The sequence below is a fragment of the Streptomyces sp. NPDC090022 genome (genome assembly GCF_044748145.1).
Classification (GTDB): domain Bacteria; phylum Actinomycetota; class Actinomycetes; order Streptomycetales; family Streptomycetaceae; genus Streptomyces.
Map to the genome: position 1 here is coordinate 115,344 of NZ_JBIVFN010000009.1, position 114,016 is coordinate 229,359.

Annotated in this window: 92 protein-coding genes, 2 pseudogenes and 1 riboswitch (2 of these 95 only partly in view); of the genes and pseudogenes, 34 read left to right on the plus strand and 60 right to left on the minus strand. The window is 73.3% G+C overall.

What is annotated here, in order from left to right; translation table 11 throughout:
* Both ACIPXB_RS18745 and ACIPXB_RS18750 read left to right on the plus strand, forming a co-directional pair.
* Positions 1 to 1,124: the 3' portion of an MFS transporter gene (locus tag ACIPXB_RS18745; protein ID WP_401451000.1), read on the plus strand. Its footprint begins 127 nt before the window's first position; the window shows 1,124 of its 1,251 coding nt (coding positions 128-1,251); its start codon lies beyond the left edge, outside the window; it ends in the stop codon at positions 1,122 to 1,124.
* Positions 1,081 to 2,403: a D-arabinono-1,4-lactone oxidase gene (locus tag ACIPXB_RS18750; protein ID WP_401451003.1), complete on the plus strand. Its 1,323-nt coding sequence runs from the start codon at positions 1,081 to 1,083 to the stop codon at positions 2,401 to 2,403. The genes ACIPXB_RS18745 and ACIPXB_RS18750 overlap by 44 nt, the downstream gene beginning before the upstream one ends.
* An 11-nt stretch (positions 2,404 to 2,414) precedes the next feature.
* Here the strand turns inward: ACIPXB_RS18750 and ACIPXB_RS18755 are convergent, their stop codons facing one another.
* Positions 2,415 to 3,284 (minus strand): hypothetical protein, encoded by an 870-nt coding sequence (locus tag ACIPXB_RS18755; protein ID WP_401451005.1) that lies wholly within the window; start codon positions 3,282 to 3,284, stop codon positions 2,415 to 2,417.
* Between the two features lie 475 nt (positions 3,285 to 3,759).
* Here ACIPXB_RS18755 and sepH point away from each other — a divergent pair, with 475 nt between their 5' ends.
* The gene (gene sepH / locus ACIPXB_RS18760; protein WP_401451007.1) at positions 3,760 to 4,812 is read left to right on the plus strand and encodes a septation protein SepH; all 1,053 of its coding nucleotides are present in this window, start codon (positions 3,760 to 3,762) and stop codon (positions 4,810 to 4,812) included.
* Positions 4,813 to 5,008: 196 nt separating this feature from the next.
* Here sepH and ACIPXB_RS18765 read toward each other — a convergent pair whose 3' ends face one another.
* Positions 5,009 to 5,854 carry a sulfurtransferase gene (locus ACIPXB_RS18765; protein ID WP_401451009.1) on the minus strand — a complete coding sequence of 282 codons (846 nt, stop codon included), beginning with the start codon at positions 5,852 to 5,854 and terminating at the stop codon, positions 5,009 to 5,011.
* A gap of 150 nt (positions 5,855 to 6,004) precedes the next feature.
* On the opposite strand from ACIPXB_RS18765, the gene ACIPXB_RS18770 reads away from it, so the two are divergent.
* On the plus strand, positions 6,005 to 6,778 hold the full coding sequence (locus ACIPXB_RS18770; protein ID WP_401451011.1) for a VOC family protein: 774 nt from the start codon (positions 6,005 to 6,007) through the stop codon (positions 6,776 to 6,778).
* Here the strand turns inward: ACIPXB_RS18770 and ACIPXB_RS18775 are convergent.
* The 10 genes and pseudogenes from ACIPXB_RS18775 to ACIPXB_RS18820 form a co-directional block, all read right to left on the minus strand.
* Positions 6,753 to 7,598 (minus strand): hypothetical protein, encoded by an 846-nt coding sequence (locus ACIPXB_RS18775; protein ID WP_401451014.1) that lies wholly within the window; start codon positions 7,596 to 7,598, stop codon positions 6,753 to 6,755. The two genes, ACIPXB_RS18770 and ACIPXB_RS18775, sit on opposite strands and share 26 nt — an antisense overlap.
* 27 nt (positions 7,599 to 7,625) lie before the next feature.
* Positions 7,626 to 8,097 (minus strand): annotated as a pseudogene (locus ACIPXB_RS18780) (thymidine kinase); the annotation flags it as partial.
* A 94-nt stretch (positions 8,098 to 8,191) separates the two neighbouring features.
* Complete coding sequence (locus ACIPXB_RS18785) at positions 8,192 to 8,614, minus strand: acyl-CoA thioesterase (RefSeq protein ID WP_327382868.1); 423 nt, start codon at positions 8,612 to 8,614, stop codon at positions 8,192 to 8,194.
* 45 nt (positions 8,615 to 8,659) lie between these two features.
* Positions 8,660 to 9,769: a radical SAM protein gene (locus tag ACIPXB_RS18790; RefSeq protein ID WP_401451017.1), complete on the minus strand. Its 1,110-nt coding sequence runs from the start codon at positions 9,767 to 9,769 to the stop codon at positions 8,660 to 8,662.
* 48 nt (positions 9,770 to 9,817) lie between these two features.
* On the minus strand, positions 9,818 to 10,531 hold the full coding sequence (locus ACIPXB_RS18795; protein ID WP_401451020.1) for a Phenylacetic acid catabolic protein: 714 nt from the start codon (positions 10,529 to 10,531) through the stop codon (positions 9,818 to 9,820).
* 114 nt (positions 10,532 to 10,645) lie between these two features.
* Positions 10,646 to 11,521: a helix-turn-helix domain-containing protein gene (locus ACIPXB_RS18800; protein ID WP_401451022.1), complete on the minus strand. Its 876-nt coding sequence runs from the start codon at positions 11,519 to 11,521 to the stop codon at positions 10,646 to 10,648.
* A 181-nt stretch (positions 11,522 to 11,702) separates the two neighbouring features.
* Positions 11,703 to 12,353 carry a thymidine kinase gene (locus ACIPXB_RS18805; protein ID WP_401451025.1) on the minus strand — a complete coding sequence of 217 codons (651 nt, stop codon included), beginning with the start codon at positions 12,351 to 12,353 and terminating at the stop codon, positions 11,703 to 11,705.
* 85 nt (positions 12,354 to 12,438) lie between these two features.
* Positions 12,439 to 13,644, minus strand: a complete 1,206-nt coding sequence (locus ACIPXB_RS18810) for an alkaline phosphatase family protein (RefSeq protein WP_401451028.1) — start codon at positions 13,642 to 13,644, stop codon at positions 12,439 to 12,441.
* Positions 13,644 to 14,237, minus strand: coding sequence for a DUF5998 family protein (locus ACIPXB_RS18815; protein ID WP_401451030.1), 594 nt, complete (start codon positions 14,235 to 14,237; stop codon positions 13,644 to 13,646). Before ACIPXB_RS18815 ends, ACIPXB_RS18810 begins: the two co-directional genes overlap by 1 nt.
* A gap of 51 nt (positions 14,238 to 14,288) precedes the next feature.
* Complete coding sequence (locus tag ACIPXB_RS18820) at positions 14,289 to 17,267, minus strand: GNAT family N-acetyltransferase (RefSeq protein WP_401451032.1); 2,979 nt, start codon at positions 17,265 to 17,267, stop codon at positions 14,289 to 14,291.
* A 184-nt stretch (positions 17,268 to 17,451) separates the two neighbouring features.
* Here ACIPXB_RS18820 and ACIPXB_RS18825 point away from each other — a divergent pair, with 184 nt between their 5' ends.
* Positions 17,452 to 17,733: an HPr family phosphocarrier protein gene (locus ACIPXB_RS18825; protein ID WP_401451035.1), complete on the plus strand. Its 282-nt coding sequence runs from the start codon at positions 17,452 to 17,454 to the stop codon at positions 17,731 to 17,733.
* Between the two features lie 213 nt (positions 17,734 to 17,946).
* On the opposite strand, the gene ACIPXB_RS18830 is transcribed toward ACIPXB_RS18825, so the two are convergent.
* The 4 genes from ACIPXB_RS18830 to ACIPXB_RS18845 form a co-directional block, all read right to left on the minus strand.
* Positions 17,947 to 18,612, minus strand: coding sequence for a GntR family transcriptional regulator (locus ACIPXB_RS18830; RefSeq protein WP_401451254.1), 666 nt, complete (start codon positions 18,610 to 18,612; stop codon positions 17,947 to 17,949).
* Positions 18,613 to 18,846: 234 nt separating this feature from the next.
* Positions 18,847 to 19,650 carry a M23 family metallopeptidase gene (locus ACIPXB_RS18835; RefSeq protein ID WP_401451037.1) on the minus strand — a complete coding sequence of 268 codons (804 nt, stop codon included), beginning with the start codon at positions 19,648 to 19,650 and terminating at the stop codon, positions 18,847 to 18,849.
* A 13-nt stretch (positions 19,651 to 19,663) separates the two neighbouring features.
* Positions 19,664 to 19,822: riboswitch (cyclic di-AMP (ydaO/yuaA leader) on the minus strand.
* 219 nt (positions 19,823 to 20,041) lie between these two features.
* Positions 20,042 to 21,424: a M16 family metallopeptidase gene (locus ACIPXB_RS18840; RefSeq protein ID WP_401451257.1), complete on the minus strand. Its 1,383-nt coding sequence runs from the start codon at positions 21,422 to 21,424 to the stop codon at positions 20,042 to 20,044.
* A gap of 20 nt (positions 21,425 to 21,444) precedes the next feature.
* The gene (locus tag ACIPXB_RS18845) at positions 21,445 to 22,794 is read right to left on the minus strand and encodes a M16 family metallopeptidase (protein WP_401451040.1); all 1,350 of its coding nucleotides are present in this window, start codon (positions 22,792 to 22,794) and stop codon (positions 21,445 to 21,447) included.
* Between the two features lie 202 nt (positions 22,795 to 22,996).
* On the opposite strand from ACIPXB_RS18845, the gene ACIPXB_RS18850 reads away from it, so the two are divergent.
* The 3 genes from ACIPXB_RS18850 (at position 22,997) to ACIPXB_RS18860 (ending at position 28,809) form a co-directional block, all read left to right on the plus strand.
* Positions 22,997 to 25,453, plus strand: a complete 2,457-nt coding sequence (locus ACIPXB_RS18850; protein WP_401451043.1) for a DNA topoisomerase (ATP-hydrolyzing) subunit A — start codon at positions 22,997 to 22,999, stop codon at positions 25,451 to 25,453.
* 113 nt (positions 25,454 to 25,566) lie between these two features.
* Positions 25,567 to 27,627: a restriction endonuclease gene (locus ACIPXB_RS18855; RefSeq protein WP_401451046.1), complete on the plus strand. Its 2,061-nt coding sequence runs from the start codon at positions 25,567 to 25,569 to the stop codon at positions 27,625 to 27,627.
* Positions 27,628 to 27,708: 81 nt separating this feature from the next.
* Positions 27,709 to 28,809: a serine hydrolase domain-containing protein gene (locus ACIPXB_RS18860; protein WP_401451049.1), complete on the plus strand. Its 1,101-nt coding sequence runs from the start codon at positions 27,709 to 27,711 to the stop codon at positions 28,807 to 28,809.
* On the opposite strand, the gene ACIPXB_RS18865 is transcribed toward ACIPXB_RS18860, so the two are convergent.
* A complete protein-coding gene (locus ACIPXB_RS18865; RefSeq protein WP_401451051.1) occupies positions 28,806 to 29,960 on the minus strand; it encodes a CobW family GTP-binding protein in 1,155 nt (384 codons plus the stop codon). The genes ACIPXB_RS18860 and ACIPXB_RS18865 overlap by 4 nt on opposite strands.
* An 81-nt stretch (positions 29,961 to 30,041) precedes the next feature.
* The gene (locus tag ACIPXB_RS18870) at positions 30,042 to 31,229 is read right to left on the minus strand and encodes a citrate synthase (RefSeq protein WP_401451054.1); all 1,188 of its coding nucleotides are present in this window, start codon (positions 31,227 to 31,229) and stop codon (positions 30,042 to 30,044) included.
* A gap of 66 nt (positions 31,230 to 31,295) precedes the next feature.
* Between ACIPXB_RS18870 and ACIPXB_RS18875 the strand changes: the two genes are divergently transcribed.
* From ACIPXB_RS18875 to ACIPXB_RS18885, 3 genes are all read left to right on the plus strand, one after another.
* Positions 31,296 to 32,609, plus strand: coding sequence for a citrate synthase (locus tag ACIPXB_RS18875; protein WP_401451056.1), 1,314 nt, complete (start codon positions 31,296 to 31,298; stop codon positions 32,607 to 32,609).
* Positions 32,610 to 32,740: 131 nt separating this feature from the next.
* Positions 32,741 to 34,369: an ATP-binding protein gene (locus ACIPXB_RS18880; protein ID WP_401451059.1), complete on the plus strand. Its 1,629-nt coding sequence runs from the start codon at positions 32,741 to 32,743 to the stop codon at positions 34,367 to 34,369.
* Entirely contained in the window at positions 34,366 to 35,070 is a 705-nt protein-coding gene (locus ACIPXB_RS18885; RefSeq protein ID WP_401451062.1) for a response regulator, read from the plus strand. Before ACIPXB_RS18880 ends, ACIPXB_RS18885 begins: the two co-directional genes overlap by 4 nt.
* Before the next feature lie 22 nt (positions 35,071 to 35,092).
* Here the strand turns inward: ACIPXB_RS18885 and ACIPXB_RS18890 are convergent, their stop codons facing one another.
* From ACIPXB_RS18890 to ACIPXB_RS18900, 3 genes are all read right to left on the minus strand, one after another.
* Positions 35,093 to 36,685 (minus strand): cation acetate symporter, encoded by a 1,593-nt coding sequence (locus tag ACIPXB_RS18890; protein ID WP_401451064.1) that lies wholly within the window; start codon positions 36,683 to 36,685, stop codon positions 35,093 to 35,095.
* Entirely contained in the window at positions 36,682 to 37,179 is a 498-nt protein-coding gene (locus ACIPXB_RS18895) for a DUF485 domain-containing protein (protein WP_401451066.1), read from the minus strand. The genes ACIPXB_RS18890 and ACIPXB_RS18895 overlap by 4 nt, the downstream gene beginning before the upstream one ends.
* Before the next feature lie 224 nt (positions 37,180 to 37,403).
* Positions 37,404 to 39,524, minus strand: a complete 2,121-nt coding sequence (locus ACIPXB_RS18900) for a type IIA DNA topoisomerase subunit B (protein ID WP_401451068.1) — start codon at positions 39,522 to 39,524, stop codon at positions 37,404 to 37,406.
* Positions 39,525 to 39,978: 454 nt separating this feature from the next.
* Between ACIPXB_RS18900 and ACIPXB_RS18905 the strand changes: the two genes are divergently transcribed.
* Positions 39,979 to 40,209 (plus strand): hypothetical protein, encoded by a 231-nt coding sequence (locus ACIPXB_RS18905; protein WP_150206969.1) that lies wholly within the window; start codon positions 39,979 to 39,981, stop codon positions 40,207 to 40,209.
* A gap of 107 nt (positions 40,210 to 40,316) precedes the next feature.
* On the opposite strand, the gene ACIPXB_RS18910 is transcribed toward ACIPXB_RS18905, so the two are convergent.
* From ACIPXB_RS18910 to ACIPXB_RS18940, 7 genes are all read right to left on the minus strand, one after another.
* Complete coding sequence (locus tag ACIPXB_RS18910; RefSeq protein ID WP_401451070.1) at positions 40,317 to 41,159, minus strand: serine protease; 843 nt, start codon at positions 41,157 to 41,159, stop codon at positions 40,317 to 40,319.
* An 88-nt stretch (positions 41,160 to 41,247) separates the two neighbouring features.
* Positions 41,248 to 42,831: an RNA polymerase sigma factor gene (locus ACIPXB_RS18915; protein WP_401451072.1), complete on the minus strand. Its 1,584-nt coding sequence runs from the start codon at positions 42,829 to 42,831 to the stop codon at positions 41,248 to 41,250.
* Positions 42,832 to 43,150: 319 nt separating this feature from the next.
* Positions 43,151 to 44,038: a FadR/GntR family transcriptional regulator gene (locus tag ACIPXB_RS18920; protein WP_401451074.1), complete on the minus strand. Its 888-nt coding sequence runs from the start codon at positions 44,036 to 44,038 to the stop codon at positions 43,151 to 43,153.
* A 191-nt stretch (positions 44,039 to 44,229) separates the two neighbouring features.
* Positions 44,230 to 45,975, minus strand: coding sequence for an ATP-binding cassette domain-containing protein (locus tag ACIPXB_RS18925; protein ID WP_401451077.1), 1,746 nt, complete (start codon positions 45,973 to 45,975; stop codon positions 44,230 to 44,232).
* Between the two features lie 110 nt (positions 45,976 to 46,085).
* Entirely contained in the window at positions 46,086 to 46,832 is a 747-nt protein-coding gene (locus ACIPXB_RS18930; RefSeq protein ID WP_401451080.1) for an NUDIX domain-containing protein, read from the minus strand.
* Between the two features lie 132 nt (positions 46,833 to 46,964).
* Positions 46,965 to 49,028 carry a glycogen debranching N-terminal domain-containing protein gene (locus ACIPXB_RS18935; RefSeq protein WP_401451082.1) on the minus strand — a complete coding sequence of 688 codons (2,064 nt, stop codon included), beginning with the start codon at positions 49,026 to 49,028 and terminating at the stop codon, positions 46,965 to 46,967.
* A gap of 143 nt (positions 49,029 to 49,171) precedes the next feature.
* A complete protein-coding gene (locus tag ACIPXB_RS18940) occupies positions 49,172 to 50,407 on the minus strand; it encodes a DUF4192 domain-containing protein (RefSeq protein ID WP_401451084.1) in 1,236 nt (411 codons plus the stop codon).
* A gap of 126 nt (positions 50,408 to 50,533) precedes the next feature.
* On the opposite strand from ACIPXB_RS18940, the gene ACIPXB_RS18945 reads away from it, so the two are divergent.
* The gene (locus ACIPXB_RS18945; RefSeq protein ID WP_401451087.1) at positions 50,534 to 52,693 is read left to right on the plus strand and encodes a RecQ family ATP-dependent DNA helicase; all 2,160 of its coding nucleotides are present in this window, start codon (positions 50,534 to 50,536) and stop codon (positions 52,691 to 52,693) included.
* A 214-nt stretch (positions 52,694 to 52,907) separates the two neighbouring features.
* The gene (locus tag ACIPXB_RS18950) at positions 52,908 to 53,537 is read left to right on the plus strand and encodes a hypothetical protein (protein ID WP_401451089.1); all 630 of its coding nucleotides are present in this window, start codon (positions 52,908 to 52,910) and stop codon (positions 53,535 to 53,537) included.
* Between the two features lie 214 nt (positions 53,538 to 53,751).
* Here ACIPXB_RS18950 and ACIPXB_RS18955 read toward each other — a convergent pair whose 3' ends face one another.
* From ACIPXB_RS18955 to ACIPXB_RS18965, 3 genes are read right to left on the minus strand one after another with little or no spacing between them, the layout of a single operon-like run.
* Positions 53,752 to 54,366, minus strand: a complete 615-nt coding sequence (locus tag ACIPXB_RS18955) for a hypothetical protein (protein ID WP_401451092.1) — start codon at positions 54,364 to 54,366, stop codon at positions 53,752 to 53,754.
* A 59-nt stretch (positions 54,367 to 54,425) separates the two neighbouring features.
* A complete protein-coding gene (locus ACIPXB_RS18960; protein WP_401451095.1) occupies positions 54,426 to 55,136 on the minus strand; it encodes a ribonuclease HII in 711 nt (236 codons plus the stop codon).
* Between the two features lie 58 nt (positions 55,137 to 55,194).
* Positions 55,195 to 55,806: a TetR/AcrR family transcriptional regulator gene (locus ACIPXB_RS18965; RefSeq protein ID WP_401451098.1), complete on the minus strand. Its 612-nt coding sequence runs from the start codon at positions 55,804 to 55,806 to the stop codon at positions 55,195 to 55,197.
* Positions 55,807 to 55,878: 72 nt separating this feature from the next.
* Here ACIPXB_RS18965 and ACIPXB_RS18970 point away from each other — a divergent pair.
* Positions 55,879 to 57,217 (plus strand): annotated as a pseudogene (locus ACIPXB_RS18970) (MFS transporter).
* Between the two features lie 107 nt (positions 57,218 to 57,324).
* Here ACIPXB_RS18970 and ACIPXB_RS18975 read toward each other — a convergent pair.
* The 4 genes from ACIPXB_RS18975 to ACIPXB_RS18990 all read right to left on the minus strand — a co-directional run bounded on the left by ACIPXB_RS18975 (position 57,325) and on the right by ACIPXB_RS18990 (position 61,704).
* Positions 57,325 to 59,229: a DUF4153 domain-containing protein gene (locus ACIPXB_RS18975; protein WP_401451101.1), complete on the minus strand. Its 1,905-nt coding sequence runs from the start codon at positions 59,227 to 59,229 to the stop codon at positions 57,325 to 57,327.
* Between the two features lie 164 nt (positions 59,230 to 59,393).
* On the minus strand, positions 59,394 to 60,302 hold the full coding sequence (locus ACIPXB_RS18980; protein ID WP_401451104.1) for an ADP-ribosylglycohydrolase family protein: 909 nt from the start codon (positions 60,300 to 60,302) through the stop codon (positions 59,394 to 59,396).
* 11 nt (positions 60,303 to 60,313) lie between these two features.
* Entirely contained in the window at positions 60,314 to 60,973 is a 660-nt protein-coding gene (locus ACIPXB_RS18985) for a histidine phosphatase family protein (RefSeq protein WP_401451107.1), read from the minus strand.
* Between the two features lie 125 nt (positions 60,974 to 61,098).
* Complete coding sequence (locus ACIPXB_RS18990; RefSeq protein WP_401451108.1) at positions 61,099 to 61,704, minus strand: YdbC family protein; 606 nt, start codon at positions 61,702 to 61,704, stop codon at positions 61,099 to 61,101.
* A gap of 222 nt (positions 61,705 to 61,926) precedes the next feature.
* Here ACIPXB_RS18990 and ACIPXB_RS18995 point away from each other — a divergent pair, with 222 nt between their 5' ends.
* Positions 61,927 to 62,886, plus strand: a complete 960-nt coding sequence (locus tag ACIPXB_RS18995) for a DUF1152 domain-containing protein (protein ID WP_401451111.1) — start codon at positions 61,927 to 61,929, stop codon at positions 62,884 to 62,886.
* Between the two features lie 71 nt (positions 62,887 to 62,957).
* Here ACIPXB_RS18995 and ACIPXB_RS19000 read toward each other — a convergent pair whose 3' ends face one another.
* Both ACIPXB_RS19000 and nrdR read right to left on the minus strand, forming a co-directional pair.
* Entirely contained in the window at positions 62,958 to 65,843 is a 2,886-nt protein-coding gene (locus ACIPXB_RS19000) for a vitamin B12-dependent ribonucleotide reductase (RefSeq protein ID WP_401451113.1), read from the minus strand.
* Positions 65,844 to 65,960: 117 nt separating this feature from the next.
* On the minus strand, positions 65,961 to 66,473 hold the full coding sequence (nrdR, locus tag ACIPXB_RS19005; RefSeq protein WP_401451116.1) for a transcriptional regulator NrdR: 513 nt from the start codon (positions 66,471 to 66,473) through the stop codon (positions 65,961 to 65,963).
* Between the two features lie 471 nt (positions 66,474 to 66,944).
* Between nrdR and lexA the strand changes: the two genes are divergently transcribed.
* Positions 66,945 to 67,736, plus strand: a complete 792-nt coding sequence (gene lexA, locus ACIPXB_RS19010; protein WP_401451118.1) for a transcriptional repressor LexA — start codon at positions 66,945 to 66,947, stop codon at positions 67,734 to 67,736.
* 185 nt (positions 67,737 to 67,921) lie between these two features.
* Here lexA and ACIPXB_RS19015 read toward each other — a convergent pair whose 3' ends face one another.
* The 5 genes from ACIPXB_RS19015 to ACIPXB_RS19035 all read right to left on the minus strand — a co-directional run bounded on the left by ACIPXB_RS19015 (position 67,922) and on the right by ACIPXB_RS19035 (position 76,179).
* Positions 67,922 to 69,892, minus strand: coding sequence for an ATP-dependent DNA helicase (locus ACIPXB_RS19015; RefSeq protein ID WP_401451121.1), 1,971 nt, complete (start codon positions 69,890 to 69,892; stop codon positions 67,922 to 67,924).
* An 87-nt stretch (positions 69,893 to 69,979) separates the two neighbouring features.
* A complete protein-coding gene (locus tag ACIPXB_RS19020; protein ID WP_401451124.1) occupies positions 69,980 to 71,836 on the minus strand; it encodes an IucA/IucC family protein in 1,857 nt (618 codons plus the stop codon).
* A gap of 168 nt (positions 71,837 to 72,004) precedes the next feature.
* On the minus strand, positions 72,005 to 72,640 hold the full coding sequence (locus ACIPXB_RS19025; protein ID WP_401451126.1) for a GNAT family N-acetyltransferase: 636 nt from the start codon (positions 72,638 to 72,640) through the stop codon (positions 72,005 to 72,007).
* A 17-nt stretch (positions 72,641 to 72,657) separates the two neighbouring features.
* Entirely contained in the window at positions 72,658 to 74,496 is a 1,839-nt protein-coding gene (locus tag ACIPXB_RS19030; RefSeq protein ID WP_401451129.1) for an IucA/IucC family protein, read from the minus strand.
* Positions 74,497 to 74,847: 351 nt separating this feature from the next.
* The gene (locus tag ACIPXB_RS19035) at positions 74,848 to 76,179 is read right to left on the minus strand and encodes a diaminobutyrate--2-oxoglutarate transaminase family protein (RefSeq protein WP_401451260.1); all 1,332 of its coding nucleotides are present in this window, start codon (positions 76,177 to 76,179) and stop codon (positions 74,848 to 74,850) included.
* A gap of 537 nt (positions 76,180 to 76,716) precedes the next feature.
* On the opposite strand from ACIPXB_RS19035, the gene ACIPXB_RS19040 reads away from it, so the two are divergent.
* Positions 76,717 to 77,895 (plus strand): trypsin-like serine peptidase, encoded by a 1,179-nt coding sequence (locus ACIPXB_RS19040; RefSeq protein WP_401451131.1) that lies wholly within the window; start codon positions 76,717 to 76,719, stop codon positions 77,893 to 77,895.
* Positions 77,896 to 78,025: 130 nt separating this feature from the next.
* Here the strand turns inward: ACIPXB_RS19040 and hflX are convergent, their stop codons facing one another.
* From hflX to miaA, 6 genes are all read right to left on the minus strand, one after another.
* Positions 78,026 to 79,504: a GTPase HflX gene (gene hflX / locus ACIPXB_RS19045; protein ID WP_401451133.1), complete on the minus strand. Its 1,479-nt coding sequence runs from the start codon at positions 79,502 to 79,504 to the stop codon at positions 78,026 to 78,028.
* Between the two features lie 164 nt (positions 79,505 to 79,668).
* Positions 79,669 to 81,153: a M1 family metallopeptidase gene (locus ACIPXB_RS19050; RefSeq protein WP_401451135.1), complete on the minus strand. Its 1,485-nt coding sequence runs from the start codon at positions 81,151 to 81,153 to the stop codon at positions 79,669 to 79,671.
* 112 nt (positions 81,154 to 81,265) lie between these two features.
* Positions 81,266 to 83,419: a RelA/SpoT family protein gene (locus tag ACIPXB_RS19055; protein WP_401451138.1), complete on the minus strand. Its 2,154-nt coding sequence runs from the start codon at positions 83,417 to 83,419 to the stop codon at positions 81,266 to 81,268.
* A 140-nt stretch (positions 83,420 to 83,559) separates the two neighbouring features.
* Positions 83,560 to 84,432 carry a diaminopimelate epimerase gene (gene dapF, locus ACIPXB_RS19060; protein ID WP_401451141.1) on the minus strand — a complete coding sequence of 291 codons (873 nt, stop codon included), beginning with the start codon at positions 84,430 to 84,432 and terminating at the stop codon, positions 83,560 to 83,562.
* Between the two features lie 73 nt (positions 84,433 to 84,505).
* The gene (locus tag ACIPXB_RS19065) at positions 84,506 to 85,000 is read right to left on the minus strand and encodes a hypothetical protein (RefSeq protein WP_401451144.1); all 495 of its coding nucleotides are present in this window, start codon (positions 84,998 to 85,000) and stop codon (positions 84,506 to 84,508) included.
* Between the two features lie 132 nt (positions 85,001 to 85,132).
* Entirely contained in the window at positions 85,133 to 86,071 is a 939-nt protein-coding gene (gene miaA, locus ACIPXB_RS19070; RefSeq protein ID WP_401451147.1) for a tRNA (adenosine(37)-N6)-dimethylallyltransferase MiaA, read from the minus strand.
* Between the two features lie 199 nt (positions 86,072 to 86,270).
* Between miaA and ACIPXB_RS19075 the strand changes: the two genes are divergently transcribed.
* Positions 86,271 to 86,531 (plus strand): hypothetical protein, encoded by a 261-nt coding sequence (locus ACIPXB_RS19075; protein WP_401451150.1) that lies wholly within the window; start codon positions 86,271 to 86,273, stop codon positions 86,529 to 86,531.
* 22 nt (positions 86,532 to 86,553) lie between these two features.
* Positions 86,554 to 86,802, plus strand: a complete 249-nt coding sequence (locus tag ACIPXB_RS19080) for an antitoxin (protein ID WP_401451153.1) — start codon at positions 86,554 to 86,556, stop codon at positions 86,800 to 86,802.
* Positions 86,803 to 86,991: 189 nt separating this feature from the next.
* On the opposite strand, the gene ACIPXB_RS19085 is transcribed toward ACIPXB_RS19080, so the two are convergent.
* From ACIPXB_RS19085 to ACIPXB_RS19095, 3 genes are all read right to left on the minus strand, one after another.
* Positions 86,992 to 87,699, minus strand: a complete 708-nt coding sequence (locus ACIPXB_RS19085; protein ID WP_401451155.1) for a class III extradiol dioxygenase subunit B-like domain-containing protein — start codon at positions 87,697 to 87,699, stop codon at positions 86,992 to 86,994.
* Positions 87,700 to 87,829: 130 nt separating this feature from the next.
* Positions 87,830 to 89,350, minus strand: a complete 1,521-nt coding sequence (miaB, locus tag ACIPXB_RS19090; RefSeq protein ID WP_401451157.1) for a tRNA (N6-isopentenyl adenosine(37)-C2)-methylthiotransferase MiaB — start codon at positions 89,348 to 89,350, stop codon at positions 87,830 to 87,832.
* Positions 89,347 to 89,997 carry a maleylpyruvate isomerase family mycothiol-dependent enzyme gene (locus tag ACIPXB_RS19095; RefSeq protein ID WP_401451159.1) on the minus strand — a complete coding sequence of 217 codons (651 nt, stop codon included), beginning with the start codon at positions 89,995 to 89,997 and terminating at the stop codon, positions 89,347 to 89,349. Before ACIPXB_RS19095 ends, miaB begins: the two co-directional genes overlap by 4 nt.
* A gap of 84 nt (positions 89,998 to 90,081) precedes the next feature.
* Here ACIPXB_RS19095 and ACIPXB_RS19100 point away from each other — a divergent pair, with 84 nt between their 5' ends.
* Both ACIPXB_RS19100 and ACIPXB_RS19105 read left to right on the plus strand, forming a co-directional pair.
* Positions 90,082 to 90,912 (plus strand): LysR substrate-binding domain-containing protein, encoded by an 831-nt coding sequence (locus tag ACIPXB_RS19100; RefSeq protein WP_401451162.1) that lies wholly within the window; start codon positions 90,082 to 90,084, stop codon positions 90,910 to 90,912.
* A 32-nt stretch (positions 90,913 to 90,944) separates the two neighbouring features.
* Positions 90,945 to 91,943 (plus strand): TAXI family TRAP transporter solute-binding subunit, encoded by a 999-nt coding sequence (locus ACIPXB_RS19105; RefSeq protein ID WP_401451165.1) that lies wholly within the window; start codon positions 90,945 to 90,947, stop codon positions 91,941 to 91,943.
* A 1,310-nt stretch (positions 91,944 to 93,253) separates the two neighbouring features.
* Here the strand turns inward: ACIPXB_RS19105 and ACIPXB_RS19110 are convergent.
* Both ACIPXB_RS19110 and ACIPXB_RS19115 read right to left on the minus strand, forming a co-directional pair.
* Positions 93,254 to 94,183, minus strand: coding sequence for an ROK family protein (locus tag ACIPXB_RS19110; protein WP_401451262.1), 930 nt, complete (start codon positions 94,181 to 94,183; stop codon positions 93,254 to 93,256).
* A 108-nt stretch (positions 94,184 to 94,291) separates the two neighbouring features.
* Complete coding sequence (locus tag ACIPXB_RS19115) at positions 94,292 to 95,323, minus strand: LacI family DNA-binding transcriptional regulator (protein WP_401451167.1); 1,032 nt, start codon at positions 95,321 to 95,323, stop codon at positions 94,292 to 94,294.
* A gap of 359 nt (positions 95,324 to 95,682) precedes the next feature.
* On the opposite strand from ACIPXB_RS19115, the gene ACIPXB_RS19120 reads away from it, so the two are divergent.
* Positions 95,683 to 96,966 carry a glycosyl hydrolase gene (locus tag ACIPXB_RS19120; RefSeq protein ID WP_401451170.1) on the plus strand — a complete coding sequence of 428 codons (1,284 nt, stop codon included), beginning with the start codon at positions 95,683 to 95,685 and terminating at the stop codon, positions 96,964 to 96,966.
* A 169-nt stretch (positions 96,967 to 97,135) separates the two neighbouring features.
* On the plus strand, positions 97,136 to 99,406 hold the full coding sequence (locus ACIPXB_RS19125; RefSeq protein WP_401451172.1) for an endo-beta-N-acetylglucosaminidase: 2,271 nt from the start codon (positions 97,136 to 97,138) through the stop codon (positions 99,404 to 99,406).
* Between the two features lie 66 nt (positions 99,407 to 99,472).
* Here the strand turns inward: ACIPXB_RS19125 and ACIPXB_RS19130 are convergent, their stop codons facing one another.
* Entirely contained in the window at positions 99,473 to 100,900 is a 1,428-nt protein-coding gene (locus ACIPXB_RS19130) for an ATP-binding protein (protein ID WP_401451175.1), read from the minus strand.
* A 9-nt stretch (positions 100,901 to 100,909) separates the two neighbouring features.
* A complete protein-coding gene (locus ACIPXB_RS19135; protein WP_401451177.1) occupies positions 100,910 to 101,635 on the minus strand; it encodes a response regulator transcription factor in 726 nt (241 codons plus the stop codon).
* A 352-nt stretch (positions 101,636 to 101,987) separates the two neighbouring features.
* Here ACIPXB_RS19135 and ACIPXB_RS19140 point away from each other — a divergent pair, with 352 nt between their 5' ends.
* From ACIPXB_RS19140 to ACIPXB_RS19175, 8 genes are all read left to right on the plus strand, one after another.
* Entirely contained in the window at positions 101,988 to 102,773 is a 786-nt protein-coding gene (locus ACIPXB_RS19140; protein WP_401451179.1) for an amino acid ABC transporter ATP-binding protein, read from the plus strand.
* Between the two features lie 111 nt (positions 102,774 to 102,884).
* Positions 102,885 to 103,739, plus strand: coding sequence for a glutamate ABC transporter substrate-binding protein (locus ACIPXB_RS19145; RefSeq protein WP_401451181.1), 855 nt, complete (start codon positions 102,885 to 102,887; stop codon positions 103,737 to 103,739).
* Positions 103,740 to 103,822: 83 nt separating this feature from the next.
* Entirely contained in the window at positions 103,823 to 104,497 is a 675-nt protein-coding gene (locus ACIPXB_RS19150; protein WP_401451183.1) for an amino acid ABC transporter permease, read from the plus strand.
* Positions 104,494 to 105,420, plus strand: a complete 927-nt coding sequence (locus ACIPXB_RS19155; RefSeq protein WP_401451186.1) for an amino acid ABC transporter permease — start codon at positions 104,494 to 104,496, stop codon at positions 105,418 to 105,420. Before ACIPXB_RS19150 ends, ACIPXB_RS19155 begins: the two co-directional genes overlap by 4 nt.
* Positions 105,421 to 105,584: 164 nt before the next feature.
* On the plus strand, positions 105,585 to 107,303 hold the full coding sequence (locus ACIPXB_RS19160; RefSeq protein ID WP_401451188.1) for an FAD-dependent monooxygenase: 1,719 nt from the start codon (positions 105,585 to 105,587) through the stop codon (positions 107,301 to 107,303).
* A gap of 40 nt (positions 107,304 to 107,343) precedes the next feature.
* Positions 107,344 to 107,430 carry a putative leader peptide gene (locus ACIPXB_RS19165; RefSeq protein WP_338116662.1) on the plus strand — a complete coding sequence of 29 codons (87 nt, stop codon included), beginning with the start codon at positions 107,344 to 107,346 and terminating at the stop codon, positions 107,428 to 107,430.
* 63 nt (positions 107,431 to 107,493) lie between these two features.
* Positions 107,494 to 108,036, plus strand: a complete 543-nt coding sequence (locus ACIPXB_RS19170) for a cysteine dioxygenase (protein WP_401451190.1) — start codon at positions 107,494 to 107,496, stop codon at positions 108,034 to 108,036.
* Complete coding sequence (locus ACIPXB_RS19175) at positions 108,033 to 108,437, plus strand: rhodanese-like domain-containing protein (protein WP_401451193.1); 405 nt, start codon at positions 108,033 to 108,035, stop codon at positions 108,435 to 108,437. Before ACIPXB_RS19170 ends, ACIPXB_RS19175 begins: the two co-directional genes overlap by 4 nt.
* A gap of 142 nt (positions 108,438 to 108,579) precedes the next feature.
* Here the strand turns inward: ACIPXB_RS19175 and recX are convergent, their stop codons facing one another.
* The 3 genes from recX to ACIPXB_RS19190 form a co-directional block, all read right to left on the minus strand.
* Positions 108,580 to 109,143, minus strand: a complete 564-nt coding sequence (recX, locus tag ACIPXB_RS19180; protein ID WP_401451196.1) for a recombination regulator RecX — start codon at positions 109,141 to 109,143, stop codon at positions 108,580 to 108,582.
* Between the two features lie 4 nt (positions 109,144 to 109,147).
* Entirely contained in the window at positions 109,148 to 110,260 is a 1,113-nt protein-coding gene (recA, locus tag ACIPXB_RS19185) for a recombinase RecA (RefSeq protein WP_401451199.1), read from the minus strand.
* A 181-nt stretch (positions 110,261 to 110,441) separates the two neighbouring features.
* On the minus strand, positions 110,442 to 110,732 hold the full coding sequence (locus ACIPXB_RS19190; protein ID WP_401451202.1) for a hypothetical protein: 291 nt from the start codon (positions 110,730 to 110,732) through the stop codon (positions 110,442 to 110,444).
* Positions 110,733 to 110,895: 163 nt separating this feature from the next.
* Between ACIPXB_RS19190 and ACIPXB_RS19195 the strand changes: the two genes are divergently transcribed.
* Entirely contained in the window at positions 110,896 to 111,660 is a 765-nt protein-coding gene (locus ACIPXB_RS19195; RefSeq protein WP_401451205.1) for a Clp protease N-terminal domain-containing protein, read from the plus strand.
* Here the strand turns inward: ACIPXB_RS19195 and ACIPXB_RS19200 are convergent.
* The gene (locus ACIPXB_RS19200) at positions 111,593 to 112,693 is read right to left on the minus strand and encodes an AI-2E family transporter (RefSeq protein ID WP_401451265.1); all 1,101 of its coding nucleotides are present in this window, start codon (positions 112,691 to 112,693) and stop codon (positions 111,593 to 111,595) included. The genes ACIPXB_RS19195 and ACIPXB_RS19200 overlap by 68 nt on opposite strands.
* Positions 112,694 to 113,252: 559 nt before the next feature.
* Positions 113,253 to 113,447, minus strand: coding sequence for a DUF3046 domain-containing protein (locus tag ACIPXB_RS19205; RefSeq protein ID WP_401451208.1), 195 nt, complete (start codon positions 113,445 to 113,447; stop codon positions 113,253 to 113,255).
* 81 nt (positions 113,448 to 113,528) lie between these two features.
* Here ACIPXB_RS19205 and ACIPXB_RS19210 point away from each other — a divergent pair, with 81 nt between their 5' ends.
* Positions 113,529 to 114,016 carry the 5' portion of a hypothetical protein gene (locus ACIPXB_RS19210; protein WP_401451210.1) on the plus strand. The gene runs 457 nt beyond the window's last position, so the window shows 488 of its 945 coding nt (coding positions 1-488); it begins with the start codon at positions 113,529 to 113,531; its stop codon lies off the right edge, out of view.

Genomic DNA, 114,016 nt, shown 5'->3' on the forward strand with positions numbered 1-114,016 from the left:
CCGGGCGCTACAAGCTCGCCGGTCTGGTCACCGCCACCCTCGCGCTGTCCGCCGCCGTCCTGGGCCCGCAGGTCTCCCGCCTGGTCGACCAGTACGGGCAACGGCACGTCCTGCGCCCGGCCACCCTCATCGCCGTCGCGGCCGTGTCCGGCCTGCTGCTCGCCGCCGCCAACGGCCTCCCGGACTGGACCTTCTTCGTCTTCGCCGCGGCCGCCGGTGTCGTCCCGAGCATCGGCTCCATGATCCGGGCCCGCTGGACGGCGATCTACCGGGACTCCCCGCGCGAGCTGCACACCGCGTACTCCTTCGAGTCCGTCATCGACGAGGTCTGCTTCATCTTCGGCCCGATCCTGGCCATCGGGCTGTCCACCACCTGGTTCCCCGAGGCCGGACCGCTGGTCGCCGCCGTCTGCCTGCTGGTCGGCACCTGGCTGCTGACGGCCCAGCGCGGCACGGAACCCGCCCCGCACCCGCGCGAGAAGCAGCACGAGCAGGGCTCGGCGCTGCGCTCCCCCGGACTGCAGGTGCTCGTGGCCACCTTCGTCGCCACCGGCGCGATCTTCGGCTCCATCGACGTGGTGACCCTGGCCTTCGCCGAGGAGCAGGGCAGCAAGGCCGCCGCCAGCTTCATCCTGGCCATCTGGGCGCTGGGTTCCTGCCTGGCGGGCATCGTCTTCGGCCTGCTGCATCTCAAGGGGCGGGCAGAACGCCGTTGGGTACTGGGCGTATGTGCGATGGCCGTGAGTATGATCCCCCTCCTACTGGCCGGGAACCTTCCGTTTCTGGCCGTGGCGCTCTTCGTCTCGGGCCTCGCCATCGCTCCCACGATGGTCACCACGATGGCCCTGATCGAGGCGCACGTACCACGCGCGAAGCTGACCGAGGGCATGACCTGGACAAGCACCGGGCTCGCGGTCGGTGTCGCGCTCGGCTCCTCCGTGGCCGGCTGGGTCATCGACACGGCCGGGGCGAGGACCGGGTACGTCGTCTCCATCGCGTCGGGGGCGGCCGCGGCGGCGGTGGCGTTCGCGGGTTACCGCCGGCTGACGAGGCCGGCGCTAGGGGAGGAGCCCTCTACCGATGGGGACGGCGACAGCAACGAAGCACGGGACCGCGTGGCGTAACTGGGCGGGCAATGTCTCGGCCACTCCCGCGCGGGTGGTGAGCCCGACCTCGGTCGGGGAGCTTCAGGAGGCGGTCCGCCGGGCCGCCTCCGACGGACTGCGGGTGAAGGCGGTGGGCACCGGCCACTCCTTCACGGCGGCGGCCGCCACCGACGGCGTCCTGATACGGCCGCAGGCACTGGCCGGGATCCAGCGGATCGACCGGGCCGCCGGGACCGTCACGGTCGCCGCGGGCACCGCTCTGAAGGACCTCAACCTGGCCCTGGCCGGCCAGGGTCTCTCGCTCACCAACATGGGCGACATCATGGAGCAGACCGTCTCCGGGGCCACCAGCACGGGCACCCACGGCACCGGCCGCGACTCCGCCTCCATCGCCGCCCAGCTCCGCGCCATGGAGCTGGTCACGGCCGACGGCGAACTGCTGGTCTGCTCCGAGCAGGAGAACCCCGAGGTCTTCGCGGCCGCCCGGGTCGGCATCGGGGCGCTGGGCGTGGTCAGCTCGCTGACCTTCGCCTTGGAGCCGCTGTTCCTGCTCACGGCCCGCGAGGAGCCGATGGCCTTCGAGCAGGTGACGGCCGAGTTCGACCAGCACTGGGCGGAGAACGAGCACTTCGAGTTCTACTGGTTCCCGCACACCGGCAACTGCAACACCAAGCGCAACAACCGCAGCGCCGGTCCGGCGGCCCCGAACGGCGCGGTCAGCGGCTGGATCGAGGACGAGCTGCTCTCCAACGGCGTCTTCCAGGCCGTCAACTCCCTGGGCCGTGCGGTCCCCGCCACCATCCCCACCATCGCCCGGGTCGCGAGCCGCGCACTGTCGGCGCGGACGTACACGGACATCCCGTACAAGGTGTTCACCAGCCCGCGCCGGGTGCGGTTCGTGGAGATGGAGTACGCCCTGCCGCGCGAGCACGTCGTCGCGGCGCTGCGCGAACTGCGGTCGATGGTCGACCGCTCGCGGCTGCGGATCAGCTTCCCCGTCGAGGTGCGTACGGCCCCCGCCGACGACATCGCGCTGTCGACCGCATCCGGTCGGGACACCGCGTACATCGCGGTGCACATGTACCGGGGCACGCCCTACCAGGCGTACTTCACCGCGGCCGAGCGCATCTTCACCGCGCACGGCGGGCGTCCGCACTGGGGCAAGGTGCACACGCGGGACGCGGAGTACTTCGCGGAGGTCTACCCGCGCTTCGGCGAGTTCACCGCGCTGCGCGACCGGCTGGACCCGGACCGGGTGTTCGGCAACGACTACCTGCGCCGGGTGCTGGGCGACTGACGGACGGCGGCTCAGCGGGCGCCGCGCCCGCCCGGCGCGTTCCCCGGGCCGTCGCCGGTGTCCGCGCCGTCGCCGGTGTCCGCGCCGGGCGTGGGCGCCCCGGTCGTCGGGGCCGGGCCGGGCGTCGTGGGCGCGGGGCCCGGCGGGGTCGGCGTGGGCGTGGGCCGCCCGGAGTACGAGGGACTCGGGGTCGGACCGGGGCCGGGGGTGCCGCCGCCCCCCGGCCGGTCCGGGTCCGCGGAACCGCCGGGTCCGGGGGTGGCGCCGGTGTCCCGGTCGGACGTACCGCCCGGACGGGGGGTTTGCGGCCGCTCGTCCTTCGAACCGCCCCCGCCCTTGTGGCCGGAACCCCCGGTGACGGCCGTGTACAAGGGCCGGTCGGCGACCGAACCGCCGGTCAGCGCCTCGACGGTGGCGATGCCGCCCAGCGCGATGGCGAACGCCGCGCCCGCCGCGACGGCGGTCCGCCGCCAGCCGCGCACCCGGGTGCCGTGGGTGGTGGCGGCGCCGAACTCACCGGAGGGCACCGGCTCCTGGGGCGGGGCGTCCGCCGCTGGTGCCCGCCGGGACCGGGGGCGGGCGGACTCGCGTATCTGGTCCCCGGTACGACGGAAGACGTGCTGGATGACCGGTCCGCCGGCGGTGGCGACGACACTGACCACACCGGCGCCGAGGATCGTCCCGTACACGCCGAGCTCCGAGGCGAGCAGGGCGGCCGCGACGGTGGCCAGGGAACTGCCCGCGACCTGAGTGGCGCTCAGGTCGAGTTTCTTCCTCGCGCCCGCCGCGCCCGCCGCGCCCTCCGCGCCGTCCGCACCGTTCGCGCCGTCCTCCTGCGGCGCGTTGTTGCTCCACGTGCTCCGTGACGTCCTGCGACCCATCTCCAACCCCTGCTCCGCCGGTTACAGCAGTTACTGACAGATGGGCGAAACGGATAGTTCCATTTCTGTGGATTCTGTGAAACAAGACACCCGAAATCGGACGCAGCCCCAGGTCCGAGCGGAATGTTGATCGCTCAACTCCCCGCGCCCGCGACAACTTCGGCGGCGCGGCGGTCCACCCAGGTGGCCCGAATGGAGTACTGTGGCGAGCCCTGGGGCCGTCCCTCCTTGCGGATGTCCGGACCCGGGAGACGGGGCCGAATGGCAGGGAAGCGGCACTCGAAACCGGCGGCGCCGCGGCACCGCACGGACGCCTGATGCAGAGAGTGACCGTCGGTCACTGTATGTGGCCAACAGGTAACCGTGCCATAACGGCGATCAAGGGCGCTTGCCCGACACGCCGGTTTAACTCGGCAAGGTTGTGGCAGGCTGCACCCGGGCAGGCCACACTCGACTAGCGGAAGCAGCGACGCACGTGACGTCGGCAGGCACCACCCGGGAGGTCCCCATGCCCGAACTGCGTGTCGTGGCCGTCTCCAATGACGGCACACGACTGGTGCTCAAGGCTGCGGACAGCACGGAGTACACGCTTCCGATCGACGAACGGCTGCGCGCGGCGGTACGCAACGACCGTGCCCGGCTGAACCAGATCGAGATCGAGGTGGAGAGCCACCTCCGGCCCCGCGACATCCAGGCCCGGATACGGGCCGGTGCCTCCGCGGAGGAGGTCGCCCAGCTCGCCGGCATCCCCGTCGACCGGGTACGCCGCTTCGAGGGACCGGTGCTCGCGGAGCGCGCCTTCATGGCCGAGCGGGCCCGCAAGACCCCCGTGCGCCGTCCCGGCGAGAACACCGGACCCCAGCTCGGCGAGGCCGTGCAGGAACGACTGACCCTGCGCGGGGCCGAGAAGGACTCCGTGCAGTGGGACTCCTGGCGCCGCGACGACGGCACCTGGGAGGTGCTGCTCGTCTACCGGGTCGCCGGCGAACCGCACTCGGCGAGCTGGACGTACGACCCGCCGCGCCGGCTGGTCGTGGCGGTCGACGACGAGGCACGCTCGCTGATCGGCGAGGCGGACGACCTGCCCGCGGCCCCGGAGCCGAGCTTCCCGTTCGTGCCGCGGATCGCACGCCTGCCGCGGGACCGGCCGCTGGACCGGACCCTGGACCGTCAGCTGGAGCGCGCGCCCGCGCCGGCCCCGGAGCCGGAGGAGGAGCGCGACACGCTGACCAGCCTGCTGGAGGCGGTACCGAGCTTCCGGGGCGACCTCGTCGTACCGGAGCGCCCCTCGGCGGAGCCGGACGCCGAGGAACCGGCGGCGGAGGAACCCCCGGCCGCCGCGGCGGCATCGGCGGGCGCGGCGTACGCCGACGTCCTCATGCCGCGCACGGTCGCGGGCCACCGGGACCGCCTGACGGGGACGACGGACCGGCAGGCCGAGGCGGACGGCGTCCGCCCGGGACGCCGGGCGGCGGTCCCGAGCTGGGACGAGATCGTCTTCGGCACACGCCGCAAGAAGCAGGAGTAGCAGGCGCGGCGGGAGCAGCAGGAGCGGCGGGTGTAGCGGGAGCGGCGGGTGTAGCGGGAGCGGCCTGAGCGGCAGGAGTGGCGGGCCGCGAGGAGCGGCGCCCCGGGAGTGCCGGTGCGCGCGGTCCTCGCGGGACCCGCACACCGGCTGCCCGCCGCACCTGTCCGCCGGCCGGCGGGCGGCGGGCGGCGGGCGATCAGAACCGGTCAGGTCCCGTGGCCACCGGACGGGACTCGTCCGACGACCACTCCGACCAGCTGCCCGCGTACAGCGCCGCCGGGATCCCCGCCACCGCCAGGGCGAGCACCTGGTGCGCGCCGGACACGCCCGAGCCGCAGTAGACGCCCACGTCGGCGGAGCCGGCGGCACCCAGACCGGAGAAGCGGGCGCGCAGCGCGTCCGGCGCCAGCAGCAGCCCGTCCACCCCCACGTTCTCGGTCGTGGGCGCCGACACCGCGCCCGGAATGTGGCCCCCGACGCGGTCGATCGGCTCGACCTCGCCCCGGTACCGCTCCCCCGCCCGCGCGTCCAGCAGCACCCCGGTGCGCGCCAGGTCGGCGGCCTCGTCCGCCGACAACAGGCCCAGCGAACCGGCCTTTGGCCGGAAATCGCCTTCCGCCGGCGTCACCCGGTCCGCCGACAGGGCGCCACCGGCGGCCGTCCAGGCCCCCACTCCCCCGTCGAGCACCCGCACATCCGTGTGGCCCGTCCAGCGCAGGAGCCACCAGGCGCGGGCGGCGGCCCAGCCCAGGCCCCCGTCGTAGACGACCACCGGCCGCCCCGAGGACACCCCCGCCCGGCGCATCACGGCGCCGAAGTCCTCCACCGGAGGCAGCGGATGACGGCCACCCGAACCCGCCGGACCAGCCAGTTCGCGGTCCAGGTCGACGTACACGGCCCCCGGCAGGTGCCCGGCCTCGTACGCGGGCCGCATATCGGGGCCACCGAGCTGCCAGCGGATGTCGAGGAGGACGGGCGGCCGGGGGCCGGCCAGCTCGGTCGTCAGTTCGGAGGCGGAGATGAGGGCGGAGGTCGCAGTCATGACCCCATCTTCCTCCTCCCGCCGTACCGATTCGGTCATCTCTGCCGTGCAGCACGGAAATCCGGCGCGGTCGGGGCGCGCGGTGCCTCCCGGAGTGGAAGCATCGGGCTGACGAACGCCAGGACCGCCACGACGGAGGAGACGGCAGACATGACCGAGGCAGCGGCGGGAGCGGCGCGACGCGCGCCGGGCACTCCGTGCTGGGTGAGCCTGATGGTGCACGGCCTCGGCACGACCGAGGACTTCTACGCCGATCTCTTCGGGTGGGAGTACGTACCCGGCCCCGAGGCGTTCGGCCCGTACGTCCGGGCGCTGCTCGACGGGCGGGAGGTCGCCGGGATCGGCCAGATGCCCCCGGACCGCAATCTTCCGGTGGCCTGGACGACGTATCTGGCCACCGACGACGCCGACGCGACGGCGGAGGCGATCCGCGCCTGCGGCGGCACGGTCGCGGTGGGCCCGCTGGACACGGCCGACGCCGGCCGGCTCGCGATCTGCTCCGACCCCTTCGGTGCCGTCTTCGGGATCTGGCAGGGCGGTACCCACCTCGGCGCCCGGCTCAGCGGGGTGCCCGGCACGCCGGTGTGGAACGAGCTGGTCACCCAGGAGACCGGGGTGAGCAAGTTCTACGAGATGGTCTTCGGGCACGAGGCGGCCCTCTCCCCGGAGGTCGACTACCTGACCCTGCACGTGTCGGGCGATCCGGTCTGCTCGGTGCGCGGCGTCGGCCGGGCCCTGCCGCACGACCGGGGCGCGCACTGGATGACGTACTTCGCGGTGGCCGACACCGACGCGGCGGCGGCCCGGGTCGCCGAGCTCGGCGGGCGGGTCGTCGACGCGCCCCACGAGGGCACGCACGGCCGGACGGCGACCGTCGCGGACCCCGAGGGCGCGGTCTTCACGATCGTGGCGCCGAGGAGCTGACGGAGCCGGAGCGGCCCAGAGCCCCGCGCACGGTGATCCCGTAGCCGGCGCGCAGCCGCCGCAGTTCCCACGCCGACAGGGCGGTGACGGACAGCGGCGGCCCGAGCAGGAACAGGACGCGTACGGCCAGGGGGGCGTGGACGGGCGCGTCGTCGAAGAGCTGGCCGATGGACATCACCCACACCAGTACGGGCGATATCAGCGGCGGCAGGACCTCGTGGACGTCGGCGGTGCGGAAGGCGTAGTGCACGCACAGCACCGCCGACGCGAGGGTGAAGGGGATGGAGAACAGCGCGAGGAGTCCGAGCAGCGGCGTGAGCACCAGGCTCCAGCCCCCGTCGAAGGCGGGCAGGTCCCGCCCGCCGCCCACCAGGAACCAGAACGCCGCCGCGGTGCCGCACAGCGTGCCCAGCGCCGTCAGCGGCCCGCGCAGCCGGCCGCGGTAGAAGGCCCGGCCGGGCGGCCGGGCGGCCATCACGAAGGCGGTGAGCGCGAGCGGGCCGACGATCAGCAACAGCCCGGCGGTGAGGATCACTTCGACCAGCTTGTCCTCGAGCACGGCGCCGGCGCCCTCGCGCAGCGGATAGGAGAGGACGAGCCAGAGGGTGGCGCTCAGGCCGATCACGGTACGGGCGATCTGCGCGCGTTCGATGGCCGGGTCCACGATCCGGTCCGGGCGGGCGGGCCGGTACAGGCGTGCGGCCAGGACGAAGGGCAGGACCAGGAGCGGGGCGCATCCGGCGGCGCATCCTCCCCCGCCGCCTCCCCGGCCCCTGCCCGCCCGGCCCGACGCCCCCCGCTGCCCGTACCCGTGACTCACTGCGCCGTTCCCCCCGAGCGATGATGATCACCGCATCATAGGACGTACGTCCGACGCCCCGTCAGCGGGTGCCGGATGCGGGGATCGGGTACGGGTACGCGCTCGACGCGCGGTCGGCGGGAGCCGGTTCGGCGGACGGGAATCACCGACCACGACCTGGGCGCCTTCGACCACCATCTCCCCGCCCACCGTGCGGGCGTTGTGCGTGGCGCGGGCACCGCACCAGCACAGGGTCTCGACCTGGAGCTGCTCGATGCGGTCCGCCGGCTCGATCAGGCGCTGGGAGCCGGGGAAGAGCTCGGTGCGGAAGTCGGTGGTGATGCCGAAGGCGAAGACGTCCAGGCCGAGGTCGTCCACGATGCGGGCCAGCTGGTCGATCTGCTCCGGGGCGAGGAACCGGGCCTCGTCCACGATCACGTAGTCCGCCTTGCCGCCCCGCGACAGCTCCCCCGACCAGGTACGCGTACAGGTCCATGCCCGCGCCGGCCTCGACCGCCTCCGCCCAGGACGCATCCATACCCGGGTCGTACGTCACGTGCGCACATCAGGGTCCGGACACCGGACCGTACGTCGATCCTTCGCCCCGGCCCCAGTCAGAGTCCGATGACCGTGGGGTCCTCGGCCAGCTTGCGGAGGTAGCCGCCGGGGTCGGCAACCAGGGTGCGGCGGGCCAGGTCGAGAAGGCCGATCGTGCCGGTCACCTCGCAGGCCAGGGTGCCATCCGCCTTCCGGATGTCCTGGCGCAGCCGGAAGGTCTTGCCCGTCCCCCACTCGAAGGTGCAGACCACGTCGACCCGGTCCCCGCCCTGGAGCTCGCGCTTGAACTTCAGGGTGCACTCCAGCTGGGCCGGTCCGACCCCGCCGGCCAGCAGCTTGTCGCCCGGGATGCCCGCGGCCAGCAGCACCTCCCACAGCGCGTGCTCGCAGTACTGGAGGTAGACCGCCTGGTTGAGGTGGCCGCGGGTGTCGAGCTCGTACTCGCGGACGGCGATGCGAACGCTGAACGGCTGGGGCACGTGAGTGCGTCCCTTCCTTGTTTCCCGGGGCTTACGGTGGTTCGGTCAGGCCGTGCGGTGCGGGCTGTACGGCGACCAGCTCCACTGGCGCCAGTAGCCCTCCGAGACGCCGAGCCAGGTGCGCAGGTCGTCGGGGCCGCCGAGGAACTCGTGCATGCTCATCAGCAGCCAACTGTGCACCGCCTGGCTGTCCCGGCAGTCCCCGCAGTGTCCGGAAGTGCAGCAGAACTGCACGGTTTCGAGGTCGGCGCCCCACGCGTTGAATCCCGGCAGCACCGGGTTTCCGTTGGCGATGCGCTCCGTGTGCGCCTTGTGGTCGACGCTGATGCTCGGACACACGTCGTACCCGAAGTTCTGGCCGTGCGAGCGGCCGGTGATGAGGGCCTCGATGTAGTACGGGTCGTTCACCACCGCCTGCGGGAACAACTCCTTGACGCGCAGGGCCTCGTCGAGCAGCTTGCGGCCTTCGGGCGCCTTGAGCGGGTGGTCGCCGCCGTACTCGCTGTAGAAGTTGAAGCTGATCAGATTGCCGTTGCCGGCCATCTTGCGGACGGTCTCTTCGATGTAGCCGGCGCCGGGCTCGGTCAGCGCGTAGATGAACGTGGCCCGGGGGTCGTCGCGGTAGTTGGTGAGGGCGGTGTCGATCAGACCGGAGAAGCGGCGGCCGTTGGGATGGATCGCCCGGAGCTGGTCGTCGAGCGGACCGCCGCCGAAGACGGACACGGCGATCGCCACGTCCTCGAACCCCTCCCGGGGCAGGGGGAGGAGGCCGTTGGTCGAGATGGTCACGTAGTCGAGCAGTTCGACGAACGGTCTGATCCTGTCCGGGACGAGGGTCGGCTCCCCGCCGATGAGGAGCGCCGAGGTGACCCCGTCGGCCTTCAGGCGTTCCACGAAGCTGCGCACTTTGGCCAGATCGCGCTCGTCCGTGACGGCCGAGTCGAAGTCGTGGGCGAAGAACCAGCAGCCGTCGCACCGAATGTTGCAGGCACCGGTGAGGTGTACCTCCGTGTTGCGCACCCGTCGTCCGAAGCTGCGTAACGCGTCGAGCCTGACGCCCAGTTCCGGTTCCTTTGCAACGATGTCGGCGACGCGTGCGCGGATCTCGTCCCGCGAGCGGGGCCGCCGGGTGAGGTTGAGTGGCTGGGCTGACATGCTCGGGACTCCTCTGTTCTGCTGCCGGTCCTCCACAGATCGGGCTGGTCAGACCGGAAGGGTCAGCCCGAGTTTCTTCACCTTCGCGCCACCGCGGACCTCCCAGTCGCGCCGGGCCTCGGCGTTGGTACGGGTCCGCAGGCCCCAACTGACCGCGATCTCCGCCTTCTTGGAGGCCGGACTGCCGAAGACGTCCAGCGAGTGCGGCCACAGCCGGTCGACCGCCGCCTGCACCTGCTTCTTGCCTTCGCGGTCCTTGACCAGGCCGCGAACGATGCGGGCACCATGCGCGATGTGCACGCGCTCATCCTGGATGACGGTGCGGAAAGAGTCGGCCCAAGGGCGGTAGCTGCTCGCGGACATCTCCTTGAGCAGCTCCATCACGGCGTCCTCGATCAGCCAGGACACCACTCCGCGCTCGGCCCAGGTGGTGCTGTTGTGGAAGTCGGCCGTCAGAAAGAGCTTGCGCCGTTCCTCCAGCGTCTGGGTCGACATCTGTGTGGTGTCGATGCCCAGGTCCGACAGGACCGCGCTGGCCACCTTGAAGTGGTTGATCTCCTCGGCGGCACGCTCGCAGCAGACCTGCCGCTCCTCCGCGTTCGGCGCCAGCGGGTAGAAGACCCGGATGTAGTCGTCGGCCCCGGACAGCTCGCCCTCTGCGTGGATGAGCATCTGCCTCTTCGCCATGGACTGGTATTCCTCGGGCATGCCGAGGAATTCCTCGGGGGTGCGCACCACGATCACTTCGTCATCCGACGGCACCTTGGCCACCTTCACTCTCTCTGGCAGGGGAAGCGTCTCCAGGCGGGGCGGCTTCACCCTGTCATCGCGAGGTATTGCCCGTCTTGTAGAAATCGGCCGCCGTACGTGCCCTGCTCAGGCGGGGAGGAGGACGCTGGTGACCCGGCCGGCGATGCGGTCCACGCAGGCGGGCCCGGCGTTGCCCAGCGCCCGGTGGGCCAGGAACTCTGCGGGCGTCAGGCTGGTCATCGCCTTGAACTCGTGCTGGAAATGCGGCTGGTCGTGAAACCCGCAGGCCGAGGCTGTGGCCGTGGCCGATGCTCCGGTGGTGAGCAGGTGCAGCGCGTGCCGCAACCGGACCACGCGCGTGACGGCCATCGGGGACAGTCCGATCTGCTCCTGGAAGCGTCGTCGCAGCTGTCGTTCGCTCCAGCCGACCTCGGCGGCCACATTTCCGACGGGAAGGTGCCGTCGGCCGACGCAGAGCAGTTCCCAGGCCCGCAGCACCTGCGGGCAGACCACGGGCCCGGACGCGCAGGCGCGGGTCAGCACCCGGTCGAGGAGGGTGAACCGCTCGGCCCAGCCCGGGGCGGCGGCGAGCGCGTCGGCGAGGGCCCGGCCTCGGGCACCGAGGACCGCGTCCAGGTCGACCACGGACTCGGCGAGCTCGTGCATGTCGACGGCGAGGAAACGGAAGGCGGCCCAGGGGGTGAGGATCACCTGCATCCCGGAGGCCCGGCCATCGTGCTCCCCCAGTGCGGCGCGGGTGTGCAGACCCGCGACCAGCGAGGTGTACGGCGTACACGCGGGGTGCGCGGCGTCCGTAATACGCACCGGGCCCTCGAAGCCGATGACCAGCGTCACCATCCCTTGGGGCAGTTCCAGGCGGCGCTGCGGCCTCCTCAGGGCGATCCGAAATCCCCGGTAGCTGTGCACCCCCGGCCGTAATCGCTCGTCCGGCAAGGCCCGTGCGATCTCCCACTCACCTGACGGGCAGGACAAAAGCCTCACGTCGGTTCCCCCCTCCAACGGCATCCAACCGGGCTCCCGTCCCCTCCGGCCAGCGGAGAACAGGTCAGTCCGCGCGGAGCCCTCGACGAGGCACAGGAGATCGAGATCGAGGCCAACCGGGTCCTCGAAGGAGCGGACGCAGAAGCTGTTTCTGATCCCCAAACGCTCTCGAACCAGGGATTCAGCCGGAAGCGACCGGCAGCACGTCTGGCGACAGCGCCCCCGCCATCGACGCGGCACTCGTCATCCGCCGACGATGGTGGCGTCGGCACAGCACCTCGTACCCGACCTCCGCTGCCGACCCGGCCACGTCACCGACCACGACCTGCTCGCCCTCGACCACCATCTCCCCGCCAACCGTACGGGCATTGTGGGTGGCCCGCGCGCCGCACCAGCACATCGCCTCGACCTGCAAGGTCTCCACGCGGTCGGCGAGCTCGATCAGACGCTGGGAGCCGGGGAACAGCTTCGTACGGAAGTCGGTCGTGATGCCGAACGCGAAGACATCCAGTTCCAGGTCGTCGACGATGCGGGCCAGCTGGTCGATCTGATCGGGGGCCAGGAACTGCGCCTCGTCCACGATCACGTAGTCGACCTTGCCGCCCCGCGACAGCTGCTCCACCACGAACCCGTAGAGGTCGAGGCCTGGCCCCGCCTCAACCGCATCGGTCACCAGACCCAGTCGTGACGAGAGCTTGCCCTCCCCCGCACGGTCGTCACGCGTGAAGATCAACCCCTGCAACCCCCGCGTCGTTCGATTGTGTTCGATTTGGAGCGCCAGAGTACTCTTCCCGCAATCCATCGTGCCGGAGAAAAACACCAATTCGGACATCGGGAGAGCGTGACCTTTCGGGTCGTGGTCAGGTCGTGGTCAGGAGGACGGGACGAACCCGCGGGGCGGGCGGACCGCGGGCGGGTCAGGAGGAGCGGATCTCCAGCAGCGGGACGAGCTGCTCCGCCGGGGTCATCGAGCCGTGCATCCCGGTCAGCCCCGACTCGTTGGGCTCGTTCACGCTCGCGGTGATCGCCACCGTGTCGTGCGCCGCCGCGACGACGTCGCCGATCCGGCCCAGCACCCGCTCGTCGCACTCGCCCGGCGTCCCGAACCAGCCCAGCTCCAGGGCCTCCTCGCGGCTCGCGACCCAGAACCGGTCCCCGAGCACCTCGCGCCACACGGTCAGGACGTCGGCCTCGGCGCCCGGGACGGCGTACACGTGCCGGGCCCGCGGCTCACCGCCGAGGAGGGCGACCCCCGCGCCGAGCTCCCAGTCCTCGTCGAAGTCGATGCGCGCGTCCTCGTCGAAGGGGATGTCGACCATGCCGTGGTCGGCGGTGACGTACAGCGCGGTGCGCGGCGGGAGTTGCTCGGCCAGCCGCTGGACGAGCCGGTCGACGTACATGAGCTGGCCGCGCCAGGCGTCGGAGTCGACACCGTGGCGGTGGCCGGCGCCGTCGAGCTCGCTGTAGTACGTGTAGACCAGCGACCGCTCGCCCGCGGCGAGCTGCAGCGCGGCCAGGTCCATCCGCTCCTCGCCGGTCATCCGGCCGTGGAAGGTGCCGCCGCTGAGCGCGATCTTGGTCAGCGGGGTGGACTGGAAGGCGGGCGCGGACACCTGCGCGGTGTGCACCCCGGCCGCGTCGGCGAGCTGGAAGACGGTCGGGTACGGCTGCCAGACCTGCGGCGAGGTCCAGGGGTGCCAGCGCAGCTGGTTCATCAGCTCGCCGGTGGCGGGGTTGCGCACCGCGTACCCGGGCAGGCCGTGCCGGGCCGGGGGCAGTCCGGTGCCGACGGACGCCAGCGAGGTGGCCGTGGTGGCCGGGAAGCCCGAGGTCAGCGGGCGCCCGGTGGCACCGCGCGAGGTGCCGAGCAGCCCGGTGAGGAACGGGGCCTCGGCGGGGTGGGCCAGCAGCTGCTCCCAGCCCAGCCCGTCCACCAGGAAGACGCAGGTGCGGTCGGCCGGGGTCAGCTCGGAGATCGCCGCACTGAACCCGGGCACGCCCTGGTGCGCGGCGAGCGTGGGCAGCAGGTCGGCCAGCGAGCCGCTGCCGTACTGCGGGACGGGCGCCCCGGCGAGGTCCAGCAGCTCCGGCTCCTGCCAGTCCTGCGCCGCTGAGTACGCCATCAGCGGGCCGAGGAGGTCGCCGCGGTGGCCTCGGAGAGCGCCTGGGCGAAGAGGAGGGTCTGGCGGACCGCCTCCGGGCCGTCGCCGGCCTCGCTGACGCGCAGGCTCAGGTCGTCGGCGGTGGAGTTGCCGGTGTAGCCGTGGTCGGAGTCGCAGTTCGGGTCGCCGCAGGCGGCGGGCTCCAGGTCGATACGGGAGACCGCGCCCCACCCGATGGTGAGCACGACCTCGCGCGGCAGGGTGCCGGGGGTGTACGACTCGGGGTTGGCGACGACGCGGCTGAGCACCACGGAGGAGATGCCGGCGAGCTTGACCGACTCGGTGGAGGTGGTCGCGTACGGCGACGGGGAGCCGGCGTCGGCGGCCTGCTCGTCGGTGTGGCTCACGATGAAGCGGTTGCCGGTCAGGACCAGGACGGTGACGTGCCGGCGCACTTCGTTGGAGTCGAAGGTGGTCTCCTGGTGGACCAGGTACGACGAGATCGGCTCGCCGCCCACCGCGGCCTCCACGGCCTCGGCCACGAGGGCCGGGTAGTAGCCGCTGCGCTCGATCGCTGCGCGCAGCCCCTGGGTCGTCGTACCGGATTTCGCCATGAGGTCCATCCTAAGGCCCGTACGGGGCGCTCCGGCCTCGGCGTGCGACGCTCAGTAGCTGGGGAGCGTGCGCGGACCGAGGTCGGTGCGGGCCGGCGGGTGCGCGATGCGGACCGTGGCGCTCAGCACGGACAGGCCCTCACCGGCGACGACGACCGGTTCGAGGGACACCCCGACGACCTCGGGATGGTCGTCGACCAGCCGGGACAGCCGTAGGAGCAGGTCTTCGAGGGCGGGGGTGTCGACGGGGTCGCTGCCGCGCCAGCCGAACAGGAGCGGGGCGGTGCGGATGGAGCGGATGAGGTCGGCGGCGTCCCGTGCGGTGGCGGGGACGAGCCGGTGGGCGGTGTCGCCGAGCAGCTCGGAGGCGACACCGGCCAGCCCGAAGGAGAGGACGGCGCCGACGCCCGGGTCGATGACGGAGCGGACGACGGTGTCCACCCCGCGCGGGACCATCGGCTGGACGACGGGCAGCAGCTCGGCGGGCTTGCCGAGGGCCTCGGTCAGCTCCTCGTAGGACCGCCGCAGCTCGGCCTCGGTGGTCAGGTCCAGGCGTACGCCGCCCAGGTCGGCGCGGTGGCGCAGGTGCGGGGCGGTGGTCTTGAGGGCCACGGGATAGCCGAGCCGCGCGGCCGCGGCGGCGGCCGTGTCGGGGGTGGGCGCGGGCAGGGTGGGCACGACGGTGATCCCGTACCGGGCCAGGAGGCGGTGGGCGTCGGCGTCGTCGAGGGTGACGGTGTCCTCGGCGGCGACGTGCGCGAGCAGGGCGGCGAGCTGGGCGGCGGTGCCGCTCTCGTCGATGTCCTCGTACTCGGGGACGTGCCCGGCCTCGGCGTTGGCCCGCCGCCACTGCTCGTAGCGCACGGCCCGGGCGAGGGCGCCGACCGCGCGCTCGGGGGCGGGGAAGGTCGGGATGCGCAGCGGGTCACCGGCGGCGGGCGGGCGCGGGGCCCCGTCCGGTGCGGGATACCCGGCGTCGGCGGGGCCGGTCGGGGTGGCGGGCGCGGTCCCGTCGGCGGGCGCCGGTGAGGACCCGGGCGCGGCTGCGGCGCCCGGCGCGCGCCAGGAGCGGCTCCCGGCTTCCCCTCCTGCTCCGGCTCCGGCATCGGTCCCGGTTCCGCTCCCGGCGCCGGCATCGGGCCCGGCCACGGCTCCGGCATCGGGCCCGGCCGGGAGGGAGCCGCGGGCGGCGGAAAGGGCGGTCGCGAGCTCGGTCAGCTCGACGTGGACCACCACGACCGGCTTGCCCGGGACCTCCGCCAGCGCCGCGCGCAGCGCGTCCGCGAGGTCGTCGGCGAGCCCCGGCTCCCCCACCGAGGGGATGGCGGTGACCACCACGGCGTCGTTGGCGTCGTCGGCCAGCGCCCGGGTGAGGGCCGCGCGGAAGTCCGCGGGACCCGCCTCGGTCGTCAGGTCCAGCGGGCGGCGCGGGAGCAGCCCCTCCGACAGGCAGGCGTCGTACGTGAGAACCCCCAGCGACTCGGAGTTGCCGAGGATCGCGACCCGGGGTCCGGCGGGCAGCGGCTGGGACGCCAGCAGCAGGCCCGCGTCGACGAGCTCGGTGACCGTGTCGACGCGGATCACGCCGGCCTGGCTGAGCAGGTCGGAGACGGTCGCGTCGGGCAGCCGGGTGCCGGGGACGGCGTGCCCGGCCGGGGTGACACCGGTGTGGCGGCCGCCCTTGGCGACGACGACCGGCTTGACGGCGGCGGTGCGGCGGGCCAGGCGCGTGAACTTCCGCGGGTTGCCGAGGGTTTCGAGGTAGAGCAGGGCGACGTCGGTGACCGGGTCGTCGTACCAGTACTGGAGGATGTCGTTGCCGGAGACGTCCGCCCGGTTGCCGGCCGAGACGAAGGACGACAGGCCCTCGCCGCGCCGTACCAGCCCGGCGAGCAGGGCTATGCCGATGGCGCCGGACTGGGTGAACAGCCCGATACGGCCCTCGGCCGGCGCCGGGGCCGGGGCGAGGGAGGCGTTGAGGCTGACCCCGGGCGCCGTGTTGATCAGGCCGAAGGCGTTGGGGCCGACGATGCGCATGCCGTACGAGCGGGCCTGGCGGACGAGTTCGCGCTGGCGGGCCTGGCCCTCGGGGCCGCTCTCGCCGTACCCGGCCGAGAGCACCACCAGGCCCTGCACGCCGTGCTCGCCGGCGGCCGCGACCACCTCGGGGACCCGGTCGGCGGGGACGGCGACGACGGCGAGGTCGACGGGGGCGGCGATCTCGGCGAACGTGCGGTAGGCCCGTACGCCCTCCAGCAGATCGCCCGCCATACCGGGGGCGCGGGCTGCGTTGAGGGCGTAGAGGTCGCCGCGGAAGCCGCAGTCGCGCAGGTTGCGCAGGGCCGCGGCGCCGACCCCGGACCCGGTGCGGCTGACCCCGACGACCGCGACGGAGCGGGGGGCCAGCAGCCGCTGCACGGAGCGGGCCTCGGCGCGCTGCTCGCGGGCGCGCTGGACGGCGAGGGACTGCGCGGTGGGTTCGAGGTCGAGGGTGAGGTGGACCGCGCCGTCCTCGAAGCTGCGCCGCTGCTCGTAGCCGACGTCCTTGAAGACTTTGATCATCTTGGTGTTGGCGGGGAGCACCTCGGCGGCGAAGCGGCGGATGCCGCGCTCGCGGGCGACCGCGCCGATGTGTTCGAGGAGGGCGGAGGCGACACCGCGGCCCTGGTGGGCGTCCTGGACGAGGAAGGCGACCTCGGCCTCGTCGGCGGGCGCGGTGGCGGGGCGGCCGTCGGCGCCGATCCGGTCGTAGCGGACGGTGGCGATGAACTCGCCGCCGACGGTGGCGGCGAGGCCGACGCGGTCGACGTAGTCGTGGTGCGTGAAGCGGTGTACGTCGCGGTCCGACAGCCGGGGGTAGGGGGCGAAGAACCGGTAGTACTTGGACTCGTCGGAGACCTGCTCGTAGAAGCTGACCAGGCGGCCCGCGTCCTCGGGCGTGATGGGGCGGATACGGGCGGTGCCGCCGTCGCGCAGCACGACGTCCGCTTCCCAGTGGGCCGGGTACGAGGGGTCCGACGCGGTGGTCATGGGGCACACCCTAAGGCCGGACGGGCCGGATCTGCTCCCGCGCGGCGCGTACGACAAAGAGGAAGAAACGGGTGCAAGCTGGGGAAGGCCGAAGGCGGGACGTCCGGGCCGAAGGCCGGTCGGAGCATTCCGGGCGCCGTGAGAGACTGGTCTAGACAACCGCTGAAACCTGAAGGGCATCACCATGGCAGAGCGCCGCGTCAACGTCGGCTGGGCCGAGGGCCTGCACGCTCGTCCCGCCTCGATCTTCGTCCGTGCGGCCACGGCTTCCGGCGTCCCGGTGACCATCGCGAAGGCGGACGGCAACCCGGTCAACGCCGGTTCCATGCTCGCGGTGCTGGGCCTGGGCGCCCAGGGCGGCGAGGAGATCGTCCTGGCTTCGGACGCCGAGGGCGCGGAGATCGCGCTCGACCGCCTCGCGAAGCTGGTCGCCGAGGGTCTCGAGGAGCTCCCCGAGACCGTCTGACCCTTCGGGTTCGGCCCGCGTACGTGTGCGGCGGAGCCGCGGCGCCCGGAATGCCGGTGCCGCGGCTCCGCCGTTTCGCTTTCCCGGCCCGGCCGGCTTTCTCCCGGCTTTCTCCGGGCGCGCAGGAATTCCTGCGAATTCGCGCGGGCACGTAGGCGTATATCGACCCCGGCTGCGGCGGCCTCGATATCCGTCCTTTGTATACGTCCTTTGTTAAAGGCGGCCGCTCGCCGTGTTGACGGGATGTTGCGGAGTCCTCACACGCAGCCGGTGGGCCGCGGCCGCCCGGTCCGCGTGCAGGGCGGTCAGCGCCCGCGCCCGCTCGGCGTCGCCGCGGGCCACCGCGTCCACGATCGCACCGTGCTCCGCCCAGGACTCCGCGGGCCGCGCGGACGGCTCCACGGCGTACATCCAGGCGACCTTGTGGCGCAGCTGGGTCAGCAGGGCGATGAGCCCGGGGCTGCCGGAGGCCTGGACGAGCGTCTCGTGGAACCAGCCGCCCAGGGACCGCAGATCCTCCCCCTGGCCGCGCCTGGCCCGCTCCTGGCCGAGCCGGACCAGCCCGCGCAGCACCTTGAGGTGGGCCTCGGTGCGCCGCCGGGCGGCGCGGGAGGCCGCCAGCGGCTCCAGCAGCATCCGGACCTCCAGGAAGTCCGCCGCCTCCTGCTCGGTCGGCTCCGCGACACAGGCGCCGGCGTGCCGCCGGGTGGTGACGAAACCCTCGGACTGAAGGGTGCGCAGCGCCTCGCGGACCGGGACGCGGGAGACGCCGTACCGGCGGGCGAGCAGGTCCTCGGTGAGTCTGCCGCCGGGCTCGAATACACCGGAGACGATGTCGTCACGGATTGCGGTGCAGACCGCGTGCGCGGGAATACGCAATGCCGGACCTCCGCCCTGAGCCAACGTCATGACTGCGACTCTATGACAATGCGCCGCAGTTTCCGAGTGCGGAAGGAAAGTACGGCGCAATACGCGACGGAAATCGGAAAAGCGCGGCGGCGGGCCGGCCCCCGCGCCGGGGTGGCACGGCGCACGCGGCGCACGCAACGCGAAGACCCCGGCTCGGGGAGCCGGGGTCTTCGGGGAAACGATGGGCCGTGCGCGGCCGCAGGGTCAGACGCGGACGCCGTGCGAGCGCAGGTAGGCGACCGGGTCGATGTCCGAGCCGTAGCTGGCGCCGGTACGGGCCTCGAAGTGCAGGTGGGCGCCACTGGAGTTGCCCGTGTTGCCCGACAGGCCGATCTGCTGGCCCGGGGTGACCTGCTGGCCGGCCGAGACGCTCAGCGAGGACAGGTGGGCGTACTGGGTGTAGGTGCCGTCGTTGTGCTTGATGACGACGTTGTTGCCGTAGGCGCCGCCCCAGCCGGCCTCGACAATCACGCCCGCGCCGACCGCACGCACGGAGGTGCCGGAGGCCGCGTGGAAGTCGATGCCGGTGTGGCTGCCGGAGGACCACATGCCGCCGCCGGCCCCGTAGCTGGTGCTGACGTAGGAGTCGTCGAGCGGCGAGACGAAGGTGTTGAGGCGCTTGCGCTCCTCCTCGCGCTCCGCGCGCTCCTTGGCCTCGCGCTCGGCCTTCGCCTTGGCCTCGGCCAGGCGCTTGGCCTCGGCGGCCTTCTGCTTCGCGTCGGCCTCGGCCTGCGCCTTGGCGGCGGCGACCTCGGCGGCGTGCTGCTGGGAAGCGGCCTGGGTCTCGATGTCGCCCGCGAGCTCGTCCGCGACGACCACGTTGTTCAGGCCGGTGTCCTGCGGGACGGAGGAGTTGTTGTCCGCGGCGAAGGCCGGGGCGGCCAGCGTGCCGACGACACCCGTCGTGGCGAGGGCGGCGATCCCGGCGATGCCTGCGGTCTTGCGGCTCAGACGGCTGCCACCACGGTGCTTGCCGGTGGCACGGCTGGTGCTGCTGCCAAACGCCATGAAAAGGCTGATCCTTTCCTTCCTTCTCGCCTACCGGGTTAGCTGACGGGTTCGGAGCAGGAAGGTCTCCTACGGGCCCCCTCTGGCGAGGCGGTCCGATTCACCCCAGGGACTGATGTGGGTCCCCGGCTCCCCAGGCTCGCGCCTGACGGGGACTCGGCGATCGCTGCCCGGTGCCGCGGGTGCGGCGGACACAACTGACGGACAGCAAGCCCGACGCTAGGCGGATCATCAGCCGATCGCCAAACAGACGAGCGCTTTTGTTGCGTACGCCACACCGCATACGAGCAACCTCGCCACCAACCGGACATTGAGCACACAAGGGGCCCCGGCGGACAACCCGCCGGGGCCCCTTGGTGATACGGCGTCAGCCGCCGCGTCGGATGCCGCGTCAGTTGGTGACGACGGTGACCTCACCGATGCCGAGCGCGCGCACCGGCTCCTCGATCTGCGAGGCGTCCCCCACCAGGACCGTCACCAGCCGGTCCGCCGGGAAGGCGCTGACCACCGCGGAGGTCGCCTCCACGGTGCCGGTCTCGGCCAGCCGGGCGTACAACTGCGCCTGGTAGTCGTCGGGGAGCTGCTGCTCGACCTGGTCGGCGAGGGTGGCGGCGACCGAGGCGGCCGTCTCGAACTTCAGCGGGGCCACGCCCACCAGGTTCTGCACCGCCACGTCCCGCTCGGCGTCGGTCAGGCCGCCCTCCGCGAGGGTGCGCAGCACCTTCCACAGGTCGTCCAGCGCCGGGCCGGTGTTGGGGGTGTCCACGGAGCCGCTGATGGCCAGCATGGACGCGCCCGTGGCGCCGCCGGGCGAGGACGGCGCGGTGGAGCGCAGCACCTGGCCGAAGGAGCGCACGCCGTAGGTGTAGCCCTTCTCCTCGCGCAGCACCTTGTCCAGGCGCGAGGTGAGCGTGCCGCCCAGGCAGTACGTGCCGAGCAGCTGGGCCGCCCAGACGCGGTCGTGCCGGTCCGGCCCGATCCGGCCGATCAGCAGCTGCGTCTGGACCGCGCCGGGGCGGTCCACGATGACCACGCGGCCGGTGTCGTCGGCGGAGATCTGCGGGACCGGGCGGGCGGCGGCGGTGCCGCCGGTCCAGCCGCCCAGGGTGTCGGCGAGGACGGCGTCCAGGTCGGTGCCGGCGTAGTCGCCCACGATGACGGCGGTGGTCGTGGCGGGGCGGACGTGGGCCTCGTAGAAGGCGCGGACGGCCGCGGCGTCGATCCGGGCGACGGTCTCCTCGGTGCCCTGGCGCGGGCGGGACATCCGCAGGGCGGCCGGGAAGAGCTCCTTGGAGAGCTGCTTGGCGGCGCGGCGCTGCGGGTTGGCCAGCTCGTGCGGGATCTCGTCGAGGCGGTTGCGCACCAGGCGGTCCACCTCGCTGTCGGCGAAGGCGGGCGCGCGCAGCGCCTCGGCGAGCAGGCCGAGCGCCTTGGGCAGCCGGGAGGCCGGGACCTCCAGGGAGACCCGGACGCCCGGGTGGTCGGCGTGCGCGTCGAGGGTGGCGCCGCAGCGCTCCAGCTCGGCGGCGAACTCCTCGGCGGAGTGCTTGTCGGTGCCCTCGGACAGCGCGCGGGCCATGATCGTGGCCACGCCGTCCAGGCCCTCGGGCTCGGCGTCCAGCGGGGCGTCGAGGATGATCTCGACGGCCACCACCTGCTGGCCGGGCCGGTGGCAGCGCAGCACGGTCAGGCCGTTGTCCAGCGCGCCGCGCTCGGGCGCGGGGAAGGCCCACGGCCTGGCCTCGCCGGCGGCGGGCTGCGGGTGGAAGGTCATCGTCACTGCGGGCTCGGCGGTCACTGCTGCGCCCCCTCGTTCTCGTCGTTCTCGTCGGCCGCGGCGTCCTCGGCCGCCAGCGGCTCGTACACCAGCACCGCGCGGTTGTCGGGGCGCAGCCGGGCGGCGGCCACGGCCTGCACCTCCTCGGCGGTGATGTCCAGGACCCGCTGGACGGCGGTCAGCGCCAGCTGCGGGTCGCCGAACAGCACCGCGAACCGGCACAGTTCGTCGGCGCGGCCGGCCACCGTGCTCAGCCGGTCCAGCCACTCGCGCTCCAGCTGCGCCTGGGCGCGCTCCATCTCCTCGGCCGTCGGGCCCTCGGCGGCGAACCGCGCGAGCTCCTCGTCCACGGCCGCCTCGATGGCGGGCACCTCGACGCCGCCGGAGGTCTTCACGTCCAGCCAGCCCAGGGAGGGCGCGCCGGCCAGCCGCAGCATGCCGAAGCCCGCCGCGACGGCGCTCTGGTCGCGCCGGACCAGCCGGTTGTGCAGGCGGGAGGACTCGCCGCCGCCCAGGATGGTCAGCGCCACGTCCGCCGCGTCGCACTCGCGGGTGCCGTCGTGCGGCAGCCGGTAGGCGGCCATCAGCGCGCGGGCCGGGACCTCTTCGACGATCTCGTGGCGCAGCTGCTCGCCGATGATGTCGGGAAGCGTCCCGTCGCGCGGCGGCTGCTTGCCGTCGTGGGAGGGGATCGTGCCGAAGTACTTCTCGATCCAGGCCAGCGTCTGCTCGGGATCGATGTCGCCGACGACCGACAGCACCGCGTTGTTCGGCGCGTAGTACGTACGGAAGAAGGCGCGCGCGTCCTCCAGGGAGGCGGCGTCCAGGTCGGCCATCGAGCCGATCGGCGTGTGGTGGTACGGGTGGCCCTCGGGGTAGGCCAGGGCCGTCAGGCGCTCGAAGGCCGTGCCGTAGGGCACGTTGTCGTAGCGCTGGCGGCGCTCGTTCTTGACGACGTCGCGCTGGTTCTCCATGGACTCGTCGTCCAGGGCGGCCAGCAGCGAGCCCATCCGGTCCGCCTCCAGCCACAGCGCGAGCTCCAGCTGGTGGGCGGGCATGGTCTCGAAGTAGTTGGTGCGCTCGAAGCTGGTGGTGCCGTTGAGGGAGCCGCCGGCGCCCTGGACCAGCTCGAAGTGACCGTTGCCCGGTACGCTCGCCGAGCCCTGGAACATCAGGTGCTCGAAGAGGTGAGCCAGACCCGTGCGTCCCTTGACTTCGTGGCGCGAGCCGACGTCGTACCAGAGGCAGACCGCCGCGACCGGGGTCAGGTGGTCCTCGGAGAGCACCACGCGCAGGCCGTTGGCCAGCCGGTGCTCGGTCGCTGTCAGGCCGCCGGAGCCGGCCTGAGCTGTGGCCGTGTGACCCATGGGCATGTGGTCCCTTCGATCGATCGCGATGCAGAGATTTCTGTCAGACCTGTCACTGTATGCAAGCGCGTCGGCCGCCGGAGAAGTTCCCGGGTCACTCCCCCCCCGGGGGGCTGTCCCGGGTCGGGGTCGGCGCTGTCAGTGCCTCGGGCCACAATGGTCCGCGTCAGACCCCCATCTTGGTTTAAGGAGCCGCGCAGCGATGGCCCGCCGCAGCACGAAGACCCCGCCGCCGGAGGATTTCGAGGAGAAGATCCTCGACATCGACGTCGTCGACGAAATGCAGGGCTCCTTCCTCGAGTACGCGTACTCGGTGATCTACTCCCGTGCCCTGCCGGACGCCCGGGACGGCATGAAGCCGGTGCACCGCCGGATCGTGTACCAGATGAACGAGATGGGGCTGCGCCCCGACCGCGGGTACGTGAAGTGCGCGCGCGTCGTCGGCGAGGTCATGGGCAAGCTGCACCCGCACGGTGACGCGTCGATCTACGACGCGCTCGTGCGCATGGCCCAGCCCTTCTCGATGCGCCTGCCGCTGGTCGACGGCCACGGCAACTTCGGCTCGCTCGGCAACGACGACCCGCCGGCCGCCATGCGCTACACCGAGTGCCGGATGGCGGACGCCACCTCGCTGATGACGGAGTCGATCGACGAGGACACCGTCGACTTCACCCCGAACTACGACGGCCAGGAGCGCGAGCCGGTCGCGCTGCCGGCGGCGTATCCGAACCTGCTGGTCAACGGCGCGTCCGGGATCGCGGTCGGCATGGCCACCAACATGCCCCCGCACAACCTGGGCGAGGTCATCGCGGCCGCCCGGCACCTGATCCGGCACCCGAACGCGGACCTGGAGGCGCTGATGCGCTTCGTCCCGGGTCCGGACCTGCCGACCGGCGGCCGCATCGTGGGCCTGTCGGGGATCAAGGACGCGTACGAGTCCGGCCGCGGCACCTTCAAGATCCGCGCGACGGCGACGGTGGAGGACGTCACCGCGCGCCGCAAGGGCCTGGTCGTCACCGAGCTGCCCTTCACGGTGGGCCCCGAGAAGGTCATCGCGAAGATCAAGGACCTGGTCGGCTCGAAGAAGCTCCAGGGCATCGCGGACGTCAAGGACCTCACCGACCGCTCGCACGGCCTGCGCCTGGTCATCGAGATCAAGAACGGCTTCCACCCGGAGGCCGTGCTGGAGCAGCTGTACAAGCTGACGCCGATGGAGGAGTCCTTCGGCATCAACAACGTGGCGCTGGTCGACGGCCAGCCGCTCACGCTGGGCCTGAAGGAGCTGCTGGAGGTCTACCTCGACCACCGCTTCGAGGTCGTCCGGCGGCGCAGCGAGTTCCGCCGCGGCAAGCGCCGGGACCGGCTGCACCTGGTCGAGGGCCTGCTGGTGGCGCTCGTCGACATCGACGAGGTCATCCGTCTGATCCGCTCCAGCGACAACTCGGCGCAGGCCAAGGAGCGCCTGATCGAGCACTTCTCGCTGAGCGAGGTCCAGACCCAGTACATCCTGGACACCCCGCTGCGCCGGCTCACGAAGTTCGACCGGATCGAGCTGGAGTCCGAGCGCGACCGCCTGACCGGCGAGATCGACGAGCTGACGGGCATCCTGGAGTCGGACAACGAGCTGCGCAAGCTGGTCAGCTCCGAACTGGCGGCGGTGGCGAAGAAGTTCGGCACGGAGCGGCGTACGGTGCTGCTGGAGTCGGCGGGCGCGAGCCTGGCCGCCGTCCCGCTGGAGGTCGCCGACGACCCGTGCCGGGTGCTGCTGTCCTCGACCGGCCTGCTGGCGCGTACGGTGACGGCCGAGCCGCTGCCCGCGGGCGACGGGCGGCGCGCCAAGCACGACGTGATCGTCTCGCAGGTCGCCGCGACCGCGCGGGCGGACGTCGGTGTGGTCACCTCGGCCGGCCGGCTGCTGCGCCTGTCGGTGATCGACCTGCCGCAGCTGCCGGACACGCACGCCGCGCCGAACCTGGCGGGCGGCGCCCAGATCACCGAGTTCCTCTCCGCCCTGGAGCCGGACGAGAAGGTGATCTGCCTGACCTCGCTGGACGAGACGACCTCGCAGGGCCTGGCGCTGGGCACCGAGCAGGGCGTGGTCAAGCGGGTCGTGCCGGACTACCCGGCCAACAAGGAGGAGCTGGAGGTCATCACCCTCAAGGAGGGCGACCGGATCGTCGGCGCGGTCGAGCTGCGCACGGGCGAGGAGGACCTGGTCTTCCTCACGGACGACGCCCAGCTGCTGCGCTACCCGGCGGGCCAGGTCCGTCCGCAGGGCCGCCCGGCGGGCGGTATGGCGGGCATCAAGCTCTCCGAGGGCGCCAAGGTGATCCACTTCTCGGCCGTCGACCCGGCCGCGGAGGCGTACGTCTTCAGCGTCGCCGGTTCGCACGGCACCCTGGACGACTCGGTGGCCACCGCCAAGCTCACCCCGTTCGACCAGTACCCGCGCAAGGGCCGCGCCACCGGTGGCGTGCGCTGCCAGCGCTTCCTCAAGGGCGAGGACCTGCTCACCTTCGCGTGGGCCGGCGCCGCGCCCGTCCGCGCGGCCACGGCGAACGGCACCCCGGTGGAGCTGCCGGAGCCGGACCCGCGCCGCGACGGCTCGGGCACGGCCCTGCCGGTGGCGGTCGCGGTGATCGCGGGCGCCCCGCTGTAGGCGGTCGCACGACGCGGAGAAAGGCGTTCGGGTGGTACGCCCATTGGGGGACGTACCACCTGAATGCCCACTAGTGTTTTCCCCGTGGACGCGGTGGGGGGAGAACGCAGCTGATGAGTCGTCGAGCGGGCAGCGGACTGATCGGGAACTGGGCGGAGGCGCAGCGCCGCCAGCAGCAGACGCAGGTGATCCAGCAGCGGGAGGCGGACCGCCGGCAGCGGGCCTACGAACGGGAGGCGAACCGCAGCCACCGGCAGTACCGCGAGGCCGAGGCCCAGCGCCGCACCGCGCAGCTCGACGCCGAGGTCGCCGCCCTCAAGGGCCTGCTGGTCGCCGGCTGCCGCACCCCGGCGTTCCGGATATCCGCCCTGGCCCGGCCCGAGCAGCTGGAACCCTTCAGCCCCGGCGCGCTGGCCCACCCCGTACCCATGCCCCGCATCGAGGAGTTCCAGCAGAGCAGCGGCTGGACCCTCGGCTCGCAGCACCGGGCGCAGGCGGAGCGCGAGGCGCACGCCCGCTACACGCAGGCGTGGCAGGCCGCGAGCGCGGCCGAGGCACAGCGCCAGCGGCACCTGGCCGACTACCGGCAGCAGTACGACCGGTGGGCGGCGGAGCAGCTCTCCGGGGTGCGGGCGCACAACAGCGGACTCGCCGAGCTGGCGACGGCACTGCGCGCCGGGGACGCGGAGGCGGCGGTGGAGTACTTCTCGGCCGCCCTGTACGCCTCCACGGCCTGGCCCGAGACGCTGCCGCGCCAGGTGGGCGCGGCGTACGACCCGGCCGCGCGCCAGCTGGTGCTGGACTGGGAGCTCCCCGGGTACGCGGTGGTCCCGGAGGCCAAGGCGGTGCAGTACCTGCCGAGCACGGACCAGGACAAGGTGAAGCCGCGCCCGGTGACGGAGCGCCGCTCGCTGTACCGGGACCTGCTGGCGCAGGTGATGCTGCTGGTGGTGCGCGAGCTGTTCGCGGCGGACGAGTTCGGTGTCCTGGACTCGGTCGTGGTCAACGGTTTCGTGGACTGCCACGATCCGGTGACCGGGCAGGAGGCGCGGTTCGTGCTGGCCACGGTGCCGGCGGCGCGCGGCGCCTTCGCGGGGATGCGGCTGGAGCAGGTCAGCGCGGTGGACTGCCTGGTCGAGGGGCTGCGCGGGCAGCTGTCCGCGCGGCCCGACCAGCTGACGCCGGTACGTCCCGGGCGGCGGCCCGACGAGGTCGGCGGCGGGGTCGTCCGCCACGGCGGGCACGCGGACGGCGCGGAGGACGAGCCGGACCTGTTCGCCATGGACCCGATCGATTTCGAGCACCTGGTCGCGGACCTCTTCCGGGCGATGGGCATGGAGGCGGTGACCACGCAGCGGTCGGGCGACGGCGGCGTGGACATCGAGGCCCGTGACCCGGCCCCGCTGCGGGGCGGGCGGATCGTGGTGCAGGTCAAGCGCTACCGCAGCCGGCTCAACCCCGACGTGGTCCGCGAGCTGTACGGCACGGTCCAGGCCACGGGGGCGAACAAGGGCGTGCTGGTCACCACCGCCTCCTTCGGCCAGGGGTCCTACGACTTCGCCGAGGGCAAGCCGCTGGAGCTGGTCTCCGGCGTCCAGCTCGTGGAACTGCTGCACCAGTACGGGCTGCGCGGCCGCCTGGGAGGCGGCGCTGCGGCGCCTCGGACGTCCGGCGGCGCCGCCCCGCCCGCGGACCACAACGTGCTCGGCATGTCCTGGTCGGGCCGGGTCGCGCTGGACGTGTGCGCGCTGGTCTGCACGGGCAACCGGGTGCTGAGCGAGGACCACTTCGTCTTCTACAACAACCCCCGCACCCCGGACGGTTCGGTGCGTGCCCGGGCGCACACGGCGCCCGACCGGGCCGCGCTGGAGGTCGCGTTCGAGGCGCTGCCGCCGGAGTCGGACCGCCTCGTCCTGGTGGCCGCCGTCGACCCGGAGGCCGATCCGCACGCCGATCTGGCCGGGTTCACCGACGCCCGGATCCGGCTCCTGGACGCGGCCGGGGCGGAGGCGGGCGAGCTGGAGGTCTCCGACGGCCGGGCCGGTGAGACGGCGCTGGTGCTCGGCTCGTTCCGGCGCCGGGCCAACGGCGACTGGGACTTCGTGATCGGCGGCAAGGGCTACCGGGGCGGGCTGGCGGACCTGCTGGGCGACTTCGGCGTCGACGTGGCGTAGGCCCTGTCGGGGGTCCTCCGCCGCCGGTGTCGCGGAGCCGTCCTGCCCGGTGGACGCCGGCGGCGGTGCCATGATGCACGGATGGGTCGCCAGGTGAGTGCGCGGTTGCCGGAGCGGGTCGCCGCCGTCCTCGGCCGGCTCGCGGCCCCGGGCGGGCAGGACGGCTTCCAGGTGGCGGCGTACGTGGACGGCGAACGGGTCGTCGACGCCCACGCGGGGCTGCCGGGTCCGGACACCCTGGTGCACAGCTTCTCCACCGGCAAGGGGTTCACGGCGACCCTGGTCCATGTGCTCGCCGAGCGCGGCCTGATCGACTACGACGTCCCGATCGCGCACTACTGGCCCGAGTTCGGCGCCCGCGGCAAGGAGCGGGCCACCGTACGCCACGCCCTGACGCACACGGTCGGCGTACCGCAGGTGCCGGCCGGCCTGACCCGCGCCGAGCTGTGCGACTGGGACACCATGTGCGCGGTCGTCGCCGGCCAGGAACCGCTGTGGGAGCCGGGCACGGCCAGCGGCTACCACGGCTGGACCTTCGGCTGGATCCTGGGCGAGACCGTGCGCCGGGTCACCGGCCTGACACCGGGCCAGGCCCTGCGCCGGTACGTGGCCGAACCGCTCGGGGTGGCCGACGAGATGTTCTTCGGCCTGCCCGAGGAGGCGCTGGCCCGCGGCGCGGCGCTGGTGGAGGGCAACTGGGCGGCGTACCTGGCGGCCCTGCCGCCCTCGGTGCCCTTCCGCCGGCTGGTCGTGCCCAACCCGGACGTGTGGACCACCGCCGAGCTCGCCAACCAACGGGCCTATCTGCTGGCCGACCTGCCGGCCTGCGGCACCACGACGGCGCGGGCCGCCGCGCGCATGTACGCCGCGCTGCTCGGCGAGGTCGACGGGGTGCGGCTGCTCTCCCCGGAGCGGGTGGCGCTGGCGGCCGGGGTGGCCGTCGAGGGCAAGGACCGGATGCTGCTGGCCCGGCACGCCAAGGGGCTCGGCTACTTCCTCGCGCTGCCGGCCATGGCGGGTGAGCGGTCCGCGTTCGGCCATCACGGCAGCGGGGGCAGCATCGCGTTCGCCGACCGGGGGCGCGGGCTGGCGTTCGCCCTGACCCGGACGCGGCTGGTCGGCGGCGCGGCGGACACGGCGGCGCGGCTGCTGGCCGACGAGGTCCGGGCCGGGATCGGCTAGACCGGGTCGGGCTCCAGGTCGGGCTCCGGGTCGGCCACCTGGTCCGCGGCCGGGTCCTGGTCGCGCGGGCCGACGTACCGCAGGACGCCCCACATGGTGGCGGGGTCGGCGGTCTCGGGGCGCGGGTCACGGCAGGCGGCCAGCTCGTCGAGGAGCGCGGCGCCGTCGGTGCCGGCGCCGATGAGGACGAGCTGGGTGCGGCGGGGTTCGTCGCGGCCCCAGGGCTGGGGGGTGAAGCGGAGGAACCGGCCCACGGCGTGGACCTCGTACTTCTCCTCGTGGCCGGGGACGCCGAAGTACACGTATCCCTTGATCCGGTAGAGGCCGGCCGGCCGGCGGTCGAGGAAGTCGATGAAGGGGCGCGGGCCGAGGGCCTCGTCGGAGACGAATTCGGTGCTCTCGTACAGCGTGTGCGCGTGCCCGGCGTGGCACCCGTGGTCCCCGTGTCCGCTGTGGCCCTCGTGGTCCCCGTGTCCGCTGTGGCCCTCGTGGTCGTCCGCCTCCGCGAGCAGGTCCTCGAAGGAGAGCTGGCCGCGGGTCTCGGTCCACTCCCGGCGGTCGAAGAGGAGTTCCGGGTCGATCCGGCCGTGGTCGGCCGGGACCACCGGAATGCCCGGGCACAGGCCCGCCAGGACGCCCTCGATCCGCGCGACCTCGCCCGCCCCGACCCGGTCGGTCTTGTTGAGGACGACCAGGTCGGCGACGGCGAGGTGCCGGTCGGTCTCGGGGTGCCGCTCCCGCGTGGCGTCGAACTCGGCGGCGTCGACCACCTCGACCATGCCGCCGTAACGGACGGCGGTGTTCTCGGTGGCCATCAGCATACGGACCAGCTCCTGCGGCTCGGCCAGTCCGCTCGCCTCGATGACGATGACGTCGATCCGGTGGGCGGGACGGGAGAGCTTCTCCAGGTAGACGTCGAGCTCACTGCCGTCGACGGCGCAGCACAGGCAGCCGCCGCCGAGCGAGACCATCGAGTCGCCGAGCTGCCCGGCGACCTTCATCGCGTCGATCTCGATCGAGCCGAAGTCGTTGACCACCACCCCGATCCGGGTGCCCCGGCTGCTCCTGAGCAGGTGGTTGAGGAGGGTGGTCTTCCCGGATCCGAGGAATCCGGCGAGGACGACGACGGGGATGGGCTGCCTGCTGTTCACCCGCCCGATCGTAACCAGCGCGGCGTCACGCCGGCGGCCTCATGCCGTCGGTCTCATGCCGGCTGTTTCATACCGGCTGCCTCATACCGTCGGCGGGACCGGCTGTGGCGCGGTGGGACCGACGTACCGGGCGGACGGGCGGATGATCTTCGAGTCGGCCGCCTGCTCCAGGATGTTCGCGCTCCAGCCGACCACGCGCGCCGCGCAGAAGGTGGGGGTGAACATCTCGCGCGGCAGTCCGCACAGCTCCATGACCACGCCGGCGTAGAACTCGACGTTGGTGTGCAGCGCGCGACCCGGCTTGAGCTCGGCGAGGATCGCCTCGACCCGGGCCTCGACCTCGACGGCGAAGTCCACCAGCGGGCCGCCGAACTGCTGGGCGATCTCCCGCAGCATCCGCGACCGGGGGTCCTCGGTGCGGTAGACGGGGTGCCCGAAGCCCATGATCCGGTCCCCCGCCAGCACCCGCTCGCGGATCCACGGGTCGATCCGGTCGACCGTCCCGATGGCGTCGAGGGTGTCCAGGGCCCGGCTGGGCGCCCCGCCGTGCAGCGGCCCGGAGAGCGCACCGATCGCGCCGGTCAGACAGGCCGCGACGTCGGCGCCGGTGGAGGCGATGACGCGGGCGGTGAAGGTGGAGGCGTTGAAGCCGTGGTCGATCGTCGAGATCAGATAGCGCTCGACGGCCCGGGCCCGGACCGGGTCGGGCTCCTCGCCGGTGAGCATGTACAGGTAGTTGGCGGCGTACGGGAGGTCGTCGCGCGGCTCCACGGGCGCGAGCCCCTGCCCGAGCCGGTGCAGCGCGGTGAGCAGGGTCGGTACGGCGGCACAGGCGGCCAGCGCGTCGGCGGCCCGGCGCTCGGGGTCGAGGTCGTAGACGGGCCGGAAGCCGGCGCAGGCGCCCAGCAGCGAGAGCCCGGTGCGCAGCCCCGCGAGGGGGCCGGAGAGCGCGGTGGCCCGCGCGAGCCCGGGAAGCGCGTCGCGGACCTCGGCGGGCAGCCGGCGCAGGGGGGCCAGTTCGGCGGTGAAGGCGGCGCGCTCGGCGGGGCCGGGCAGCGTGCCGCGGAACATCAGGTGCCAGACGTCCTCGAAGGAGCGGCTGCCGGCGAGCTCGACGGCCGAGTACTGGCGGTAGTGGTAGAAGCCCTCGCGGCCTCGGACGTCACCGAGCTCGGTGTCGGTGACCACGACACCCGCGAGGCCGCGCGGTACGTCGACGGGGGTGGCGGGGGTGGTGACGGTGGCTGCGTTCATGTGTCGACCATCCATGCTTGACTCGATCCTTGTCAATATTGATTGAATCAACATGTCCGGATGCCTGTATAGGGTGGCGCCATGGACAACCGGCTCACGACCCGCGAGGCTGCCGAACTCCTCGGCGTCAAGCCCGCGACGGTCTACGCGTACGTCAGCCGCGGCCAGCTCAGCAGCCGCCGCGACCCGGTGGGCCGGGGCAGCACCTTCGACGTCGCCGAGGTCGAGGCGCTGGCCCGGCGCAACCGCCGGGAGGCGGCGGCCCCGGCCGCCGGGGAGCTCTCCGTACGCACCGGGCTCACGCTCATCGAGCCGGACCGCTACTGGTTCCGGGGCGTGGACGCCGTCGCGCTGGCGCAGCGGTACGCCTACGAGGAGGTCGCCGAGTGGCTCTGGACCGGACGGCTGCCGCACGGGGCACGCCTGACGGCCCCGCCGCACCTGCTGGCGGCGGCCCGCCGCGCGGTGGCCGCGCTGCCGGAGCACAGCGGTCCGATCGACCGGCTGCGCGTGGCCACGGCGGCGGCGGCCGCGGCCGACCCGCTCCGGTTCGACCTGGCGCCCGAGGCGGTGCTGGGCACGGCCCGGTGTCTGATCCCGACACTGGTCGGAGCCCTGCCGCCGGCGGGAGCACCGGGAGGCGGGGCGGAAGCGCCGGGAGACGGGGCGGAAGCGCCGGGAGACGGGGCGGAAGCGCCGGGAGACGGGGCGGAAGCGCCGGGGGACGGGGCCGGTGGGCCGGACCGGCTGGCCCGGCAGTTGTGGGCGCGGCTGACCCCACGGCCCGCCGAACCCGCCGCGGTCGAGATCCTCGATCTCGCGCTGGCCCTGCTGACCGACCACGACCTGGCCGCCTCCACCCTGGCGGTGCGCGTCGCGGCCTCGGCCCACGCCCACCCGTACGCCTGCGTCTCGGCGGGTCTCGGCGTGCTGGAGGGGCCGCTGCACGGCGCGGCCGGGGCGCTGGCCCACCGGATGCTCGCCGAGGTGCTGGAGCGGGGCGGGGCCGCGCCCGTGGTGGCGGACCTGCTGCGCGCGGGGCGCCGGGTACCGGGGCTCGGACACCGGCTCTACGAGGGCGAGGACCCGCGTGCCGGGGCCCTGTTCGCCCGGCTGGCGCAGCTGCCGCAGGCCGCGGCGGCGCTGGCGGCGGCCCGGGACGTGGTCGCGGTCACCGCCCGCCACGACGGCAGGCTGCACGCGAACGTGGACCTGGCGCTGGCCGTGCTGACGGTGTCCTGCGGGATGGCCGCCGAGGCCGGCGAGACCGTGTTCGCGGTGTCCCGGACGGCCGGCTGGATCGCCCACGCCCTGGAGGAGTACGGCGAGCGCCCGCTGCGCATGCGCCCGAGCGGCCAGTACACCGGCCCCCGGCCGCCGCAGCCGATGCCGTGAGCGACGGGCGCCGCGGCCGCGCCGTGGGCCACCGCCGCCCCGTCCGCAGCCGTACGCGTCGGCCGTAGCCGGGGGACTTCGCGCGGGCGGAGGTTCCGCAAAGCCGGAGGGCCACCGTACGGTTTCAGGTCATGAGCACCGCACCGGACGGGGGACGACGGCCGGGTCCCGGGTGGACCCGGCGGTTCGGGCTGCCCCGCCGGGCCGTCTCGCAGATCCTGCTGACGCAGCTGGCCATCGCCACCGGGGTCACCGCCCTGGCCACGGGGCTCTTCCTCGCCCCGCTGAGCGCGCAGCTCGACGACCAGGCCATGCGGCGGGCGCTGGCCATCGCGCAGAGCACCGCCGCCGACCCCGCGGTCGCGGGCGGTGTGCTGGCCTCCGGCCCCGCGCCGGACAGCGCGGTCCAGGCCGCCGCCGAACGCGTCCGCCGGGCCACCGGCGCCGAGTACGTCGTGGTCCTCGACCTGGAGGGCATCCGCCGCTCCCACCCCAGTCCCGAGCGGATCGGCGAGCACGTCTCCACCGACCCGGCCGACGTGCTGGCGGGCCGCGAGGTGATGGAGATCGACGAGGGCACCCTGGGCCGCTCGGCCCGCGGCAAGGTGCCGCTGATCGCCGCCGACGGCGAGCTCATCGGCGCGGTCTCGGTCGGTATCGCGTACGACAGCGTCCGCGACCGGCTGCTCGGGGCCATCCCCGGCCTGCTCGCCTACGCCGGCGGCGCGCTGGCCGCCGGTGCCCTCGCCGCCTGGCTGATCTCCCGCCGGATCCAGCGGCAGACCCGCGACCTGGCCTTCTCCGATATCGCGGGGCTGCTCGCCGAACGCGAGGCGATGCTGCACTCCATCCGCGAGGGCGTGGTCGCCCTCGACCGGCACGGCCTCATCCGGCTGGTCAACGACGAGGCCGCGCGGCTGCTGGGCCTGGGCCCGGACGCGGCCGGGCGCGCGCTGGACGACGTACTCGGCCCCGGCCGCACCACCGACGTCCTCGCGGGCCGGGTCACCGGCCGCGACCTGCTGACCGTGCGCGGGCCCCGGGTGCTGGTGGCCAACCGGATGCCGACCGAGGACGGCGGTGCCGTCGCCACCCTGCGCGACCGCACGGAGCTGGAGCACCTCGGCCGGGAACTGGACTCCACCAAGGGGCTGATCGACGCCCTGCGCGCCCAGGACCACGAGCACGCCAACCGGCTGCACACCCTGATGGGCCTGCTGGAGCTGGGGCTGCACCAGGAGGCCGTGGACTTCGTGACCGAGGTCGTCGGCGTGCACCGGACCACCGCCGAGCAGGTCACCGAGAAGGTCCAGGACCCGCTGCTGGCCGCCCTGCTGATGGGCAAGGCCACGGTGGCCGCCGAGCGCGGCGTCCCGCTCCGGCTGGCCGGGGCCACGTACCTGCCCGACCGTCTGGTGGATCCCGGCGGGCTGGTCACGATCGTCGGCAACCTCGTGGACAACGCGCTGGACGCCTCCTGCGGCTCGCCGTCGCCGCTGGTGGAGGTCGAACTGCGCGCCACCGGCCACACCGTCGAGCTGCGGGTGCGCGACAGCGGTCCGGGCGTGCCCGCCGCCCGCCGTGAGGAGATCTTCACGGCGGGCTGGTCCACCAAACAGCCCGCGGCCCACCGCGAGCGCGGGCTGGGGCTCGCGCTCGTGCGCCGGCTCGCCGAACGCCAGGGCGGCAGCGCCCGGGTGGGCGAGGGGGCGGACGGAGGGGCGGAGTTCTCCGTCGTACTCCCGGAGGCGCTGCGATGAGCGAGCCGCTCGCCGTCCTGGTGGTGGACGACGACGTACGTGTCGCCCGGATCAACGCGGCGTACGTGGCGAAGGTTCCCGGCTTCCGGGTGGCGGCCGAGGCCCACTCGGCCGCGCGGGCGCTGGACGTGATCGCCTCCCGCCCGGTCGACCTGATCCTCCTGGACCAGCACCTCCCCGACGGCAGCGGCCTGGACCTGGTACGCCGCCTGCGCGAGAGCGGCCACCACACCGACGTGATCATGGTCACGGCCGCCCGGGACCTCGCCACCGTGCAGGCCGCCATGCGGCTGGGCGCCCTGCAGTACCTGGTCAAGCCGTTCACCTTCGCGGGCCTGCGCTCCAAGCTGGAGGCGTACGCGGCCCTGCGCCGGACCCTGGCGGGCGGCGGCGAGGCCGAACAGGCCGAGGTGGACCGGATCTTCGGCGCCCTGGCCTCGGCCGCCACCCCCAACGAGCTGCCCAAGGGCCACTCCCCGACCACGGCGGAGCTGGTGCGCCAGGTGCTCCTGGCCGCCCCTGGTCCGCTGTCCGCCCAGGAGATCGCCGACCGCGCCGGCATCAGCCGCCAGACCGCCCAGCGCTACCTCAAGCTGCTGGACCGGACCGGCCGGGTCCGCCTGACCCTGCGCTACGGCGAGACCGGCCGGCCGGAGCACCGCTACGCCTGGGTCCCGGCCGGTCCGGGCACCGCGGTGTGACGCGCGGGCCCCGCCCCCCGGCTCAGACCGCGCCGGCGCCCGTCAGCGAGCGGACCTCGGTCTCGGCGTGCCGGGCCTCGTCCGGGACCTCGCCCGAGACGACCGTGCCGAGCCAGCCGGCCAGGAAACCGAGCGGGACCGAGACCAGTCCGGGGTTCTGGAGCGGGAAGAGCTGGAAGTCCACGCCCGGGAACAGGGATTCGGGGCTGCCGGAGACCACCGGTGAGAGCAGCACCAGCAGCACGGACGGGATCAGGCCACCGTAGACGGCCCAGACGGCTCCGCGGGTGGTGAATCCGCGCCAGAACAGCGAGTACATCAGCACCGGCAGGTTGGCGGAGGCGGCGACCGCGAAGGCCAGGCCCACGAGGAAGGCCACGTTGAGGTCCTGGGCGAGCAGCCCGAGTCCGATCGCCACCGTCCCGATGCCCACCGCGGCGGACCGGGCGACCGTGACCTCGCTGCGCTGCCTGGCCCGGGGGCGCCTCAGCGAGGCGTACAGATCGTGCGCGACCGAGGCGGAGGAGGCCAGCGTGATGCCGGCGACCACGGCGAGGATCGTTGCGAACGCGATGGCGGCGACGAGCGCGAAGAGCACCGCGCCGCCGGTGGAACCGGCGCCGCCGCCGAGCAGCGCGGCGAGCAGCGGTACGGCCGTGTTGCCGGAGGCGTGGGAGGCGCGGACCGCGTCCGGGCCGACCAGCGCGGCCGCCCCGAAGCCCAGCACGATGGTCATCAGGTAGAAGGCGCCGATCAGCGCGATCGCCCAGACCACCGACCGGCGCGCGGCCCGCGCCGTCGGCACGGTGTAGAAGCGCGAGAGGATGTGGGGCAGCCCGGCCGTGCCGAGGACGAGCGCGAGGCCGAGGCTGAGGAAGTCCAGCCGCGCGGTCCAGTCCCCGCCGTAGCGCAGCCCCGGGCTGAGGAACCGGCTGCCGTGCCCGCTCCGATCCGCGGCGCTGGTCAGCAGCTGGTTGAAGTCCCCGTGGAAGCGCAGCAGGACCAGCACGGTGAGCGTGATGGCGCCGCCCATGAGCAGGACGGCCTTCACGATCTGGATCCAGGTGGTGGCGCGCATCCCGCCGAAGGAGACGTAGATGACCATCAGCGCGCCCACGCCGACGACGGTCCAGGTGCGCGCGGCGGCGCCGGACGAACCGAGCAGCAGCCCGACCAGACTGCCCGCCCCGACCATCTGGGCGACCAGGTAGAGCACCGAGACGGTCACCGAGGCGGTGCCCGCCGCGATCCGTACGGACCGTTCGCTCATCCGGGCCGCGACCACGTCGGCGAGGGTGAAACGGCCGCAGTTGCGGACCAGTTCGGCCACCAGGAACAGCACGACCAGCCAGGCGACGAGGAAGCCGACGGAGTACAGCATGCCGTCGTAGCCGAAGAGGGCGATCAGGCCGGAGATGCCGAGGAAGGAGGCCGCGGACATGTAGTCGCCCGCGATGGCGAAACCGTTCTCCAGGGGTGAGAAGAGCCGGCCCCCGGCATAGAACTCCTCCGGCGAGCCGCGCCGGTTGCGGCTCACCCAGGTGGTGATGCCCAGCGTGACTGCGATGAAGACGCTGCACAGGATCAGCGCGAGGGTCTGGTGCTCGGTGGTCACCGGCCGGCCCCCCGGGTGTGCTCGTCGCGGCGCCCGAGGTCCCGGGCCTGCTCGAAGACGGTCCAGCGCAGGTCGAGCGCCGCCCGGTCCCGGCGCAGCCGGGCGTGGCGGGCGTAGGCCCAGGTCAGCAGGAACGTGCTGGCGAACTGGCCGAGGCCTGCGAGCAGCGCCACGTTGACCGCGCCCACGACCGGGCGGGCCATCAGACCGGGCGCGGCGACGGCGGCGACGACGTACGCGACGTACCAGAGGAAGAAGCCGATGACCGCCGGGACGACGAAACGGCGGTAGCGACTGCGAACCTCCTGGAAGGCGGGACTGCGCTGGACCTCGAGGTAGATGTCGGACGCCGACGGGCGGTGCGGCGCGTCCTCGGAAAGGGGTGCCGCGGCCGGTCCCCCGCCCTCGCCCTCGCCCCAGCCGGCGGCCGGCGCGTCGTACCAGGGGTCGTCCAGCCGGATCGTTCCGGCATCACGACCATCGTGCTTGTCCACCGAACTCTCCTTGTCCGCGGCCGCAGTGGCCGCGTGTGCACAAGGATGTGCGGAGGGACGGTTTCGAGACTGATGTCCGGGTGCTCTTCACCCCATCAGGTGATGGCGTGAAGAGCACCCCGGCGCGTACGCGGCACGCGTACGGCGCGTGCCCGGCGCGCACGGCCCGCTCCGCCGTCGACCTGCGTACGCGGCCAGCCGGCGGCGGCGGGCGGCGGTACGGATCAGGCGTCGATGCGTGAGCGGTCCAGGGTCGCGGCCGAGCTCGTGATGAACTCCTTGCGCGGCGCCACCTCGTTGCCCATGAGCAGGTCGAACACCTGCTCCGCCGACTCCAGGTCGCCGATGTTGATCCGGCGCAGGGTGCGGTGGCGCGGGTCCATGGTGGTCTCCGCCAGCTGGTCGGCGTCCATCTCGCCCAGACCCTTGTAGCGCTGGATGGAGTCCTTGTAGCGGATCCCCTTGCGCTGGTACTCCAGCAGCGTCTGGCGCAGCTCGCTGTCCGAGTACGTGTAGACGTACTTGTCCTGGCCCTTCTTGGGCTGGACCAGCTCGATGCGGTGCAGCGGCGGCACGGCGGCGAAGACCCGGCCGGCCTCGACCATCGGCCGCATGTAGCGCTGGAACAGGGTGAGCAGCAGGCAGCGGATGTGCGCGCCGTCGACATCGGCGTCGACGAGCAGCACGATCTTGCCGTAGCGGGCGGTGTCGATGTCGAAGGTCCGGCCCGAGCCGGCCCCTATGACCTGGATGATCGCGCCGCACTCGGCGTTCTTGAGCATGTCCGAGACCGACGACTTCTGGACATTGAGGATCTTGCCGCGGATCGGGAGGAGCGCCTGGAACTCCGAGTTCCGCGCGAGCTTGGCGGTGCCGAGCGCGGAGTCGCCCTCGACGATGAAGAGCTCGCTGCGGTCCACGTCGTCGCTGCGGCAGTCGGCCAGCTTGGCGGGCAGCGAGGAGGTCTCCAGCGCGGTCTTGCGGCGCTGCGCCTCCTTGTGCTGGCGGGCCGCGATACGGGTCCGGGCAGCCGCGACGATCTTCTCCATGACCGCGCGGGCCTGCTGCTTGTCGTCGCGCCTGGTGGAGGTCAGGAAGGCCTTGAGCTCCTTGGCCACCACGTTGGCCACGATCCGGTTGGCCGCCGAGGTGCCGAGCACCTCCTTGGTCTGGCCCTCGAACTGCGGCTCGGCCAGCCGGACGGTGACGACCGCCGTCAGGCCCTCCATCGCGTCGTCCTTGACGACGTCGTCCTCGGCCACGCGCAGCAGCTTGGCGGAGCGGAGCACCTCGTTCACGGTCTTGGTGACCGAGCGCTCGAATCCGGACACGTGGGTGCCGCCCTTGGGGGTGGCGATGATGTTCACGAAGGACTTCAGCGTGGTGTCGTACCCGGTGCCCCAGCGCAGGGCGATGTCCACGCCGAGCTCACGGGTGACCTCGGTGGGGGTCATGTGCCCGCGCTCGTCGAGGACCGGGACGGTCTCCTTGAAGGTGCCCTGGCCGGTCAGGCGCAGCACGTCGCAGGCGGCCTTGTCCTGGGCGAGGTACTCGCAGAACTCGCTGATGCCGCCGTCGAAGCGGAAGACCTCCTCGGTCTTGCCGGCCCCGTCGATGGCGCGCTCGTCGCGGACCACGATGGTCAGGCCGGGCACCAGGAAGGCGGTCTGGCGGGCGCGCTGGTAGAGGGTCTCCAGGGAGAGCCGGGCGTCCTTGAGGAAGATCTGGCGGTCGGCCCAGTAGCGCACGCGCGTGCCGGTGCGGCCCTTGGGGACCCGCTTGCCCTTGTGGAGGCCGTTGGCGGGGTCGAAGGGGCTGTCGGGGCCCTGCTCGGTGAAGATGCCGGGGACGCCGCGGCGGAAGCTGATGGCGTGGGTGGCGCTGTTGCGGTCCACCTCGACGTCCAGCCGGGCGGACAGCGCGTTCACCACGGAGGCGCCGACGCCGTGCAGACCGCCGGAGGCGGCGTACGAGCCGCCGCCGAACTTGCCGCCGGCGTGCAGCTTGGTCATGACGACCTCGACGCCGGACAGGCCGGTCTTCGGCTCGACGTCGACCGGGATGCCCCGGCCGTTGTCCTTGACCTCCACCGAGCCGTCCTCGTGGAGGACGACCTCGATGTGGTCGCAGTAGCCGCCCAGGGCCTCGTCGACGGAGTTGTCGATGATCTCCCAGAGGCAGTGCATGAGGCCACGGCTGTCCGTGGACCCGATGTACATTCCGGGGCGCTTGCGGACGGCCTCAAGACCTTCGAGGACGAGCAGGTGCCGCGCGGTGTAGTTGGAGCCGTCCCGGTCTGCTCCGGTCAGCAGCGCGCTGGAAGGCACGGACGTGTCGGCGGTCACGCAGTTCGCTCCTCGCTGAATTTCTTTTCTGGCCCGGTCGGGCTCAGGGGTGGCTCGGTTGCCGTCCAGAGGGTACCGAGGCCAGGTAGAGCCGATGCAACGCCACCCTCGTGCGTTCTTCAGCGTAATACAGAACCGCACGCACGTTCGATCGCCCGAAGGGGTGAAGCAAACATCACGTTCCCTTCCGCGCATGAACCATTTAGGGTTCGGGCACGTCCTCATGCACAACCGGCACCCACGCCGGGGAGGACATGACCGATGCGACAACGAGCAGCACCGACAAACAACGCGAAACCGTAAAGCAACGCAATACGGCTCCTTCGCCGCCAACCGGCAGCAGCCGGCCAGCTTCGGAAGGAAGTTTCGAGGAAAAGCCGCGAGCGGGAACGTTTTCGGCCTGGTTGGATGTTGACCCTGGTACGACAGCTCGTCGAGCTAGAGAAGAGGCGACGTGACTACTGTTCTGACCCCCGCGACCCCGCTGACGGCCGCTGACCGATGCGACCGTTGCGGCGCCCAGGCATATCTGCGCGTCGTCCTGATGAGCGGCGGTGAACTGCTCTTCTGCGCCCACCACGGGCGTAAGTTCGAGCCGGAACTCAAGAAGATCGCCGCGGAAATACAGGATGAGACTGAGCGGCTCACGACCGCTCCGGCCAGCGCCGACACCGAGGAACGCTGACACCTCGCATCCCGACGAGCCAGGACCGGCCAGGCCGGTCGACGGGCGGCCCCTGTGACCCAGGGTGCCGCCCGTCCTCGTTCCCGGTTCCCGGCCTTTGCGCGCGCTCAGCCGCGCCGTACGACCGGCTCACGCGCGAAGTCCGCCAGCGGGGCGATCCGCGTGTAGACGCCCGGACTGTCCGCGCGCCCGCAGCCGCGTCCCCAGGACACGAGCCCGATGAGGTGGCCCCCGGCCACCAGCGGGCCCCCGCTGTCGCCCTGACAGGCGTCCCTGCCCCCCTCAGGGTCCCCCGCGCACACCATCGAGTCCGCCCGGTACTGCCCGTCGGTGTCCCCCGGGTACGACCGCCCGCACTCCTCGTCGGAGAGCACGGTCACCGGAGCGGCATTGAGCCCGTACGCATAGTCACCGAAGCCACTCGTATCGCCCCAGCCGTATACGGTCGCTTCCGTACCGGCCCCGTACGCCGGATGCTCCGCCTCGGCCAGCGGCAGGACGTGGGCCGCCGGGACGGATTCGGCCAGTTCCAGTACGGCCAGGTCCCCGGCGTTGGTGACGGCGTCGTACGCCGGGTTCACCCGGGCCGCCCGGACGGCGATCTCGCGGCCTTCGGGCGACTGCAGCTCGGTCCGTCCGGTGATCACCCGGAAGTCCCGCAGGGACTCGACCGTGCCCCCCAGGACCGCGCGGCTCAGGCAGTGCGCCGCGGTCAGCACCCTCGTGGGGGCGACGATCACGCCTCCGCAGAACTGCCCCGCACGCGTACCCCCGAACCGGTGACGGCTGGACAGCGCCACCACCCACGGACTGTCGGCCACCTTCACGGGTTTGCCGCCGATCACCACGCCGTCGGCGACAGCCCGTGGCGCCTGGGCCAAAGGTGCCACGGCCGCTCCCGCCACCAGGGTCAGCGCGCCCGCCAGGACACGGGAAAAGGGACGACGCATAGGGCCTCCTGACTCTGTGTGTGCATGACTCCACCCAGAGTGGGACGCCCGGTGGCCGTGCGCACCCGCGCGCGGCCCGCGCCGGCTCCTAGTCGAGGTAGTCGCGCAGGACCTGCGAGCGGGAGGGGTGCCGGAGCTTGGACATGGTCTTGGACTCGATCTGGCGGATGCGCTCACGCGTGACGCCGTAGACCTTGCCGATCTCGTCCAGCGTCTTCGGCTGGCCGTCGGTGAGCCCGAACCGCATGGAGACCACGCCGGCCTCGCGCTCGCTGAGCGTGTCGAGCACCGAGTGCAGCTGCTCCTGCAGGAGCGTGAAGCTGACGGCGTCCGCCGGGACGACGGCCTCGGAGTCCTCGATCAGGTCACCGAACTCGCTGTCGCCGTCCTCGCCGAGCGGGGTGTGCAGGGAGATCGGCTCGCGCCCGTACTTCTGGACCTCGATGACCTTCTCGGGGGTCATGTCGAGTTCCTTGGCCAGCTCCTCCGGGGTGGGCTCGCGGCCCAGGTCCTGGAGCATCTGGCGCTGCACGCGGGCCAGCTTGTTGATCACTTCGACCATGTGCACCGGGATGCGGATGGTGCGGGCCTGGTCCGCCATGGCGCGGGTGATCGCCTGGCGGATCCACCAGGTGGCGTAGGTGGAGAACTTGTAGCCCTTGGTGTAGTCGAACTTCTCGACCGCACGGATCAGGCCCAGGTTGCCCTCCTGGATCAGGTCCAGGAAGAGCATGCCGCGGCCGGTGTAGCGCTTGGCGAGGGAGACCACGAGGCGGAGGTTGGCCTCCAGCAGGTGGTTCTTGGCGCGGCGGCCGTCCTCGGCGATGATCTCCAGCTCGCGCTTGAGCTTGGGGGCCAGCTTGTCGGAGTTGGCCAGCTTGTCCTCGGCGAACAGGCCCGCCTCGATGCGCTTGGCGAGCTCGACCTCCTGCTCGGCATTGAGGAGGGGCACCTTGCCGATCTGCTTGAGGTAGTCCTTGACCGGGTCGGCGGTGGCGCCGGCAACCGCGACCTGCTGCGCCGGGGCGTCGTCCTCGTCGTCGTCGGAGAGCACGAAGCCCTTGTTCTCGCCGCTCTCCTCCTCGTCCTCGGCCTTGACGGCACCGGGGCCCTCTTCGAGCGGCTCTTCCTCGGAGGCCTCGTCGACGTCCTTCTTGGCGGCCGTCTTCTTCGCCGCGGTCTTCTTCGCGGCGGTCTTCTTGGCGGGGGCGGCCTTCTTGGCGGCCGTCTTCTTCGCCGCCGCCTTCTTGGCGGGGGCGGTCTCGGTTCCGGTCTCGTCCGCGAGCGCGTCGGTGGTGTCCGGCTCCACGGGCCCGGCCGCCGGGGCCGCGGCGGCGACGGTCTTGGCGGCCGTCGTCCTCGCCGCGGTCTTCCTGGCGACGGGCTCGGTGGCCGTCCGCTTGGCGGGGGTCTTCGCTGCGACGCTCTTGCGGGGGCGCTTGGGCGACTCCGCGGCACTGACCATCAGCGTCACACCCTCTTCCTCGAGGATCTGGTTGAGGCTGCGCAGAACATTCTTCCACTGGGTTGGCGGAATCTGGTCAGCCTCGAAGGCCCGACGCACGTCATCGCCGGCGATCTGCCCCTCGGCCTTGCCCCGCTCGATGAGCGCCATCACAGACTCGGACTCGGCGATCTCCGGCGGGAGCGTACGGGATGTGCTGGCCGACACGAACAACCTCTCGGAACGATGGGAACGGCTTCCGACCCCGGTCTGGTGCTGGACCGGAGCCGACGACCACCGACCTGGGGATGGTCCGGCGGCGCGGGCAGGGGCCGGGGAGCTGTACAGCACCCCCAAGGGCTGCTGTCTTCCCTCCGTCGGCCATCACCTCTTAAGTCATCGCGTGACCTCGCAGAGTGTTACGCGCAATATTCGTGGCCCGAGTCACATCCCCGAGTCATACCGTGTCCGCACATGGATGTCGCCGGGCCCCCACCGGGCCCGGCGACCGCTCGCTCCGCCTCCGCGCCCCGCTCGCCGGGCGCCCTCAGTGCTCGCGCGGGGCCGGAACCACGCGCTCGACCTCGGGGTGGACCGTCAGGAGCTGGCGCATGGCGTTCTCGGCGCCGACCGCGTCCCCGGTGGCCAGGGCCTCGACGATGCGCGCGTGGTGCGCGACGGAGGTCTCGCTGGGCCGGTCGCAGGACGTGACCGGGCTGCCGGAGACCTGGAGCGCGGAGGAGACGATGCCGGAGAGGTGCTCCAGCATGCGGTTTCCGGCGACCTGGATGAGCAGGGCGTGGAACTCGTTGTCGGCGCGCGCGAAGGTGATCGCGTCCCCCTGGGCGAGGGCGTGGCCCATGATCTCGACCATGTCGGCGAGGCGCTGCTGGACGTCCTGGCGGCCGTGGCCGGCGGCGAGGCGGGCGGCGAGCGGCTCGATCGTCCAGCGGAGCTCGTTGAGCTCGCGGCGCTGGTCCTCGCGCTGGGGGCCGAAGGCGCGCCACTCGATGATGTCCGGGTCGAGCAGGTTCCAGTCGCTGACGGGCCGCACCCGGGTGCCGACGTTGGGGCGGGCGCTGACGAGGCCCTTGGCCTCCAGGACCCGCAGCGATTCGCGGACGACCGTGCGGGAGACCTCGAACCGCTGGCCGATCTCCTCGGGGACCAGCGGGCGGTCCGCGCCGAGGTCGCCGGAGACGATCATCTGACCGAGCTGCTGGACGAGTTGGCCGTGCAGGCCCCGGCCGCGGCTGCCCGCCGCGCGACGGCCCACCCGGCTCAACTCGACGTCGGCGCCGTCCCAGTGGGGCGCTCCGACGCGGTCGGTGCCGGAGGCCTCCGCGTAGGTGTAGCGATCGAGTTCGCCCGGGCCGGCGAGGCCGGTGTCGGCGTGGCGGGCGGCGGTCATCATGGTGTGCGCAAGGGTACTCACGAATCCTTTGTCGGCCGCGCTTCAGCGACCCTTGAGGTCTTTGGTGAAAAGCACACGAAAGGGTGATCGGTGCCACCTGCGCAATTGACGACTTATCGTAAGGAACCGGGCTTTTTGCGAGGAGTTGTGGTCCTGTTCGAGTGATCCGGACGTCTTCGGTCGCCTCGGATCCGGCTTCGGTCCCGAAGTGATCAGAGGCGGACTCGGCCGCGCAGGCCGGTGAACCCATAGGCGCACAACAGGACCATCAACGAGAGCACCAGAGCGGTCCCGACGGGCTGGGCCATCACCCGCAGCACGCCCTGGACCAGCCGGTCCGCCTCCGGCGGCCACTGCGCCCAGGTCAGCCCGCGCAGCCGGGCCGCCATGCCCGAAGCCGGGTACGCGGAGGGGCCGTCGAGAGCCTTGCGGACCAGCGGCACCACGAGCAGCGGCACCGCGAACACGGCGGCCAGGCCGGCGGTCGCGGACCGGAAGACCCCGGAGGCGAGTACGCCCGCCCAGGCGCAGCCGACGAGGAGCCCGGCCCAACTCACCGCCGGGGCGAGCCACTCGGCCGGCACCCGCAGCGGGCCGCGGTCGAACACGAGCGCCAGCGCGAACGCGTCGGCGGTGACCGCGAGGGCGCCGAGGAGCAGGGCGAGGGCGCCGCAGACACCGAGCTTGGCGGCCAGCAGCCCCAGCCGCCGGGGCACGGTGCCGCGGTCGGCCGCGAGGGCGGGGTAGCGGTACTCCTCGCCGAAGGCCAGGGCGCCGAGCAGGCCGGCACCGATGGCGGCGGGCGGCAGCGGGAACAACTGCGGCCAGGCGGCGAGCAGCCGGTTCTGCGAGGCCTGCCCGGCCCGGGCCAGGATCAGCGCGGTGACCATGGACACGACGACCACGGTGGCCGCGGTCAGCACCGGGGTGGCGGTGCCGAAGACCCGCCGCAGCTCGTAGCGCAGTGGCCGCAGCGGCCCGCCCATCCTGCGCACGGCCGATACGGGCGGCTCGGCGGTGCGCGCCGCCCGGGCGCGCTCGCCACGCCCGTCACCCGGTTCGGTCCTGGCCGGCGGGACCGGCGCGCCGGTGTCCCCGGTCTCGTCGGCGAGCTGGTGGACCAGCACCCCGTGCCGGAACGCCGCCTCACCGACCTCCGCGCAGCTGCTGCCGTACACCGACAGCCGGCTGCCGCTCTCCTCGACGATCTCCACCGCCCGCCGTCCGGCGCGCGCCTCGCGGCCCAGTACGTCGGCCAGCCGGGCCGCGTGCGGGGTGCGCACCGCGACCCGCGGCCGCAGCCGGGTCCGCGCGAACGCCTCCACGTCCTGGTCGGCGACGAGCCGGCCGGCGTCGATGCTGACGACCCGGTCGGCGCTGCGGGCGGCCTCCTTGGGGTCGTCGGTGGTGAACAACACCGCCCCGCCCAGGGCCGCATGACCGCGCAACAGCCCGAACAGCCAGTTCCGCTCCCGGGGCGAGAGCCCGGCGGCGGGCTCGTCCAGCAGCAGGGTGCACGGGTCGGCGAGCAGCGCCGCCGCGAGCCCGACCCTGCGGTCCATGCCGAGCGAGAGCGAACCGAGCCGCTGGTCGCGCAGGCCCGCGATGCCCACCACGTCGAGCATGGCGTCGGCCCGCGCGGCCGGCACACCGGCGGCGGCGCACAGCATCCGCAACTGGCCGCGGACCGTCCGAGCGGGGTGCCCGGGAACGTCCCCGAGCAGGACGCCCACCTCACGGCCGGGATGCGGGATCCGGTGCAGGGGGCGGCCGCGGAAGTAGGTGACGCCGCGCCCCGGTTGGAGTTCGAGCATCAGCCGCAGAGCGGTGGTCTTGCCCGCACCGGCTTCGCCGAGCAGAGCGGTGACGCTCCCGGGGTGGACCTCGAAGGTGAGGTCGTCCACGGCGGGAGGGAGGTCTCGGCGGGGCGCACTGGTGAGTCCGATGGCTTGGAGCATCGCTTCTCCCGCGGGGGGTGAGACCGCTCTGCGGCAGTGTGAGTACCCCACGCAAGATAACGCGATATGTCCGATTTTCGATGCAAGCGCCCCGACGGAATGTCGGGTCGTCAGACTTCCGGACGCAGCATCGGCGGATTGAGCAGGGTCGCCCCGCCGGCCCGGAAGAGCTGGGCGGGCCGTCCGCCCTGACGGGTCGTCGTGCCCCCGGCCGGCACCAGGAACCCGGGGGTCCCGGTGACCTTGCGGTGGAAGTTGCGCGGGTCGAGGGCCACGCCCCACACCGCCTCGTACACCCGGCGCAGCTCACCGACGGTGAACTCGGGCGGGCAGAAGGCCGTGGCCAGCGAGGAGTACTCGATCTTCGAGCGGGCCCGCTCGACACCGTCGGCGAGGATCCGCGCGTGGTCGAAGGCGAGCCCCGAGGGGGCCTCGCCACCGCCGGCGAGGAGCTCGTCCACGGGGGCCCAGCGCGCGCTGTTGGCGTCTCCACCGGCCCGGGGCGCCGGCAGGTCGGGCGCCAGGACCAGATGCGCCACGCTGACCACCCGCATCCGCGGGTCGCGCTTGGGGTCCCCGTAGGTGGCGAGCTGCTCCAGGTGCGCGCCGTTGCCCACGCCGGGCTCGCCGGCGTCGTGAGCGCACAGTCCGGTCTCCTCGGAGAGCTCGCGGGCCGCGGCGGCCGCCAGGTCCTCGTCACCGCGGACGAAACCGCCGGGCAGCGCCCACCGTCCCTGGAACGGTGGCTCACCCCGTCGGACCACCAGCGCGCAGAGCGCGTGGCGCCGCACGGTGAGCACGACCAGGTCGACGGTGACAGCGAAGGGCGGATAGGCCGACGGGTCGTAGGGCGACATGCGGCGATCATAGTCGTCTGCCTGACGATAAACAGTCCTTTGGCCATCCCGGACCACCGAATGCGGAACGCGAGCGGGCGCCACGGTGACCGGCCACGCCCCCTGCGCCCGAGATGGCGCCGAAGTGACCCGCTACCCACCCAGTTGCAGGGCATCGGCCGCCTCCTCCACCATCCCGAGGCCGAGTCGGCTGACCCGGACGGTGAACGGCTCGCCCGCGACCCGCAGCTCCGACAGACGCACCGCCCCGAGCGGGGCCCCGGCCAGCGGGGCCAGAGCGACCGTGCCCGCCGGGACGTCGGGGCGGATCCCGGCCAACGCGGTCAGCGCGTGGATCCCGGCGGCGGCCGCCACCGCGGCCGGGCGGCAGGCAGCCGGATGCGGAAGCGGAGCGCTGCCCGCGGTGCGCTGCTCGGCGGCGTACATCTCCGGCAGCCGGTGACCGAAGCACTCGGCCGCGTCCAGCAGCCCCCGCAGCAGGCCCTCGGCCTCCTTCTCGAAGCCTGCGGCGGCCAGTCCGGCCACCGCGACGGCGCTCTCGTACGGCCGCACCGCGCCCGAGCGGTGGCCGAACGGATTGTGACCCGGCTCCCGCGCGGCCATGCTGCGCAGCCCCCATCCGCAGTCCATGGCCGGGGCGCCCAGCAACCGGGCCAGCTGTTCGGTACGGACCTTGTCCAGCAGCCCGGGGGCGACCCGGCCGCCGCCCAGCAGTCCGGTGTCCAGCAGGTGCGCCGCGGCTCCGGTCAGCCGGGGCACCGGCCGCCCGTCGGGGTGCAGGGCGGCGGCGGGCCGTCCGCCGTCCGGTCCGTCGACCCAGAAGGCCTCGTGGAACCGCGCGCGCAGCGCGCCCGCCCACTGCCGCCACTCCTCGGCGCCGGGCCGCCCGCACGCGGCGAGCAGGTCGGCGCCGAGCAGCGCGGCCCGGTGGGCATGGGCCTGGGTCTCACAGCGCCGCGGCCCCGGATCGGGGTCGGCCAGCAGCCCGTCCTCCCCGATACTGCGCCGGAGCCAGTCCAGGCAGCGCTCGGCAGCCGGCAGCAGCCGCGCCACCTCGTCCTCGGGCAGCCCCCACAGCCGGGCTTCGGCGAGCACGACGGGGAAGGCGAGGGTGGCCTCCGTCCCCGTACACCCGGGCGGCAGGTGCGGCCCCGCGCTGCGCAGCGGCCCGGGGATCTTGCCGACGTCCTGCCCGGTCCCCTTGCCCGCGCCCCTGCCGGTGTCCTTGCCGCTGGGCCCGGGCTGGCTGCGGGCGAGGACCCGGAGGGTGGCCGCCGCGAGCCCCGTGCCGAGCGGCAGTGCCATCCTGGCGGCCCAGAGGGACTCGGCCGGGGCCAGACCACACCGCCAGGGCACTCCGGCCGCCACGAAGGCGTCCGCGGGCTCCTCGGGGTCTCTCAGCAGCAGCGCCCGCAGGTCGGCGAGGCTGGTGCGGAACCAGGCCTCCACCCTCGGGTCGTCGCCCTCGGCGCGCGCCTGGGCCAGCGGATTGGCCACCTGCCCGGCCGGTGCCCGCGCGCTGCGGTCCTGGGTGGTGCGCAGCTCGATGGTGCGGGACTCGCCCGGCGCCAGTTCCAGCTGCCACCGCAGCAGCCCGGCGGAGGCGAGGGCGTCGTCGGGCGGCGGTTCGGCGGTGGTGACCGCCTGGGCTTCGGTGGTGCTCCAGCGCAGCCCCGAGGTGTGCACGCCGGCGGGCAGCTCGGGCCCGGCCCGGCCTGCCGCGACGGCGGCCAGCTCGGCCAGATCGGTGCCCAGCGAGATCTCGACGGGCAGCCGCACCGGGCGGGCGGCGTAGCTGCGCAGGGTGATCTGCTCGGTGCCGTCGGCGTGCCGCACCCGCTCCACACCGATGTCGGGGTCCGGACCGGCCTCCGCCCCGGTCCGGACCGTCGCGGTGAAGGAGGCCCGGTCGGCGCCGAGACTGCGTCCCTGCACGGCGACCGGGTCGTGCCCGGCGACCCGGAGCAGGCAGCGGGAGAGCAGCCGGCGGCCTGAGCGGTAGATGCCGTCCAGTCCGCGCCCGGTCAGTTGTCCGTGTTCCGGCGAGATCACCAGGCTGGGCGCGGCGACACAGAGCACGGCACCGTGCACGGGCGGCAGGTCGGGCCGGCGGGCGGGCGGGGCCGCGGGCGGCCGGGACGGGTGCGCTCCCGGGGGATGGTCGTGGGGGCGAGCGGGGGAATCGAGGTGGGCCATGCGTCGCCTTGTCTGCGCTCCGGTGTGTTTCGCTGGGCGGCACGGGCGGGCCACTACCACCCCACAGCGCAACGCGGCCGCCCCCGCCCGGGTCACGCTCCGCACACCCCTGCGCAGCGGGGTCCACCACCGCTCGGCCCCGTTCACTGCCCGCTCCCCGTCGTCCTGCGCGTACCGCGGCGGGCGGTGCGGGTGGCCCGCCCGGGCGGGCGACCGGCCGCGGGGCGGTTGCGCGCCGGTTCGCGTCGGCGGCGTTCCTCCCGCAGGCAGTGGCGCAGCCCCTCGGGGTCCATGCCCTCGTTGCAGGCGTGGTGGAGCAGCTGGGCGAACCGGTAGTCGGCGTCGGCCCGCAGGGCCAGCGCCAGCGCGATCCGCGCGGTCGGTTCGTCACCGGTCGACCAGGAGACCCAGCCGGCCAGGGTGAGGGGGGCTGCCGCGTGCTCGGTGTACGCCCCGACGCAGCGCCGGGCCAGTGCCCGCCACAGCCGCAGGGCCGGGGCCGCCTCCTCGTCCTCCATCCACTCGGCGGCGATGTCGCGCACCTCGCGGTCCTGGAGTCCGAGGATCAGCGTGGCGGCCTCGTCGTGGCCGAGCAGTGCGTCGTCCCGGTCGTCGGCGCAGGGCCCGCCCTCCGGGGGCGGGGCGAGGGTGAGGCGCTCCATCAGGCTGCGGGCCAGGGTGAGGGTCTCGGCGCCCACCTCCTCCTTGGTCGCACCGCCCAGGATCCTCGGCACGAGGGCGACGGCGGCCCGGTCCAGGGCCCGCTCCTGCTCCTCGGCGGCGGCCCCGCGCAGGGGCAGCAGGCGGCTCTCGATGTCCTTGAGCGAGCCGCGGACCTGGAGTCCGGCGAAGGTGGCGGCCGCCGCCATCACCGAGGTGCCGGGCAGAGCCAGCGCGTTGCCCTCGGCCGGGCAGCAGCGCGGGTCTGGACAGCAGTAGCTCCAGTACCGGCCGGCGGAGATGCACAGCGCCTCCAGCACCGGCACGTCGAGGGTCCCGCAGGCGAGCCGGAGGCGCTGGGCGAGCGGCCGCAGCCTGGTCATCACCCGCTGGCCGGTCTCGCCGTCGCGCGGATCCTGGCACAGGAAGACGACGATCCCGTCGGGCTTGCCGGCGCGCCGCTCGCTGCCGCGGATCAGGCACTCCGCCGCCTGCCGGGCGGTGTCCTCCCACTCCGCGGGAGATGCCGGGATGCCCACACGCAGCCGGCCGCCGAAGCGGCCGCCCTCGCCGTGCACGGCGACCATCACGAGGGAGTCGGTGGGGTGGAAGCCGACCATGTAGGGCAGGGCGTCGGCCAGCTCCGCGGGGCTGCGCAGGGTGATCTGCGGGTCGGTGGACGGTCCGGACGGGTCGCGTGGTTCGAGTTGCTTCGTCATGGCTCGACGGTCCCGCGCATGATCCGATCCGAAAACCCCTGTGGATAACTACTCTTCACCCTTCAACATCCACATCCTCCGAGACGCCGTTGGCGCGATGTCCGACGCATCGGGTTGCATGGGGGCATGAACGCAGACCTGAGGTCCTCGGCCGATTCCGTGCTCGCCCGTCTCGTGGGAGACCCGACGGGCGCCGCGCGGCTGCGCGAGGACCAGTGGCGGGCGATCGAGGCCCTCGTCGCCCACAAGCGGCGCGCCCTGGTGGTGCAGCGGACGGGCTGGGGCAAGTCCGCGGTGTACTTCGTGGCGACGTCCCTGCTGCGTGCGGCCGGTGCGGGGCCCACCGTGATCGTCTCCCCGCTGCTCGCGCTGATGCGCAATCAGGTCGAGGCCGCGGCCCGGGCCGGCATCCACGCCCGGACCATCAACTCCGCCAATCCGGAGGAGTGGGAGGGCATCCAGGCCGAGGTCGCGCAGGGCGCGGTCGATGTCCTGCTGGTGAGTCCGGAGCGGCTGAACAACCCGGAGTTCCGGGACCAGGTGCTGCCCAAGCTCGCCGCGGCGACCGGCCTGCTGGTGGTCGACGAGGCGCACTGCATCTCCGACTGGGGCCACGACTTCCGCCCCGACTACCGCCGGCTGCGCACGATGCTGGCCGACCTGCCGCCGGGCGTCCCGGTGCTGGCCACGACCGCGACGGCGAACGCCCGCGTGACCGCGGACGTCGCCGAGCAGCTGGGCACGGGCGCGGGCACGGACGCGCTGGTGCTGCGCGGCACACTGGACCGGGAAAGCCTGAGCCTCGCGGTGCTGACGCTTCCCGACGCGGCGCACCGGCTGGCGTGGCTGGCCGACCACCTGGGCGAGCTGCCCGGCTCCGGGATCATCTACACCCTGACGGTGGCGGCGGCCGAGGAGGTCACCGCGTACCTGCGCCACCGGGGGCACACGGTCGCCTCGTACACGGGGAAGACGGAGAACGCCGAGCGCCAGCAGGCCGAGGAGGACCTGCAGGCCAACCGGGTCAAGGCGCTCGTCGCGACCTCGGCGCTGGGCATGGGCTTCGACAAGCCCGACCTGGGCTTCGTGGTGCACCTGGGCTCGCCGTCCTCGCCGATCGCCTACTACCAGCAGGTGGGCCGCGCCGGCCGCGGTGTGGAGCACGCGGAGGTGCTGCTGTTGCCCGGCCGGGAGGACGAGGCGATCTGGCAGTACTTCGCCTCGGTCGCCTTCCCGCCCGAGGAGCAGGTACGGCGCACCCTCGACGTGCTGGCGCGGGCCGGCCGGCCCCTGTCGCTGCCGGCGCTGGAACCGCTGGTCGACCTGCGGCGCACCCGGCTCGAGACGATGCTCAAGGTCCTCGACGTCGACGGCGCGGTGCACCGGGTGAAGGGGGGCTGGACCGCGACGGGCGAGCCGTGGGTGTACGACACCGAGCGGTACGCGTGGGTGGCCCGGCAGCGGGCCGCCGAGCAGCAGGCGATGCGCGACTACGCGGCGGCCACGAGCTGCCGTATGGAGTTCCTGCGCCGCCAGCTGGACGACGAGGAGGCCGCGCCGTGCGGCCGCTGCGACAACTGCGCGGGGGCCCGGTTCACGGCCGACGTCTCCCCCGCGGCACTGGACACGGCCCGCGGGGAGCTGGGCCGACCGGGCGTGGAGCTGGAGCCGCGCAAGATGTGGCCGACGGGCCTGGCGGCCGTCGGTGTCGATCTCAAGGGCCGGATCCCGGCCGGGGAGCAGGCCGCGACGGGCCGGGCGCTGGGGCGCCTCTCCGACATCGGCTGGGGCAACCGGCTGCGTCCGATGCTGGCACCGCAGGCTCCGGATCAGCCGATTCCGGACGACGTCGCGCAGGCGGTGGTCGCGGTGCTCGCCGACTGGGCACGCGGCCCGGGCGGCTGGGCCTCCGGCGCGCCGGACGCGCCGGCCCGGCCGGTGGGCGTGGTGGCGCTGCCCTCGCGCAGCCGGCCTCAGCTGGTCGGTTCCCTGGCCGCCCGGATCTCGGCGGTCGGGCGGATTCCGCTGCTCGGCACGCTGGCGTACACCGAGCAGATGCCGGAGTTCGGGCTCTCCTCGTCCAACAGCGCGCAGCGGGTGCGCGGGCTCCACCAGTCCTTGACCGTTCCCCCGGAGCTGGCCGCCACGCTGGCGGAAGCAGCGGGTCCGGTGCTCCTCGTCGACGACCGCGCGGAGACAGGCTGGACCCTGGCCGTCGCCGCCCGGCTGCTCCGGCTGGCGGGCACTCGGGAAGTGTTCCCGCTGGTCTTGGCCGTTCAGCCGTAACGGGAGGCGTCATGGTGAACGCTTCGGGGCAAGGATATGAACGGCAAACCAACCAATTCCGGTCGGCGGCGTCAATTGCTCGTTGCCGCATGCTCGCGGGCCACGCGAGAATCGGAGGGCTCCCGCACGGCTCGTCGGCACCCATAGGGCCACGCTGCGGCGCGCCCACACCCCAGCCGTGCCCGTCCGCGGGCGTGTACCCGAAGGGAGGACCGTGACCTTCGGATTCGCCCCGCCCGCGGCCTCGTCACCGCAGGCGGCCACCGACGGCGTCAGGCGGCACGGCAGGCTGCTGGAGCCGGCGGAGTGGACTGCCGCCGGAATCCCGCTGTTGCGCAATCCGCGCGAGCTGGTCGGCGGACTGCACTCGCGGCACGCTCCGGTGCTCTCGACTGCTGTGATCGCCGTCCTCGACCCCGAGGAACGACTGGTGGCGAGCGCCTCGTTCGTACAGCGGTCGGCCTCGGCGGACGGCTGGGAGTACCGCAACGCGCTGCTCGCGCTGCTGCGTCGGGTGATCCCGCACGACCTGCGAAGAAGAACTCCCGTCAGGACGGCCGTGCTGCTCTACTGCCGCGAGGGCGACGAGCGGTGGACCGAGGAGGACGGGGCCTGGATGTGGGGGCTGCGCGACGCCTGCACGCTGCACGGGCTGCGCTGCGGCGCGTACATCACCCTGACGCGCGAGGGCTGGCAGGTGCTCGGTGAAGGCCGGGGCGGCCGTCGGCCCAGCTCCGACTCACGGCCGGTCCGGCTGGGCGACACCACGCCGGAGCCCGTTCCCCTGACGCCGCGTACGGGCGGTGGCGCGGCCGAGGCTTTGCGCCGTACCGCCGCGCGCTGAGCGCGGCACCACCACGGGCCCCGCTGCCACGCACCGGTCGCCAGAGCACCGCACGCCGTCCTCCGCCCGCTCGGCGCCGTAGCACTGCACGCCGTACTGCCACCCGCTGAGCGCCGTACCGGCGGTCCCGCGGAGGGACGGCGGACGGCAGGGGGCTACAGCGGGGCCGGCTCGCGGCCTGCCCCGCCCCTCGCCCTCGGCCGGGTACGGGGCGTCAGACGCCCGCCCCCAGCACGGAGTTGATCTGCTGCGGGTCGCCGCACACGATCAGCAGCGCACCGGCGCGCTTGAGCGCGACCGGCAGGGCACCGGCCGTCACGTCCGCCGGTCCGCCGTTGACCGCGAAGACCACGACCGCACGGCCCGCGGCACGCTGCACCTGCGAGGCGTCGGCGTAGAAGACGTCGTCCCCGGCGTCGTGCTGGGCCCAGTAGGCGGCCTCGCCGAAGGACAGTTCGTGCGCGGCCCACGGGTGCGGGTCGCCGGTGGTCAGCACCAGGATGTCGCCGGGTGCGCGCCCGGTGTCGAGCAGCAGGTCGACGGCCTCTTCGGCCGCGTCCAGCGCGCCCTCGGCGGAGGCCGGGATGAGCTGGATCTGCGGCACCGCGACGGAGACCGACGGTGCGGTGGGGGTGGCGGAGGTTCCGTGGCCGGCCGGACCGCGCTGCGCGGGCGGGGCGGGACGGGGACCGGGGCGTCCGGGCCGGGGTACGGCTGCGGGACGCGGACCAGGTACGGGGCGGGGGGTCTGCGTGCGGCCTGCGGCCGGCGTGACGCGGGGACCCTGGGCACTCTCGTGAATCTGAGGCTCCTCGGGGGTGAGAGGCATGTGTTGATGTCTATCAAACACCGGTACGAAACGTACCGGTGGGTGGCACGTGGGTGCGATCAGAAATCGAAGCCGAGTTGGCCTCCGATTTCCAGCTCCAGCGCTTCCTCGCTACGGCGGACCTTCTTCAGGTGCCGCCACTGGGGCAGCGTGTCGAGGTAGGCCCACGACAGCCGGTGGTACGGGGTGGGCCCGAGCGCCTCAAGTGCCGCCCGGTGCACGGGCGAGGGGTAGCCGGCGTTGGCGGCGAAGCCGAAGTCCCCGATTCCGCCGCCCCCTTCACCGAGCTCCGCCATCATCCGGTCGCGCCGGACCTTGGCGATCACCGAGGCCGCCGCGACGGCGACGCAGGAGCGGTCGCCCTTGATGACGGTACGGACCCGCCAGGGCGGGCCGAGATAGTCGTGCTTGCCGTCGAGGATCACCGCGTCGGGCCGCACCGGCAGGGCCTCCAGGGCCCGTACCGCCGCGAGCCGCAGGGCGGCCGTCATCCCGAGCTCGTCGATCTCCTCCGGAGAGGCGTGCCCGAGGGCGTGCGCCGTGACCCATTCCTCCAGCACGGCCGCGAGCTCGTCGCGCCGCTTGGGGGTCAGGAGCTTGGAGTCGGTGAGCCCTTCGGGCGGCCGGCGCAGGCCGGTGATCGCCGCGCAGACGGTGACGGGACCGGCCCATGCCCCTCGTCCGACTTCGTCGACCCCGGCGATGACCTTGGCGCCGGTGGTAGCGCGGAGGGAGCGTTCGACGGTGTGGGTGGGTGCTTCGTACGGCATGGCGCCAGCAAGGTTACGCCGCCCGGAGCCCCCTGCGACACCCCGGGCCGGGCGTGGCTCACACCCTGAGAAGCGGCACGAGCACCTGATCGATCATTTCCGTGATGTCAGAGTCCTCCCATTCGCTCCCGCACACCTTCGAGCGGTACATCATCATCGCCGGAATCACGTCGGCGATGTAGTCGCCCGTGGCGTCGGGGCGGACGTCCCCCCGCTCGATTCCTCGCCGCACAAGGTCCCTGACCAGCCCCGCCGACGGATCGATGACCACGGACCGGATGATCTCTCGGAAGGCCTGTGCGCTACCGCTGTCGCATTCGTGAAGGACCGAGCGCAGCGCCTGCCCGGAGCGCGAGTGCATCGAGTCACGCATCCGGCGGCACAGCAGGATCAGGTCCTCCCGGACGGACCCCTGGTCCGGGATCTCCCCCAGTGACGGCAGGCCGGCCCGCAGCACCACGGCGACGAGGTCGGTCTTGGAGGGCCAGCGCCGGTAGACGGCCGCCTTGCCGGTACGGGCCTGCGCCGCGACGCCCTCCATCGTGAGCCCGTTCCAGCCGACCGTACTGAGCTGCCCCAGCGCGGCGTCGAGGATCGCCCGCACGAGCTCCGCCCCGCGCCGCCGCCCCGCGGCCCCCGCCGGAACCTCCGGCCAGCGCGCACCCATCATCTCCGGCACCTCCGCCCCGGCCCGTACGCCCGTCGCACATGTTTTCAGCCGTAGTGAACGCTTGCGTTCACTATTTCACTTTGGGGGGATCCGCCCCGAATACCGGGCAAGGCCCGCCGTGCGGGGCGCCCCGGAGTGGCGCTCGCCGTCATCGCCGCGTGCCAGCTCATGGTCGTCCTCGACGCGACCATCGTGAACATCGCCCTGCCGCACATCCAGACCGCCCTCTCCTTCTCCACCACCGACCTCTCCTGGGTGCTCAGCGCCTACACCCTCGCCTTCGGAGGCCTGCTCCTGCTGGGCGGCCGGGCCGGTGACATCCTGGGCCGGCGCCGGGTCTTCATGGCCGGAATCCTGCTGTTCACGGCCGCCTCCCTGCTCGGCGGCTTCGCGCAGGAGCCCTGGCAGTTGCTCGCCGCCCGCGCGCTGCAAGGGGGCGGCGGCGCGATCGCGTCACCCACCTCACTGGCGCTGATCACCACGTTCGCCGAAGGCCCGGAACGCAACCGGGCCTTCGGCGTCTTCGCCGCCGTCTCGGCGGGCGGCGGCGCGATCGGCCTGCTCGCCGGCGGCATGCTGACCGAGTGGCTCGACTGGCGCTGGGTGCTGTTCGTCAACGTCCCGATCGGCGTGCTGATCGCCGTCCTCGCCCCGCTCTACATCAACGAGTCCGAGCGTCACCCCGGCCGCTTCGACGTCGCGGGCGATGCTCAGCCTCGCCGCCGCGATGTTCGGCATGTTCTTCTTCATCGTCCAGTTCGTGCAGAACGTGCTGGGCTTCTCCCCCATCCAGTCCGGTTCGGCCTTCCTCCCGGTGACCGTCGCGATCGTCACGGCCGCCGGCCTGTCCCAGCGCTTCCTGCCACGCCTGGGCCCCAAGCCGTTCATGGTCACCGGGTCGGCGATCACCGGCACCGGGCTGGCCTGGCTGGCCTTCATCGACACCGACAGCTCCTACGTCACCGGCGTGCTCGGCCCGATGCTGCTGTTCGGTTTCGGCATGGGCCTGAACTTCGTCACGCTCACCCTCACCTCCGTCTCCGGCGTGGCGCCGCACGAGGCGGGCGCGGCGTCGGGGCTGCTCAACGCCAGCCAGCAGGTGGGCGGCTCGCTCGGACTGTCCATCCTGGTCACCGTCTTCGGCACGGCGGCCCGCGAGGAGGGCGCCCGGCAGACCACGGACTTCATGCGACAGGCCGACGAGGCCCAGAAGGCGGCGTTCCTTCAGACCAAGCAGCTGCCGGATCCGTGGGGCGACGCCGTGCTCACCCACGGCATCTCCACCTCGTTCCTCGCGGCCGTCGCCATGGCCGCGCTCGCCCTGCTCACCGCGCTGCTGGTGGTCCGGGTACGCAAGAGCGACCTCGAGGCCCTGAGCGGTTCCGCCGCGGGGGCGGGACCGGTGGCCTGAAGGTCGCGCACGAGCACCACGTACGGACGCCGTACGGGACCCGCGCGCGTACGGAGCCATGCACGCGCATGGCTCCGTGCACGCGCATGGAGCCGGCAGCCGCGCCGTCAGTACTCGACGCGGCTGCCGAACGCACCGAGCTTCGAGCAGACCTCGTACGAGGCCGTCACCGGGCGGTCCTTCAGGAGCCACTTGGCCCGCTCCTCGCCCCAACTGGCCGCGTACCAGGGCGTGCGGCCACGCTCCGCGAGCCTGTCGTTGATCCCGCGCAGCGCGCACGAGCGCTGCGGTTCGGGGAGCCGGTCCAGCGCGGGCACGGCGTCCGCCGAGAGCGTCTGGAAGTAGGCCAGGTCGATCGTGCCGTCCCGTTCGAAACGGGCCACGTTCCGCTCCGCGACCATGCCGTCCGGCGACAGCAGCCCGAAGGCCAGCACGGCCGCCCCCGCGCTCGCCACGACCGCACGCGGCAGCCCACGCGCGCCGAACACCCCGGCCGCCATGATCAGTACGATGACCAGCCCGAGCCACAGCTCCATGGCCGCCACCGAGACGCGCAACCGCGTCAGCCCGTACGCGTCGACGTAGAAATCCATGCGGCGCAGCGCGGACGCCACCACGACCAGCGTGAGCAGGCACAGGCTGCCCAGCACGCCGCGCACCAGGCGCCGGTCGGCGGGACCCGAACGCGGGGCCCAGCGCAGGGCGAGCGCGATCACCGCGAGCGTGAGCAGGGTGGCCCACAGCAACTGCCAGAAACCCTGGCGGGCGTACGCGGCGTAGGACAGCCCGGTGCGGTCCAGGACCTCGGAGTAGCCGCCGAACAGCACCGTCAGCTGAACGGCGTTGAAGCCGGCGAAGAGCAGGCTGAGCAGGACCAGCGGCAGCGCCCACTCGACGCGCGAGCGCGGCGTGCCCGGGGCCACCTCGATCCGGTCCCAGCGCAGCGGGGCCGCGGCCGCACGGGCGGCGGCGAGTGCGGCGAGCAGGCCGACCATGAAGAGCAGGAAGCGGAACGGGCCGTCGGCGACCGAGACCTCGGGGATCAGCCCGCCGAGCAGGTCGGCGAAAGCGGCGTCGGCGGAGGCGAACAGGGCGCCGAACAGGACGAGCAGGACGACCGCCACGCCCCCCGCCTTGACCAGTGGCCACCAGCGCTCGCGGCTGCCGCCGCTGCGTGCCGCCAGCCCGGCCCAGGCCCAGGCGACGCCGGTCGGCATGGCGTCGAAGAAGCCGAGCGGGCTGAGCAGGACCCCGGGCCAGGTGCGGCTGCCGTAGAGGGCCAGCGCGCCGAGCCCGACGGCCGCGAGCAGCGCGAGGGTGGCGGGCCAGGCGGAGTCGCGCAGCGCGGGCACGGCCAGCAGGGCGAGGCAGCCCAGCGCCCAGACCAGGGTCCAGGGGCGGGCGGTACGTCCGGCGGCGCGGGCGGCGACGTACGCCGCGACGATCGCCGGTACGACGGCGATCAGCAGCCCCGGGCCGAGCCCGTCACCGAGCAGCAGCGCCGCGGCCAGACCGCTGGCCGGGATGGCGACCAGCGTCGCGGTGCGGACCGGCGCCGGCTCGGCGGGCCGGATGACCTCCGCCCAGCCGGGCGCCTTCTGCGGGCGTGCTCCGTACGGAACCTGCGGACGCCCGCCGGCCCACGCGCCGGCACCGGCGCCGACCGGCCCCGCCCCGGGCCCACCGTGCGACGGCCCCGGTACCCCGGCAGGCGGCCGGTCCGGTCCCCCGGGCGGTACGGCGTGCGGCTGCCCGGAGCCACCGGCGGCCCTGCCCTGCGGCCCGCCCCCGGCCGCCCCCGGACCCCCGGCACCGGGCCCGGATCCGGTCACACCGGCACCGTCAGCCACACCATCCCCGTCGGCCGCACCGGCACTGCCAGCCGCACCATCCGTGTCGGCCGCACCGGCCCCGCCAGTCACAGCAGCCCCGCCACTGGCCGCGGCCTTTGCGGCCTCCCCCGGCTGCGGGCCGTCCCCGGCCGTCGGATCCGCCTCTGCGTTCTCGGTCATTCGGGTCCCCTCCCCTGTCGCCGCGAAGCGGACAGAGTAGGCCCGTGACGTGCGTTTCCGGCCAGGATCAGCGGGTTCCTGTGACAGGACCGTGACACATAGTTCCAGCCAAATCGGGCCGCCGACCGGTCCGTTGGACCACTACCGGCCCCCGGCGCCGCCCGTTAGCGCACGGTCTCCGGCAGCCAGGCCGGCAGGGCCTCGGTCTGCGCCAGCCAGGCCGACGGCAGCGCCTCGTCGCCCTGCGCACCCAGCACGCCTCCGACGATCGCGCAGGTCGTGTCCACGTCGCCGCCCACCTGCGCGGTGGTCCAGAAGGCCCGCTCGAAGTCCTGCAGCGCCCGCGCCGCCGACCACAGGGCGAAGGGCACCGTGTCGTGGGCGCTCGTGCGCCGCCCGCAGCCCAGCACCGCCGCCACCGTCGTCGCGTCGCCGTAGTCCAGCATGTCCCGGGCCCGCCGCAGCCCCGCGCCGACCGCACTGCGCGGCACGAGCGCGATCACCCCGTCCAGCAGGGCCTCGGGCTTCGGGGGACCGTCCGGGGCGGCCGCCAGCGCCGCCGCCGCGGCGACGGCCATCGCCCCGCACACCGCCTCGCGGTGCTGATGGGTGGTGTACGCGGAGATCTCCGCCTGGTGCGTGGCCTGCTCCGGGTCGTCGGCGTACCAGGCGCCGAGCGGAGCGATCCGCATCGCCGCGCCGTTGCCCCACGAGCCCTGCCCGTTGAAGAGCTCGGCGGCAAGCGTGCGCCAGTCCCCGCCCTCCCTGACCAGGCGCAGCATGCGGTTGACCGCCGGGCCGTAGCCGCGGTCGAAGTCGTGGTGGTGGGCGAAGGAGTCGGCCAGCGCGTCCTGGTCGATGCGGCCGTGTCCGGCGAGGACGGCGACGACGGAGCAGGCCATCTCGGTGTCGTCGGTCCACTGCCAGGGACCGGCAGGCAGTTCGCGCCGCTTGAGCAGCGGGTAGTGGGCGGGGACGAAGAACTGGGATCCCAGGGCGTCCCCGATCGCCAGCCCGCGCAGGCTGGCCAGGGCGCGTGCGTAGCGCCGTTCGGAAGAGGAATCAGGGGTCATCGCGGGTCACTCTAGCCGTCCAGGTCGTAAGGCTCGGGTGTGGTCCACCGCTCAAACGGGCGGTCCAGCCGGTAGCGCCCGTCGTCCCCCATCAGCAGTATCCGGAAATCGCCGTTCCCCGGGTTCGACAGGCACTCGAACTCGGCCACAGACCAGTGGAACCAGCGCATGCAGAACAGCCGCATCGTCAGCCCGTGCGTCACCAGCAGGACGTTCGGGGGATGGTCCGGGGCCTCGAAACTCCGGTACAGGCTCTCCAGGAACGAACCGACCCGGTCGTACACGTCGGCGCCCGACTCCCCCTGCGCGAAGCGGTAGAAGAAGTGTCCGTAGGCGTCCCGGTAGGCCTTCTGCAGCCGGACGTCGTCCCGGTCCTGCCAGTTGCCCCAGTCCTGTTCGCGCAGCCGCGGCTCCTCGCGCATCCGTACCCGGGCCGGGTCCAGGCCGAGGTCGCGGAAGGTCTGCAGGGTCCGGCGGTACGGGGAGACGTACGCGCTGATGTGCTCGTCGCCGAACAGCTCGCGCAGCCGTACGCCGGCCGCCGCCGCCTGGGCGTGGCCGGTACGGGTCATCCGCAGGGCGTGGTCGGGCTCCCTCTCGTACACCGTGTCGTCAGTGTTGCCCTCCGATTCGCCGTGCCGGACGAGGACGATGCGCCGAGGTCGTACCATTCCTCGACCCTAATGCGACCGCTCCCGGCCCACGACCCCGGCCCCGCCGCGTGCGGCGCCGGCGGACGGGGCGGGTTCACAGGCCACGGGTCACAGGCCACGGGTCACAGGTCACAGGTCACAGGTCACACGGTCCAGGAGGGCTCCAGGTCCACGACATCGCCGGTGAGGGCCTCGACATCGGCTTCGGTCTGGGCGCGCAGCGAGAGCCGTTCGACCCGTTCCTGGCGGTACTTGCCGTGCTCGGCCGCCGACTGCCACATCGACAGGACCAGGAACTCCCGGCCCGGCGCCTCACCGAAGAGCCCGCGCAGCATGCCCGGCGACCCGGCCATCGCCGGGTTCCACACCTTCTCCTGCATGAGCGCGAAGTGGTCCTCCCGTCCCTCCCGCACCCGGCAGTGGGCGACGCGTACGACGTCGGCGTCGGTGAAGCGCGGTTCGAAGCCGGTCTTCACGTCGAAGCGGTGGTCGAAGAGCGTCACCCGCGCATCGCGGTAGGTGCCGTGCTGCGAGGCGGCCAGCCGGTCGTGCGAGCGGGCCATGAAGGAGTCGTAGAACGACCGGCTCTCCCAGAACGCGAATACATGCGCGACCCCCTGCCTCCCCCGGCTCCAGCCGCCGCCCTGCCCCCGGAATCCCGGCTCGCCCGGCAGCCCCGCCCATTTCCGCTGCCCCCGCTCGAACCCGCGTCGGTCCGTCACCGTGCAGCGAATCCACTTGACCAGCACCGCGCCATCGTACGGTGCCCGGGCCTGCCCCGGTCAGTCCCCGGACCGGTGGATACGCACCAGTTCCACCACATCCCGATCGGACGGTCGAATCCCGAACCCCCGGTCGCACAGCCACCGTTCACCGGAGCCACGGTGACGATCCAGCTCCTCACCGCTCCCCATGGTCCCCGTACGAAAATCCCGGGCGCACTCCTGCCGTACCTCTGCACACTGATCACCATGACGGCCCTGCACACCAACCCGCTCTTCGCCCGCCTCGAAGGCGCCGAACGCGTCCTCGTCGCCGGCGCGGGCGGCGGCTTCGACATCTACGCCGGCCTGCCCGTCGCCCTCTCCCTGATGCACCAGGGCAAGCGGGTGCACCTGGCCAACCTCTCGTTCAGCGCCGTGGAGGGCCTGCCGCCGGCGGACCGGGCGGCCCCGGACGTGGTGGCGGTGACCCCGCACTCGGCGCCGCACCAGACGTACTTCCCCGAGCGCACCCTGGCCCAGTGGCTGGCCCTGCACCGGTACGACAGCACCGTGTACGCCTTCCCCCGGACCGGGGTGCAGCCGCTGCGCGCCGCGTACCGGGCGCTGATCGAGCGGCACGACATCGACGCGGTGGTACTGGTCGACGGCGGTACGGACATCCTGATGCGGGGCGACGAGGCGGGCCTGGGCACGCCGGAGGAGGACCTGACCAGCGTCGCGGCCCTGGCCGCGCTGGACGACGTACCCGAGCGCCTGGTGGTGTCGGTGGGCTTCGGTGTGGACGCGTACCACGGGGTCAGTCACGCGCTGGTGCTGGAGAACATCGCCGCGCTGGAGCGCGACGGCGCCTATCTCGGCGCGTTCTCGATCTCGCGGGCCACCCGCGAGGGCGCCCTCTTCGTGGACGCCGTCGCCCACGCCCAGGAGCACACCCCCGACCACCCGAGCATCGTGAACGGCTCCATCGCGGCGGCGGTCCGCGGCGCGTTCGGCGACGTCCGGTTCACCGCGCGCACCCGTGACAGCGAGCTGTTCATCAACCCGTTGATGTCGCTGTGCTTCGCCTTCGACCTCAAGGGGCTGGCGGCCCGCTGCCTCTACCTCGACCGGATCGAGGACACCCATCTGCTGCGCCAGGTCAGCAGCGCGATCGCGGAGTTCCGTGACGAGACGATCACCCGGCCGGCCCGCCGCATCCCGCACTGAGCCCCCACCAGGCCGCCGTACGCCGGAGCGGGGACCGGCGCCCTACCGGTCCCCGCTCCGTCGTGGGTCGATCAGCTGCAGCCGCTGGTCGAGCCGCAGCCCTCGCAGATGTAGCAGGAGCCGGCGCGCTGCATCTTGGTGCCGCAGGAGAAGCAGAGCGGGGCGTCGGCCGAGACGCCGAGCTGCATCTCCACCAGTTCGGCGTTGGTGTGCGCCGTCTTGGGGGCGGGGATCTCGACGGCCGGCTTCGGCGTCGCCGGGACCGCCGCCAGCGGGGCGGACTGGACCAGGGACTCCGTGTCCAGCTCGTCGTCGAGCGGCTCGTAGGAGCCGGTGTCCAGGTGGCGCTGGCGCTCTTCGGCGGTGTGGATGCCCAGCGCCGAGCGGGTCTCGAACGGCAGGAAGTCCAGCGCCAGGCGGCGGAAGATGTAGTCGACGATCGACTGCGCCATCCGCACGTCCGGGTCGTCCGTCATACCGGCCGGCTCGAAGCGCATGTTCGTGAACTTCGAGACGTACGTCTCCAGCGGGACGCCGTACTGCAGGCCGACCGAGACGGCGATGGAGAAGGCGTCCATCATGCCCGCGAGGGTGGAACCCTGCTTGGACATCTTCAGGAAGACCTCGCCGAGACCGTCGTCCGGGTAGGAGTTGGCCGTCATGTAGCCCTCGGCGCCACCGACCGTGAAGGAGGTGGTGATGCCCGGGCGGCCCTTGGGCAGGCGCTTGCGGACCGGGCGGTACTCGACGACCTTCTCGACCGCGGTCCGGATGGTCTCCTCCGCCTTCGCGGTGACCTCGGCCTTCTCGGCGTTCTCGGTGTCCCTCTTCTTTGCAGAGAGCGGCTGGCCGACCTTGCAGTTGTCGCGGTAGATCGCGAGGGCCTTGACGCCGAGCTTCCAGGCCTCGAAGTAGATCTCCTCGACCTCCTCGACGGTCGCCGTCTCCGGCATGTTGACGGTCTTGGAGATGGCGCCGGAGATCCAGGGCTGGATCGCGGCCATCATGCGGACGTGGCCCATCGGGGAGATGGAGCGCTCGCCCATCGCGCAGTCGAAGACCTCGTAGTGCTCGGTCTTCAGGCCGGGGGCGTCGACCACGTTGCCGTGCTCGGCGATGTGGGCGACGATCGCCTCGATCTGCTCCTCCTGGTAGCCCAGGCGGCGCAGGGCCTGCGGAACGGTGCCGTTGACGATCTGCATCGAGCCGCCGCCGACGAGCTTCTTGAACTTCACCAGGGCCAGGTCCGGCTCGACACCGGTGGTGTCGCAGGACATCGCCAGACCGATGGTGCCGGTCGGGGCGAGGACGGAGGCCTGGGAGTTGCGGAAGCCGTTCTTCTCGCCGAGGCGCAGGACGTCCTGCCAGGCCTCGGTGGCCGCGGCCCAGATCGGGGTGTCCAGGTCGTCGGAGCGCGGCGCGACGGCGTTGGCGTCGGCGTGCTGCTTCATGACGCGCTGGTGCGGCTCGGCGTTGCGGGCGTAGCCGTCGTACGGGCCGACGACCGCGGCGAGCTCGGCGGAGCGCTTGTACGCCGTACCGGTCATCAGCGAGGTGATCGAGGCGGCGAGGGTGCGGCCGCCGTCGGAGTCGTACGCGTGGCCGGTCGCCATCAGCAGGGCGCCGAGGTTGGCGTAGCCGATGCCGAGCTGACGGAAGGCGCGGGTGTTCTCGCCGATCTTCTGCGTCGGGAAGTCCGCGAAGCAGATGGAGATGTCCATCGCGGTGATGACGAGCTCGACGACCTTGGCGAAGCGGTCGGCCTCGAAGGACTGGTTGCCGTTGCCGTCGTCCTTGAGGAACTTCATCAGGTTCAGCGAGGCGAGGTTGCAGGACGTGTTGTCCAGGTGCATGTACTCGCTGCACGGGTTGGACGCGGTGATGCGGCCGGACTCGGGGCAGGTGTGCCAGTTGTTGATCACACCGTCGTACTGGATGCCCGGGTCGGCGCAGGCCCACGCGGCCTCGGCCAGCTTGCGGAAGAGCGCCTTGGCGTCGACCTCCTCGATGACCTCACCGGTCATGCGGGCGCGCAGGCCGAAGCGGGTGCCGTTCTCGACGGCCGTCATGAACTCGTCGTTCACGCGGACGGAGTTGTTGGCGTTCTGGTACTGGACGGACGTGATGTCGTCGCCGCCCAGGTCCATGTCGAAGCCCGCGTCGCGCAGGGCGCGGATCTTCTCCTCTTCCTTCACCTTGGTGGCGATGAAGTCCTCGACGTCCGGGTGGTCCACGTCGAGCACGACCATCTTGGCCGCGCGGCGGGTGGCGCCGCCCGACTTGATCGTTCCTGCGGACGCGTCGGCGCCGCGCATGAAGGAGACCGGGCCCGAGGCGTTGCCGCCGGAGGAGAGGAGCTCCTTGGAGGAGCGGATGCGGGAGAGGTTCAGGCCGGCGCCGGAGCCGCCCTTGAAGATCATGCCCTCTTCCTTGTACCAGTCGAGGATCGACTCCATGGAGTCGTCGACGGACAGGATGAAGCAGGCGGAGACCTGCTGGGGCTGCGGCGTGCCCACGTTGAACCAGACCGGCGAGTTGAAGCTGAAGACCTGGTGCAGGAGGGCGTAGGTCAGCTCGTGCTCGAAGATCTCCGCGTCGGCGGGGGAGGCGAAGTACTCGTAGTCCTGGCCGGCCTTCGTGTACGTCTTCACGATGCGGTCGATGAGCTGCTTCAGCCCGGTCTCGCGCTGCGGGGTGCCGACGGCACCGCGGAAGTACTTGCTGGTGACGATGTTGACCGCGTTCACCGACCAGAAGTCGGGGAACTCGACGCCGCGCTGCTCGAAGTTGACCGAGCCGTCGCGCCAGTTGGTCATGACGACGTCACGGCGCTCCCAGACCACCTCGTCGTACGGGTGCACGCCGGGAGTCGTGTGGATCCGCTCGATGCGCAGGCCCTGCTTCGCCTTGGTTCCCTTGCGGGACCCACGTGCCGGACCGCTCGCCGTCTCTGTCATGCCGCCTCCCATATACGGGCAAAAACACCCTGATGTGCCGCAGTAATCCCGTGGCACGGTTCTGTCTGTTGATCTACGTACGCCACCTGGCAGACCGGCCGCGGCGCGGCCGCCCGGTCAGTCGGTGGAGGAGGCGGGCACGGGGACCGGAAGGGTCCCGCCACACCCGCACTCTTCGGAGTGAGGACGCGGCTCGCGGAGCTCCGCGATGGCGGCCTCGAAGTCTTCCAGCGTGTCGAACGCCTTGTACACGGACGCGAAGCGCAGGTACGCGACGAGGTCGAGCTCCTGCAGCGGTCCGAGTATGGCCAGGCCCACGTCGTGGGTGGTCAGCTCGGCGCTCCCGGTGGCACGCACCGCCTCCTCGACCCGCTGGCCGAGCTTGGCGAGGGCGTCCTCGGTGACCGGACGCCCCTGGCACGCCTTGCGGACGCCGGAGATGACCTTGGTGCGACTGAAGGGTTCGGTCACCCCGCTGCGCTTGATGACCATCAGTGACGCCGTCTCCACCGTGGTGAAGCGGCGGGAGCAGTCCGGGCACTGGCGGCGCCGGCGGATCGACGTACCGTCGTCCGTCGTACGGCTGTCGACGACACGGCTGTCGGGGTGCCGGCAGAAGGGACAGTGCACGGTTTCCCAACCCTCCCTCTTGGCACGACTGAATAGCCCGGGGCAGCCTGCGACGGCAGCGGCAGCGCTGCGTCGGGGCCCCTGGAGCGGTCACCAGCATATGCGATCCCGGGAGCCTCAGCAGACCCAGGGACCACTACTTCTGGGCGGACCCGGCCATCCAACCACTAGATCTTGGGTTCGGCGGGATTTACGGCACTCCGCGTGTCGCCCCGCCCACACACCGATTACATGCGGCACTGCTGCCACACTGGGCGGACACCCGGAAGGTGTCGATCCGACCGGGAAGGGTAGCGTAAGCGGCGCACGGCGGGCCGAACCCGCGTTCGGCGGACCGATCGTCCATACACCCCTGAATGCCCGCGCGACGGTCGATCTGCGATTTTTCACTCGAACGTGTGTTTGGCGCAACCTTTCGAAAGCAACTACCGTTGGCTAACTAGGGAGAACATTCCGAGAGGGGCCGCCGACGTGACCACCACCGCAGACAGTGCCACCATCACTGCCCAGAACCGCTCCCAGAGCCGACTCGAGCCGGTGCATGCCATGAATGACGCATCCACGAACCCGGAGCCGGAGTCCGTGAGGCCCGCGCGCTCGCTCCCCGGGCGACCTCCCGGCATCCGCGCCGACAGCTCCGGCCTCACCGACCGGCAGCGGCGGGTCATCGAAGTGATCAGGGACTCGGTGCAGCGGCGCGGCTACCCACCGTCCATGCGGGAGATCGGCCAGGCGGTCGGCCTGTCCAGCACCTCTTCGGTCGCCCACCAGCTGATGGCCCTGGAGCGCAAGGGCTTCCTGCGCCGCGACCCGCACCGCCCCCGGGCCTACGAGGTCCGCGGTTCGGACCAGCCCAGCTCGCAGCCGACGGACACCACCGGCAAGCCCGCCGCCTCCTACGTTCCCCTGGTCGGCCGGATCGCGGCCGGCGGCCCGATCCTCGCCGAGGAGTCGGTCGAGGACGTCTTCCCGCTCCCCCGGCAGCTGGTCGGCGACGGTGAGCTCTTCGTTCTGAAGGTCGTCGGCGACTCGATGATCGAGGCCGCGATCTGCGACGGCGACTGGGTCACGGTCCGCCGCCAGCCGGTCGCGGAGAACGGCGACATCGTGGCCGCCATGCTCGACGGCGAGGCCACGGTCAAGCGCTTCAAGCGCGAGGACGGCCACGTGTGGCTCCTCCCGCACAACGCCGCCTACCAGCCGATCCCCGGTGACGAGGCGACCATCCTCGGCAAGGTCGTCGCCGTCCTCCGGCGCGTCTGAGCGTCGCGCCCGCGCGTCGGGGCGGCCCCGTGCCGCCGCCTCGCCGCCGTCCGAGCTGCCCCGGGGCCACTGCGCCGGTCCCGGGGCGTTTCCATACCCGCGCATCCCCCGTGCCGTCGTCCCGACGCCCCCGGATCCCACCACGGCCCCGCGCGCGTCCGGCGCGGGGCGGGTGGGCGGGGCGCTCAGGCCCCGTCCGCGACGGCCGCCGCGTCGATCGCGGCCAGCGACTTGCGTACCTGGTTACGGTCCGTGGTGTACCAGAAGTCCGGCAGCGAGGCCCGCAGGAAGCTGCCGTACCGGGCCTTGGCCAGCCGCGGGTCCAGGACCGCGACCACGCCGCGGTCGCCGGAGGCCCGTACGAGCCGGCCCGCGCCCTGGGCCATCAGCAGGGCCGCGTGGGTCGCGGCGACCGCCATGAATCCGTTGCCCCCGTGCTCCTCGACGGACTTCTGCCGGGCGCTCATCAGCGGGTCGTCGGGGCGCGGGAACGGGATCCGGTCCATGACCACCAGCTGACAGCTGGGGCCGGGCACGTCCACGCCCTGCCAGAGCGAGAGGGTGCCGAACAGGCAGGTCTTCGGGTCCGCGGCGAAGCTCTTGATCAGCTCGCCGAGCGTCTCCTCGCCCTGGAGCAGGATCGGATGGTCCAGCCGCGTACGCAGCTCCTCGGCGGCCGCCTTGGCGCCGCGCATGGAGGAGAACAGGCCGAGGGTGCGGCCGCCGGCCGCCTGGATCAGCTCGGCCAGCTCGTCCATCATGTCGCCGCGGGTGCCCTCCCGGCCCGGGGTGGCCAGGTGCTGGGCCACGTAGAGGATGCCCTGCTTCGGGTAGTCGAACGGCGAGCCGACGTCCAGGCCCTTCCAGACCGGTACGTCGTCCCCCTCCACGCCCTCGGCGGACAGGCCCAGCGAGGCCGCGACCCCGTTGAAGTCGCCGCCGAGCTTGAGGGTGGCCGAGGTCAGGACCACGGAGCGGTCCTCGAAGAGCTTCTCGCGCAGCAGCCCGGACACCGACAGCGGAGCCACGCGCAGGGTGGCGCCGAAGCGGTCGTGGCGCTCGTACCAGACGACGTCGTACTCGGAACCGTTCGTGATCCGCTCCGCGACCGCGTGGATGTTCTCCACCGCGGCGAGGGCCTGCTTGCGGACCGCGTCCTCGTCCTGGACGGACTTGTCGCGGGTCGCGCCGAGCGCGGAGATCACGTCGCGCGAGGCGTCCCGCAGGGCCAGCAGCGCGTAGCCGAGGTCCTCGGGGATCACTTCCAGACGGCCGGGCAGCGCCAGCTCCATGATCCGTTCGAAGGTCTCGGACGCCGTCTGCAGGGCGTCCGCGGTCTTCTCGTTGACCAGCTTGGCGGCACGCTTCACGGCGCGGTTGACCTGGCCCGGGGTGAGCTCGCCGGTGGCCACACCGGTGACGCGCGAGACCAGCTCGTGCGCCTCGTCGACGATCAGCACCTCGTGCTGCGGCAGCACCGGCGCGCCCTCGATGGCGTCGATGGCGAGCAGCGCGTGATTGGTGACCACGACGTCCGCGAGCTTGGCGCGCTCGCGGGCGGCCTCGGCGAAGCATTCCGCGCCGTACGCGCACTTGGTCGCGCCCAGGCATTCGCGCGAGGAGACCGAGATCTGCGACCAGGCCTTGTCGGAGACGCCCGGCGTCAGGTCGTCGCGGTCGCCGGTCTCCGTCTCGTCGGCCCAGTCGCGCAGCCGCAGCAGGTCCTTGCCGAGCTTGCTGCTGGGGGCCGCCGCCTCGAACTGGTCGAAGAGACCCTCCTCCTCGTCCTGCGGCGCGCCCTCGTGCAGGCGGTGCAGGCAGAGGTAGTTGGAACGGCCCTTGAGCATGGCGAACTGCGGCCGGCGACGCAGCTGCGGATGCAGCGCCTCGACCGTGCGGGGCAGGTCGCGCTCGACGAGCTGCCGCTGGAGGGCGAGGGTGGCGGTGGCCACCACCACGCGCTCGCCGTGGGCGAGGGCCGGCACCAGGTAGCCGAGGGACTTTCCGGTGCCGGTGCCGGCCTGGATGAGCCGGTGCGAGGCATCGTCGATGGCTTCGGCGACGGCTTCGGCCATGGCCACCTGGCCGGGACGCTCCGTACCGCCGACGGCGGAGACGGCGGCGTGCAGGAGGTCGGTGAGGGAGGGCTTCGTCATAGCACTCACAACCCTACGGGGCTCCACTGACAGTGACCGCATCCCGCCGACCGCGCAGCGGACGGTACGGCGGGATCCAGCCAGGCGTCACGGGGCGTGGAGCGGATTGGGGACGGTGCCGTGGACCACCACATGGGGGCGGTCGGGCCGGTCGCGGTAACCGTCCTCGTAGAGCCGGTTCCGGTTCAGGCAGAGCCTTCCGATGCGTTCGCCGAGCAGGTCGAAGAGCGCGTGGCGCTCCTTGAGCTCGGGGAAGCGGGCGTGGTGACGCAGGATCTCCGCGCGCACCAGGGACCAGAACGCGCTCTCCGGGACGCCGAGCCGGTCCTCGCAGATGGCCGAGAGGTAGCGGAAGACACCGACGAAGAGCCCGGAGTGGATGAACTGGGGCAGGAAGTCGGCGGGCTCGGTGAGCAGGACCGCGCGGACCTCGTCGGGCATGGTGGCGTGCTCGGGCAGCTGCTCGGCGCTGATGTTGACGTCGTCGACGAAGTCCTTGACCGCGAGCCGGACCGGGACGTCATGGTCGTCGAAGATCACGACGGCGTTCTCGCCGTGGGGCGAGAAAACGGTGCCGTAGCGGTAGAGGAAGTGCAGCAGCGGGGGCAGGACGGCGGCGAACAGGCGCTGCAGCCAGGCGGTGGGGGCGAGCCCGGAGCGGGCGACGAGCTCGGCGGTGAAGGAGCGGCCGCGCGGATCGGTGTGCAGCAGACAGGCCAGCGTACGGGCGCGCTCGCCGGGGGCGAGGTGGCCGGTCAGGGGCTCGCGCCAGATCGCGCCGAGAAGCTCCTTGTACTGGTACGGGGACTCGGGCAGCGCGTCGTAGACGGGGTGGCGGACGGTGACGGAGGCGACCTCGCCGAGCAGGACGACCCGGCATTCGTCGCGCAGGAAGGGGTCGGCTTCGCGCAGGGAGTGGATCCAGGCGGTGACGGCGGGGGCGGCGAGGGTCAGGTCGCTGGGCAGGCCGCGCCAGACCATGGTGTTGAACACGGACAACGGCAGTTTCACGCTGTGCCGCTCGGGCCTGCTGAGATTGAGGAAGGTACGGATCGACTGCTGCGGGAGCCGGGCGTCGGGGTCGGCGGGCAGCGGGACGAGGGCGCCGGAGGCGAGGGCGGGGGCGAAGAGGGGCAGGACGATCTGGTCCCACTGCCAGGGGTGGACGGGGAGGTAGAGGTAGGTGCTCGGGTCGAGGCCGCGGTCGCGCAGGGTCCGGTCGTAGGCGGCGCGGGTGACGGGGTCGAGCTCGGCGGAGTAGAGCAGTCCGGGGTCCTCCAGGCCGGCGGTGCCGCGGTAGTCGGCCAGAGAGGTGTGGGCGGCGAGCCAGGGCAGCCGCTGGCGGGTACGGGACTCGGGGGCCCAGGCGGCGGCGTCGGCGGCGGACAGGCCGAGGCGTCCCTTGTTGACGACGATCCAGGGGTGGCCTGTCTGGTGGCCTTCGAGGTCGGCGTAGTCGAGGTCGGCGAGGACGTCGGCGGTCAGGGCGGTGTGCGCGAGCCGGGCGTCGGCGGCGAGGGTGGCGCTCAGTTCGCGGACGAGGTGGCCGAGGGTGGCGCCGTCGAGGCGGAGCAGGCGGCGGGCACGTACGAGGAAGAGGTACGGGTCCCCGAAGGCGGTGGCCGGCTCCTGGGCGGGCGGGGCGGCGGTGAGGGTGATGGTGTCGGGGTCGACGTGCCAGCTGCCGTAGCTGCGGAGGCGGGCGCGGAAGCCGAGGCTGCTGCCGTCGTCGAGGGCTAGCCGCCAGGCGTCGCCGTCGGCGGCCGGAGCCGGCTCCGGAGCGATGATCTCCTCATAGGCGAACTCGCCGAGCATCTTGGCGAGCAGCCGGCGGGATACGGCGTCCCAGGTCGCGGCGTTGATCTCGGGTGGGGTGCAGGGGTGCTGGGGCGACGGCGGCACGGGCGGTTCGGTGCGGTCGGGGGTATGGAGGAAATTCGTCACAGCACTCCTCGGGAACGGGAACTCGGCGCGACAGCCGGGAGTTTCACTGATCAGAGACGGTTCGGAGCGGGTTCGCAGGGGTCGGGACGCGGGGGCGCGTCACAGCAGGCTGCGCCACAGAGGCTTCTTCTCAGGCTGTGCCACAGAAACTTCTTCACAGCATGCTTTTCACAGCAGAGTGCGAAGGGCCCGTTCCCGGATCATCAGGGCGGCGCGCTTGGCGGGCAGGTCGATTTCCGCGGTACAGCGGAAGCCGGAATTCAGGAAGGCTGACACGGAGGGGGCGTTACGGATGTCCGGTTCGGCGATGACGCGTGTGCAGCGGGTGCGGTTGTCGAGCACCAGGTCGGCTACGGCGCGCAGCAGCATGGTGCCCAGGCCCCGGCCGCGGTTCGTACCGTCTCCGATGAGCAGGTGGATACCGGTGTCGTGGGGGCGCGCCGGGTAGTAGTGGGAGACGGGGTCGAGATCGGCCCGGTAGATCTCCCAGTAGCTCATCGGTGCTCCGTCGAGCACCCCGAGGCAGGGGATGCTGCGGCCGTCCCCGTCGAGCTGGGCGCGCAGGTGGGCGGCCGTGCGGGAGGCGGGACCGTCGAGCTCCCAGTAGGCGGCCACGTCGGGGTCGTTCATCCAGCCGGTGAGGCGTTCGAGGTCGCGGTCGATCCGGACGGGATCGAGGCGGAAGGCTCCGGCGAGGGTGTTGACGGGTCCCCAGGCCGACGGGCAGTCGAGCAGGTCGGCCTCGGCGAGCAGCGGCAACAGGCCGGCGGGGTAGCGCAGTTCCAGGGTGTCGTCGCGATGCATGGGTGGCTCTTCTCGGCTCAGTCGTGCAGGGGGTTGGCGATGGTGACGTAGACGGACTGGGTGTCGACGGGGCCGACGAGTTCGTCCAGGCCGCCGAGGCGGGTGAGGAGGTTCGCCTTGCAGCGGAGGGTGGGTGAGTCGAGCAGCCGGGCGGGGAGCGGGCCGAGGCCGGACGCCTTGCCGAGGAAGCGGCGGAAGGCGGCGAGGAGGACGCGCTCGTCGGCGAGTTGCTGGGAGCCGAAGGCTCCGATGAGTCCGAGCACGTTGTTGATACCGAGGTAGTAGGCGAAGCGTTCGTCGGTGACGGCGTCGGAGACGAAGGTGTCGCTGGCGCTGCCGATGCCGGGCAGCCGCTGCTCCAGTTCCGCGCGGCGGGAGGCGCGGAAGTAGTAGCCCTGGTTGTCGCGGTAGCGGCCGCCGACGGGCCAGCCGGCCGGGTCGAGGAGGACCAGGGTGTTCTGCTGGTGGGCTTCGAGGGCGATGCCGGCGAGGTGGTCGAGACCGAGGACCGGCAGGACGACGTGGTCGAGGTAGCGCAGGAACCACTCGGCGGCGACGGCCGAGGTGGGGCGGCCGGTGCTCAGGGCGAGCCGGGTCACGGTGTCGGCGAGCCGGGAACGCATGGGGGCCCGACCGGGCCGGGGGCGGGGTGAGGTCAGTGCGGCGACGCAGACCGCGTCGTCTCCGGGACGGAAGGGATGGTGACGCAGGACGGTGTCGAGCCCGGGAACCGGGGTGCCGGCCGGGAAGTCGACGGCGACCCAGGCGGGGTCGCGGATGATGTCGAAGCCGGGGTGGACGGCCTGCCACTCCTCGGTGAGGCCGGTGCGCAGCAGCCGGTGGATCTCGACACCGCGGTGGAGTTCCTTGCGGAGGTTCTCGCGGCGGGAGTTGGTGATGCGCACGCCCAGGGACAGCTTGAGCATCGCGGGGGCCCCGGGACGGGCCACGGTACGGACGGAGGAGGTGGGGTACCAGGGCGCGCCGTGCGGGCCGAGGTCGTGCAGCATGCCGGCGTCGAGGAGGGCGGCGACGGCGGGACGCTGGAAGAGGTCACGCGCCTGCCAGGGGTGCAGGGGAAGCGGGGCGGTGCCCTCTGGCAGCGGCAGGCCGGGGGTGAGGCGGGCGAGCAGCTCGTCGGCGCGGACCGGGCGGCCTCGTTCGGTCCAGGCCGAGTCGGTGGCGAGGACGGAGCGGTCGACGGCGATCCAGTGCAGGGGGAAGGAGCCGTGCAGTTCGGGTGAGTAGCGGCGTACGTCGGCCTCGGAGAGCCCCTCGCGGCTCTTGGGGTCGGGCTGGAGGGGGTGGCCGAGGAGCAGGGACTGCTCAGCGGTGAGGAAGCGGTCCGCGGCAACGGGGACGGGGGGTTCGGGGCGTCGGCGCCGGTCGGCGATGAACTCGGTGGTACGGCGGACCGAGTCGGCGACCCGGGCGACGAGGTCGGCGCCGCCGCGGGGGCCTGCCTCGCGGGCGAAGAGCGCGGCGAGGGTGACGGCGTCCAGGGCGGGCGCGTCGGCGGGGGTGCCGAGGAGGCGGGCGGGGGCGAAGCGGTGCCAGCCGGCCGGGGACCAGTGACGGACGACGGTGATCAAGGAGGTGCCGGACGCGGGCAGGGGGATGCACAGCAGGGTTCCGGGGGGACCGTCGGGGCGGCCGATGCCGCGTTCGCGGACCCAGCAGCGCAGCAGGTTCTCGACGGTGGCCGCTTCGGCCGCGACGGCCGGGTCGGGATGGTCGAGCAGATCGGGGAGGAGGGCCGGGTCGGGTCCGGTGACGGTCGCCGGGCGCGGGCGCGGGGTGCCGTCCTTCTGCCGCGGAACGGTGGCCGCGGGCACGGTGGCCGGGGGTGCCGACATGGGCGCCGCGGTGGGGGGCGCCAGTGCCGGGGGCGCGGTGGCGGGCGGGGCGTCGGCAGCATGGCCCGGTGTTCCGGCGGCCTGCCCCGTACCGGGCCCCGGGGCGTGCCCGGTGGCGTGCCCCGGGGAGTGCCCAGGGGCGTCGCCGGTGCCGTGGCTCGCCGTGACGCCCGCACCGTCCGCCGGGGTGTCGGCCTGTGGGGCGGGAGCGGGTGCAGAGGGCGGCTCGGACGGGGAGGAGGCGGCGGAGGGCCCCGGCGTGGGTTCGGGGGCTGGCCCTGTGGGGTCGGGAGAGGAGGTCACGGGGTTCCTTGGGGCGCGGGTCAGTGGGCGCGGGTCAGTGGGGCGCGGTCAGTGGGGGTGGGTGACGGCGGCGAGGGCGTCGGCGAGCCGGTCGAGGACGGCGGCGGCCTGTTCGTCCGTCAGGGTGAGGGGTGGCAGGAGGCGGACGACGCTGGCGTGGCGGCCTCCGAGTTCGACGATGAGGCCACGGGCGAGGCATTCCTGGCGGACGGCGGCGGCGAGGGCCGGGGCGGCGGGGGCGCGGCCGGCATCGGTCTCGGGGGCCTCCGGGTCGACGAGTTCGAGGCCGATCATCAGACCGCGGCCGCGGACGTCGCCGACACACGGGTGGCCGGTGGCGAGGCCGTGGAGGGCGGTGAGCATCCGTTCGCCGAGGTCGGCGGCGCGCTCGGCGAGGCGGTTCTCCCGGACGAACGCGAGGGTGGCGGTGCCGGCGGCCATGGCGAGCTGGTTGCCGCGGAACGTTCCCGCATGGGCTCCGGGTCGCCAGGTGTCGAGGTCGCGGTGGTAGACGATCACGGCGAGCGGGAGGCTGCCGCCGATGGCCTTGGACAGGACCATGACGTCCGGGATCACGCCCGCGTGGTCGACGCCCCAGAAGGCTCCGGTGCGTCCGACGCCCGTCTGGACCTCGTCGGCGATCAGCGGAATGCCCCGGGCAGCGGTGATCTCGCGCATCCGGCGCAGCCAGGCGTCCGGGGCGGGGAGGACTCCGCCCTCGCCCTGGACGGGTTCGAGGATCATTCCGGCGGGCGCCGGAACCCCGCCCTTGGGGTCGTCGAGGAGGTTCTCGGTCCAGCGGGCGCCGAGGGCCGCGCCCTCGGGACCGCCGACGCCGAAGGGGCAACGGAAGTCCTGGGGGTAGGGCAGGCGCGTCACCCCGACGTCCGGGGCCCCGCCGGACGCGGCCAGGGATCCGGCGGTCATGCCGTGGTAGGCCCCGCTGAAGGCGAGCAGTCCGGTGCGGCCGGTGGCGGTGCGCGCGAGCTTGAGCGCGGCCTCGACCGCGTCCGTGCCGGCGGGCCCGCAGAACTGGATCCGGGCGTTCTGGGCGAAGGCGGGTGGCAGGTTGGCGAAGAGTTCGGTGGTGAAGGCGTCCTTGACCGGGGTCGCGAGATCGAGGACGTGGAGCGGGGCGCCCGAGTCGAGGACCGTGCGGATGGCTTCGAGGACCACGGGATGGTTGTGTCCGAGGGCCAGGGTGCCGGCGCCGGAGAGGCAGTCGAGGTAGCGGCGCCCGTCCGCGCCCTCGATGGTCAGGCCCCGGGCCCGCACCGGGACGATCGGCAGCGAGCGCGCGTAGGTCCGGGCCGCGGACTCCCGAAGGGCCTGCCGGCGCAGGATGCCCTCCGGTCCCAGGCTCCGCGCTGCCGGGACCACCCCCGGACCGGCTGCCCCGGACCGGCCCGCCGGAGCGGCCCGGCCCACCGGAGCGGGCGGGCCGGCCGGAGCGGGCGGGCCGGGGCGGTTCTCCGGGCCCGGCGGGGTCGGCCGGTTCTCCGGGCCCGGCGGGGTCGGCCGGTTCTCCGGGCCTGGCGTGCTCGGCCGGTTCTCCGGGTCCGGTGGGCCGGGCTGGGCGGGGAGGGCGGGCGGGACCGGGGGCTGGTGGGGCGCGGGCGGCTCCGGGCGTCGGTCCGGGGGCAGGTCGGGGGCCGCGGCTGCGGCCTGCTCGGTCGTCACGGCCACGACTGTCGGTCCTCCCATGTGAGTTGCGTCTCGCACATGAACTACGGCGCGCCATCCCCCGTACGTACCAACGACGGTGACCGCGACCGATCACGGGCCGGTCGAAGATCCTTGCAACCGCGGCCCCGGGCTGTGGCGTCCTGGCCGTCAGCGGCATAGTGGGGTGCTGCACTCCGGGTACGGCCCGGATGCCGCACTCCACGCTCGAACACCACTTGGGGGATTCACGACATGCGACCGAACCGACCGGTCACCGCGGTCCTGTGCGCGGCCGCGCTCGCGCTGACCGCCGCGGCCTGTGGACCCGGCGACGGTGAGGCCGGCGGCGACGCCAAGCCGACCGTGGCGGCGAGCAATCCGTCCGGGGTGGACGGGATCAAGATCCCGGACCACCTCAAGGACAAGCTCAAGGAACACGGCATCGACATGGACAAGTGGAAGGGGGGTGCGTGGAAGGACTGGAAGAAGGACGACTGGCTGCGCGAGGCCAACGACTTCATCAACCCGATCATCGAGGACCTGTGGGACCCGGACCGGATGCGTGACGCCCAGCGTCCCGACAAGCCGGTCACCGATCCGGACCTCGGCAAGGACCAGGGCGTCTCCGACCCCACTCCGGCGCCGGTGACGGCCAAGGCCGCGGCCGCCCCGTACCACCAGAACGTCCCGGAGGCCGGCAAGGTCTTCTTCGACGGCCCCGAGGGCTCGATGGTCTGCTCGGCCACCGTCGTCAAGGACCCGGCGCACCCCGGCAAGTCCAACATGGTGTGGACCGCCGGACACTGCGTGCACGCGGGCAAGTCGGGCGGCTGGTACCGCAACATCGCCTTCGTGCCGTCGTACAACAACGCGGGCAAGTCGCAGGCGCAGCTCAAGGGTGCCAAGCGCGACGAGGTCGCGCCGTACGGCGTGTGGTGGAGCGACTGGGCGCAGACCTCGAACCAGTGGATCGCCCAGGGCGGTCCGACCGGTGGCCAGGGCGCCCCGTACGACTTCGCGGTGCTGCACGTGACCCCGGAGAAGGGCAGCGGCGGCAAGTCCCTGGAGGAGACCGTCGGTTCGGCGCTCCCGGTGGAGTTCAACGCCCCGGCCACGCAGAAGGTCGCGAGCATCACGGCGACCGGCTACCCGGCGGCCGCGCCCTTCGACGGCCAGCGCGCCTTCATGTGCACGGACAAGCCCGGCCGGCTGTCGCTGAACGCGGCCGACCCGGTGATGTACCGCATCGGCTGCACGATGACCGGTGGCTCGTCGGGCGGCGGCTGGGTCGCGGCGGGCGCCGACGGCAAGCCGGCGCTGGTGTCGAACACCTCGATCGGTCCCGCCAAGGCGGGCTGGCTGGCCGGCCCGCGCCTGGGTCCGGAGGCCAAGGGCGTCTTCGACGCCGTCAGCAAGAAGTTCGCCCGCTAGGAGCTCGTCGGGCGCACCACGCGCCGCACGCGCCACACGCCGTGCGCGGTGATACGTGAAGGGCGGTGCCCTCCAGCCTCATGGCTGGAGGGCACCGCCCTTCTTCGTCCGTCCGGTCGGCCCGTCCGGCTCAGCGCGTGGCGGGCACGTACGGAGCCAGGTCCGCGGCCAGTTCCTGGTGGACGCGCGCCTTGAGCAGCGTGCCCTCCGGGGTGTGCTCCTCGGAGAGGACCTCGCCCTCGGCATGCGCCCGGGCGATCAGCGAGCCCCGCGTGTACGGCACCAGTGCCTCGACCTCGACCTCGGGCCGCGGCAGCTCGGCGTCGATCAGCGCGAGCAGCTCGTCCATGCCCATGCCCGTGCGGGCCGAGACGGCGATGGAGTGCTTCTCGATGCGCAGCAGGCGCTGCAGGACGAGCGGGTCCGCCGCGTCCGCCTTGTTGATCACCACGATCTCGGGCACGTTCACCGCGCCGACCTCGCGGATGACCTCGCGTACGGCCGCCAGCTGCTCCTCCGGTGCCGGGTGCGCGCCGTCGACCACGTGCAGGATGAGGTCGGAGTCGCCGACCTCCTCCATCGTGGAGCGGAACGCCTCGACGAGGTGGTGGGGCAGGTGCCGGACGAAGCCGACGGTGTCGGCCAGGGTGTAGACCCGGCCGGTCGGCGTCTCGGCCCGGCGCACGGTCGGGTCGAGGGTGGCGAACAGCGCGTTCTCCACCAGCACGCCCGCGCCCGTGAGGCGGTTGAGCAGCGAGGACTTGCCGGCGTTGGTGTAGCCGGCGATGGCGACCGACGGCACCTTGTTGCGGCGCCGTTCCTGCCGCTTGAGGTCGCGGCCGGTCTTCATCTCCGCGATCTCCCGGCGCATCTTCGCCATCTTCTCGCGGATCCGGCGCCGGTCCGTCTCGATCTTGGTCTCACCGGGGCCTCGGGTGGCCATGCCGCCACCGCTGCCGCCACCCATCTGCCGGGACAGCGACTGACCCCAGCCGCGCAGTCGCGGCAGCATGTACTGCATCTGCGCCAGGGCGACCTGCGCCTTGCCCTCGCGGGACTTGGCGTGCTGGGCGAAGATGTCGAGGATCAGCGCGGTCCGGTCGACCACCTTGACCTTGACGACGTCCTCCAGCGCGATCAGCTGGCCGGGGCTGAGCTCACCGTCGCAGACGACGGTGTCGGCGCCGCTCTCGACGACGATGTCACGCAGCTCGCGGGCCTTGCCGGAACCGATGAAGGTGGCCGGGTCCGGCTTGTCGCGGCGCTGCATCACACCGTCGAGGACGAGGGCGCCCGCCGTCTCGGCGAGGGCGGCGAGCTCTGCGAGGGAGTTCTCCGCGTCGGCGACGGTCCCCGAGGTCCAGACACCGACGAGCACCACGCGTTCCAGGCGCAGCTGCCGGTACTCGACCTCGGTGACGTCCTCGAGCTCGGTGGAGAGGCCCGCGACGCGGCGCAGGGCGGCACGGTCGGAGCGGTCGAACTGATCGCCGTCCCGGTTCCCGTCGATCTCGTGGCTCCAGGCGACGTCCTCTTCCATCAGGGCATCGGCCCGAAGGCTCTCGGTAAAGCTCTGTGCGTCCTGTGAAGGGGAAGAAGAGGAGGTCATTGGATCCTTACGTCGTTTCGGTCACGATGGGTGTGCGGTCCGGCACCGCTGGTGGACAGCTGGTCGTGCCGTACGGGTACAACGTGTCACACCGGTCCGGGATTCCCCGAGGGGGACCGCTCACCCGCGCACCTCTCGATGGTGACATGCCCCTTCTGCGGCCGTCATACCGTTTTCCCGGCGCCCGCTTCCTTGCCCGCGGCCCGCTGCCCGCTCCACTCCGGGTGTCCGGGCATCGCAGGGGTGGTCTTCCCGTACAGCCAGGGCTCCAGGAACGCGGTCAGGTCGGTGCCCGCCTCCTGCGAGGCCATGCGGACGAAGTCCGCCGTGTCCGCGACGGAATCGGCGTGCTCGGTGACCCAGCGCCGCTCCAGCCGTTCGAAGGCGGCCGTGCCGATCTTCTGCCGCAGGGCGTAGAGGACCAGGGCGGAGCCGTCGTAGACCACGGGCCGGAACAGTCCGATCTTCTCGCCGGGCGCGGCCGCTTTGGGCGCGGCCGGGGGTCCGCCGGCCGCCCGCCACTGGTCGGAGCGCTGGTAGGCCTCGCGCATGCGCCGTTCCAGGGAGTACTTCCCGAGGCCGTCGGCGTACAGGGCCTCGTACCAGGTGGCGTGGCCCTCGTTCAGCCACAGGTCGGACCACGTGCGCGGGGTGACGCTGTCGCCGAACCACTGGTGGGCGAGCTCGTGGACCATGATCGATTCGACGTACCACTCGGGGTAGCCGTCCTGCGTGAAGATCCCGCGCTCGAAGAGCGAGAGCGTCTGGGTCTCCAGCTCGAAGCCGGTGGTGGCGCGGGCGATCAGCACGCCGTACGTCTCGAAGGGGTAGCGGCCGACGCGCTCCTCCAGCCATGCCATCTGCGCCGGGGTCTTGCGCAGCCAGGGCTCGAGCCGGGTGCGGTCGGCGGCGGGGACGACGTCGCGGATCGGCAGCCCGTGCGGGCCGGTGCGGTGCACGACGGCGGAGTCGCCGATGGAGACCTGGGCCAGCTCGGTGGCCATGGGGTGGTGGGTGCGGTACGTCCAGGTGGTGGCCGCCGCGGCCGTGGCCGCCCGGTGGGCGGGCAGGGCGGGCAGCCCGTTGGCGACGACGGTCGTGCCCTCGGGGGCGGTGACCCGGAAGGTGAAGAGGGCCTTGTCGGCGGGGTGGTCGTTGCAGGGGAAGACCCGGTGGGCGGCGTCGGCCTGGTTGGCCATGGCCAGGCCGTCCTCGGTGGTCACCCAGCCGCCGTCGCCGCGCCCGCGCGGGTCGCTGGTGTGCCGGACGGTGATGTGCAGGGGCACGCCCTGCGGGAGCGGGGTGCGGGGGGTGAGGACGAGGTCCTCACCGACGCTCTCGAAGACGGCGGGCTCACCGTTGACCTCGGCGGAGGCGACCGTGCCGTGGGCGAAGTCGAGGTTGACCCGCTCCAGGGCGGTGAGGGTGCGGGCGCGGATGGCGGTGACGGCGTCGAGCGGGGTGGTGTTGTTCGTGTACGTGAAGGAGAGGTCGTAGGCGAGGACGTCGTAGCCGGGGTTGCCGAGGGCGGGGAACAGCCGGTCGCCGATGCCCAGTGCCTGTGGCGGAGGCGGCAGCACGGCGGCGACGAGGGTGAGGGAGGCCGCGGCGAGCAGAGCGGCGCGCAGGCGGGCGGAGGTGAGGCGCATCCACCACCGCTTACCAGGGGGCCCGCCGCGCCCGGCCACGGCGCGCGGCGGAACCACCCGTACGGGGGCCTGCGGACGTAGCCGGCCCGGCCCGCCCGCGGCCGGTCGCCCCCTACGCGCGGCTCACGTCGTACACGCCGGGGACGTCCCGCATGGCGCGCATCAGGGCGGGCAGGGTGGTGGCGTCGCGCAGGTGGAGGGTGTACGTGTGCCGGACGCGGCCCTCGACCGGGGGGTCCACGGTGGCGGAGATGACCTCGACGCGCATCCGGGCGATGGCCTCGGTCAGATCGGCCAGCAGGTGGGGGCGGCCGAACGATTCAGCGGTCAGGGTCACGCGGCAGTCGGCGGTGGCCCGCCAGTGCACGGCGACCGCGGTCCGGCCCAGGGTCCGCATCTGCGCGACGGCCGGGCACTGTTCGCGGTGCACGGTCACCGCGCCGCCGCGTACGACGAATCCGGCGACGGCGTCCGGCGGTACCGGGGTGCAGCAGCCCGCGAGCCGGACGTGCGCGTCGGGGAGGTCGGCGACGGCGTTGCCGCCGCCGGGCCGCAGGTTGACGACGGTGAGCGGGGCCCGGGGGGCCGCGTCGGCGGGTTGCGCACCGCCGGGGTGGGTCTGGAGCCAGCCGCTGATGGCGATCCGGGCGGCGGGGGTACGGGCGTGCTCCAGCCAGTCGGTGGCGGGCCCGGCGGCGGGGTCGGTGCCGAGCAGCAGCTGCACGGTGTCCCCGTCGGCCAGCACGCTGGCCAGGGAGACCAGGCGCCCGTTGACACGGGCGCCGATACAGCCGTGGGCGGCCTCGCCGTGCTGGGCGTAGGCCGCGTCGATACAGGTGGCGCCGGCGGGCAGGCCCAGCGTGCCGCCGTCGGCGCGGAAGACGGTGATCTCGCGGTCCTGGGCGAGCTCGGCGCGCAGCGAGCGCCAGAAGGTGTCGGGGTCGATCGCGGACTGCTGCCAGTCCAGCAGCCGGGACAGCCAGCCCGGGCGGGTGGGGTCGACCCGTTCCTCGTCGGGGTCGCCGAGGGAGCCGGAGCCAGCGGTGGAGGTGGTGGCGCCGGCGGGGGCGGCGGCCGGCGTCGCGGGCGTACCGGGTGCGCCGGGTGCGCCGGGCGTGCCGGGCGTGATGGCGTACGGATTGCCGAGCGCGACCACGCCGGCCTCGGCGACCCGGTGCATCTGCCGGGTGCGGACGATGACCTCGGCGATGTCCCCGTCCGGGGTGGCGACGGCGGTGTGCAGGGACTGGTAGAGGTTGAACTTGGGTACGGCGATGAAGTCCTTGAACTCCGAGACGATCGGGGTGAAGCAGGTGTGCAGCTCGCCCAGGACGCCGTAGCAGTCGGCGTTCTCGCCGACCAGGACGAGCAGCCGGCCGAAGTCGGAGCCGCGCAGCTCGCCGCGCTTGAGGGTGATGCGGTGGATGGAGACGAAGTGCCGGGGCCGGACGAGGACTTCGGCCGCGATGCCCGCCTCGCGCAGCACCGTCCGCACGGAGTCGGCGATGGCGGGCAGCGGGTCGTTCTCGCCGGCGTGCGCGGCGATGAGGGCCCGGGTGCGCTCGTACTCCTCGGGGTGCAGGATCGCGAAGACGAGGTCCTCGAGCTCGGTCTTGAGGGCCTGGACGCCGAGGCGTTCGGCGAGCGGGATGAGGACGTCGCGGGTGACCTTGGCGATGCGCTCCTGTTTCTCCGGGCGCATCACGCCCAGGGTGCGCATGTTGTGCAGCCGGTCCGCGAGCTTGATGGACATGACGCGGACGTCGTTGCCGGTGGCCACGAGCATCTTGCGGAAGGTCTCGGGCTCGGCGGCGGCGCCGTAGTCGATCTTCTCGACCTTGGTGACGCCGTCGACGATGAAGCAGACCTCGTCGCCGAACTCGGCGCGGACCTGATCGAGGGTCACCTCGGTGTCCTCGACGGTGTCGTGGAGGAGCGAGGCGGTCAAGGTGGTGGTCTCGGCGCCGAGTTCGGCGAGGATCAGGGTCACGGCGAGCGGGTGGGTGATGTACGGCTCGCCGCTCTTGCGCGTCTGGCCGCGGTGCGAGGTCTCCGCGAGCATGTACGCACGGCGCAGTACGGAGAGGTCCGCGTCCGGGTGGTGGGCGCGGTGGGCCTCGGCGACGTGGCTGATGGCGTCCGGGAGCCGGTCCCGGGCGGTGGGACCGAGCAGCGCCGCGCGGCCCAGCCTGCGCAGATCCAGGCGGGCCCGGCCGCGTCTGCGGAGCTCGGGGCGTGCGTCGGGGTTCGTGGCCTCTGCACTCATGGGCACCTCCGGCGGCGTCGACCGGCGGTGGCGGGCATGGGGTGAGCCCTCAGGGCCGGTGCCTGATGTTACCGACCCCACCACGTGGCGCAGTCCGGCTCTCGCTGAGCGTGAAACGGATCACCCATGAGAGGGAATCTTCAGCCGAAAGCCGTTTCGGTGAGCCAGGCCGGGTCGAACTCTCCGGCGGCCACGATGACGGCGGGTCCGGTCATGTCGATCGCACCGTCGGGGTGCTCGGTGATGACGAGGGTGCCGCCGGGCAGGTCGACGGTGTACCGGGCGCTCTCGCCGGTGACGGCCGGGTCGGCGCCGTCGCGGCGGATGGCGGCGACGGCGACGGCACAGGCGCCGGTGCCGCAGGAGCGGGTCTCGCCGGAGCCGCGCTCGTGGACGCGCATGGCGACGTGGCGGGGGCCGCGGTCGACGACGAACTCGACGTTGACGCCGTCGGGGTAGGCCTCGGCGGGGCTGAAAGGCGGGGGCGTGAGCAGGTCGCCGGCCTGGTCGAGGCTGTCGACGAAGGCGACGGCGTGCGGGTTGCCCATGTTGACGTTGCGGGCGGGCCAGGTGTGGTCCCCGACGGCGACGGTGACCTCGCCCTCGGGGAGGACGGCGCGGCCCATGGAGACGGTGACGTCGCCGGTCTTGTCGAGGTGGACCCGCTTGACGCCGCCGCGGGTGGCGACGGCGAGGTCCCCGGGCTCCACGTGGCCGGCGTACTCGAGGTAGCGGGCGAAGACGCGTACGCCGTTGCCGCACATCTCGGCGACGGAGCCGTCGCTGTTGCGGTAGTCCATGAACCACTCGGCCTCGTCGGCCAGGTGCGCGGCCTCGGGGTGGGCGGCGGACCGTACGACGTGCAGCACGCCGTCCGCACCGATGCCGGCACGGCGGTCGCACAGTCGTGCGACGGCGGCGGCGGGCAGGTCGACGGCGTTGTCCGGGTCCGGAACGATCACGAAGTCGTTCTCGGTCCCGTGGCCCTTGAGGAAGGTGAGGCTGCTGGTCACGGGCCCATGGTAACGGGGCCGTCACCGCGGGCGGGCGGGCGTCCGCGGGCGGGCGTCCTCCGCCGCGCGGAGCTCAGCGCAGGCGGGCCACCCGGAGCACCGCCAGGGCCGCCACCGTCAGCGCGACCAGGGCGTAGAGCGCGGCGATCCGCCAGTCCGGCAGCCGGCCGGAGCCGCGCGGGGGCAGGCCGGGCCAGGTGTAGCCGACGCGGCGGGCGGCCATCATGCCCCAGCCACCCGCGCAGGAGCTGATCAGCAGCCCCAGCATGGCCACGACGGCGCCGCCGTCGCCGAACTCGAAGGCGAGGGGGAAGGCGAACATCAGCGAGCCGGCGGCCGCCAGCATCACGATCGGGGCGATCTGCCAGATCCGCAGCTTGCGCTGCGGGCGCAGCTCGACCTCGAACTCGGGCCCGGAGATGTCCTGCGGGCCGCCGTCGGCGAGGGCGTCGGGGCCGTCCGGGGACAGCTGTGCCGGTTCCGCGGGCAGGCCGAGCTCGCCTTGAAGCATCGGGTCCGCTTCCCGTCGGGAGTCGTCCCGCCCGGTGTCGCGAGGGCCGGCCTCCATCGCCACGCGCCCTCCCCACTCGGACTTCGTACGCCGCCGTTCACCACCGGTGACGACACCGGTGGAAGTTTGATGATGGCACGGCCCCGGGCTCCGAACTGCCGCTCGGAGCGTCCCGATGCCATCACGTGATCAGGCTGTGACCGCTCGTTCGACCAACGACTGCGCGAGCCCGGGGAGTTCCCCCCGGTCGGCGGCCGCTCCGCTGAGCCAGTGCACCCGGGGGTCGCGGCGGAACCAGGAGTCCTGGCGGCGGGCGAACCGCTTGGTGGCGCGGACCGTCTCGGCGCGGGCCTCCTCCTCGGTGCACTCCCCCGCGAGGGCGGCGAGCACCTGCTGGTAGCCCAGGGCGCGGGAGGCCGTGACGCCGTCGCGCAGCCCGGCGGCCTCCAGGGTGCGGACCTCCTCGACGAGGCCGTCCTCCCACATCCGGTCCACGCGCAGCGTGATCCGCTCGTCCAGCTCGGGGCGGCCGACGTCGACACCGATCTGGACGGTGTCGTAGACGGACTCGTGACCGGGCAGGTTGGCGGTGAACGGCTTGCCGGTGATCTCGATGACCTCCAGGGCCCGCACGATCCGGCGCGCGTTGGAGGGCAGGATCGCCTGCGCCGCGGCCGGGTCGAGGGCGGCGAGGCGGGCGTGCAGGGCGCCGGGGCCGCGCAGGGCCGCCTCCTCCTCCAGGCGGGCCCGGACGGCGGGATCGGTGCCGGGGAACTCCATGGCGTCCAGGGCACCGCGCACGTACAGCCCGGAGCCGCCGACGAGGACGGGCGTACGGCCGGCGGCGAGCAGCTTGTCGATCTCGGCGCGGGCGAGGCGCTGGTACTCGGCGACGCTGGCGGTCTCGGTGACGTCCCAGATGTCCAGGAGGCGGTGGGGGACGCCGCCGCGCTCCTCGGTCGTCAGCTTGGCGGTGCCGATGTCCATCCCCCGGTAGAGCTGCATGGAATCGGCGTTGACGACCTCGCCGTCGAAATGGCGGGCCAGGGCGACGCCCAGATCGGACTTTCCGGCCGCGGTGGGACCGACGACGGCGATGACCCGCGGTGCGGGGGCTGCACTTCTCACCGACCCAGTCTCGCAAACACGCGGGCATGTACCCGATCGAGTGAGGTGACGGGGTGGTGGCGGGGTCGTTGCCCTGGCGAGGTTCCGGCCGGTGGTGCGCGGGGTGCGCGCCCGGCGTGAGCCGGTTCGTGAGCCGGTTCGTGAGCCGGTTCGCCCGGGGCGGAACTTCACCCGCACGAGTACCGTTAAGGGAGTAGACATGGGCGTTTTCAGCCGGTTCCGCCGCCGTAAGTCCGAGGCGTCGACCGAGGAGGCCGCGGCGGCGACGCCGTCGGCCGAGTCGGTGGAGGTCGTCGACGGCACGGACGGGGCGGAGGAGACGAAGGCCGAGGAGCCCGTGGCCGGGACCGCGACGGAGGCAGCCGCGGGGAGCACCGCGCCGGAGGGCGTGGAGATCCCCAAGCAGCAGTCGGCGGACAAGGCCGCGGACAACGAGGCCGGCGAGGGCGCCCGTAAGTAGCTACGCCACGGGAAGGTGACCCATGAGCCTGCTGGACAATCTGAGGGCCAAGCTCGCGCCGGCCAAGGACAAGGTCGGCGACCTCGCTCAGAAGAACGAGGGCCGGATCGGTGAGGGGCTCGACAAGGTCGCGAAGGCCGTGGATTCCAGGACCAAGGGCAAGTACAGCGACAAGATAGCGAGCGGTACGGGCAAGGCGAAGGACACCCTCGGCAAGATCGCGCACAAGGACCGTCCGGGCGGGTCGACCCCGCCGCCGACGGCGTCGTGACGTGATCGTGGAAGGGGCGGGGAGCCGGGCTTAAGGTTCTCACCGCCCCTTCGTCGCGGGCGGCGCGGGGCGCGCGGCGTGCGGGTCGTGGGGGGACGTCGTCCGCGCGGACGACGTACGGGGTGTTCGCCGGGCCCGACGGGCCCCGCCGGGCCCCGTCGGCCCCGGCCGGGTCTCGCCGGGTGGCCCTCAGGCCCAGGTGGCGACGAAGTAGCCGACGCCGTACGGGGCGTCCTCGTAGAGCAGCCGGCCCTCCAGGGCCGCGGATTCGGCGGCGCCGACGAGCACCTGCCAGGGGGCCCGGCCGGCGGCCTTGAGTTCGTGGGCGAGTTCGGCGTCCAGTGCGGCGAGCGCGGTGGTGTCGGCCGCGGCCAGGGCACGGCCGACCTCGGCGTCGAAGCCCTCGGCCCGCTCGTCGAGGTAGCCGGGGGCCTTCAGCGTCCGGCAGGCACTGCCGTCCCCCATGACCAGCAGGGCGACACGCCGGTCGGTCGCCGCGATCTCCCGGCCGGCCGCCAGGCACCGCTCGGGCGCCAGGGTTTCGCCGACGCCGAGCCCTTCGAGGGGCGCGCCGCTCCAGCCGACCCGCTGGAGCAGCCAGGCGCCGACGGCGAGCGAGGCGGGCAGTTCGCGCCGGGCCCCGGGGCCGTCGCCGAGCGTCACGTCGACATCGACGCCGAAGCCGCGGAAGGTGCCGCGCGCGCCCTGCGGATGCGGTCCGAGCCCCTCCTCGTCGGCGGGTCCCACGACGACCAGCCGGTCGGGGCGTGCGGCGGCGAGCACCGCGAGCGCGTCGGAGCAGGCGGTGCGGGCATCGGCGAGCTCCCCGGCCGCCCCGGCCGCGACCTGGGGCACGAGCAGCGGGGGCGAGGGACAGACGGCGGCGGCTACGAGCATGATCCGCAGCGTAGCCGCCCGGCGGCCGGCGACGCGCCAAGGCACCGGGCGGCCGCGCCCCGGGGCCTTGACCGCCCGGCGTCGGACGCACCCGGTGCCGGAAGTTGCCGGGGTCAGGGGCCGCTCGGTGTCAGGAGCCGATGGAGCAGCCGCCCGTTGCGGCCGGGAGCGGCGCCGGGACGCCCAGCGTCGGGATGCCGAGCATGACGCCCGCCGGCTGGGCGGGCGCGGCGTTGCGCTTCTCCCAGGCGTCGCCCGCCCGGGTCCGCCGCACCGAGGTCGTCGGGCCCTCGGCGAGCAGGTGGTGCGGGGCGGCGTACGTGATCTCGACCGTCACGACGTCGCCCGGCCGGACCTCGGCCTCCGGCTTGGTGAAGTGGACGAGGCGGTTGTCGGGGGCGCGGCCCGACAGGCGGTGGGTGGCGCCGTCCTTGCGGCCCTCGCCCTCGGCGACCATGACCTCCAGGGTCCGGCCGACCTGCTTCTTGTTCTCCTCCCAGGAGATCTCCTCCTGGAGGGCGACCAGACGCATGTAGCGCTCCTGGACGACCTCCTTGGGGATCTGCCCCTCCATGTCGGCGGCCGGCGTGCCGGGGCGCTTGGAGTACTGGAAGGTGAAGGCGTTCGCGAAGCGGGCCTCGCGGACCGTGTGCATCGTCTGCTCGAAGTCCTCCTCGGTCTCGCCGGGGAAGCCCACGATGATGTCGGTGGAGATGGCGGCGTGCGGAATCGCGGCGCGCACCTTCTCGATGATCCCGAGGAACCGCTCCTGCCGGTACGAGCGGCGCATCGCCCGCAGGACGGTGTCGGAGCCGGACTGCAGCGGCATGTGCAGCTGCGGCATGACGTTCGGCGTCTCGGCCATCGCGGCGATCACGTCGTCGGTGAAGTCGCGCGGGTGCGGGGAGGTGAAGCGGACCCGCTCCAGGCCCTCGATCTCGCCGCAGGCGCGCAGCAGCTTGCTGAACGCCTCGCGGTCGCCGAGGTCGGAGCCGTAGGCGTTGACGTTCTGGCCGAGCAGGGTGATCTCCGAGACGCCCTCGGCGACGAGCGCCTCGATCTCGGCGAGGATGTCGCCGGGGCGGCGGTCCTCCTCCTTGCCGCGCAGCGCCGGGACGATGCAGAAGGTGCAGGTGTTGTTGCAGCCGACCGAGATGGAGACCCAGGCGGCGTACGCGGACTCGCGACGGGTCGGCAGCGTGGAGGGGAAGGCCTCCAGCGACTCGGCGATCTCGACCTGCGCCTCCTCCTGGACGCGGGCGCGCTCCAGCAGCACCGGCAGCTTGCCGATGTTGTGCGTGCCGAAGACCACGTCGACCCAGGGGGCCTTCTTGACGATGGTCTCGCGGTCCTTCTGGGCCAGGCAGCCGCCGACGGCGATCTGCATGCCCGGGCGCCGGGTCTTCATGGGGGCGAGCCGGCCGAGGTTGCCGTACAGCTTGTTGTCGGCGTTCTCGCGCACCGCGCAGGTGTTGAAGACGACGACGTCGGCCTCGCCCTCGCCGGCCCCCTCGGGCGCGCGGACGTAGCCCGCCTCCTCCAGCAGACCGGAGAGCCGCTCGGAGTCGTGCACGTTCATCTGACACCCGTAGGTGCGGATCTCATAGCTCTTGTTCACGCCCACTGCCTGGCTCCGGTCGCTGCTGGTCATGCAACAAGGGTAGGCGGTACCCGGGAGCCCTCCGGTCCCCCGTGCAGACGGCCCGCGGGCAGCCGCCGGCCGTACAGGACGAGCAGCAGGTCCTGGGCGGTGCCGTAGAGCGGGGTTCCGGTTCCGAAGGACCAGTCCAGGTCGGCGGCGCGCAGCTGCACGCCGGCCAGGTCGGCGCCGAAGAAGCGCGCCGTGCGCGGGGTGACGGCGGCCAGCAGCGGGCGCAGGCGCTCCGGCGGAACCCTCCGGTCCAGGCCGAGGGCGACCGTGATGTCCAGGCCGTGGCCGACGTCGTGGCCCAGGCCCGCGGCGGGGCCGCCGACGGGCGGCTTCCACGGATGCCCGGCGTTCTCGCGCAGCAGCGCGGCCAGCTCGGCCGGGCTGAAGGCGGCGGCGTCGCGGCGGGCGCAGCGGTCGGTCATCCGGTGCAGGCTGCCGCCGGAACGCAGCACCTCTACGGCGAAGCCGGGCAGGGAGGTGCGGAAGCCCAGCGACATGTGGGCGGCGGTCTCCCGGACGCGCCAGCCGGCGCAGAGGCTGGGGGCGTCCCACTGGTCGGGGCGGAGCGAGTCGAGTACGTCGGCCAGCTCGCGGCGCTCGGCGGCGGTCATGGCGCGCAGGTCCCTGCGGGTGGCGGGTTCGGTCATGCCTCCAGCCTGGGACGGCTGGAGCGGGAGCCGGGGCAGCGGCTGCTGGACCGGTCCGGGGGTGCGGCCGGGGCCCGGCGCGGGGTGACGCCGACGGAGGCGGGGGCTGCGGTTCTGACGTACGCGCGGGCCGCGCTCGCGGCGGTCGAGGGGATCCGGCGGACGGCGGACGAGTTCAGGGGGCTGCTGCGCGGGCGCGTGGCGATCGGCCTGCTGCCGGGGGCGGCCGGCACGGCCGTGGCCGGGTTCGACGTGGTGGCGCTGCCGGGCGACTTCCACGACGCGCATCCGCGGGTGGAGATGGCGCTGACGGAGGACACCTCGGAGCGGATGCTGGCCGCGCTGCGGCGCGGAGAGCTGGACATCGCGCTGATCGGGCTCACCGGCGCGGAGCCCGAGGGGGTCACCGTGCAGGTGGTGCTGGACGAGCCGCTGGTGGCGGTGGTCCACGCGGACGATCCGCTGGTGACGACGGCGACGGCGGGCACGGCGTCGGCGACGGCGACGGCGACGGCGGGCACGGTCGGGCCGGCGGACCTGCGCGGGCGGCCGGTGACCTGCCTGCCCCGGGGCACGGGGGTGCGCGCGGTACTGGAGCGTGCGTGCGCGGCGGAGGGCTTCGCGCCCCGGGTGGACTTCGAGGCGGCCGCGCCGGCGGTGCTGGTGCGGCTGGCGGAGCGGGGGCTGGGGGTCGCGGTGGTGCCGGCGGGGGCGGGTGGGGAGCCGGGGGCGGGTGGGGGCGTACGGGAGTTGCGGATCACCGGCCCCGGACTGAGCGGCCGGGTCGCGCCGGCCTGGCGTACCGACGGCCCGGCGGGGCCGGCGGCACGCACGCTGCTGGCGGCACTGCGGGCGGGTCTGCCGGCGGTGGCCGGGGTGGGAGCGGGGGCCGCCGGGGCACCCGGCCGGCCGTGACAGGACGGCGAGCGGGTGGCAGGATCGCGCGCATGCCCCTCGTACTCCCCCCGCTGACCAGACGCCGCGCGCTGCGGAGCCTGCTCGCCGCGCTGGCGGTGCTCGGGGTGCTGGCGTGGTGGCTGTGGCCGTTCGGCGGGTCGCAGCCGCGCGGTGAGCTGACGTTCAGTACGGGCGTACGGGCCGGTGTCTACCAGCGCTACGGCGAGCTGCTGAAGCAGGAGCTGGCCCGGGACATGCCGGGAGTGAACGTACGCCTGGAGACGAGCGAGGGCTCGCAGCAGAACCTGGAGCGGGTGGCCACGGGGCAGGCGGACGTGACGATCGCGACGGCCGACGCGGTCGCGAAGTACCGGCTCGACGGCAAAGCGGGCGCGGAGCACCTGCGCGGGGTCGCGCGGCTGTACGACGACTACGTGCAGCTGGTCGTCCCGGCGGGCTCGCCGGTCCACTCCACGGCGGACCTGCGGGGCAAGCGGGTCGCGGTGGGGCAGCCGGGGTCCGGGGTGTGGCTGATCTCGGAGCGGCTGCTGAGGGCGGCGAAGCTGGACCCCGCGACGGACGTGACGGCGGTACCGATAGGGATCGACACGATGCCGGCGGAGCTGCAGGCCGGGCGGATCGACGCGTTCTTCTGGTCCGGGGGCCTGCCGACGACGGCGGTGCGCGAGCTGTCGGAACGGTTCGACATCCGGCTCGTGCAGCTGGGCGACCTGGTGGAGGCCCTCCAGGGCGGTGGCGGCAGCCCGGCGCACTACTACCGGGCGGCGGTGATGCCGCAGGACGCGTACGCGCTGGCGCGGAACACGTCGGCGGTGTCGACGCTGGCGGTGCCGAACCTGCTGGTGACGACGGACCGTACGGGGACGGAGCTGGCGGAACGGTTCACCCGGACGGTGATCCAGAGCCGGGACGGCATCGGCCACGTGGTGCACGCGGCGCAGCTGGTGGACCTGCGGACGGCGATCTACACGGATCCGCTGGAACTGCACCAGGGTGCCCGGACGTACTACCGCTCGGTGAAACCGTAACCACGGCTACGCCGCGCGCGACCCGGCGGGCATCCGGCCCCGCGCCGCCACCCGGGCACGCCGCCCGCCCCCCTCGGCACCCCCCACTCACCACGGGTACGCCGCGCGCGGCCCGGGCGGACGTCCGACCCCACGCCGGCCCCCGGGCACGCCGCACCGCCCGGTCCTCGGCGCCCTCACTGACCTCCGGGACCCGGCTACGCCGCACGGGCCGACCCTCGGCGGCCTGGGTACGCCGCACGCCCGGCCCTCCGTGCCCCGGCCCTCGGCGGGGCACGGGCCGCCGCATCCGCCGGGTGGCGCGGGACACGCCGCCGCGGTCCGCGTGGGGATCTCCGTCCGCCAGCCCCTGACGGGGAACGCCCGCCGAACGCACCTGCGCCGCCGAAGGCCGCGACACCGTGTCGGGCCGGGTCGGGTCACGCCTGGCACCGCCCTTCGGGAGGACGGTCGTCCCCGGACCGCGCACCGCCGGCGACATCCCCCATGAGGGCTTCGGCGGACCCTCAGGCCGGCGGAGGGGCTGGGCGGACCACCGCTCGGTGCAGCGGTGAACGCGGCGTGCGCGGGCTCGTACCCCGGGGGTACCGGCCACCTGGGCTGGTTCCCCGGCCCGCCCTGGCACGGGGCGGCGGGCGGACACGCCGTTGCCCGGCCGCCCCCGGCGAGGGCCGACCGGCCATGGGCGCGGCGCCGTTGGCGCGCGTCCTCCTGGGGAGCGCGGCGGAACCCCGCGCCGGGACAGGAGCAGGGTCTCGATCAGTCTGCCGGGCCGGCGCCCGGCACCCACCGCGGCCGGGCGACCCAGGCGCGGGAGCGGGACCGGTCCGCAGGGGTGTGCGGCCGGGACCCGGTCCGCAGGCATGCGCGGCCGGGACCCGGTCCGCAGGGGTGTGCGGCCGGGACCCGGTCCGCAGGCGTGCGCGGGCCCGTGCCCCGGCATACCGGCCGCCCGGGCTGGGTTCCCCGGCACGGGGCGACGGGCGAACGCGCCGTTGCCGGGCCCGCCCCCGGCGACGGCCGACGGCCGACCGGCCCTGGGCACGGAACCTTGGCACGCATCCTCGTACCAGCGCAGCGGAACCTCGCACCGGCACAGGAGCAGGGTCTCGTCGCGATCAGTCTGCCGGGCCCGCGGCCGGGCGGCTCGGGCACGTGGCCGGGGCCCGGTCGCAACGGGTGCACACGCGGGACCCGGTCCCCATGGGTGCGCGGGCGGGACCCGGTCCCCATGGGTGCGCGGGCGGGACCCGGTCCCCATGGGTGCGCGGGCGGGACCCGGTCCGGGCGAGTGGGAACGGGCGTGCGGGTCAGGGTGTGGGGTTCGGCAGGAGGGTTGTGGCCGCTGCCGCCGCGCCGATCAGGCCCGCGTTCGTGCCCAGGGCCGCCGGGACGACCGTCAGGTCGCGGACGAACGAGAGCGTGGCGTACGACGCCAGGTGGGCGCGGACCGGGGTGAACAGGATGTCGCCCGCGGCCGCGACGCCGCCGCCGATGACGGCGATGTCGGTCTCCACCAGGGTCGCGGTGGCCGCGATCGCCGCCGCCAGGGCGCGGCCCGCGCGGTCGAAGGCGGCCAGGGCCACCGGGTCGCCGGCGCGGGCGGCGGCCGCGACGCCGGCCGCCGTCGGGTCCGGTCCCGTCCAGCCCTGCGCCGCGGCCCGGCGGGCGATCGCCGTGCCGGAGGCCAGGGCCTCGACGCAGCCGCGCCCCCCGCACACGCACGGCTCGCCCTCGAAGTCCACGCTGATGTGGCCGATGTGGCCGGCGTTGCCGGTGGGTCCGGGCTGGAGCCGGTTGTCGAGAACCAGCCCGCCCCCGACCCCGGTGGAGACCACCATGCACAGGGCGTTGGCGTGGCCGCGCGCCGCGCCCAGCCAGTGTTCCGCCGCCGTCATCGCGACCCCGTCGCCCACCAGCACCGTGGGCACGTCCGCGCCGCGCGCGGCAAGCTCCGCCGCGACCCGGGCCTGGACGGGGAAGTCCCGCCAGGCTCCGATGTTCACCGGGCTCACCGTGCCCCGCGAGGCGTCCACCGGCCCCGCGCTCCCGATCCCGCACCGGACCGCCTCGGCCCACAGCGGGGAGGCCGCCAGATCGGCGATCACGGCAACGACCGCCGCCAGCACCCCCTCCGCCGGCGCGTCCTTCGGCGTCGGCCGCCGCGCCGTCACGGGCATCGTGCCGTCCGGCCGTACCAGCGCCCCGGCGATCTTCGTACCGCCTATGTCGATGGCCACCGTGAGGCCCGCGGCGGACTCGGCGGGCGCGGGGGGCGCGTCGGCGCGCGGTACGGGGACGGCGGAGGGGGGAGTGGTCACGGTGGCGCTCCTGCGAAGGGGTCGGTTTCAGTATGCGGGCGGCGGCGGAGCAGTGCTCTCGCGGGGTTCCAGGCGCGGCTGCTCGCCCTCCCGGGCCCGCGGCGGACCCCCCGCCAGCACGTCGAGGAGTTCCTGCGCGGCGAGCCGCCCGAACCCCGCCGTGTCCCGCACGAGCGCGGTCAGCCGGGGGTGCGTGACCCGGCACAGCGGCGAGTCGTCCCAGGCCACCACCGACACCCGGGCCGGTACGGCGAGGCCCAGTTCGGCGGCGACGCCGGTGCCCGCGACCGCCATCACGTCGTTGTCGTAGATCAGCGCCGTCGGTGGCGCGGGCCCCCGCAGCACCCGCCGGGTCGCCGCCGCGCCCTCCGCGTCCGAGTAGTCGGTCGGCACCGAGCGGACCTCCGCCTCCGTCAGCCCGCGCCGGGCGGCCTGGGCGCGCAGCGAGTCGATCCGGCGCACGGTGTGGGCGAGGTCCGGCATGCCGGCGATGTGCGCGATCCGCCGGTGGCCGAGCCCGTACAGGTGGTCCAGCACGTCGGCCATCGCCCGCGCGTCGTCCGCCCACACCGAGGACAGCGCGGCCGACGGCCGCGGCTCGCCGATGGCGACGGCCGGCAGGCCCAGCCCCGCGAGGAGCTCCGGGCGCGGGTCGTCGGTGCGCGGGTCGACGACCAGGACGCCGTCCACGCGCCGTTCCGCCCACCAGCGCCGGTACACCGCGCATTCGGCGTCGACGTCCTCGACGACCTGGAAGAGCAGGGCGGTACGGGCCGCCGAGAGCACCTCCTGGACGCCGGAGACGAGTTGGAGGAAGAACGACTCCACGCCGAGGGTGCAGGCGGGCCGGGCCAGCACCAGCCCGACCGCACCGGCGCGTTCGCCCGACAGCGCCCGCGCCGCGCTGTTGGGCTGCCAGCCCAGTTCCTCGGCGACCCGCCGGATCCTGGCGCGGGTCTCCCGGGACACCCCCGGCCGCCCGTTGAGCGCGAAGGAGACGGCGCTCTGGGACACCCCGGCCCGGCGGGCGATGTCCTTGATCGTGGGTCTGCGCGCCATGACCTGCCTCATCCCCCTCCGACTGCGTGCGTGACGGCCACTTGGCCGGACCGTACGCGATCCGGCCCCGGCGGACCGCCGGGATGACCGTCTTGGTCCCGGGCACGCGTCCGCCGGGCTCGGGCACGCTGCCGCCGGCATTCCCTCCCGCGCCTCCTTTCCGAGGCGGATTCCCTCGGCCGGCTAAACCGCATTAGTGCGGTGGGCAGCGGAAATGCCGCACCCCGCCGAAGAGGGGACCGAAGGCCCTGTTGACTTTCTCCGGGGCGGGGCGGCACGTTGTGGGGGCGCCGGCGAATTCCCCGTGTTCCCTTTCAGGCCCTCGCCCCCGTTCCAGGCCCTCGACCCCGGGACCCCGCATGCACGAGAACGACGTCGCCCACCCGCCGCCCCGAATCCAGCCCCTGCGATTCGGCGTCAATTACACGCCGACGCGCGGCTGGTTCCACCACTGGCTCGATTTCGATCCGGGAGAGGTGGCGGCCGATCTCGATTCGCTCGCCGCGCTCGGGCTGGACCACGTACGGGTGTTCCCGCTGTGGCCGCTGTTCCAGCCCAACCGGACCCTGATCCGGCCGCGCGCCGTCGAACAGCTGGTGGCGGTGGCGGACGCGGCCGCCGCACGCGGGCTGGACGTCTGCGCGGACGGGCTGCAGGGCCACCTGTCGAGCTTCGACTTCCTGCCCGCGTGGACGCGCACCTGGCACCGCCGCCACCTCTTCCGCGACCCGGAGCTGGTGGCCGGGCAGGAGGAGTACCTGCGCACGCTGGCGGCGGCGCTGGCGGACCGGCCCAACTTCCTGGGGATGACCGTGGGCAACGAGATCAACCAGTTCGCGGACGATCCGCACCCGGAGCCGGACCGGATCACGCGGCCGGAGGCGGAGGCCTGGCTGGCGCGGATGCTCGCGGCGTGCGAGAAGGGGGCACCGGGCCGCTTCCACGTGCACGCGGCGTACGACGCGGCCTGGTACCGGGACGGCCACCCCTTCACGGTGGCGCAGGCGGCCCGGCTGGGCGCGGCGACGGCCGTCCACTCGTGGGTGTTCAACGGCACGGCGCAGCGGCACGGGCGGGCGGGGACGGCGACCGAGCAGCATGCGGCGTACATGATCGAGCTCTCCAAGGCGTACGCGCACGATCCCGCCCGCCCGGTGTGGCTCCAGGAGGTGGGCGCCCCGGCGCCGCTGATCCCCGCCGAGCACGCGGCGGAGTTCACCGAGGCGACGGTCACGAACGCGCTGGACTGCACGGGCGTGTGGGGTGTGACGTGGTGGTGCTCCCACGACGTGGCGCGGGAGCTGGCGGACTTCCCGGAGTTGGAGTACGGGCTCGGCCTGCTGACCAACGACCGGCGGGTGAAGCCGGCGGGGCGGGCGGTGGCGCGTCTCGCGCGGGCCCTGGCCGGGCGTCCGGGGCGGGCGCGGGTGCGGTCGACGGCGCTGGTGGCCGACGTCGGGGGCACGGAGGCGGCCCCCCGCCGCTCGGTGTGCGCGCCGGGACGCCCCGTCTTCGAGGCCTGGGCCCGCCTGGCCGCGGAGGGCGTCCGTCCGGCGGTGGTCCTGGCGGACCGCGCGGCCGACGTCCGGCACCTGGCGGCCCGGGGCATCACGGAACTGGTCCGCGTGGACGAGGTCCTCTGACCCTCCCGGGAGCCGGCCGGCGGCCCTCCCACCGGCTCCGCCCGACACCGACCGGCCGCGGCTCCCGGCGTGCTCCCCCGGCCTCCGCCCCCCAGTCGGAGGCCCGCGATCCATGCCCCGAACCACCCCCACCCGTACGGCCGTTGGACGACCATCCGAAGGAGACGTCATGTCCCAGAGCGAACCGGGTCCGCACGCCGACGCCCAGACGCACCCGCACGCCCGCCCCGGCCCCGTCCCCCGCCCCCGTCCCCCGGTCCGCCCCACCCGGCGCCGCCTGCTGCTGGGCACCGGTGCCGCGGTGGCCGGCGCCGTGTGGAGCAACGGCACGGCGCGGGCGGCCGACGGCACCAGAACCGGAACCGCACACGCGACCGGGACCGCAACCGGGACCGGGACCGTGCCCGCGGCCCCGACCGGGATCGGGGCGTACGCGTCGTACTGGTTCCCCGACAGCCTGCCGGCCGGCACCCCCGGCCCCGGCATCGTCTGGCGTTCGCTCAAGGACTGGAGCCCCGCGGCCGATCCGGATCTCGCCCACAACACCGCCACCGTGCCCCTCGCCCCGCGCTTCACGCCGGTGCCCGCCAACATCACGGCCCGCGCCGGGCAGGCCCGGATCGCCGCGCTCGTCTCCTTCGGCGGCACCTCCGGGCATCCCGCCCAGGGCTCCCCCACCGCCGACACCTACGCCCTCAGCCACTGGGCCTACATCGACGAGCTCGTCTTCTGGGGCGGCTCCGCGGGCGAGGGCATCGTGCTCGCCCCCACCGCGCCCGTCACCGACGCCGCCCACCGCAACGGCGTCCGCGTGCTCGGCAACGTCTTCCTGCCGCCGGTCGTCTACGGCGGCGACCTCCGCTGGACCCGCGACCTGGTCCAGCGCGACGCCACCGGCCGGTTCCCGCTCGCCGAGCAGCTGGTCCGCGTGGCCACCGCGTACGGCTTCGACGGCTGGTTCGTCAACGCCGAGACCGACGGAGGCGACAGCGAACTCGCCGCCGCGATGCGGGCCTTCCTCAAGGCCCTGCGCGCCGCCGGCCGGGCCGGCGGGCTCCGGATCACCTGGTACGACGCCATGGACACCACCGGCCGGATCCGCTGGCAGGGCGCGCTCAACCATCTCAACCAGGAGTTCTACGAGGACCGCGACGGCCCCGTGGCCGACGGCTTCTTCGTCGACTTCCGCTGGACCCCCGACACGCTGCGCGACTCCGGGCTGCTCGCCGACCGGCTCGGGCGCAGCCGGTACGAGCTGTGGGCGGGCGTGGACGTCGAGTCCCGCGGCTGGGACACCGACGCCCGTTGGGACGCCATCGTGCCGCCCGGCCGCGACCACGTGGTCAGCTACGCCTTCTACCGGCCCGAGTGGACCCGCAACCACCTGGCCGACCGTTCCCCCGGTGCCTTCCACGCCGCCGACGACCGCTTCTGGACCGGCGCCTCCCTGGACCCCGCCCACCCCGCGAACCCTGTAAGCCCCACAAGCACCACAAGCCCCATGAACCCCATGGATCCCGCGCGCCGCGCCGACACCGCGTGGCGGCCCCCGGCCGCCGTCGTCGCCGACCGTTCCACCGTCGCCGCCCTGCCCTTCGGCTGCGCCTTCAACACCGGCCACGGGCTGCGGTGGTACGAGCACGGCCGCGTCACCTCCGCCGCCCCCTGGAGTCACCTGGGCCTCCAGGACCTGCTCCCCGGCCGCCGCTGGGCCCTCACCACCACCGGCGCCCGCCCCGCCGTCACCCTCGATTTCGCCGACGCCTGGCGCGGCGGCTCCAGCCTGCTGGTCCAGGGGGCCCTGACCGCGCCCGTGACGGTCGGGCTGCACGCGACCCGGCTGCCCCTGTCCGCCGCCACCGTGCTCGAACTGGTCCACCGCACCGGCTCCGGACCCGTCCGCGTCGAGGCCGGGATCGCCACCCGGGAGCCGGCCGCCCAGGGTGCGCCCGTCCCGTACACCTGGCTGCCCGCCGGAACCGCCGGACGGACCGCCGCCCCCGGCTGGCAGGTCTCCCGGGTCCCGCTCGCCCCGCTGGCCGGCCGCACCGCGTACGCACTGGCGGTCCGGCTCACCGCCCTCGGCCGCGACCGCGGGCCCGTGCTCTGGCGGCTGGGCGCCCTGGCCGTCCACGACCGCGACGGCCGCGGCCGCCCCCGGCCCCCCGCCGCGCCGGCCGTCGACGCCGCCGAGCGCGACGGCGCCGCGCTCGCCCTGCGGCTGTCCTGGCGTCGCTCCGACGGCCCGGTACGCCACTACGAGCTGCACCACGCCCTGCCCGACGGCAGCCGCCGCTTCCTCGGCGGCACCTGCGGCACGGCCCTGCACGTGCCCCGGATCGAACGCGCGGGCCGGGAGCGGACAGCCGTCGTCGAGGTGCGCGCGGTGGGCGAGCTGTACGACGTGTCCGCGCCGGCGCGCATCACCCACCCCTGGTGAACCGGACCGGGACCCGGGAGACCAGGCCCGAAGCCAGGAGACCAGGCCCCGGCCCAGGCCCCTGCCTCAGCCCGCCGCCCCGCCACGGTCGTGCGGCGCGGTGCGCGGCACGGACACCGTGACGCGCAGCCCGTGCGGCGGGTTCGTCTCGTACGCGAGGGACCCGCCGCCCGCGGCGAGCAGCGCCCGGGAGATGGACAGCCCCAGCCCCGAACCCTTGACGTTCTGGTGCCGTCCGCTGCGCCAGAACCGGTCGCCGATGCGGGCGAGCTCCTCCTCGGTGAGCCCCGGCCCCCGGTCGGCGACGACGACCAGCGCCGAGTGGCCCTCGGCGGACACCGCGACCTCGACCTCTTCCCCGGCCGGCGTGAACTTCAGGGCGTTGTCGATCACCGCGTCCAGGGCGCTGGACAGCGCGATGGGGTCGGCCCAGCCGGTGACGGCGGACCGGCCGCTCTCCACCAGCCGGACGCCCTTCTCCTGCGCGAGCGGGCGCCAGGCGGCGACCCGCTCGGCGGCCAGCGCCGCGATGTCGGTGACGCTGAGCTCGGCGGAGGCGTGCTCGGCCAGCGCCAGGTCCAGCAGGTCGTCCAGGACCTGGGCCAGGCGCTTGCCCTCGGTGCGCACCGAGGCGATCTCCTCGTTCCCCTCGGGCAGCTCCAGGGCGAGCAGTTCGATGCGCAGGAGCAGCGCGGCGAGCGGGTTGCGCAGCTGGTGGGAGGCGTCCGCGACGAACGCCCGCTGCTGCTCCAGTACCTCTTCGACGTTGTCGGCCATCTCGTTGAACGAGCGGGCCAGCCGTCTGAGTTCCGGCGGACCGCCCGCGGCCGCGACCCGGGAGTTCATCCGCCCGGTGGCGATGCCGTGCGCGGCCGCGTCCAGCGTCCGTACGGGCTTGAGCACCCAGCTGGTCAGCCGCAGGGCGGCGCCGAAGGCCACCAGCATGGCGGCGGCCAGCCCGGCGGCGATCAGCAGCCAGCCGTGCAGCGTGCGGGCGCGCATCTGGTCGGTGGGGGACTCGGTGACGACGACCGCGACGACGTCCCCGTCGAGGACGACCGGGGAGGCCACCAGCAGCTTGCCGTGCGTCTGCCAGGGCCACACCTGGGCGGGGTCGTGGCTGCGCCGCCCGGCCAGCGCCTCCTCGAAGGCGCGCCGGCCCTCGCCCTCGGCGGGCAGCCGCCACCAGCCGGGGGCGCGCGCCATGGCGTTGTCGTCGCGGTAGAAGATGCCGGCCCGGATGCCGTACAGCTCCTGGTAGCGGGCGAGTTCCAGCTGGAGGGTCTCGCGGCGCTCGTCGGCTCCCGAGGCCCCGGCGCCCTCGGCGTCGATGACGAACTGCGCCAGGGCCGCGAACCGCGCGCTGTCGTCGATGCGGTCGACGACCACCCGCTGCTGCTGCCCCGCGGCCAGGCTCACGGCGAGCGGGAAGCCGAGCGCGAGCAGGGTGCCCGCCATGAGGATGACGAGCAGCGGGAGCAGCCGGGCGCGCAACCGCGCCGCCTACGGGGCGGGCGGGGTGACGAGCCGGTAGCCCACCCCGCGGACGGTCTCGATCAGCGCGGGCATGCGCAGCTTGGAGCGCAGGCTGGCGACGTGCACCTCCAGGGTGCGGCCGGTGCCCTCCCAGCTGGTGCGCCAGACCTCGCTGATGATCTGCTCGCGCCGGAAGACGACGCCGGGGCGCTGCGCGAGGAGCGCGAGCAGGTCGAACTCCTTGCGGGTGAGCGGTACGTCGGCGCCGCCGACGCTGACGCGCCGGGTGGACAGCTCGATGCTGACGGGGCCCAGCCGGACCGCGGCCGGCGACCCGCCGTTGCCGGGTCCGGCCGCGGAGGCCTCGTCGGGGGCTCCGGTGCGGCGGGCGACGGCGTGGATCCGGGCGAGCAGTTCGCCGGTGTCGTACGGCTTGACCACGTAGTCGTCGGCACCGAGGTTGAGGCCGTGGATCCGCGAGCGCACGTCGGCCCGCGCGGTGACCATGATGACCGGCGTCGAGGTGCGCTTGCGGATCTTGCCGCAGACCTCGTAGCCGTCCTGGTCGGGCAGGCCGAGGTCGAGCAGGATCACGCCGAAGGGTGCGACGGCGGCCTGGGCGCCGGCCGGCAGCAGCGCCTGCAGGGCCTCCTCGCCGTTGCGGGCGTGGGTGACCTGGAAGCCGTGGCGGGCCAGGATCGCGGACAGGGCCGCGGCGACGTGGTCGTCGTCCTCGACGAGCAGCAGTCTCATACGTCCCCCTTCCGGACCGGTGTGCCGCGCGGTGGGCCGCGCCGTCGGTATGGCGGCTGGTCGCGCCGCCGGCCGCGCGGAGTACCGCGCGGTCGATGTGTCGTGCATATGTCTCGCATGCGTCACGTTCGTGGCCACCATGCATCCACGCCGATGAAGACTCCCACGTCAAGGGGGTTCCGGTCAGGCGCGCCTTCCGTTATCCACCCGGTACGCGTACACCCGCGCGCGCGTACGGAGCGTGTCCGGGCGAGGCCGGATCGTTATCCTCAATTCTCGCTCAGATGTGATGACGGTGTGCGCGGGCTCTCACTACTGTCCTCCCAACCGAGGAGGACGGAGCAAGAAGCCGATGAGCGGAGTATCAGTGACCAAGGGTGGACAGGACGCGGCCGTGGCCGCGGACGGCCTGGTCGTACTGAGCAACGTCAACAAGCACTTCGGCGCGCTGCACGTGCTTCAGGACATCGATCTGAGCATTGCCCGCGGTGAGGTCGTCGTGGTGATCGGTCCTTCGGGATCGGGCAAGTCGACGCTGTGCCGGACGATCAACCGGCTGGAGACGATCGATTCGGGGACCATCACCCTCGACGGCAAGAAGTTGCCGTCGGAGGGCAAGGAGCTGGCGAAGCTCCGCGCCGACGTCGGCATGGTCTTCCAGTCGTTCAACCTCTTCGCGCACAAGACGGTGCTGGAGAACGTGGTGCTGGGCCAGGTCAAGGTCCGCAAGACCGACAAGGCGGCGGCCGAGACCAAGGCGCGCGCCCTGCTGGACCGGGTGGGCGTCGGCACGCAGGCCGACAAGTACCCGGCGCAGCTCTCCGGCGGCCAGCAGCAGCGTGTGGCGATCGCCCGCGCGCTGGCCATGGAGCCGAAGGTGATGCTGTTCGACGAGCCGACCTCGGCTCTCGACCCGGAGATGATCAACGAGGTGCTGGAGGTCATGCAGCAGCTCGCCGGGGAGGGCATGACGATGGTCGTCGTCACGCACGAGATGGGCTTCGCCCGCTCCGCGGCCAACCGGGTCGTGTTCATGGCGGACGGCCGGATCGTCGAAGAGGCCACGCCCGAACAGTTCTTCAGCAACCCGCGCAGTGACCGCGCCAAGGACTTCCTTTCGAAGATCCTGCACCACTGACGTTCCCCGTCTGGTAGTGATCCGCTCGACGGAGCAACCGGGGGACGCCCTTGCGGCCCGCCGCGCTCGTCGTTCGTCGTACAACAACGTCTCATCCGAGGGAAGTTCACCATGAAGCTCTTCAAGGCCGGTGCGGCCGCGGCCGCGGCCGTCACCCTGGCGCTCACCGCGACCGCCTGCGCGGGCGGCAGCGGCAAGACCAGCGACAGCGGCAACGGTGGCGGTGACGCCAAGAAGGACAAGATCGTCGTCGGCATCAAGTTCGACCAGCCGGGCCTGGGCCTGAAGACCCCGGACGGCAAGTTCACCGGTTTCGACGTGGACGTGGCGACGTACGTGGCCAAGGAGCTCGGCTACGGCGCCGACCAGATCGAGTTCAAGCAGGCCGTCAGCGCCGAGCGCGAGAACCTGATCTCCAACGGTGACGTCAAGTTCGTCGTCGCCAGCTACTCGATCAACGACAAGCGCAAGGAGAAGGTCGACTTCGCCGGCCCGTACTTCCTCGCGCACCAGGACCTGCTGGTCCGCGCCGACGAGACCTCGATCACCAAGGCCGAGGACCTCAACAAGAAGAAGCTCTGCTCGGTCACCGGCTCCACGTCCGCGCAGAACGTCAAGACCAAGCTGGCCCCCGAGGCGGACCTGCTGGAGCAGGGCGGCTACTCCGAGTGCCTGACCGGCCTGGAGAGCAAGTCCGTCGACGCCCTGACCACCGACAACTCGATCCTCGCCGGCTACGCCGCGCAGGAGAAGAACGTCGGCAAGTTCAAGCTGGTCGGCCTGAGCCTGAGCAACGAGAACTACGGCATCGGTCTGAAGAAGGGTGACAAGGACCTCCAGACCAAGATCAACGCCGCGCTCAAGAAGATGGTCTCGGACGGCTCCTGGGAGCAGTTCGTGAAGAAGAACTTCGGCCCGGCCAACTACAAGAACGAGCCTGCCCCGCAGATCACCGAAGGCAGCTGAGTCCACGGTGGTGCGCGTCGCCGCCCGCCTGCCACGGGCGGCGGCGCGCGCCACCGACCATCCTGGGGAGAGCGCAGGGCATCGTGTTTGATTTTCTCGACTCCGGGCAGTACGACCTGCTCGGTGCCTTCTGGGTGACGGTTCAGCTCACCCTCTACTCGGCCGTCGGCTCCCTCATATGGGGAACCGTGCTCGCCGGTATGCGGGTCAGCCCCGTCCCGCTGATGCGGACCTTCGGCGCGGCGTACGTCAACGTCGTCCGCAACATCCCGCTGACCGTGCTGATCATCGCCTGCTCGCTGGGCCTGAACCAGACCCTGCGCATCACGCTCGGCGGTGAGAACTTCAAGGAGATCGGCTTCCGGCTCGCGGTTCTGGGCCTGGTCGCCTACACCGGCACCTTCGTCTGCGAGGCCCTGCGCTCGGGCATCAACACCGTTCCCGTCGGCCAGGCCGAGGCGGCCCGGGCCCTGGGCCTGAGCTTCTTCCAGGTGCTCACGCTGATCGTGCTCCCCCAGGCCTTCCGCGCGGTGATCGCGCCGCTGGCCAACGTACTGATCGCCCTCACCAAGAACACCACGGTGGCGGCGGCCATCGGCGTGGCCGAGGCCTCATTGCTGATGAAGGAAATGATCGAGAACGAAGCGGACGCGCTCTTCGCCGTCTTCGGGGTCATCGCCCTCGGCTTCGTCCTGCTGACCCTGCCGACCGGTCTGCTGCTGGGCTGGGTGGCCAAGCGAGTGGCGGTGAAGCGATGAGCTCCGTGCTGTACGACACCCCGGGCCCCAAGGCCAAGGTGCGCAACCTCGTCTACACCGCCGGCTTCCTGGTGCTGCTGGCCCTGGTCTGCTGGTGGGTGCTGTCCGCGCTGGCCGACCAGAACCAGCTGGAAGCCGACAAGTGGACGCCGTTCGTCAACGACGGACAGATCTGGTCCACGTACCTGATCCCCGGTCTGCTCCAGACCCTCCAGGCGGCCGTCCTCGCCATGGTGATCGGCCTGCCGCTCGGCGCCCTGCTGGGCCTGGGCCGGCTCTCCGACCACGCCTACGTGCGGGTTCCCGTCGGGGTGATCGTCGAGTTCTTCCGGGCCATTCCGGTGCTGATCCTGATGGTCTTCGCCTCCGCGCTGTACGTGCAGTCCGGAGTCGACTCCGAGATCCGACCGCTGTACGCGTGCATCACCGGTCTCGTGCTCTACAACGCCGCGGTGATCGCCGAGATCGTCCGGGCCGGCGTCCTGTCGCTGCCGCGCGGCCAGGCCGAGGCGGCCCGTGCGCTGGGGCTGCGCAAGGGCCAGACCATGGCCACCATCCTGCTGCCGCAGGCGATCACGGCCATGCTGCCGGCCCTGGTCAGCCAGCTCGTGGTCATCCTCAAGGACACCGCCCTGGCCGGCGCCCTGCTCGGCTTCGCCGAGCTGATGACGTCGATCCGGCAGATCTCGGCCAACTACAGCAACGTCATCCCGACCCTGTTCGTGGTCGCCCTGATCTACGTGGTGCTCAACTTCGCGCTCACCTCCTTCGCCTCCTGGCTGGAGCGACGGCTGCGGCGCTCGAAGAAGGGCCGGACGGTCCTGCCCGAGCAGCGGACCGGTGAGCTCTCGGGCGCGCCGATCACCGCAGGCATCGACGGAGGGGCCGGCGACGGCGGCGACGGCGGCGGCGGCACCAGCTGATCCCGAGTCAGTCTTCTTACGGAGCCCGTGTGCTGCGGCGGTAGTATTCCGCCGCGGCACACGGGCTCCGACATGTCCGTCGTACGTCACTGTCACTTGACGCGTGCAGTTACAGTGGGTTGCATACGTTCTGTGATCACATACCGGACATCGGGAGCCGCCGCATGGACCCGGTGATCGTCGTGGGTGCGGGGCCCGTCGGGCTGTCACTGGCGCTCGCCCTGGCCGGCCAGGCAGTGCCCTGCGTCGTCCTCGACGAGGGCCCGGGCAAGGACGAGCCGCGTCCCGCCCGTACGGTCGTCCTGCACGCGGACACCGCCGGCATGGTCCACCGGCTGGGCTGCCGGACCCTGCGCGACGAGGGCGCGTACTACGCCGCCTGGCGCACGATGCGCCGCCGCCAGGAGACCCGGCGGATCACCTTCGAGGACCTGCCGGCCCCCCTGCACGTGCCGCAGCACGCCCTCGCCCGGGCGCTGCGCGACACCGCGGCCGCGCACCCCATGGTCCAGCTGGTCACCGACAGCAGGCTCGACTCCGTGGAACAGGAGGGCCACGGCGTCACCGCCCGCACCGAAGGTGCGAAGGCCACCTGGTGGCGCGGGAGCCACCTGGTCGGCTGCGACGGTGCCCGCTCCACCGTCCGCAAGCTGCTGGGGATCCGCTTCCCCGGCCGGACCGCCGTCGAGCGGCACGCGGTCGCCGCGCTGCGCACCGAACTGCCCTGGCCCGGCGAGGCCCTGCTGCACCGCAGCCCGCCGGCGCACAAGTCGGCCGGCCCGCAGGAGGTGACCGCGCGGCCGCTGGCCGACGGGGTCTGGCGGCTGGACTGGCTGCTGGAACCGCGCGGCGAACTGGTGACCCCGGACGCGCTGGTGACGCTCGTACGCGACGCCCTGGGCGGCTGGTGCGGCGGCACCACGCCCCGCTACGACCTGATCGACACCGGGGTGTACACCCTGCACCACCGGCTCGCCCGGCGCTGGCGCGACCGGCGGGTCTTCCTCGCCGGGGACGCGGCCCACCTGCTGGGCGCGCTGGGCACCCAGGGCGTCGAGGAGGGGCTGCGGGACGTCGAGAACCTGGCGTGGAAGCTGGCCCAGGCCTGGCACCACGGGGCCTCCGAGGAACTGCTGGACAGTTACGAGGCCGAGCGGCGCACCGCGGTCGCCGCCCGGCTGCGCGCCGCCGACCAGGCGATGGCCGTGCTGCGCGGCGGGGGCGGGCTGCGCACCCTGCTGGGTTCGGCCCGCTCGACCGAACAGCTGCTGACCGACGGCCACGTGGGGCGCGGCCCGCTGGGCGCGCCCCCGGTGTACGCCCCTCCGGTGGCCGTACGGGAGGTGCCGACCGCCACGGAACCGGGCGGTCCGGTGGAGAACGTACCGGTGACCGCGCCCGACGGCGCGACCGTGCCGCTGCGCGACCTGCTGGGCCGGGGCCGGCTGCTGGTGGTGCTGGTGGCCCCGGGCACCGGGGTGTGGGACCGGCGGCACTGGGTCAAGGCCGGGCTGATGCCGCGGCTGGCGGCCGCGGTGAGCGCGCTGCCGATGCGCGCGGAACTGCTGGTGGCCGACGTCTACCCGGGGGCTCCGGCGCACACCGTGCTGCTGGTGCGGCCCGACGGGCACCTGGCGGCGACCTTCGCCGGGGTGCGGCCGGCCGAGCTGTACGAGGCGGCGGACGCGGTCCGGGCGGGCGCGCCGGAGGAGGCGGAACAGGGCCGGCTCCGGGCCGCCGGGCGCACGGCGGGTGCGGCGGGCACGGCCAGGGCACTGTCGGCGGCTCCGGCATCGAGCGCGGCTCCGGCACCGGCCACGGCTCCGACGGCGGCAGTGGTTCCGGCGCCGGCGGCCGAGGCGTCCGCCACGCCCCAGCAGTGATCGATTGACCCTCAAGGGCACTCATGGTTCACTCGCGGACATGACCGGCACCGACGTTCGCCTGTGGCGGAGGGTCCACATGGACCTCCTCCGCTACGCGGGCTGCGTCTGTCGCCCTTCCTGCTGATTCGCCCTTCCCCGCGCGCCCGTCGGCGCGCTCCTTCGCGAACCCACAGGACGGTCACACCCCATGTCCGCATTCCCGCAGGCCGCCGCCCCGGCACGCCCGCACCCCAGCGGTGGCCCCGCCGCCGCCGAACTCCTCGCCTTCGCCCTGCGCACCGCCGCCGACACCGAGCTGGTCGGCTCGCTCCCGCTCGACCCCGAGGGCCGGACCTGGATCCGGCTCGAGGGTCCCGGCGGCAGCGAGGCCTGGCTGATCGGCTGGCCGCCGGGCACCGGCACCGGCTGGCACGACCACGCCGAGTCGCGCGGGGCGTTCGCCACCGCCCGGGGCCGGCTGACCGAGCACTCGCTCGCGGTCCGGCTGCCCTCCGAGGGCTGGCAGAGCCTGCGCCTGGCCCCCGGCCACGACCGGTCCCGGGGCCTGGGCCCGGGCACGGGGCGGGCGTTCGGCGAGCACCACGTCCACGAGGTGCTCAACGAGTCCCCGGACGAGCACGCCGTCTCGGTCCACGCCTACTACCCGCCGCTGCCGCTGATCCGCCGCTACAGCCGCAGCGGTCCGGTCCTCACCCTGGAGCACGTCGAGCGTCCGGAGGACTGGCAGTGAGCGCGGCGGACCGGGTGGACCCGGTGGGCATCGACGAACTCCTGGAACGGGTCCGCCGGACCTACGACCGGATCGAGCCCGGCGCCGCGTACGAGGCGGCGCGCGCCGGCGCCCTGCTGGTGGACATCCGCTACCAGGCGCTGCGGACGCGCGACGGGCTGATCCCGGGCGCGCTGGTGGTCGAGCGCAACGAGCTGGAGTGGCGCCTGGACCCGGTGGGCAGCCACCGGGCCGCGCAGGCGACCTCGCACGGCCTGCGGGTGGTGCTCGTCTGCAACGAGGGGTACGCCTCCAGCCTGGCGGCGGTCTCCCTGCACCAGCTGGGTCTGCACCGGGCCACGGACCTGGTCGGTGGCTTCCAGGCGTGGAAGGCCGCCGGGCTCCCGGTCGTCCCCGCGTAACGGGCCGCGTGCGTCGGCGGCTCGGCGGCCCCGGCCGTCGCGTATCGCGCCCGGCACGTCGGCGGCCGCCCCGGCCGTCGCGTGACGTACCGCTCGCGGCGGCGGCCGCTCCCCGGCCGTCGCCGCCTGCGTGGCCCTCGCCTCAGAAGGCCTCGTAGCCCAGGTCCTCGGTGTCCTCGCCCTCTTCCTCCAGCGCGCGCCGGACCACCCGCAGGGCCATGCCCTCCGGGTAGCCCTTGCGGGCCAGCATCCCGGCGAGCCGCCGGATCCGCTTGTCGCGCTCCAGCCCCCGGGTCGCGCGGAGCCTGCGCGCCACGAGCTCGCGGGCGGTCTCCTCCTCCTGCTCGGAATCGAGCCGCTCCAGCGCCTCGTCGACCAGCGACGCGTGCACCCCCTTGGTGCGCAGCTCGCGGGCGAGCGCCCTGCGGGCAAGGCCCCGGCCGTGGTGCCGGGACTCGACCCAGGCGCCGGCGAACGCGGCGTCGTCGATCAGGCCCACCTCCTCGAACCGGGAGAGGACCTCCTGTGCCACCTCCTCGGGGATGCCCCGCTTGTGCAGGGCGTCCGCGAGCTGCCGCCGGGTGCGCGGTGTCCCGGTGAGCAGGCGCAGGCAGATCGCCCGCGCCTGCTCCTCGGGACTCTGGGGAGGCGGCTCCTGTCCGGCCCTCGACGGACCGGAGCCCTCTCCCCGGGCGTACTCCCCCACCGGTTCAGCTCTTGGCGGTGGCGGTCTTGGCGGTCTTGGCCTTCGAGGCCGGGGCGGGCACGGTCGCGTCCGCGGCGGGTGCGGCCGCGGCGTCCGTGCCGGGCTCGGCGTCGGGGGCCTTGCGGACACCCACGCCCAGCTTCTCCTTGATCTTCTTCTCGATCTCGTTGGCGAGGTCGGGGTTGTCCTTCAGGAAGTTGCGGGCGTTCTCCTTGCCCTGGCCGAGCTGGTCGCCCTCGTACGTGTACCAGGCGCCGGCCTTGCGCACGAAGCCGTGCTCCACGCCCATGTCGATCAGGCCGCCCTCGCGGCTGATGCCCTGGCCGTAGAGGATGTCGAACTCGGCCTGCTTGAAGGGGGGCGCGACCTTGTTCTTGACGACCTTGACGCGAGTGCGGTTGCCGACCGCGTCGGTGCCGTCCTTCAGGGTCTCGATACGGCGGATGTCCAGGCGCACGGAGGCGTAGAACTTCAGCGCGCGGCCACCGGTCGTGGTCTCCGGCGAGCCGAACATCACACCGATCTTCTCGCGGAGCTGGTTGATGAAGATCGCGGTGGTCTTGGACTGGTTCAGCGCGCTGGTGATCTTCCGCAGGGCCTGGCTCATCAGGCGGGCCTGCAGACCCACGTGCGAGTCGCCCATCTCGCCCTCGATCTCCGCGCGCGGGACGAGCGCCGCGACGGAGTCGATGACGATCAGGTCGAGGGCGCCGGAGCGGACGAGCATGTCCACGATCTCCAGGGCCTGCTCACCGGTGTCCGGCTGGGACAGGATGAGGTTGTCGGTGTCCACGCCGAGGGCCTTGGCGTACTCGGGGTCGAGCGCGTGCTCGGCGTCCACGAACGCGACGGTGCCGCCGGCCTTCTGCGCGTTGGCCACGGCGTGCAGCGTCAGGGTCGTCTTGCCGGAGGACTCCGGCCCGTAGACCTCGACCACGCGGCCGCGCGGCAGACCGCCGACGCCGAGGGCGATGTCCAGAGCGGTCGAACCGGTGGGAATGACCTCGATGGGTTCGTTCGGCCGGTCGCCGAGGCGCATCACGGCGCCCTTGCCGAATTGTCGTTCAATCTGTGCGAGCGCGGCGTCGAGCGCCTTCTCGCGGTCGGTGCCTGCCATGGGTTCCACCCGGTTTGCTTGAGTCGATCGCTTCACGCCAAAGACGCTAACGCCTGCCACTGACAATGCGCCTCTGCGGCCGTTTCGGCTGTGGACAAGCCATGAGAATGGATGTTCGAATTCCGTGTCAAGCGCGCCACCCGGCACCGGCCCGGGTGCCGGCACCGGCGCCCGCTCCGACTCAGGCTCGGGCGTCCGGGTCGTACGCGCGGTCGTCCACGGGCGCGTGCGGGAGCTGGGTGTCCAGGGACTCGCGATAGCGGACGCATCCCCGCAGGAATCGGGGCCAGGGCGGCACGGCCACGTCCGGCTCGATCCGCTCGGGGAGCAGGCCCCACAGCCCCGGGTGGTGCCAGCACAGGTCATGCCCGGAGGCGTCGCGATGGGCGCGGATGCCCGCGCGCAGCCGCCGGACCTCCGCGGCCAGCTCCTCCCGGTCGAGCCCGGCGAGGTCGGCGTCCCTGTCGTCCATGGCCGCAGGCTAGCCAGCGGGGCGCCGCCGGCCGTCCAGGCGCACCAGAGGCCCGCCGGTCCCGCCGGTCCCGCCGACCCCGCCGGTCCCGCCCCCGGACCGGACCGGACCGGACTGACAACCCAAGGTTGACACCCCTGGGGTGTCAACCTACGGTTGCACCATGACGAACCCTTCCGTGGAACCCGTTCGCATGGCCAATCCGGTACGCCTCGACGACCTCATCGAGGCCATCAAAAACGTCCACACCGACACCCTGGAGCAGCTCAGCGGCGCCGTCGTCGTCGCCGAGTCCCTCGGGGACATCGCCGACCACCTCATCGGCCACTTCGTCGACCAGGCCCGCCGCTCGGGCGCCTCCTGGACCGACATCGGCCGCAGCATGGGCGTCACCCGCCAGGCCGCCCAGAAGCGCTTCGTCCCCAAGGCCGACGCCGACCTCGACCCCGGCCAGGGCTTCTCCCGCTTCACCCCCCGCGCCCGCAACATCGTCGTCACCGCCCAGAACGAGGCCCGCGCGGCCGGCAACACCGAGATCCGCCCGGAGCACCTCGCCCTCGCCCTGCCGGCCGACCCGAAGTGCCTGGCCGCGCTCGCGCTGGACGCGCAGGGCGTCGGGCCGGAGGCCCTGCGCGCGGCCGTCACCGCCGTCCTGCCGCCGGCGGCCGACGGCGTCCCGGACCTCATCCCCTTCGACGCCGGCGGCAAGAAGGCCCTGGAACTCACCTTCCGCGAGGCCCTGCGCCTTGGCCACAACTACGTCGGCACCGAGCACATCCTGCTCGCCCTCCTCGAACTGGAGGACGGCGAGGGCGTGCTGAGCGGCCTCGGCGTCGACAAGGCCGGTGTCGAGGCGACCGTCAGCGAAGTCCTGGCGGCCGTGGCGCCCTCGGCCGGCGCACACGAGGCGTCCGGCGGCCCGGCGTAACCTCGTCCGCCACCGCGTACCGCTTGACGTACGCGCCCAGGAAGGCCTGGAGCGTGGCCACGGCGGGGATCGCGATGAGCGCCCCGACCGCGCCCAGCAGGGCGGTGCCCGCGATGACCGATCCGAAGGCCACCGCCGGGTGGATGTCCACGGTCTTCGCGGTCAGCTTCGGCTGGAGCACGTAGTTCTCGAACTGCTGGTAGACCACCACGAACCCGAGGACGTACAGCGCGTACCAGGGATGCACGGTGAACGCGATCAGCATGGGCAGCGCGCCCGCCAGGTAGGTGCCGATCGTGGGGATGAACTGGGAGACCAGGCCCACCCACACGGCGAGCGCGGGCGCGTAGGCCACGTCCAGGAACGCGAACAGGATGTAGTGCGCGATGCCGGAGATCAGCGCCATCAGCCCGCGCGAGTAGAGGTAGCCGCCGGTCTTGGCGACCGCGATCTCCCAGGCCCGCAGCACCTCGGCCTGTTTGGCGGGCGGCAGGACGGAACACAGCGCGCGGCGCAGCCGCGGCCCGTCGGCGGCGAAGTAGAACGCGAACAGCCCGATCGTCAGCAGCTTGAACAGCCCGCCGAGGACGGTGGTGGAGACGTCCAGGACGCCCGAGGCGCTGTTCTGCACGTACTTCTGCAGCCAGTCGGAGTGCAGCAGGCTGTCCTGGATCGCGAGGCGGGACAGCTCGGTGTGGAACGTGGAGTTGATCGAGTCGATGACGTCGTCGAGGTAGCCCGGGAAGTCCGCGATCATGTCGATGATCTGGGCGGCGAGCATCGAGCCGAGCAGCACGACGAAGCCGACGGCCGCGACGAACACCCCGAAGAACACCAGGAAGGTGGCGAGTCCGCGGCGCATGCCGCGTGCCGCCATCCGGGCCACGGCCGGCTCGATCGCCAGCGCCAGGAAGAAGGCGATGAGGACGTTGACGAGCAGGCCGATCAGCTGGTGGAAGGCCCAGCTGCCGAGCTGGAAGCAGGCGTAGAGGGCCAGGACCAGCAGCACGGCCCGCGGCAGCCAGCGCGGCATCCGCGCGCCGGGGTCCACCGGTCCGGCCGTGGCGCGGCCGCCGGCCCCGCCCGCGGCGGGCTCCGGTCCGCTCCCGGCGTCCGCGTCCGCGTCGGTGCCGGTGGCCGTGTCCGTGTCCGTGCCGGTGTACGTATCGCTGCCGGTGGGCACATCGGTCTCCGTCGGCGGCCCGGTGCGTACGCCGCCCCCTTCCGGCTGGTCCTCCCGTGCCCCCCGGGGACCGGGCGCCACCGGGCGGCGGGCGCCGGGTACGGGGCCGCGCGGCTCCCTCCCGCGCGGCTCCGGAGCGGGCCGGCGGCCGGGCGCGGACGCGCCGGGCGCCCCGGGCATGCCGGGCGCGCCGCCGGCGTCCGGGGTGCCGGGGGCCCGGTGGGACGGGTCGGGCTGATCGGTCTCATCGGTGGCTGCCACGCGCACCAGTCTCGCCTACGCCGCCGACGGCTTGTCCGTACGGCCGCCCGGACGGCGCCCACAGGACCGGCGTACGGTCCGCGCACGGCCCGCGCACGGCCCGCGGACGACCTGCCGGCGATGCCCGCCCGGCTCCCCCGCCCCGTCCTCAGCGCAGCGCGTCGGGCACGTTCATCGCCGAACACACCGCGCGCCACACGTCCTTGGTCTCCCATCCCGCGTCGAGCGCCTGGAGCACCGTGCGCCCGCCGAGCTCGGCCATGACGTGGTCCCGCGCGAAGGAGTCGGCGTAGCCGGCCCCGAAGTGCTCCGCCATCCGCTCCCAGAAAATCGTCAACCGCATACGCCCAGTATCCCGCCCCGTCGGAGTGGACCGGACCCGTTCACCCCCTCCCCGGCCCGCCGGAGGTCCTACGGTTTCGCCATGGCCGGAGACGAGACATCCATGCTGGCCCGCGCCGAGCAGTTCATCTGGCTCACGGCCCGGGTGCTGGAGCAGCGGCGGTTCGCGTTCCACTTCCTCGGCGGCGATCCCGACCCGGTCGACGCGGCGCTGGGCCCGTACCTGAACGACGACGGCGGCTACGGCCACGCCCTGGACCCGGATCTGCGCGGTCCGCTCAGCCAGCCCCTGCACACCGCCCACGCGCTGCGGGTGCTGGACAGCCTGGGCCGCTGCGCGGGCCAGCGGATCGAGCGGCTGTGCCGCCACCTGACCCGGGTCTCCACCGTGGACGGCGCGCTCCCGGTGTGCTTCCCGGCACCGCGCGCCTACCCCTCGGCGCCGTACCACCCGGCCCCGGACGACCCGCCGGGCGCCCTGCTCACCACCGGCCCGGTGGTCGGACTGCTGCACCGCAACCAGGTGTGGCACGCGTGGCTGTTCCGGGCCACCGACTTCTGCTGGGAGCG

Bases quoted from the DNA above. Each gene is read 5' to 3' on its own strand.
- ACIPXB_RS18980 (WP_401451104.1), bottom strand. From the start codon at position 60,302: ATGACCCCTGATTCCTCTTCCGAACGGCGCTACGCACGCGCCCTGGCC.
- ACIPXB_RS19200 (WP_401451265.1), bottom strand. From the start codon at position 112,693: ATGCCGCGCTGGCTGCCGCGGGCCGTGCTGCTGGTCCTGGCCCTCTAC.
- ACIPXB_RS19145 (WP_401451181.1), top strand. From the start codon at position 102,885: ATGAAGCTCTTCAAGGCCGGTGCGGCCGCGGCCGCGGCCGTCACCCTG.
- ACIPXB_RS19105 (WP_401451165.1), top strand. From the start codon at position 90,945: ATGCCCCTCGTACTCCCCCCGCTGACCAGACGCCGCGCGCTGCGGAGC.
- ACIPXB_RS19160 (WP_401451188.1), top strand. From the start codon at position 105,585: ATGGACCCGGTGATCGTCGTGGGTGCGGGGCCCGTCGGGCTGTCACTG.
- ACIPXB_RS18855 (WP_401451046.1), top strand. From the start codon at position 25,567: ATGAGTCGTCGAGCGGGCAGCGGACTGATCGGGAACTGGGCGGAGGCG.
- ACIPXB_RS18955 (WP_401451092.1), bottom strand. From the start codon at position 54,366: ATGCCTCTCACCCCCGAGGAGCCTCAGATTCACGAGAGTGCCCAGGGT.
- ACIPXB_RS19205 (WP_401451208.1), bottom strand. From the start codon at position 113,447: ATGCGGTTGACGATTTTCTGGGAGCGGATGGCGGAGCACTTCGGGGCC.
- ACIPXB_RS18845 (WP_401451040.1), bottom strand. From the start codon at position 22,794: ATGGGTCACACGGCCACAGCTCAGGCCGGCTCCGGCGGCCTGACAGCG.
- ACIPXB_RS19025 (WP_401451126.1), bottom strand. From the start codon at position 72,640: ATGCATCGCGACGACACCCTGGAACTGCGCTACCCCGCCGGCCTGTTG.
- ACIPXB_RS18975 (WP_401451101.1), bottom strand. From the start codon at position 59,229: ATGACCGAGAACGCAGAGGCGGATCCGACGGCCGGGGACGGCCCGCAG.
- ACIPXB_RS18870 (WP_401451054.1), bottom strand. From the start codon at position 31,229: ATGGATGGTCGACACATGAACGCAGCCACCGTCACCACCCCCGCCACC.
- ACIPXB_RS18885 (WP_401451062.1), top strand. From the start codon at position 34,366: ATGAGCGAGCCGCTCGCCGTCCTGGTGGTGGACGACGACGTACGTGTC.
- ACIPXB_RS18835 (WP_401451037.1), bottom strand. From the start codon at position 19,650: ATGGCGTTTGGCAGCAGCACCAGCCGTGCCACCGGCAAGCACCGTGGT.
- ACIPXB_RS18815 (WP_401451030.1), bottom strand. From the start codon at position 14,237: ATGGCGAAATCCGGTACGACGACCCAGGGGCTGCGCGCAGCGATCGAG.
- ACIPXB_RS19050 (WP_401451135.1), bottom strand. From the start codon at position 81,153: ATGCGCCTCACCTCCGCCCGCCTGCGCGCCGCTCTGCTCGCCGCGGCC.
- ACIPXB_RS19170 (WP_401451190.1), top strand. From the start codon at position 107,494: ATGTCCGCATTCCCGCAGGCCGCCGCCCCGGCACGCCCGCACCCCAGC.
- ACIPXB_RS19040 (WP_401451131.1), top strand. From the start codon at position 76,717: ATGCGACCGAACCGACCGGTCACCGCGGTCCTGTGCGCGGCCGCGCTC.
- ACIPXB_RS18750 (WP_401451003.1), top strand. From the start codon at position 1,081: ATGGGGACGGCGACAGCAACGAAGCACGGGACCGCGTGGCGTAACTGG.
- ACIPXB_RS19135 (WP_401451177.1), bottom strand. From the start codon at position 101,635: ATGAGACTGCTGCTCGTCGAGGACGACGACCACGTCGCCGCGGCCCTG.
- ACIPXB_RS18925 (WP_401451077.1), bottom strand. From the start codon at position 45,975: ATGCTCCAAGCCATCGGACTCACCAGTGCGCCCCGCCGAGACCTCCCT.
- ACIPXB_RS19120 (WP_401451170.1), top strand. From the start codon at position 95,683: ATGCACGAGAACGACGTCGCCCACCCGCCGCCCCGAATCCAGCCCCTG.
- ACIPXB_RS19195 (WP_401451205.1), top strand. From the start codon at position 110,896: ATGACGAACCCTTCCGTGGAACCCGTTCGCATGGCCAATCCGGTACGC.
- ACIPXB_RS19095 (WP_401451159.1), bottom strand. From the start codon at position 89,997: ATGACCGAACCCGCCACCCGCAGGGACCTGCGCGCCATGACCGCCGCC.
- ACIPXB_RS19030 (WP_401451129.1), bottom strand. From the start codon at position 74,496: ATGTCGGCACCCCCGGCCACCGTGCCCGCGGCCACCGTTCCGCGGCAG.
- ACIPXB_RS18810 (WP_401451028.1), bottom strand. From the start codon at position 13,644: ATGGCGTACTCAGCGGCGCAGGACTGGCAGGAGCCGGAGCTGCTGGAC.
- ACIPXB_RS18850 (WP_401451043.1), top strand. From the start codon at position 22,997: ATGGCCCGCCGCAGCACGAAGACCCCGCCGCCGGAGGATTTCGAGGAG.
- ACIPXB_RS18790 (WP_401451017.1), bottom strand. From the start codon at position 9,769: ATGTCAGCCCAGCCACTCAACCTCACCCGGCGGCCCCGCTCGCGGGAC.
- ACIPXB_RS18770 (WP_401451011.1), top strand. From the start codon at position 6,005: ATGACCGAGGCAGCGGCGGGAGCGGCGCGACGCGCGCCGGGCACTCCG.
- ACIPXB_RS18985 (WP_401451107.1), bottom strand. From the start codon at position 60,973: ATGGTACGACCTCGGCGCATCGTCCTCGTCCGGCACGGCGAATCGGAG.
- ACIPXB_RS18935 (WP_401451082.1), bottom strand. From the start codon at position 49,028: ATGGCCCACCTCGATTCCCCCGCTCGCCCCCACGACCATCCCCCGGGA.
- ACIPXB_RS19190 (WP_401451202.1), bottom strand. From the start codon at position 110,732: ATGGACGACAGGGACGCCGACCTCGCCGGGCTCGACCGGGAGGAGCTG.
- hflX (WP_401451133.1), bottom strand. From the start codon at position 79,504: ATGACCTCCTCTTCTTCCCCTTCACAGGACGCACAGAGCTTTACCGAG.
- ACIPXB_RS18820 (WP_401451032.1), bottom strand. From the start codon at position 17,267: ATGACCACCGCGTCGGACCCCTCGTACCCGGCCCACTGGGAAGCGGAC.
- ACIPXB_RS18840 (WP_401451257.1), bottom strand. From the start codon at position 21,424: ATGACCTTCCACCCGCAGCCCGCCGCCGGCGAGGCCAGGCCGTGGGCC.
- ACIPXB_RS18880 (WP_401451059.1), top strand. From the start codon at position 32,741: ATGAGCACCGCACCGGACGGGGGACGACGGCCGGGTCCCGGGTGGACC.
- ACIPXB_RS18930 (WP_401451080.1), bottom strand. From the start codon at position 46,832: ATGTCGCCCTACGACCCGTCGGCCTATCCGCCCTTCGCTGTCACCGTC.
- ACIPXB_RS18860 (WP_401451049.1), top strand. From the start codon at position 27,709: ATGGGTCGCCAGGTGAGTGCGCGGTTGCCGGAGCGGGTCGCCGCCGTC.
- ACIPXB_RS19115 (WP_401451167.1), bottom strand. From the start codon at position 95,323: ATGGCGCGCAGACCCACGATCAAGGACATCGCCCGCCGGGCCGGGGTG.
- ACIPXB_RS19140 (WP_401451179.1), top strand. From the start codon at position 101,988: ATGAGCGGAGTATCAGTGACCAAGGGTGGACAGGACGCGGCCGTGGCC.
- ACIPXB_RS19000 (WP_401451113.1), bottom strand. From the start codon at position 65,843: ATGACAGAGACGGCGAGCGGTCCGGCACGTGGGTCCCGCAAGGGAACC.
- ACIPXB_RS19165 (WP_338116662.1), top strand. From the start codon at position 107,344: ATGACCGGCACCGACGTTCGCCTGTGGCGGAGGGTCCACATGGACCTC.
- ACIPXB_RS18910 (WP_401451070.1), bottom strand. From the start codon at position 41,159: ATGCGTCGTCCCTTTTCCCGTGTCCTGGCGGGCGCGCTGACCCTGGTG.
- ACIPXB_RS18765 (WP_401451009.1), bottom strand. From the start codon at position 5,854: ATGACTGCGACCTCCGCCCTCATCTCCGCCTCCGAACTGACGACCGAG.
- ACIPXB_RS18945 (WP_401451087.1), top strand. From the start codon at position 50,534: ATGAACGCAGACCTGAGGTCCTCGGCCGATTCCGTGCTCGCCCGTCTC.
- ACIPXB_RS19015 (WP_401451121.1), bottom strand. From the start codon at position 69,892: ATGACGAAGCCCTCCCTCACCGACCTCCTGCACGCCGCCGTCTCCGCC.
- ACIPXB_RS19125 (WP_401451172.1), top strand. From the start codon at position 97,136: ATGTCCCAGAGCGAACCGGGTCCGCACGCCGACGCCCAGACGCACCCG.
- ACIPXB_RS19055 (WP_401451138.1), bottom strand. From the start codon at position 83,419: ATGAGTGCAGAGGCCACGAACCCCGACGCACGCCCCGAGCTCCGCAGA.
- ACIPXB_RS19155 (WP_401451186.1), top strand. From the start codon at position 104,494: ATGAGCTCCGTGCTGTACGACACCCCGGGCCCCAAGGCCAAGGTGCGC.
- ACIPXB_RS18825 (WP_401451035.1), top strand. From the start codon at position 17,452: ATGGCAGAGCGCCGCGTCAACGTCGGCTGGGCCGAGGGCCTGCACGCT.
- ACIPXB_RS19075 (WP_401451150.1), top strand. From the start codon at position 86,271: ATGGGCGTTTTCAGCCGGTTCCGCCGCCGTAAGTCCGAGGCGTCGACC.
- ACIPXB_RS18995 (WP_401451111.1), top strand. From the start codon at position 61,927: ATGACGGCCCTGCACACCAACCCGCTCTTCGCCCGCCTCGAAGGCGCC.
- ACIPXB_RS18960 (WP_401451095.1), bottom strand. From the start codon at position 55,136: ATGCCGTACGAAGCACCCACCCACACCGTCGAACGCTCCCTCCGCGCT.
- ACIPXB_RS18805 (WP_401451025.1), bottom strand. From the start codon at position 12,353: ATGTCCGAATTGGTGTTTTTCTCCGGCACGATGGATTGCGGGAAGAGT.
- ACIPXB_RS18940 (WP_401451084.1), bottom strand. From the start codon at position 50,407: ATGACGAAGCAACTCGAACCACGCGACCCGTCCGGACCGTCCACCGAC.
- ACIPXB_RS18755 (WP_401451005.1), bottom strand. From the start codon at position 3,284: ATGGGTCGCAGGACGTCACGGAGCACGTGGAGCAACAACGCGCCGCAG.
- ACIPXB_RS18965 (WP_401451098.1), bottom strand. From the start codon at position 55,806: ATGATGGGTGCGCGCTGGCCGGAGGTTCCGGCGGGGGCCGCGGGGCGG.
- ACIPXB_RS19085 (WP_401451155.1), bottom strand. From the start codon at position 87,699: ATGCTCGTAGCCGCCGCCGTCTGTCCCTCGCCCCCGCTGCTCGTGCCC.
- recA (WP_401451199.1), bottom strand. From the start codon at position 110,260: ATGGCAGGCACCGACCGCGAGAAGGCGCTCGACGCCGCGCTCGCACAG.
- ACIPXB_RS19065 (WP_401451144.1), bottom strand. From the start codon at position 85,000: ATGGAGGCCGGCCCTCGCGACACCGGGCGGGACGACTCCCGACGGGAA.
- miaB (WP_401451157.1), bottom strand. From the start codon at position 89,350: ATGACCAGCAGCGACCGGAGCCAGGCAGTGGGCGTGAACAAGAGCTAT.
- ACIPXB_RS18875 (WP_401451056.1), top strand. From the start codon at position 31,296: ATGGACAACCGGCTCACGACCCGCGAGGCTGCCGAACTCCTCGGCGTC.
- ACIPXB_RS19080 (WP_401451153.1), top strand. From the start codon at position 86,554: ATGAGCCTGCTGGACAATCTGAGGGCCAAGCTCGCGCCGGCCAAGGAC.